Below are 89,582 nucleotides of genomic sequence, written 5' to 3'. Positions count from 1 at the left end.
ATCTCGGTGCGCACCGCATCCGCCACCGCCTGCAGCGCGCTCTCCGGCAACAGACGCAGCGCCGAAGGCTCCGCCAGACCGTCCAGGATCGCCGTCGCCTCCGAGAAGGTCTCCGATGCCGCTTGCGCGCGCTCGTCGTGCGAGGTCTTGCCTTGCGAGGTTTCTTGCCGTGACACTGAATTCACACCCGTTCGTTTGCTGGCACCCGCTCGATCCGGCCCGCTGACAGCGCTCTGCGCGGGCCGCCCCTCGAACGAGGCATGCCCCAAGACGAAACCGGGGCCCTTCGATCGCACTTATAACGTCATTACGCAGCTTTGCCACGCCAGGGGGCGACCGCACTGTCCCGCAGACCGCGCCCGGTCTGCAATACCGTTCCAAAATCCGGAGCGGGGGAGACAGGGCGTCGCCGAGCCGTGACTGTGGAGATGCTGGCGCCGGTGCCTGAACTCCGGCAGTTAATCCCACCGCGCGTGCCGATCAACGGTGCGGCCGTGTTTTCCCGTCCGCCGATCCCGCATCGAGGCAGGCCATGTCGCTCATCCGCTCCCCCGCCGGCCTTGCGCTGATCGGCATCCTGTCGAGCGGGTCCGCCTGGGCGACGGGTCGCGCAGCCGACCCGTCGCTCGTCCGCCGCCATGCGCCCGTCGAGCCCTTCACGTTCCCGTGCGAGACACCCGGCGGCTGCGGCGTCCAGGCGGGTCCCGGTCCGGCCGACCGCGACGTGCGTCCCTTCGAGGGGACCCTCGGCCGGCCCTGCGACTATCGCACGCGGGCGACCCCGCAGGGGACGCGCAAGGTCCGCGTCTGCTTCTGAGCGCGCCCGATCCATGGCCGACCCGTTGCGACTGTTGCTGTTCGCCTGGCTCTGCGTCGCGCCGGCCGCTGCCCTGGCCGAAGGCTTAACCGAGGGCTTGGCCAAGGAATTGGCCGACGGCTTGGCCAAGACCTGCACCGACGCGTTTGCGGACGGGCAGCGGCCGGAGATCACGAACCCGAAGCTCGCGGCGCGCACCGTGCCGCTGTGCTTCGATGCCTTCGCGGTGCTCCATTCCGGTGTCTCGCGGACGCCGCTCTACGCGGCCGAGCGCCTGACGCGGGACAGCGTCTCGGCGGCGCGCCGGGTCGACCGCATCGATGCCTTCCACGATGAGGATGCGCTGCCGGCCGCCGACCGGGCGCGTATCGAGGATTACGTCCGTAGCGGCTACGACCGCGGCCACATGGCCCCGGCCGGCGACATGCCGACCCATGCGGCCCAGGCGCAGTCCTTCAGCCTCGCAAACATCGTGCCGCAGGACCGCGCCCTCAATCGCGGGCTCTGGTCGGCGATCGAGGAGAGCGTCCGGCGTCTCGCCACACGCCGCGGCACGCTCTACGTGGTCACCGGGCCGATCTATTCCGGCGATGCCGTCCAGGCGATCAACGGACGGGTCCTGGTGCCGACGCAGCTCTTCAAGGCCCTCTACGACCCGGTGACGGGGGAGGCCGGCGCCTACCTGGTTCCGAATCAGGACAATCTCCCGTCGCAGACCGTTTCCCTGGACAGCCTGCGCACACTGTCCGGGCTGGACGTTTTTCCGATGCTCCCTTCGGCCGCCAAGGCGCGGGCGATGGATCTGCCGGAACCGCGGGCCTATTCCCGGGGGGAGTCCGAGGGTGGCGAGCGTCCGCGCCGCCGGGCGCCCGAGTCGGACTCGCTCGAATCCTGGGCGAGGGACCAAGTGCATCGCGCCTTGCGGCGTCTCTGGCGCGATCTGATGCGCGCCATCTTCTGAGGGGAGGGTCCGATGCCGAAGACGGAAGCGTGGTCGGAGAAGAACCCAGGTCGATTCACGCCGTTCGCGGACGACGCGGCAGTCCAGACGATCGGCGGTCTCTCGATCGAGAATGGCCGCGACCGGATCGCCATCCATGGCAGCCTCGACCTCGGGCGGGACGCGCCGGGGCTCGAGAGGGCCCGGGCAGCCGCGGCCGCTCTCGCCGCCATCGTAGCCGCCCTCGAGGCCGAGCCTCTGCCCGAACAGCTCGCGGACGTATCGCACCCGGCCGATACGGTGAAGAACCCCTTCGCCTGAGCCCGGGACCTCCCTTCGCGTTCCCGGCCCGCATTCTCGTTCTTGGCCCACGTTCTTGCCGGTCGGTCGCCGCCCTGATACTCCGGCGCAACACTCTCACGCGAAGCGGTTCGACGACGGCGAGCGCCCGAGGTCCGACCGCATCGGCGCTCTCCGCGCGGTCTGCCGGCCGGTTCGACCGGACGCAGCCGCGCAACACGCACACGCTGATTCCGACGGTCGGGGCGCAGGGCGCGCCGGACCGCCGACACGACAGGGATACCACCATGGCGCGCGAATTCATCTACCACATGAAGGGTCTGACCAAGACCTATTCGGGTGGCAAGAAAGTCCTCGATAATATCAACCTGTCCTTCTACCCGGACGCCAAGATCGGCGTGCTCGGCATCAACGGCTCGGGCAAGTCGACCCTGCTCAAGATCATGGCGGGCATCGACAAGGACTGGACCGGCGAAGGCTTCGTCGCCCAGGGCGCCCGGGTCGGCTACCTGCCGCAGGAGCCCCAGCTCGATCCGAACAAGTCCGTGCGCGAGAACGTCATGGAGGGTGTCGCCGAGAAGCAGGCGCTGCTCGACCGCTACAACGAACTCGCCATGAATTATTCCGAGGAGACGGCGGACGAGATGACCGCTCTCCAGGACAAGATCGAGGCGGCGAACCTGTGGGAGCTGGATTCCAAGGTCGACCAGGCCATGGAGGCGCTGGGCTGCCCGAGCGACGAGCAGCCGGTCGCGACGCTGTCGGGCGGCGAGCGCCGTCGCGTCGCCCTCTGCAAGCTGCTGCTCTGGGAGCCGGAACTCCTGCTCCTCGACGAGCCGACCAACCACCTCGACGCCGAGACGGTGAACTGGCTCGAAGGCCACCTGCGCCAGTACCCGGGCGCGATCCTGATCGTGACCCACGATCGCTACTTCCTGGACAACGTCACCGGCTGGATCCTCGAGCTCGACCGCACCCGCGGCTACCCCTACGAGGGCAACTACTCGGCCTGGCTGGTGCAGAAGCAGAAGCGCCTCCAGCAGGAGGGCCGCGAGGACATGGCCCGCCAGCGCGCGATCAACCGCGAGCAGGAATGGATCGCAGCCTCGCCGAAGGCCCGTCAGTCGAAGTCCAAGGCCCGTATCACCCGCTACGAGGAGCTGGTGGCCAAGTCGCAGGACAAGATCGACGCCTCCGCGCAGATCGTCATCCCGATCGACGAGCGCCTCGGCAACAACGTCATCGAGTTCGAGCACCTCAACAAGGCGTTCGGTGACCGTCTCCTGATCGAGGACCTGTCGTTCAAGCTGCCGCCCGGCGGCATCGTCGGCGTGATCGGCCCGAACGGCGCCGGCAAGACGACCCTGTTCAAGATGATCACCGGGGCCGAGAAGCCGGACGGCGGCACCATCGCGGTCGGCGAGACCGTGCATCTCGGCTACGTCGACCAGTCGCGCGACGCCCTCGATCCGAACGCCACGGTCTGGCAGGAGGTCTCGGGCGGCAACGACATCATCTATTTCAACAAGCGCGAGATCAATTCTCGTGCCTACTGCGCCGCCTTCGCCTTCAAGGGCTCCGACCAGCAGAAGAAGGTCGGCACCCTCTCGGGCGGTGAGCGCAACCGCGTCCACCTGGCTCGGACCCTGAAGGGTGGCGCCAACGTGCTGCTCCTCGATGAGCCGACGAACGACCTCGACATGGAGACCCTGCGGGCTCTCGAAGAGGCGTTGGAGGATTACGCGGGCTGCGCCGTCATCATCAGCCACGATCGCTGGTTCCTGAACCGCATCGCCACGCACATCCTCGCCTTCGAGGGTGAGAGCCACGTGGAGTGGTTCGAGGGCAACTTCTCGGATTACGAGGAGGACAAGAAGCGTCGCCTCGGCGCCGACTCGCTGATGCCGAAGAAGATCAAGTACAAGAAGTTCTCCCGCTGAGACGACGGTCCGGCGCCCGCTTCGCAGGAGGCGGGCGCCGCTTCAGGCCCGGGCGCTCAGCGCCAGGGCGTCCCTGAGGTCCCGACCGTCCGTGAGCTTGCGCCCCTGGCGACGCAGGCTCTTGAGGAGATCGCGGTCCGGGAACGGGCAATAGGGCAGGACCGGCGCGACCGTCCCGGCGGGACGACGTCCGTCCGCAAGCTCCGCGAGCGCTCGGTCGAGCAGCACCCGTCCGTGCTCGTGCAGGATCACCGAGGCGCGGGTCGCCGTCGTATCCTGCGGCAGGCGGACCGCTTCCTGGGCGAGGATCGCGCCGGCATCGATCGTCACGGCGAGGCGATGGAGCGTCACCCCGAAGGCCGGCTCGGCCTCCGCCAGCGCGTGGATGGTGGGAACCGGCCCACGATGGCGCGGCAGCAGGCCGGGATGAACGTTCAGGCCCCCAAGCGGCGTCCGCTCCAGCGTCGGACCAGAGAGAATCTGGTCGAAATGGAAGGTGACGATGAGATCGGGAGCGTGCCGCTCGAAGGCTTGGGCGACCTCGGATCCGTTGACGTCGTCGACCTTCAGCGCTGGAATGCCGAGGTCGCGACAGAGCGCCTTCAGGGGCGTGGCACCAACCGCGGTACCGGCTCCGGTCAGGCGGCGTGCCAGCGGCGAGAGCGGCGCGAGGAGATCCGGCAGCCCGAAATTGACGCCGAGATAGGGCAGGATTGCCGGACCGGAGCGCGCCAGATGGCGCCGGACCTGGCCGACAAGGCCGCCGGAACTCGGCCGTTCGGCGTTCGACAGGCCGACGAACGCGAGATCCGCAGCATGGTCCCCGACGAAGCGTCTCACGGCACGGGCGTTCGGCAGGGCCTCCAGCACGAACAGGGCGATCCGGGGGCGGCTCACCGGCCGATCCGGATCTTGAACTTGAAGCCGCTCATGCCGAGGCGCCGCAGGAATTCCGGCAGCAGGGCTGCACCGCGAGCGCCGGCCGCGAGGATCCACGGAAAGGCGACGATGTCCCGATCCTTGGCCAAGCCGCGCGCGATCCGGCGCGCCGCATCCTCGGCACTGATCTCCAGGGGACGCCAGCCCTGGTACTCGCCGCCCATGGCGGTCTTCACGTAGCCGGGGGTGACGACGTTGATGCGTACGCCGTGAGGCTTCAGCTTCTCTCGGAGCGCCAAGCCATGCGCGAGCAGCGCCGCCTTGGTGCCGCTGTAGGAGGGCGCGTCGGGAAGCGGTGCGAAGGCCGCCAGGGACGAGATCAGCGCGATCTGCCCGTGGCCGCGGGCCCGCATCAGGGTCACGCAGGGGAGGGCGACGTTGAGGGCGCCGAGAAGGTTCACCTCCACGGTTTCGAACGCCATGGCCCCGGTCTCCACGTCCCCGCCGGGATCGCCGCCGTTGATCGCCGCATTGACGATCACGAGATCGAGGGGATGGGCATGATCGGCGCCCTGGAGCCAGTCTGCGACGGCCGCCCGCTCGCGGATGTCGAGGCGCTTCGTCTCGATCGCGGCACCCTTGGCGCGGCACGCGTCGGCGATCGCATCGAGGCGTGTCCGGTCCCGGCCTTGAAGGATGAGCGTCGTGCCGGGCTCGGCGTAGTGGCGGGCGAGGGCGGCGCCGATGCCGCTCGACGCACCGGTAATCAGGATGACAGGCATCGGGACTGCTAGCGCGGCCAGCCGGACCGGATCAATAGACCGCTGCGAGTTCCTGGGGCTCGCCGTCCTCCGCCCGGATCGCGCCGGCGGCGGCCAGGGCCGAGGCCGGCAGCGTCGCCTCGAGCCGCGGGATGGTCCCGGCGATCGCCCGCTCGATGGCCGGACGGGAAAAGAAACCGCCGTTGATCTGCGAGCGGTGCAGCACGACGCGGCGGAAATCCGCCATCAACGCGCCGTCGGGCGGCGTCGGAGCCGTCCAGAACGAGGCCAACCCGCCCTGGTGCGTGAGGCCGGGGAAGTTGTAGATCGCATTGCCGGCTGCGCAGGTCGGACGCCCGAGTTCGAGAGACAGCATTCCGACGGTGCTGTTGATCAGAACGACGCCGCGACTGCCGGCGATCAGGCTGGGCAGGTCGCCGCCGTCGATGATGTCCAGGCGGTCGTTAACCCCGTGCCGGCGCGCCGAGTGGCGAGCGTACTTGCGCCAGTTGATCAGGCCGCTGTCCAGGGGATGCAGTTTGATCAGCAGGCGGGTCGGCGCAGGCGCGTGGGCCGCGAACGACGCGATCGTCCGATCCATGAAGCCTTCGACCCCCAGGAAAGGGGAATGGACGCGGATCTGATAATCGCTGTCGAGCTGAAGCGGCAGCAGGAAGTAATCGACGCCGATCGCCGTGTAGGCCTCGTTCAGCCGCCCTGCCTCGCGCCGCGTATGGGCGCGGCGGGCGAACTTCTTGATCCAGCCGGCATATTCCACCGCGATGTGATGCGGCCGGTGGCTGCGGAAATGCGGGAAGAAGTACGGGAAGCCGAAATTCGCGATGTTGTAGGCCACATCCCAGAGGCTGCGCCGGGCCATGTCACCGCTCGACGGCATCGCGCGTCCGGGCTGCGGCAGGCGCCGGGCCACGGATCGGATCTCGTCCGCGGTCTTCGGCAGCGCCGAGTTGCCGTTCACGCCGCCAAGCTCGCAGGTGATCCAGTTCGGCCGGAGATAGCCCTCCTCGAAGACGTGAATTCGGACGCCGAAGGGCTGGGCGGCGGACGTGGCAGCGACATGGTAGGGGCGGCAATCGCCGAAGAGCACGATATCGGTCACGCCATGCGTGCGGACATAGTCCGCGACGTAGGCGCCCCACTTGTCGAAACGTCCCCGGTAATTGTCGGAGGGGAGGCGCCAGAACAGCCAGTCCCCGGACGAGAAATTGATGCGCCGCACCCGATGGCCGCGCGCCTCGAGGGCGCGCCCCAGGTCGGCGAAGAAGGGGGATGCGAGTCCCTGGAGGAAGAGGAACGTCGCCTGTCCGTCGCGATGCATGTCTGCGCGAGGCTGAAGCATTCTCTCCGACGCCTGCTCCTGCGCCCGTTCAATGGCGGGCCACCCTGGACGGTTCAGATCCGTCGCACGGGACTCCCATCCCAGCAATTGGGCGCTCGTAGGGCGGGAACGGAATTCCGGCCGCCTGTGACTTCGGGACAACGCCGCCCGCATCGGTTATTCCCGCTCAGGAAGGGCGATCTCCCCGAACCCATGCCCCTTGGGGGCCCGAAGGTGCTATGGCAGCGGCCGGTTACGCCGATCCGAAAGTGAGCATGCCCTCGACCCTGCCGTCATCGCTCTTATCCACAGGCGGACGCGTTCACGCGCTGCGATTTGAGATCTCGGCTGCCCTGGGCGTCCCCTTCGCCGGGCGCTGGCGTCCGGGGGCAGCACCCGTGGTATGGGAATCCGGCGCCGTCCGCAGGATCGTGCAGCGTCTCACAGCGCCCGTGATCGTGGGTCTCGGTCCCCTCCTGTCGCCCTACGATACGCCCGGCACCGGGATGTCTAGTCTGCGCGTCGATCACGCAGGCCGAGCAGCGGGCTTGGACAAAATCGATACCGAGGCGCTGCTGCGCGCCCGAACCTTCGGCCGGAATCGGTTCTCGCCGCGAAGCGGCGGGGCGATCACGGACGCCTTGTCCGGCCTCGCCGATCCGTCCCTCATCCTCGTCGAGGGCGCGGTGGCCGAGTCCGGCGCGCGCCTCCGGGCCTTCGTGATGCGCGTGCTCGCGGCGCGCCCGGACGGGACGTTCCTCGTCGCCGGCTCGGGCGGCTGCACGGGCCTGTCGCCGATCCTGTCTCCGCGCTTGCGGATCCTGTCGTCCCCGGTCGATCCCTGGGCGCTGTTCGAGCTGGTTCGCCGGGTCTTCGTCGACGACTGGGCGGCCGCTTGCGAGGCGCGCCTGGCCGGGTGCGAGGTCGCCCGCCCGGGTGACCCCTCCACCCCTCCGACGACGCACGATCTCGTGGCCCTCCGCTACGGGACGGGGATCCACTACTTCGATCCCTGGACCCGGGCCTCGATCGGATTCGAGGATTGCCTCGAGCGCGTCGCGTGGCTGCGCGACCGCTTCGCCGACAACGAGACACGAACGGTGCTGGTCGGCATCTCGGGCTGGAAGCGTCCCGTCCTCGACGCCTTCATGGTCGGTCCGCAGGGACCACCGATCCACGCGATGACGGCGGAGGATGCCGTAGCGGCCGCACGGGCTCATCAGGCCCAGGTTCGCGTCTGGGCCACCCGTATGCCGGAACGGCTGGGCCCGCTTTGCGCCGAAGCGGGCGTGCCCCTCGCGCGGATCGAGGACGGCTTCCTGCGTTCCGTGGGCCTCGGGGCCGGCCTCGCCCCCGGGGCGTCGATCGTCGTCGACGATCGCGGGATCTACTACGATCCGCGGACCGAGAGCCGGCTCGCATTTCTCCTGCGGACGTCGACTTTTCCGCCGGACCTGGTCGCGCGCGCGACGGCCCTACGCGAACTCGTGATCGCCCGCCGCCTGACCAAGTACAATGTCGGTCTCACCGACGAACCGGGCGATTGGCCCCGGGATCGCAGGATCGTCCTCGTCCCCGGCCAGGTCGAGGACGATGCCTCGGTGATGCACGGTTCGCCGGTGGTGCGTTCGAACCGTGATCTGCTGCGGGCGGCGCGAGCCAGGAATCCGGATGCGTTCCTGCTCTATAAGCCGCATCCCGACGTGGAGGCCGGGTTCCGGACCGGTGCAATTCCGGAGGCCGAGGCGCTCACGCTCGCCGACCGGATCGTCGGTGGGCTCTCCATCGTCGATCTGCTGGACCGGGCCGATCACGTGGAGACGATGACCTCCCTGGCCGGCTTCGAAGCCTTGATCCGCGGCCGCTCCGTCGCGGTCCACGGGCGTCCCTTCTATGCGGGGTGGGGGCTGACCGAGGATCTGGCCCCGGGCGCGGACCGGGGGCGCCGCCTCGCGCTCGACGAACTCGTGGCGGGCGCCCTCCTGCTCTACCCGCTCTACCTGGATCCGGTCACCCTCAAGCCGTGCTCGGCCGAGCAACTCCTCGATCGCCTCGCGGCGGCTCGCGATGCGGCCGGCCCGTCGCGTCTGGCCATGAGCCCGGCGGCGATCCTCACCATGCGGGCCCGCTACGCCTTGCTCAACCCTCTCATCCGACGGCTGCGCGCCAAGCGCGGCGTCGAGCGATTTCCGGACCGGAAGCCGTGACCGCCGCGATGACCTTGCTTCTGAGCCTGATTCTCGCCCTGTCGCTCGGTCTCGCCATCGAGGCCGGCGCCGGTGGGCAAGCGCGGCCCGTGAGCCTGCGCCCCCGCGACCTCGCGATCCGCTTCGCGGGCTACGGATGGGTCACGGCGTTCTGGTTTCAGTTCTCGTGGCGGCCCTGGCTCGCAGCCTTCTCCTGCGTCCTCACGATCCTGATCCTCAGCGTCATCAGCCGGCTCAAACGCAGCATCATCGGCGAACCCTTGGTGTTCAGCGACTTCGCCCTACTGCGGCAGGTGCCGCGCCACCCCGAACTCTACTACACCCGCCCGCTCAGCGACCCCCGCATGGCCGGGCCGATCCTGGTCGGCTTGGCGCTGGTCGCCGCCTGGTACGCGGTCGAGCCGACCCTCCTGCCTAGCGAGCCGAGTGTCGCGCTCCTGGCGATCCTGGCCCTTCCGCTGGTGCTGTTCAGCAGCGTGATCCTCTCGGGGGAGGGGAAGGCCGCCGCGACCCTCGCGCGGTTGTTTCCGGCGCCGGCACTGGATGCCGACATCGCTCGGTACGGGCTTCCGGCCACGCTTCTCGGCTATGCGCTGCGCTGGCGCGCGCATCGCAGGACCGAACGCGGAGCCGCCCTCCCGCCCCCGATCCGCCGAGGCGACGCACCCGTGATCGTGGTGGTGCAACTCGAATCCTTCCTCGATCCGGTGCGCCTCGGCGGACCGCCTCTGCCGCTGATGGAGATCATTCGCGCGCGGGCGACCCTCCATGGACGGCTGCGGGTGCCGGCCCACGGGGCGTACACGATGCGGACCGAGCACGCGGTCCTGACCGGCTCCGATTCCGAGGATCTCGGCTTCGGCGTGTACGATCCCTACCTCACCCATGGCGGCCACGAGCCGACGAGCCTGCCCCGGCGCGCCCGCGATGCGGGGTTCGAGACCGTCTTCGTGCATCCCTTCCACCGGGACTTCTTCAACCGCGCCGCCGTGGTGACGCGCCTCGGCTTCGATCGCCTGATCATGGAGGACGACTTCCCGGGGGCGTCCCGGGTCGGACCCTATATCGGCGATGCAGCGCTGGCCGACCGCGTGCTTTCGGAAATCCGGGCCCGCTCCGCGCCGCTGTTCCTGTACGGCATCACGATGGAGAACCACGGACCGTGGAAGCCGGGACGCCTGCCGGGGATCGACGACCCGCTGGCACAGTACCTGACGCATGTGCGCAATACCGGCCGGGCCGTCGAAGCTCTCATCGCGGGGTTGGAAGGCCTGGCGGCCACGCTCTGCGTCTTCGGCGATCATGCCCCGGCGCTTCCCAATTGCCGTCCCGGTTTCGGCGGCACCGCCACGGATTACGCCGTCTTCCAGTTCGGCCCGGATGCCCGCGAGGGCGGAGCCCGACGCGACCTCACCGCGGCGGAACTCGGGTGCTATCTTCGGCAGATCGTCGCGCTCCCCGGAGAGGCGGAGAGCTTGGCTTTGCCACCCTCGTGACGCATTGGTGATCGATAGGCGGCTGGACCCAGCGGAGGTCTGTCGGAGCCCCGGTCGGGTGCACGATCCGTTAATTCGATCGCAGCGTTTTGCCGCTATCGTCCGACGCGGCCACCGCTCGGAGGCTTGTACCGCGATCCGGGTCGCCGCGCGAGCGACCTCCCGTTCGCGGTTGATCGAACACGATGGCGTCGCCCGTGCGCCGTGATTGAGGCGGGCGTCGTCGCCGGATCGCACCTGTGCGCGGTCCGGTCAGGAGAGTAACAATGCTTCGTAAGGCGTCCTTGGCCGCCCTGACGGCCTGCCTCGTTTCGGGCTGTACCTCGCTCCTCCCTGCGGCCGGACCGACGACGGGTGCGGTGGTGGAGGGGGCCGACATCGCGACGAGCGAGGGGACGTTCGCCCGCTACGAGATCGTGGACCTGTCGGCGGCCACGATCGAGGCCCTGCGCGGGCGTGCGCTGGACAGCCTGCTGGCCTCGTTCGGGGACCGGCGCCCGTCCCTCGAGGCCGTGATCGGGGTCGGCGACTACGTGGCCGTCTCGGTCTGGGAGGCCGGCTCGGGCGGGCTGTTCTCCGGGCCCCTGGTGGCCGACCGCTTCTCCGCTGGCTCCAAGTCCGCCCTGATCCCCGAGCAGGTGGTGCCCCGCGACGGGGCGATCAGCGTGCCCTATGCCGGGCGCATCCAGGTGGCCGGACGCCGGCCCCAGGACGTGCAGGCCCTCATCGAGACCGAGCTCGCCGGCAAGGCGATCCAGCCCCAGGTGCTGGTCTCGGTCACCAAGGCCATTTCCCAGACCGTCACCGTCACCGGCGAGGTGGTGGCCGGGGCCCGGGTGCCGCTCTCGGGCAAGGGCGACCGCCTGCTCGACGTGGTCGCCACCGCCGGGGGCGTGCGCGCACCGGTCAACGAGACCTTCGTGCGGCTCTCGCGCGGCCCGCAGACCGCCACGGTGCCGCTGACCACGGTGGTGTCGAACCCGGCCGAGAACATCTTCCTGCGCCCGGGCGACACCCTGACCCTGGTGCGCGATCCCCAGACCTTCCTGGCGGTGGGCGCGCTGGGCAACTCCACCGAGATCCCGTTCCAGGCCGAGGGCATCACCCTGGCCCAGGCGCTGGCCAAGGCGCGTGGCCTGTCCGACTTCCAGGCCGACCCCTCCGGCACCTTCATCTTCCGCTTCGAGCCGGCCGCGGTGGTGCGGCGCCTGAAGCCGGGCAGCCCGCTGCTCGGCACGCCCCTGGTGCCGGTGGTCTACCGGATCAACATGCGCGACCCCAACAGCCTGTTCCTGACCCAGGCCTTCCGCATGCGCAACCGCGACCTCGTCTACGTCTCCAACGCCCCCTTCACCGAGGTCCAGAAGGTCCTCTCCGTCTTCTCGACCGTCACCGCGCCGGTCTCGGCGGCCGCGTCGGTCTACGGCGTCTCGCGCTGACACGAAAAAAAGGGGGCGCCCGCTGCGCCCCCCTGGTTCGCTCGCCGACCTGCTCGATCCTAGAAGTAGGACTTCAGGGTGCCCCGACGCCGGACGTCGAGCGTGGCGCAGTGGAACGAGCCGCCGAACGGGCCGTAGGACAGGAACGGCGCCGGGATCGGATCGAAGCCCCAGTCCTTGAGGGCCTTGATCAGGGTCGGCTGGCTCGCATCGACGACGATCTTCTTCTCGTCGAGCGCCAGCACGTTGATCGAGGTCCAGGGCGAACACATCGAGATCTTGCTCATGAAGCCCTCGACGGGGTCGGGGCGGGGCGCAATCAGCACGTCCCACTTCTTCAGGACGGCAGGCAGCTTCTCGACGTCGATGTAGTCCGGGTTCACCAGTACCTTCCCGGGCGCCAGCGGCATGAACGACGAGTCGATGTGCATCGGCTGTGGACAGCGGCTCTCGATCTCGTGGACCCGGAAGCCCGAGCCGAGATGGCGGCGCAGCCACTCGATGCCCATCAGGTTGGTGACGTTGGAGCGGGTCACGAAGATGTCGCGGCCACAGCGCACGAAATCGGCGGCGTCGAAGACCGGCTCGAACTCATTGACCGTGAACTGCATCGGCTCGCCGGCTTTCAGGTTCGGCACCCGGTAGTCGTAGTTGTAGAGTTCGTCCGTGAGCTGCGGCCGCGGTGCCGACGTCCAGCGCGCACCGTTGCGGAAGTATTCCTTGAACAGCGAGCGGTAGGCGTCGCCCTCGAAGTAGCGCGAGCGCCAGCACATCGGGCTCTCGATGATCTCGTCGCCGATCACCAGATACGGATCGCGCGGGCAGGCGACGCAGAAGCCGCGGGAGGACCAGCGCGGAGCCTTGTACTTCCGGGAGAAGTCGAGCGAGTCGGGACGGCGGATCTTCACACCCTCGCCGGCGAGGATCGAGATGAAGTTGTCGAGCTCCTTCTGGGCGAGCTTCTTCATGAACTTCGGGTACCGGAAGCCGGATGCGAAGCGGTAGAACGGCTGTGCGGCGCGCGGCAGGTTGAAGATGACCGTCAGGTGGTGTGTTGGAATGGTCGCACCATCGAGACTTCCGACGATGACCTCCTCCAGCGGGTCCCACTCGTTCCAGGCCATTACCGGGGAGCTCGGAGCGGGCTCGCGGGTCGCCCCGTAGGCGCTTCCGGCGTAACGCTCCACCTGCGCGTCGTCGTGCACGACCTCGCCGGCCGTGATGTGTGATTCGCGGTCCATCTAAATCCGTTCCCCTGTCCGCCCCGACGGCTGATTCTCGGGCCTTCCGCCCTGTGCCGCTTTGGTTCTGACTGTGTCTCCGGGGTGATAGACAACGGTTCCCAAAGCTGCAACTTCCGGAGACGTTCACTGTTTCCGACGGTTTTTTCCGGTCGGAAACACGGCGGATCTAAGCTGCGATTCGCTGTGCTGCTGGCCGAAAGGGGCCCATGAAACGTCTCACGACATTGGCCCTGATCGCCGGACTCTGCACGGTCGTCGGCCTGTTCCTGTCCTCGGGACTGGAAGACGTCGCGGCTGCTGTGGTCAGCGCCGGTTGGGGTGCCTTGGTCGTGGTCGTCGCGCGCGCTGTCGCGGTGGCCTGGGCCGGCCTCGGTTGGTTCGTCATCTTTCCGACCGCAGCGCGCCCGACCCTGTGGGACTGCATGACCCTGCGGTTCGTGCGCGAAGGCATCAACACGCTCCTCCCCGTAGCCCAGGTGGGCGGCGACTTCGTGGGGGCCCGGCTCCTGACGAAGCGCGGCGTATCCGGCGGCATCGCGGGCGCCAGCATGTTCGTCGACCTGATGACCCAGGCGGTCACGCAGTTTCTGTTCACCGTGGCGGGCGTCCTGCTCCTGGTTTGGGTCGCTGGCGATGGACCGATCGTCCGGACGGTGGCGGGCGGCCTCGCCCTCGCAGCGCCCGCCCTCGGTGCCTTCTACCTGATCCAGCGGCGGAGCGGCCACAAGGTCATCCAGGCCCTGGTCAGCCGCTTCGCCGGCGCGCGCGAGTGGCGTGCGCTCGGCGCCATCGACGTGCTCTATGACAGCCTGAAGCGTCTCTACGGCAATCGCGGCCGCGTCGCTGGGGGCCTCGGCATCCATCTGATCGGCTGGTTCATCGGCACGGTCGAGGTTTACGTCGCCCTGCATTTCATGGGCTATCCCATCAGCATCGTCGAGGCGGTGGTGATCGAGAGCCTCGCCCAGGCCGTTCGCGGTGCGGCCTTCGCGGTTCCCGGTGCCCTCGGTGCCCAGGAGGGCGGCCTCATCGCGCTCTGCGCCATCTTCGGCATCCCCGCCGAGGCGGCTCTGGCGCTCTCTCTGGTGAAGCGTCTCGCCGATCTCCTGGTGGGTGTTCCCGGCCTCTTCGCCTGGCATGCGCTGGAGGGAACCCAAGCCGTGGAGCCTGTGGCGACCGAGGTGCGGACTGAGCCGGCCCTCCGGCACGACCTCCTCGTCCCGGTGCTCGCCAACGACTTTGGAAACCGCGCCCGCGCCGAGGCCGATCTGGGAGATCTCAAGAAGTGCGCCTGAATCGCCTCGTTCTCGCGGGCCTCGTCTTCGGCCTCCTGCAGCTGAGCCCGAGCGCCTACGCGGCGGACGATGCCGCGGTGGAGTCGGTCAGCAAGGTCTACGCGACCTTCGAGGCGGCCCTGAAGGCTGCTCCGAAGGACGTCGGCGCCCGTGCGACCAGTATCGGTCCCACGCTCGGCGAGACCTTCGATTTTCCGGCCATGATCCGTCTGGCCGCAGGACCCAAGTGGAAATCCTTCGCGCCGGAGCAGCAGGACGCCCTCACCGAGGCCTTCGGCCGATACTTCACGGCAACCTACGCGACCCGGCTCGCGCAGGCGGTCGGCGGCAAGTTCACGGTCAAGCCGCAGAGTGAGGCGCGCGGCCCGAACCGCGTCGTTCAGACCGAGGTCGCCAACAAGGACGGCGACACCTCCCAGGTCGACTTCCTGGTCGGCCCGGGTAACCGGGTGCAGGACGTCTATCTCAACGGCAACGTCAGCGAAGTGGCGAGCCTGCGCGGCAGCTTTGCCGAGCCGCTGAAGACCGGCGGTGCGGATGGCCTCCTCACATTCATGCGCGAACGCACCACGGGGATGCTCGCCGTCAAACCAGCGCCTTAGAGTCGGGCGAAACACCCCGGACTTTGTTCCTCTCCCCGCCTTCGACGATTCGCGCCGCTCGCTACCGCGGCACTCTCACGAGACCCGTGACCGAGCGATGCCCCTCATGGACCTGACCTGGCTCTCGCACTTTCTGCCGCTGATCGCCCTGGTCGGCTGCTTCTACGGCCTGACGGCGGCTGCCTTGGCCAGCCGGTTCGCGCGGAAGCCGGAGCCGCAGCTCGGGACCGGAGTCCCGACGGTCACCATCCTCAAGCCTCTCTGTGGGATCGAGCCCAACCTCTACGAGAATCTCGAGACGTTCTGCCAACAAGCTTATCCAGCACCGGTCCAGATCGTCTTCGGCGTCCAGAATGCGACGGATCCTGCCATCGCGGTTGTCCGCCGTCTCCAGGCAGCCTATCCGGCCGCGCGCCTCGACCTCGTGATCGACGCACGCCAGCATGGTTCGAACCGCAAGGTCTCGAACCTCATCAACATGTCGGCCCGCATCGCCCATGACGTCGTCGTCCTGGCTGACAGCGACATGGTGGTGAAGCCGGATTACCTCGCTCGCATCGTCGCTGCGCTGAGCCAGCCGGGCGTCAACGGCGTGACCTGCCTCTATCACGGTGTGCCGGCCCATCGGGGCATCTGGGCCCACCTCTCCGCCCTCGCGATCGACGTCCAGTTCCTTCCTAACGTGGTCATGGGGACGTCCCTCGGCCTCGCCAATCCGTGCTTTGGCTCGACCATCGCCTTCAGCGCGAAGGCACTGGCCGAGATCGGCGGTTTCGAGGCGTTCCGGGACGATCTCGCCGACGACTATGCCATCGGCGAGGCCCTGCGCGCGCAGGGCGGCCTCGTGGCGATCCCAAGCTTCACCATCGGCCACACCTGCGTCGACACCGACCTGGCGAGTCTGTGGAGCCACGAGCTGCGCTGGAACCGGACCATCCGGAACGTCGACCCCGCCGGTTACGCTGGCTCGTTCGTCACGCACGCCTTCCCGCTGGCCCTGATCGGCGCGTTGATTCCGGGGGCGGGCACCACCGCGCTCGCGGTCGCAGCCTTCGCGCTCGCCTGTCGCATCGTCCTCTGCATCCGGCTGGAACGCGCCTTCGGTCTCGCCCCGCACCCTTACTGGCTGTTGCCGATACGTGACATCCTCTCCTTCATGAACTTCACCTGGAGCTTCGTCTCAGGTGCGGTGACATGGAAGGGCCATGATTATCGCGTGGTTGCAGACGGTACCTTGATCCCCGAGACGACGCTCGGCCGCGATGCTGGTGCATCGTCGCTCTGACCTTCGTCTCGACCCTCGTCTCATCTTTCCCTTGATCTCGCTGAGGCCTTGAACCCCATGCGCACCCTCTTCCTGCAGGCCCCCACTTTCGACGGCTTCGACGGCGGCGCCGGCTCCCGCTACCAGGCCAAGCGCGAGATCAAGTCGTTCTGGTATCCGACCTGGCTCGCACAACCGGCCGCCCTGGTGCCGAACTCGAAGCTGATCGATGCTCCCCCGCACAACATCAAGCTCGACGAGATCGTCGCCCAGGCACACGACTTCGACCTCGTGGTGCTTCACACTTCGGTTCCATCGTTCAAGTCGGATGTGAAGACCGTCGAGGCGCTGAAGGCTGCGAATCCGAAGCTCATCGCCGGCCTGATCGGCGCGAAGGTGGCGGTGGATGCCGCCGGCTCCATGGCGCAGGCCCCGTGCATCGATTTCTGCGCCCGCAACGAGTTCGACTTCACCGTCAAGGAAGTCGCCGACGGCACTCCGATGTCCGAGATCAAGGGCTTGTCCTATCGTGATGCCAACGGCGTCGTGGTCCACAACGAGGACCGCGAGATCATGACGGACATGGACCAGCTCCCGTTCGTGACGTCGGTCTACAAGCGCGATCTCGAGATGGAGAAGTACTTCATCGGCTACCTGAAGCACCCCTACATCTCGTTCTACTCGGGCCGGGGCTGCAAATCGCGCTGCACCTTCTGCCTCTGGCCGCAGACGGTCGGCGGTCACACTTACCGCACGCGCTCGGTCGCGCACGTGATCGAGGAGATCAAGTACTGCCTGAAGGAGTTCCCGCAGACGAAGGAGTTCTTCTTCGACGACGACACCTTCACCGACAACTTGCCTCGCGCCGAGGAGATCGCCCGCGAGCTCGGTAAGCTCGGCGTGACTTGGTCGTGCAACGCCAAGGCGAACGTGCCCCGCGAGACCCTGAAGGTCCTCAAGGATAACGGCCTGCGCCTGCTGCTGGTCGGCTACGAGTCCGGCAACCAGAAGATCCTGAACAACATCAAGAAGGGGATGCGCGTCGAGGTCGCCGAGAAGTTCACGAAGGACTGCCACGAACTCGGTATCGCCATCCACGGCACCTTCATCGTCGGCCTCCCCGGCGAGACGAAGGAGACGATTCAGGAGACGATCGCCTTCGCCAAGCGCATCAACCCGCACACGATCCAGGTCTCGCTGGCTGCGCCCTATCCCGGCACATTCCTCTACAAGCAGGCCGTCGAGAACGGCTGGCTCGACGTCGAGAATGCCGAACTGGTGGATGAGAACGGGGTCCAGATCGCGCCGCTGCACTACCCGCACCTGTCGCACACCGAAATCTTCGCGGCCGTCGAGGAGTTCTACAAAAAGTTCTACTTCCGCGCACCGAAGATCGCTTCGATCGTCTCCGAGATGGTGCGGTCGCCCGACATGATGAAGCGCCGCCTGCGCGAGGGCGTGGAGTTCTACCGCTTCCTCAAGGAGCGTCAGACCAGCGCTGCCGCCTGAGCGCGACGCCGGTTCGATAGGAGACGGCCGGGCTGGAAAGCCCGGCCGTTTCGCGTTCCGGGGTCCAGATCCTCAACCGCGGACGGAGACACCGTCCGCAAACCGGAGCCGCTCTGTGAAGCGATTGGTTGTCACGGCTGATGATTTCGGCCTCAGCCTCGAGGTCAACGAGGCGGTGGAGCAGGCCCACCGTGACGGTATCCTGACGGCCGCGAGCCTGATGGTCTCGGCGCCGGCCGCTGCCGACGCGGTGGCACGGGCCAAGCGCCTGCCGTCCCTCAGGGTCGGTCTGCATCTCGTGATGGTGGAGGCATGGCCGACCTTGCCGCCGGCCGAACTGCCGGATCTTGTCGGACCGGACGGGCTCATCCGCAGCGACATGGGTCGGCTCGGCCTCGACCTCGCCTTGAAGGCATCCGCGCGGCGTCAGCTGGCCGCCGAGATCGAAGCCCAGTTTCAGGCTTACAAAGAAACGGGTCTGCCCCTCGATCACGTCAACGCCCACAAGCATTTCCACGTGCACCCGCTGATCGCGGGGCTCGTCCTCGCCGTCGGCGCCCGGCACGGCATGCGGGCGATCCGCGTGCCTCGTGAGACCCGCGCGGTGCTGCGGGCCGCGGAGCCGGGAACGGTCGCGAAGGCGGCCCTCGACACGGCGCCCTGGGCAGCGCTCCTCGCAGTCCGCGCACGTCAGGCCGGGCTCCTGATCCCTGATCGAACCCTGGGCCTTGCCTGGTCTGGCGCGATGACGCCGGCCCGCGTAGCGGGACTTCTTAGGCACCTGCCGGACGGTCTTACCGAACTCTATACGCATCCGGCCACCGGGGGCGGGTTCGCGGGTGAGGCTCCGGGTTATGCCTACGCGGCGGAACGCGATGCGCTTATCGCATCGGAGAGCGTGGCGGCCGTCGCCGGGATCCCGCGTGGCGGGTTCTCGGACTTTCTGGTCTGATCGATCGGACGACGCTGCACCGATCGGACCGCTGGATCGGAAAACGGACGCGGATTTGGTCCGCGCCCGTTTTTCGTCTTGCTCTGCAAACCGCGTCTTACTTCACGGGAACGGCTTCCGCGGCGTGAGCGCGGGCGGCCGGCGGCACGGCCGTGTCACCTTCAGGACGCTTCGGATCCGGGTGCTTGGGCGGCGGGCCGAGGAAGGCCGGAACCACGAAGAACGCGGCGACCAGGGTGAAGAACAGCGACAGGGCGAGGAGCTTGCCCATGCTGGCTGTACCCGGATGGCTGGAGAGCACCAGCGATCCGAAAGCGGTGCCGGTGGTCAGGGCCGAAAAGAAGATCGCCCGGGTCAGGCTGGAGGCCAGCATGTCGGTGACGCCCGCTCGCCAGGCGATGACGTAGTAGATGTGGAAGGCCACGCCGACAGCGAGCATCAGCGGCATCGCGATGATGTTGGCGAAGTTCAGCGGCATCCCGACGATGTGCAGCGCCATCAACGTCCACAGGGTCGCCAGCACCAGAGGGCCGAGCGTCATCGCGACGTCCCACGGCTTCCGCAGCGCCACGGACAGGATGATGAAGATCAGCACCAGGGCGGTGATCGCGGCCTGCAGGAACGCGCCGAGGATGGTGTAGCTCGAAGAGGTCGTGGCGACGGGCGCACCCGTCGCGTGCGGCGCAACGCTCTGAACCTCCTTGGCGAAGTTCCGGAGGACACGGTTGTCGTTGGCGTCACCGCTCGGATGAACCTCGATCCGAGAGCGTCCATCGGCAGCCACCCACTCGGCCTTCAGCTTCGGCGGCAGGTTGTCCAGGGTGACCTTTTCGGGGTTCAGAAGCCCGGACAGTCGGGTCAGCAGCGTCTTCAGGTCGGTGGTGAGTGCAACGCTGGCGGTTTCGCGGGGGCCGACCGGGGCGGCAGCGAGCTTGTCGAGGTCGGTTGCAAGATCGCCTGCCGCCTTCGCGCCGGGGGCATTGGAACTGGAGGCGATGCCGCGCAGCGCGGTGACGGCCTCCTTGATCGCCTTGACGTTGTCCGCGTCCGTGGGCGGCGGCGGCTTGCGGCCCGGGTTCAGCACCGGACCGAGGAGCTGTGCCGTCTCGGCAATGGTCGCGAGCTTCTGATCCTGATCCGGCGGCACGAAGGTGTTGATGTCGATCACCTTGGCCACCGACTTCAGCTTCAGGAGCTTATCGGCCAGGGACGGCACCGCATCCACGGAGGGCGCCATCACGTCGATGATGTTCGGGCTCGTCGCCGGATCCTTGATCAGATCGAGGTAGGTCGAGATCGACTCCACCTTCGGGCTGCGCAGGTGCATCGGGTTCGAGTCGAAGGGCAGCTTGAACAGGAGCGGGATGCCCGCCAGCGTAATCACACCGACGCCGATCAGGATCGGCTTGCGGTTACGGATGATCCAAGGATCGACCCCGGCAAGCCAGGTGGTCTCGACGGCCTCCCGCTCGCCTTTCGGCTTGAACACCGCGATGAGCGCGGGCAGCAACGTGAGGGAGAACAGGTAGGCCACGATCATGCCGACGCCGGCGATGAGGCCGAGTTCGGAGACGCCGCGGAACGCGGTGGGCAGGAACGCGAAGAAGCCTGCGATCAAGGAGATCGCCGCGAGGGTCAGGGACCAGCCGACCCCGTGGGCCGCGGCTCGCATCGCCGACAGCAGGTCGGGCTGCTCGAAGCGGTCGGCACGATAGCGCACCGCGAACTGGATACCGAAATCGATGCCAAGGCCGACGAAGAGTGCGGCGAACGCCACCGAGATCGGGTTGAGTTCGCCCACCATCAACAGGCCGAGGCCGGCGGTGACGATGAGCCCCGCAAAGGTCGTGATCAGCACGGCACCGATCAGGGGCGCGGAGCGGAGGGCGAGCCAGAGGAATAGGACGATCGCGCCGACCGTGACGCTGTAGTTGAGCAGCGCGTCCTCGGAAAGGGTCGCGAATTCGTCGTCCGCCACGGCGACGGGTCCGGTCAGCCGCATGCGCGGAGCGCCGGCGAATTCAGGTCCGCCGAGGGTGTTGATCTTGAGATCGGAGGCGACCTTGCGCACCACCTCGGTGGCGTTCGCGCCCGGCTGCAGGGCGTTGTAATCCAGTACGGGCTGGATCATCACGAACTTGCGCAGGTCTGTGCTCTGCGTCTGCCCGTTCGACAGGAGCATCTGCCAGGACATGCGTGCGGGCTCTCCGGCCAGCACCTTGCGCACGGTCGTGTCGATCTGCGCCATCGGCCGCTCGAGATCCTCGAGCTTGGCATCGCCGCTCTTGATGCCCCGTGCGCCGAGACCAAGGACCCGCATGATACCGCGCAGGGACGGATCGGCTGCCAGCGGACCGAGGAGGCCCTGCTGCTGCACCAGCTGCTCGGTGGTCTTCGTCAGCTCCTCCTGCGACATCAGCAGGAAGCCGTTCTTCTCGTAGAAGGCACCGCCGTCCGGACGGTACACCGACTCGATCATGTCCTTGTGGCTGACGAGGGCTGCCGAGAACTCGGCCGCCGCTTCCTCCGCTTCCTCGGGCGTCTTGCCGTCAATGACGGCGACGAGGGTGCCGGTGCGTTGCGGGAAAGCCTTCTCGTAGTTGATCTCGTCCTGACGCCAGGGCACATCCTTGTCGATCAACCGCTCGACGTCGGTGTTGATCTTGAAGAGGTGAGCCGCCACACCGGCACTGGCCACGGTGACGAGTGCGACGAGAGCTATGACCAACCAGCGACGCTGGACGGAAAACGCGACGAGCCGTTCGATCACGAGTATCCTACCTGCCTGAGCGATCCGATTGCCGCCCGGCCGCGCCAAACTTCGGCGCCGAGGCCAGTGGAGCCACGGGACGGGAATCGATCTGTCTTGTGACGCCGGTTATCACCTGTTGGTGCAAAATTCGAATCCGGTCCACGAACGGTGTCTCGCGCGGCCGGAGAGCGACGGTAGTGCGGTTCATCAAACGAATCGCATTGCTCACACGAATTTGCTTCACTCAGGCGCTCACGTAGCGACCAAATGTCTGTAATGCAACGCAAACGGATTGATCGATCATCGGTTCAAGCCAGGGTGTGATTTCGCACTGCACATCTCCGCGACCCAAGCTTTGGTGAACGCAAGTAAGGACCGCCAACTGCTAAGCTGCGGCTCTGGCATGCAGTCAACGACTAGGAATAAGCGCATCCGACGGGGTTATATGCCGCCGGCGCGCTCCGGCTGACCGAAGAGTCCAGGCCACCCTCTGTGGCCGGATTGTTTCAGCGCCGCGAGAATTTGCACGAACGGCATCCATTCGGGGCCTTTCGGATTCGTTCCAGTCTACCTCGCTGGAATTTGGCCTTTTTTCACGCTAAGCAGCCCGATACATCGGGGCCAACAACAAGGAGCCGCGTCTTGGGCATCCCTATCCGGTACGTCGCGAAGATTGGCGGCTACATCCTGAAGCAGCACCTCACCGGTCGCAAGCGCTACCCGCTCGTGATGATGATGGAGCCGCTGTTCCGCTGCAATCTTGCCTGCGCCGGTTGCGGGAAGATCGATTACCCGGACGAGATCCTGAACAAGCGACTGCCCGTCGCCGATGCGCTGGAATCCGTGCGCGAGTGCGGTGCACCCGTGGTGGTGATCGCCGGCGGCGAGCCGCTCCTGCACAAGGATCTGCCCCAGATCGTCGAGGGCATCATCGCGCAGAAGAAGTTCGCGATCGTCTGCACGAACGCGCTCCTGCTCGAGAAGAAGATCAAGGAGTACAAGCCGAGCCCGTACTTCACCTGGTCGATCCATCTCGATGGCGACAAGGAGATGCACGACCAGTCTGTGTGTCAGCGCGGCGTCTACGACAAGGCGGTGGCGGCGATCGCGAAGGCCAAGGAGATGGGCTTCCGCGTCACCATCAACTGCACCTTCTTCAATAACTCGTCCGCCGACAAGATCGCCGACTTCTTCGACAGCGTGACGAAGATGGGTATCGACGGCATCACCGTGTCGCCCGGCTATGCCTACGAGCGGGCGCCGGATCAGAAGCACTTCCTGAACCGGAAGGCGACGAAGGAGCTCTTCCGCGGCGTGTTCCGGCACGGAAAGGAGAAGGGCCGCGAGAAGTGGACCTTCCAGCAGTCGGGCCTGTTCCTCGACTTCCTGGCGGGCAACCAGACCTACCATTGCACCCCCTGGGGCAACCCGACCCGCACCGTGTTCGGCTGGCAGAAGCCCTGCTACCTCCTGGGTGAGGGCTACGCGGCGACCTTCAAGGAGCTGATGGAGGAGACCGATTGGGACTCCTACGGCACCGGCAACTACGAGAAGTGCGCCGACTGCATGGTCCACTCGGGCTATGAGGCCTCTTCGGTCGTCGACTCCGTGAAGAAGCCCTGGAAGCCCCTGGTTCACGCGTTCCGCGGCATCAAGACCGAGGGTGAGATGGCTCCCGAGGTCAGCTTGGAGAACCAGCGTCCGGCCGAGTTCGTGTTCTCGCGCAACGTCGCGCAGAAGCTGTCGGAGATCAAAGCTTCGGGCGTCGACACCAAGCGCGAAGCCCGCAACCGCAGCGCCGCCTGATTTCAGGCCGGCGCGGCTACCCACGAACAGCGAAAACCCCGCTCTGCTCCGGCAGGGCGGGGTTTTTCGTTGGCGCCTGCCTGCCGGCTGCTTGGAGAAATGCCGCGGCAGGTGTCTTAGAAGGCCGAGATGCCGCGCTTCCGCGAGGGGACACCAATCCCGCCGCCCGCGATGTCCTCCGGAGTCGAGACGTCCGCCGACGGCGCCGGCGCGGGAGCGCCCGCGGTCGTGACGGCAGCGGGCGTCGGCAGCTTGCCGACGCGCTCGATGCGCACACCGACATAGTCGCCGCGTCGCCAGGCGATCCGGACGAGGCAGAGGAAATCGCGTCCGATGATTCGGAGCATGAAGACGGGTGGGAGCGCTTGGTTCGCGCCGACACAGATGCGCGCGCCGGATTTCGAGACATCCTTCACGCTGCAGGGGATTTCGGTACCGTCCCGGAAACGGATGGTCGCGATCCAATTGGTCGGACTGCGCTCCTCACGACGCTGGATCGGCGCCGGTGTTTCGGGTTGCTCCATGCCGGTCGCCACGGGTTCTATCTCCGCGCCCCACGCGCGTACTCGACGACATAGCGATGCAAATCTTTACAGACGGATATCGGTCTCCGTCCAATCGGCGCTCGGCCGGCCGCAGATGCACCAAAATCGCTCACGGCTGGCCACGGCGGCGCCCGGACGCTTACCCGACGTTCGATGCCGGTTCGGCCCCTCCGTGATGCGAAGGACCATTCCGGCAAAGCTTCGCTTCGGAATGGGGCGTGACGCCTTGCCTTGCCGGCGCGAATCCTGATAAGGCAACCGCCTTTCCGCGATGCATCGACACATCGCCGAGGTCGCCGTCAGGTGCCTCGTTCCCGAGACCCTATGGACAGGCGGCGGGCTCGTTCCCGACCGACGTGAGACCGATGAAGATTCGCAACTCCCTCAAGTCCCTGCGTGGCCGTCACCGCGACAACCAGATCGTGCGTCGTAAGGGCCGCGTCTACATCATCAACAAGACCCAGAAGCGCTTCAAGGCCCGCCAGGGCTAAGGCCGACGGGGTGCTCTGCCGCGAGACGCGGCAAGCGCGCACGTTGACGTCGCGATCCGGGGCGAGGAAGCTCCCGGCATGTCGCGACCCGCACACCATCGATCCTGCCTGCATCGATCCTGCCTGCATCGATCCTGCCTGAAAGCCGCGCTCGCCGCGGCTTTCTGCGTTTTCCTCGCACCCCCTGTCGGTGCTCGGCCGGCGCCGGAAGCGCAGCCGCCGAAGAAGACGCAGCCGCTGACGCTCGACGACCTCTACGCGCGCCTGAAGGCGGCGGGCGACGATGCCGAGGCGAAGGGCGTCTCGCGGCTGATCGAGCAGCGTCTCGGCCGTTCCGGCAGCGCCACGGCCGACCTGCTCACCGAGCGGGCCCGGCAGGCGATGTCCGGGCAGGATCTCCCCCTGGCGATCGAGCTGATGGACCGGGCCACCACCCTGGAGCCCGGCTGGTCGGAGGGCTGGAACCGGCGCGCGACGGTGTTCTGGATGCTGTCGGACCCCTCCGCGGCCATCGCCGACCTGCAGCGCACCCTCGTGCTCGAGCCGCGCCACTACGAGGCCTGGGCGGCCCTGGGACGGATCTACCAGACCCTCGACGACAAGCGTCGCGCCCTGGAGGCGTTCCGCCGGGCGGCGGCGCTGTATCCCCGGATGGATCGGCTGCAACAGGCCATCGACCGGCTGGCGCCGGACGTCGACGGCCGCGACCTGTAGCCGATCATGCTCCTGCTCAAGCTGATCGCCGGCCTCCTGGCCGGCGGGGTCGTCCTCGGGCTCGTCGCCGCTGGCGTCACCCTGCTGATCTCGGCGCGGATCGAGGCACGCTATCCGCCGGCCGGGCCGTTCGCGTCGGTGACCGGCGGGCGCATCGCCACGGTCCAGGCCGGTCCGAATCCCTCACCGCGCGGCACCGTCGTGCTGCTGCACGGCGCTTCGGCCAATGCCGCCGACCCGATGACGGATCTCGGGCGCCGGCTCGCCGGCGAGGGGTTCCGCGTCGTGGCCCTCGACCGCCCGGGCTTTGGCTGGAGCGACCGCCTGACCGGCGCCGCCATGGCGACGCCGAAGGCCCAGGCCGGGGCGGTGGCCGAGGCCCTGAAGGATCTCGGGCTCGGGCCCGCCCTGATCGTCGGTCATTCCTGGGCCGGGGCGCTGGCGACCGCGCTCGCCCTCAATCATCCCGACCGGGTCGCGGGCCTCGTCCTGCTGGCGCCGGCGGTGATGCCGCTACCGGATCTCGGACCGATCCCCTGGTACTACCGGGTGGCCCTGATGCCGCCGGTGACCTGGCTCCTCAGCCGGACGGTGGCGACGCCGGTGGGACTCTACTACCTGAAGCCGGCGGGCCAGTCGGTGTTCCGGCCCCAGGAGGCCCCGGCCGGCTACCTGGAGGCGAGCCGGGCCGCCCTGGTCCTGCGTCCGGCGACGATGCTCGCCAATGTCCAGGACCTGATGGCGCTGCCGGACGCCCTGAAGCGCCAGAGCGCCGCCTACGACCGCATTACCGCGCCCACGGTCATCATCACCGGGGACAGCGACGGGATCGTCCCGGCGGAGCGCCACGCCAGGCCCCTGGCACGCCTGATCCCGGGGGCCCGGCTCGTGGTCCTGCCCGGGATCGGCCACATGGTCCACACCGTCGCCACCCAGGCCGTGGTCGATGAGGTCGTGCGTCTCGCCGATTCGCTGCCCGTGCGCTGAGGCGCGTCGGGCCCGCAGCCCGGACGCGCCCCGGCCGGTTCAGGCCTTCGCCGCGTGCTCGCGGGTGACGAAGGCGATGCGCACGAGGTTGGTCGCGCCGGGCGTCCCGAACGGTACGCCGGCCACCACGATGATGCGGCCGCCGATCTCGGCGAAGTTTTCGCGCACGGCGAACTTCGCGGCCCGGAACGCCATGTCGTCCACGTCGCTGGCGTCCTTGGTGACGATCGGGTGCGTGCCCCAGCACATGGCGAGCCGCCGGGCCGTTTCCCGCTTCGGTGTCAGCGCGATGATCGTCGCGTTGGGCCGCGAGCGGGCGAGGCGCAGGGCGGTGGAACCGGAATGCGTCCAGGCCATGATGGCCGTGAGGTTCAGGGCGTCGACCATCTGGTGCGCCGCCGCCGCGATGGCGTCGGAGGCGGTGGCGTCGGGCTCGGAGCGCTGGGCCGTCAGGATGGTCCAGTAGAGGGCGTCGCGCTCCACCTGCTCGGCGATCCGGCTCATCATCGAGATGGCCTCGATCGGGAAGGTGCCGGAGGCGCTCTCGGCCGAGAGCATCACCGCATCCGCGCCCTCGTAGACGGCGGTGGCGACGTCGGAGACCTCGGCGCGGGTCGGCACCGGGGCGGTGATCATCGATTCGAGCATCTGGGTCGCGACGACCACCGGCTTGCCCATGCGGCGGGAGGCGCGGGTGATGCGCTTCTGCACGCCGGGCACCTGCTCCAGGGGCATCTCGACGCCGAGATCGCCGCGGGCCACCATCAGGCCGTCGGAGATCTCGATGATCTCCTCCAGGCGGGTCAGGGCCTGCGGCTTCTCGATCTTGGCCATCACCAGGGCGCGGCCCGCCGCGACCTTCTTCACCTCGGCCACGTCCTCGGGACGCTGCACGAAGGAGACGGCGATCCAGTCGGCGCCGGCCGCCAGGCCGGCCTCGAGGTCGCCCCGGTCCTTCTCGGTCATGGCGGCGACCGGGATCACCGTGTCGGGCAGGGAGACGCCCTTGCGATTCGAGATGCGCCCGCCGATCTCGACCCGGGTCACGGCGCGGCCCTCGGACACCTCGGTCACGGTCAGCCGCAGCTTGCCGTCGTCGATGATGACGACGTGGCCGGGCTCCAGGGCCGAGAGGATCTCCGGATGGGGCAGGTAGACCCGCGAGACGTCGCCGGGGGTCGGGTCGCTGTCGAGCACGAAGGTGGCGCCGTTCTGCAGGATCGCGGCGCCCTCGGCGAAGGCGGCCACGCGCAGCTTCGGGCCCTGGAGGTCGACGAGGATCGCGATCGGGTGCTTCAGCTCGCGCTCGATCGTGCGGATGACCTCGATCTTCTCCGGCAGCTTCTCGCGCGGCAGGTGGCTCATGTTGAGACGGAAGACGTCCGCGCCGGCGCGAAACAGCTTCTCGATCATCTCCGGCGTGTCTGAGGCCGGGCCCAGGGTCGCGATGATCTTCGTACGGCGTGAACGTTTCAAGGCAGTCTCCATCCCCAGAGTGGGCTCCGCCGGCTTCGAAACGACCGGATCTTGAGCGAAGGGCCACAAGCACCGAAGCGGCCGGGAGGTCAAGAACGCCGCGCCGGCCAGGGCCGGCGGGGATCGCCGCGATGCAGCCGACACATGGGCCGGCAAAGTCATACCCCGCGGACATGCGGACGCGGCCCGCCGCCGTTTCCGGCGCGGGGGATCGATGGCGGGAGACGCGGGACGCCGCGAAACCACGTGGGGAGAATGAAAGCCGGTTCCCCGGCGTCCCTGGGTCCGGCCCCGGAGGCCCGAACCCCTCACGTCACGGCGTCTGTCTACGGCGCCGGCGACTCGGCTTGTGGCAGCCCCCCTACGGTGCCCCGATCCCTCGCGGGATCGGCGGCCCCGGCGGCCGGCTTATCATGGCCCACGGCCCCGGACCCGCCTCGTAGTGGGCGGGCCGTCCGTTGTCTGGTGGTGCCCCAGATGCCGGGCCGACGGATCGGCCCGCTCCGGAACACCTTGCGTCGCGCAGTGCCGCCCGGGGCGATGGCGAAACCGGGCCATCGACGCGGGCGCCGTCTCCTCCTCCCAAACCCGCCAACCCGGTCCGCCGGCGGGCCTCCCATCGGGGGAGGCGAGTGACGGGACAAGAGCACATGATAGGAATATTGTCAAGATTTTTCGGGCCTCGCTGCGGGCTGGGCAGCGGGTCGGGACGGTGTGGGCCCCGGCGCTCGACGGGGCCCTGGCGCAGCGACGCGCCGTCGCCGCACTGACGCGTGGATTGGCCCGGGCCCTGCTCCCGCGTCGCGCCGCGGACGTCCCGGAGCGCCTTGTCAGGCGTCGCGTCGCTCGCGGTCCCGCCAGCGAAGCGCGTCGGTGAGAGCGCGCAGGGCAGGGGGAACCTGCCGGCTCGGATAGTACAGGTGGCAGCCCGGGAAGGGCGGGCACCACGCGTCCAGCACCTGGACCAATCGTCCGCTCGCGAGATCGGCCGCAACGTCCGATTCCAGCATGTAGCCGAGGCCCGCGCCGGCGCGGATCGCGGCCGCCGCGAGCGCGCCATCGTTGACCACGAACTGTCCGCCCGTCCGCACGCGGATTTCACGGTCGGCCTGCGTGAACTCCCACGGCAGGAGACCGCCCCCGCTGAGCCGGTACGAGACGCAGTTATGGGCCTCCAGCTCACCCGGGGTGGTGGGGATGGGATGGCGGGCGAAATACGCCGGCGTGCCGACCACCACCGTGCGCAGGTCGGGACCGACCCGCACCGCCACCATGTCCCCCTCGATCGTTTCGCCGAAGCGGATGCCCGCATCGAAGCCGGCCGCGACCAGATCGGTCAGGCGGTCGTCGATCACAACTTCGACCGAGACGGCGGGATGATCGAGCAGGAAGCGCGGCAGCGACGGCTCGAGGATCGTGCGCGCGGCGTAGGCGAAGGTGGTCAGCCGGATGGTCCCGGACGGCTCGCTCCGCCAGTCGGCCAAAGCCGCCAGCCCGCGGTTCACCTCGTCCAGGGCCGGATTCAGCGACCGGAGCAGGCGTTCACCGGCCGGGGTCGGGGCGACGCTCCGGGTCGTGCGAGCGAGGAGGCGCACGCCGAGACGGGTCTCCAGTCCGCGCATCGCGTGGCTCAGGGCCGAGGGCGACAGGCCGAGTTCCGCCGCCGCGCGGGTGAAGCTCAGGCTCCGCGCCACGGCCGCGAACGCCGCGAGATCATCGAGGTCTCCGCGCCTCATTGCTGTGCCTCGCTCACAAACCCATCCCGCGCCGGGACGCTAATGCACCCTTGGCATCCGCGCTACGCTGCGATCAGTGATTAGCGAGGCACAGCAATGGATCTGACGCAGTATCGGACCCTCGGCCGTTCGGGTCTGGCGGTGAGCCCGCTCGCCCTGGGTACCATGACCTTCGGAACCGCGCGCTGGGGGCTCGACGCGGCGGGCAGCCGCGCGGTGTTCGACGCCTATGTCGAGCGCGGCGGCAACTTCATCGACACGGCGGACGTGTATGCGGGGGGCGCCAGCGAGGCCATGGTCGGCCGCTTCGTGACCGAGCGTGGCCTGCGCGACCGCCTCGTCCTGGCCACCAAGGCGGGTTTTGCCGCCGGAGCCGGGCCGCATGCGGGCGGATGCGGGGCCAAGCACATCCACGCGGCGATCGAGGGTTCGCTGCGCCGCCTCGGGACGGACTACGTCGACCTGTACTGGCTGCACGTCTGGGACGGCGTCACGCCGGCGGAGGAGTTGCTCGACACCATGGCGGGTCTCGTCCGGGCGGGAAAGGCCCGCTATTGGGGCCTGTCGAACGTGCCCGCCTGGTACGCGGCCAAGCTCGCGACGCTGGCCTCCGTGCGCGGGCTGCCGGGTCCGATCGGGCTGCAATACTTCTACTCCCTCGTGAGCCGGGAGGTGGAGGACGAGCACGTCCCGCTGGCGGCGGAGTTCGGCCTCGGCCTGGTGCCCTGGTCGCCGCTCGCCTACGGCCTGCTCACGGGCAAGTACGACCGCGCCACCGTCGAGGCGGCCCCGGCCCGCGGGTCCGGCCTGCCGAGCGAGGCGCGGAACGAGGAGGCCGAGCCCGCCGCAGCGGATCGGCGCCTCGACGGGGCGAACCCGTTCGGCGACAGCCTGTTCACACCGCGCAACTGGGGGATCGTCGAGGCGGTACGACGGGTGGCGGACGCGATCGGGCAACCGGCGGCGCGCGTCGCCCTGGCGTGGGTGATCGGCCGGCCGGGCGTCGCCGCCACCCTGATGGGCGTCAGCCGGGCGGGGCAGGTCGGCGACAACGTGGCCGCCCTCGACCTCGCCCTCGCGCCGGAGCACCGCGCCGCCCTCGACGCGGCGAGCGCGCCCGACACGCCGCGCCTCCTCTACGACCTCGCCCGGCCGCCCCTGCGCACGCAGGTGATCTTCGGCGGGAGCCAGGTCCGGGCCGCGGCCGAGTCGGGGCCGCCGGCCTGACGGACCCGAGGCGACGGCGGCGTTGCCCGGGGCGTGCGTGGACTGTGGACGATCCGGCGGCGTCGCTCGACCGGGACGCGGTCTCGGAGGCGCGCCGGCTCAGGGCGTCGGCGCCACCGGCTGGTTCGGGTCGTTGAGCTGGATCGTCCAGCTCTTCTGCTCGCCGGTATCGACCTCGTAGAAGCCGTTGCGGTCGAGCCCGCGGGCGAGGCAATCCTCGACGCCGCGGATCGTGAATTCGCGGTCCTTGGTGCACATCAACGAGCGGCCGCTCCACTCGCCGCCGCGCGTGTAGTCCACCGCATAGACGTAGTAGAATCGCGCCGCGAGGGAGCCCTTCAGGAGCGTCTCGCAGACCTTCGGGGCCACGTCCCACCAGCCCTCCGTGACCCAGCCCTGCGGGTCGCGGTAGCCCAGGGCGATGCCGACCTTGCTGGCGGTCTGGTTGCACATGCGCAGGTCGGCGCGGGCGGGTGCCGGGAGGAGCATGACGGCCAGGAGGGCCGCGCCCGCGAGGACCAGGGACCTGCCACGACCGACCCGCGCCATCGTTCCCCAGGGCGCCACCCCGTCGTTCCGGGGCGCCGCAGGCGCGCCCGGACCCGAAGGGGCGCGCCGGAGGCGTGCACGCCAGAGCCGCCGAGACATCGACCTCGAAGGCCACCGGCCTATCCGCATTCCGGGCTCCGCTGCACGGCCCTGGGACGACGGCGGGGCAAGGGGGCCGCGCGAGGCTGACGGTTCCGCGGTCCCGTTCTCACGGCCGAGCGGCGCTCTCCGGAGCGCGGTCAGGGCCGCGTCCGGGGAATCCGGACATGCGCCTCCGTCTCTCTCCTCCCGGGAGGAGAGATCCGCGGCGACCGTGGAACCCCCGAAGACCTGGACCCGCCCGGCGGCGTCCCTAGCCGACGAGGATGATGCGGCAATCGTTGACATTGGTGCGTGTCGGGCCCGGCTGAACGAGATCGCCGATGGTGGCGAAGAACTTCGTCGAATCGTTGTCGGCCAGCATCGCGGCGGGATCGAGCCCGGCTTCGCGGGCGCGGGCCAGCGTCGTCGGGTCGACGAGGCCGCCGGCCGGGTCGGTGGCCTCGCCCCGGCCGCCATCGGTGCCGTCGGTGTCGGCCGCGATGCCGAGGATGTCGTCGGCGCCGTCGAGCGCGATGGCGAGCGCCAGGGCGTATTCCTGATTCGGACCGCCATGGCCCTCGCCGCGGATCGTCACGGTCAGCTCGCCGCCCGAGATGATCGCGACCTTGCGGCCGGCCGCGGCCATCTCGCGAGCCATGCGGGCATGCTCGGCGGCGACCTCGCGGGCTTCGCCCTCGACGTCGGGGCCGAGCATCACCGGCTCGTAGCCGGCCGCGGACGCGGCGGCGGCCGCCGCTTCCAGGGCGTCGATGGGCCGGGCGATGATGCGGTACTCGGCCCGGGCGAAGGCGGGGTCGCCGGCCTTGGGGGTCTCGTTGGCGGGATCGTTGAGGAGGGCCTTGGCGGTCTCGGGCAGGGGGATGCCGCGGCGCTCGCAGATCTCGCGGGCGTCGGCCAGGGTCGTCGGATCCGGCACGGTGGGTCCGGAGGCGATCACGGCCGGGTCGTCGTGGGGCACATCGGAGACGGCCAGCGTCAGGATCGAGCGGGCGTTGCGCGCCATCATGGCGAGGCGGCCGCCCTTGATCCGCGACAGGTGCTTGCGCACGGCGTTGATCTCGTTGATCGGCGCGCCGGAGCGCAGCAGGGCCTTGGTGATGGCCTGCTTCTCCGTGAGGGTGAGCTCCCCGGCCGGGGCGATCCAGTTGGCCGAGCCGCCGCCGGAGAGCAGCACCAGCACGTCGTCCTCCGGCCCGGCATCGGCGGCGATCTTCAGGGCGTCGATGGTGGCGTCGATGCCGGCCTGGTCCGGCACCGGATGCCCGGCCTCGACCATGCGGATCATCGGCGCTTCCTCGCCGTAGCCGTGACGGGCGACCGCCAAGCCGACGATGCGGCTCGGATCGACGCCATGCTCCTCCCGGTAGAACCAGCTGGCCACCGCCGCCATGCTGCCGCCGGCCTTGCCGGCCCCCAGGATGATGAGGCGGCCCTGGCCCGGGGCGGGCAGGTGCGGCACGAGGCAGCGCGCCGGGTGGGCGGCGGCGATCGCCTCGTCGAGGCAGTGGAGCAGGAGGGCGCGGCGGTTATCGGTCGAGGCGGGTGCGGTCATGGCGGGTGCGGTCATGGCGTTTCCGTATTCCGGTGGTCGATCGCAAAGGCGGCCCGGCGGTTCTCCTCCGGATTGTTGTGCCCCCGGCATGGTGCCGGATTGTTGCCGTCGCGGCGCGATCCGCGATACGTGCTGTGCCCGACGCTCGCCGCCTCGGCAAGCCGCGCGTTCGCGGGATCAGCGCCCGCGCCAAACCGGACCGTGTCTCCCCATGCAGCCACCGCATCCCGTCGAGACCATCCCGGGCGATCCCGCCGGGGGCCTGCTCCTGATCTGCGACCACGCCTCGAACCATGTACCGGAGGACCTCGCCCAGCTCGGGGTGCCGGAGCATGAATTCGCCCGCCACATCGCCTACGACATCGGCGCCGCCGCGGTGACGCGCCGGCTCGCCGAGGCCCTGAACGCCCCCGCGATCCTGACCCGGTTCTCGCGCCTGATCATCGACCCGAACCGGGGCCGCGCCGACCCGACCCTGGTGATGCGCCTCTCCGACGGGGCGGTGGTCCCGGGCAATGCCCGCATCGACGCGGCGGGCAAGGCCGAGCGCATCCGGCGCTTCTACGAACCCTTCGACGAAGCGATCGAGGCCGGAATCGCGCGGGCCGAGGCCAGCGGCACCCGCCCGGCCATCGTCACCATCCACAGCTTCACGCCGTATTGGCGCGGCGTGCCGCGTCCCTGGGAGGTCGGCATCCTCTGGGACCGGGACGACCGGATGAGCGCGCCGCTGATCGCGGGGCTGCGGGCCGACCCGGCCGGGCTGACGGTCGGCGACAACGAGCCCTATGGCGGCGGGCTGCCCGGCGACACGATCGACCGCCACGCCATGGCGCGGGGCCTGCCGAACGCGCTGGTGGAGATCCGCCAGGACCTGATCGCCGCGGAGGCGGGACAGCTCGCCTGGGCGGAGCGATTCGCGCGCCTCCTGCGGCCGATGCTGCCGATCCGCGCTTGACGGGACGCCCCGGCGCGCCGACCTCAGGCGGAGATTGGGAGAGACGCATCATGACCGAGATCGACGACGCCACCCGCACCGAGCTCGAGGCCGCCGTGTTCCGGCGCCTCGTCGCTCACCTGCAGACCCGCACGGACGTGCAGAACATCGACCTGATGAACATGGCCGGCTTCTGCCGCAACTGCCTGTCGAACTGGCTCAAGGACGCCGCCGATGAGCGCGGCCTGCCCATGGACAAGGACGAGAGCCGCGAGCGCATCTACGGCATGCCCTTCGCCGAGTGGAAGCGCCTGCACCAATCCGAGGCGACCCCCGAGCAGCAGGCGGCGTTCGCCAAGGCGGCCGCGGAGCCACACTGAGGCCGGGGCCGGGGGAATGGCCGGGCCGTACTAAGGTCCCGGTAAGCTTGACGGCTTAGTGAGGCGGTTCCGGCGCAGCCTCCCGCGCCTCGCAGATCAGGGACTTGAGACGACCATGGCCGCATCCGCCGCACCCGCCGTCGACGCTTCCTCCGTCGCCGCCGACCAGCTGAAGAGCTTCATCGAGCGCATCGAGCGCCTCGAGGAGGAGAAGGCCGGCCTCGCCTCCGACATCAAGGATGTCTACGCCGAGGCCAAGGGCACCGGCTTCGACACCAAGGCCCTGCGTAGGATCATCTCCCTGCGCAAGAAGGACCATGCCGAGCGCCAGGAGGAGGAAGCCATCCTCGAGCTCTACATGCAGGCCCTCGGGATGGTCTGACCGCCCGTCTTCGTCCCCGGGGCCGCCCGCAGGTCGGACGCCCCGGGGCGCGGTTTCGCCGCTGGGACCGGGCGCCATCGGCGTCAGCCCGCCTCACCGACTTCGAAACTCAGCGCCGACCTCGCCCTCGCGGAGATCGGCGGCGGCACCGATGCGGGTTACGCCTTCCAGTCCGACAGCCCCGCCGAGCCCGCTCGTCTCGAGTCCCTGGGCATCGTCGGCGGCCATGATCACAGCGCCGACGAATTCGCGGGGCTCGCCAGCATCACGCCGCGGCTCGACCTCGCGACCCGCCTGGTGATGGAGGTGTCGCGGGCACGGGCCCGCTGAGCGGGCCCGTGCCCGGATTCCCAAGTCGGCGTTGACGGCTCTTCCGGGCCGTACGGGACGGCAGGACGCGCCCCGTCCGCCTCAGCGCAGCACCCGGGGCGGCGCTCCGCCCGATGCGTCGGGTCCGTCCGCATCGCACAGGCCGGCCCAGAGCTTCCACTCGGTCCAGGCCTGCTCCAGGGCCGCCACGGCCTCGTCCCGGGTCGATACGGTCGCTCCCCGCCGGAACGGGGCCGCCCCGATGTCGAGGTGCAAGCCCCAGGTCCATTGCGCGTCGGGCGCGGGATCGTCGCGGATGCAATCCACCCGCCCGACGATCAGCGCGCCGCTCGTGATGACGTAGGTCTCGCGCGGGTGGTCCTCGAGGCGGGTGTAGATCAGCTTCGCCACGATGCCCTGAGCCCCTATCCCTCTGAGCCGTCGCCCCGCGTCCGGCCCGGCCCCGGCATCCTACCTCAGGGATCGCGCGCGCGAAGCCGGCGATCCTGCGTCCCAATGGGTGATGCGGGGACGTCGCGGCCGGGCCGCAACGAAAAAGCCCCGGCGGCACGGGGCCGTCCGGGGCTCGATCATCGCGCCGTGAGCGTGGCCTTCAGAGGCGGGCGGTCTCGCGGCGGTTGAAGGCGAGGGCGCAGAGCGTCGCGACCGCGCCGGAGAGGAGGTAGACGCCGACCCAGGAGAGGCCGAAGCGGCTGGAAACGCTGAGCGCCACCAGGGGCGCGAAACCCGCGCCGATCAACCAGGCGAGATCGGAGGTGAGGGCGGCACCGGTATAGCGGAAGCGCGTGCCCAGATTGGCGGTCACCGAGCCCGAGGTCTGGCCGTAGGAGAGCCCGAGCAGGCCGAACCCGATCAGGACGTAGATGGTCTGGCCGAGCTCGCTGTCGCCGAAGACGATCGGTGCGGCGATGCTGGCCAGGGCGAACAGACCGATCAGGCCGGCCGCCACGCCCACCAGGGTGCGCCGGCCGATGCGGTCGGCGAGTACGCCGGAGAGCACGATGGTGCCGGCGGCCAGGAAGGCGCCCGAGCACTGCACCAGCAGGAACTCGCCCGCCGAGCGCCCGGTGAACAGGTGGATCCAGCTGATCGGGAAGACGGTCACGAGGTGGAACAGGGCGAAGCTCGCCAGCGGCACCACGGCGCCGATGAGCACGAAGCGGCCATGCGTGCGCAGGAGCTCCAGCACCGGGGTCGGCTCCAGCTCCTGCATCTGCAGCATCCGCGAGAATTCCTCGGTGGCCACCAACCGCAGGCGGGCGAACAGCGCCACGACGTTGATCGCGAAGGCCACGAAGAACGGGTAGCGCCAGCCCCAATCGAGGAAGTCGGCGTTGGAGACGTTGCCCAGGAAGAACGCGAACAGGGCGCTCGCCAGCATGAAGCCCACCGGGGCGCCGAGCTGCGGGATCATCGCGTACCAGCCGCGCTGCTTCTCGGGGGCATTGAGCGCCAGCAGCGAGGCGAGGCCGTCCCAGGCGCCCCCCAGGGCCAGACCCTGGCCGAAGCGCAGGGCCGCCAGGATCCAGATCGAGAGCGCGCCGATCTGGTGATAGTTCGGCAGGAATCCGATCGCCATGGTCGAGCCGCCGAGCAGGAACAGCGCGATGGTCAGCTTCGCGGCCCGGCCGTGCCGGCGATCGATCTCCATGAAGATCACCGAGCCGATCGGGCGGGCGATGAACGCCAGGGCGAACAGCGCGAAGGCGTAGAGCGTGCCGGTCAGCGGGTCGGCGAAGGGGAAGAACACGCCGGGAAAGATCAGCACCGAGGCGATGCCGTAGACGAAGAAGTCGAAATACTCCGCGGCGCGCCCGATCACCACGCCGATGGCGATTTCGCCCGGCGCGACCGTGTGATCGCTCGACGCCTCGTGCGCGTCGCGCTCCAGCGACGTGGTGGAGGGCACTGCATAGTCTGCGCTCATCGAGGAAACCGTGCTCGCTTCATGCGTTCGTGGCCGAATCGGGTGCAGCGCGGTGCGCGACGCCCGGAGGATGGGACACCTGTACGCCTCGCCCTTTGTCTGCGTCAAAGCGCAGCGTGACGCGGCCTCCGGCAAACAGCGCGGTATCTTGGCGCAATGCATCTCGGTGTGGAGAAGGTCCATAGCGCGGTTTGTCTGAAGAGCGCTATGAGCCTAGCGCTGATCAGACGCGCTGGCTGCGACTTGCTAGATTGATGCAATGCAGCGAAGTGACGTCCGACGATTCCTCCGTGGGCCAATCGCGGCCGACGGACGTCGCTCTTCCGAGATGGTGCCAAACGAGTCCATGCCGGTCAAAACGCTTCGTACGCTCGCGCTCCTCCCGCTGTTCGGCCTGCTCTCGGGCTGCAACATGGTCCTGATGCAGCCCTCCGGCGACATCGCGGCCCGCCAGCGCGACCTGATCCTGGCCTCCACCGGCCTGATGCTCCTCATCATCATCCCGGTGATCGCCTTCACCCTCCTGTTCGCGTGGCGCTACCGGGTCTCGAACACCAAGGCCGAGTACGATCCCGACTGGCACCACTCGACGCAGCTCGAGGTGCTGATCTGGTCGGCGCCGCTGGTCATCGTGATCGCCCTCGGGGCGCTGACCTGGATCAGCACCCACACCCTCGATCCCTACCGGCCCCTGAGCCGTCTCGACGCGGACCGGCCGCTGCCGGCGGGGGTGAAGCCGCTGTCGGTCGAGGTCGTCGCACTCGATTGGAAATGGCTGTTCTTCTACCCAGATCAGGGCATCGCCACCGTCAACGAACTGGTGGCGCCGGTCGATGTGCCGATCTCCTTCAAGATCACCTCCGCCACCGTCATGAACTCATTCTTCATCCCCGCGCTCGCCGGGCAGATCTACGCCATGGCCGGCATGGAGACGAAGCTCCACGCGGTGATCAACAAGGCCGGCACCTATGAGGGCCTCTCGGCCAATTACAGCGGCTCCGGCTTCTCGCGGATGAACTTCAAGTTCCACGGGCTCGACCAGGCCGGGTTCGACCAGTGGGTCGCCAAGGTGAAGGCCGAGGGCAAGCCCCTCGACCGCCAGAGCTACCTCGCCCTGGAGAAGCCGAGCGAGCGCGAGCCGGTGCGCTACTTCTCCACCGTGGAGAACGGCCTCTACAGCGCAGTGCTCAACATGTGCGCCGTGCCCGGCAAGATGTGCATGAACGAGATGATGCACATCGACGCCATGGGCGGGGCGGGCAAGGAGAGCCACGGCAACCGCGAGCGGCTGGAATACGACAACCGCTACGCCGAGCAGGGCGTCGAGGCCCCGGCCGCCACGGTCGGGGGTTCGGGCCGCGAATCCCACAGCCGCGAGCAGCCCGAGGGCATGAAGCCGAAGTCGATCGCCCCCGACGTCAAGCCCGACTCGGCGCCCGAACATTCCGGCCACGACCATTCGGGACACGACCATGCGGGCCATGGCGGCCCGGCCGGCGACGGCAAGGACTCGAAGGGGTCCGACCCGATTGCACCCGGCCAACTCAATCGATAGCGCGGACGCCTCGGACGCCCGCGACCCCCATTCGGCACGCTTCTCTCACGAGCAGGTTCCATGTTCTCCAATCCGGATCTCCAGAAGCTCCTGTTCGGGCGCCTGACGCTCGATGCCGTGCCGCTTCATGAGCCGATCCTCCTCATCACCTTCGCGATGGTCGGCCTCGGCGGTGTCGCGGTCCTCGGCGCACTCACCTATTTCCGCCTCTGGGGTCCCCTCTGGCGCGACTGGTTCACCTCCGTCGATCACAAGAAGATCGGCATCATGTACATCGTGCTCGCGCTGGTCATGCTGCTGCGCGGCTTCGCCGATGCGCTGATGATGCGCGCCCAGCAGGCGATGGCCTTCGGGCCGAACGAGGGCTACTTGCCGCCGCACCACTACGACCAGATCTTCACCGCCCACGGCGTGATCATGATCTTCTTCGTGGCGATGCCGCTGGTCACGGGCCTGATGAACTTCGTCGTGCCGCTGCAGATCGGCGCCCGCGACGTGGCCTTTCCGTTCCTCAATAACTTCAGCTTCTGGATGACGGTGAGCGGCGCCGTGACCGTGATGGCCTCGCTGTTCGTCGGCGAGTTCGCCCGCACCGGCTGGCTCGCCTATCCGCCGCTCTCGGGGCCCGCCATGAGCCCGGGGGTCGGCGTCGACTACTACATCTGGGCGCTGCAGATCGCCGGCATCGGGACCCTGCTCTCGGGCATCAACCTGATCGCCACCATCGTGAAGATGCGCGCCCCCGGCATGACCATGATGAAGATGCCGGTCTTCACCTGGACCGCGCTCTGCACCAACATCCTCATCGTCGCCGCCTTCCCCATCCTCACGGCCGTTCTCGCGCTGCTGTCGCTCGACCGCTACGTCGGCACGCACTTCTTCTCGAACGACCTCGGCGGCAACCCGATGATGTACGTGAACCTGGTTTGGATCTGGGGTCACCCGGAGGTGTACATCCTCATCCTGCCGGCCTTCGGCGTGTTCTCGGAGATCGTCTCGACCTTCTCGAGCAAGCGCCTCTTCGGCTACGCCTCGATGGTCTACGCCACCGTCGTGATCACGATCCTGTCCTACCTGGTGTGGCTGCACCACTTCTTCACGATGGGCTCCGGCGCCAGCGTGAACTCGTTCTTCGGCATCACGACGATGATCATCTCGATCCCGACGGGTGCGAAGATCTTCAACTGGCTGTTCACCATGTACAAGGGCCGCATCCGGTTCGAGGTGCCGATGCTCTGGACGGTCGGCTTCATGGTGACCTTCGTCATCGGCGGCATGACCGGCGTGCTGCTCGCCGTGCCCCCGGCCGACTTCGTGCTGCACAACTCGCTGTTCCTGATCGCCCACTTCCACAACGTCATCATCGGCGGCGTGCTGTTCGGCATGCTGGCCGGCATCACCTACTGGTTCCCGAAGGCCTTCGGCTTCAAGCTCGACGACTTCTGGGGCAAGGTGTCGTTCTGGTTCTGGCTGACCGGGTTCTGGGTCGCCTTCATGCCGCTCTACGTCCTCGGCCTGATGGGCGTCACCCGCCGCGTGCAGCACTTCGACGATCCGTCCCTGCAGATCTGGTTCATCATCGCCGCCTTCGGCGCCGTGCTGATCCTCTGCGGCATCGCCTCCTTCGCGATCACCCTGGTCGTCAGCGTCCTGCGCCGCGAGCAGCTGCGCGACACGACCGGCGACCCGTGGGGCGGCCGGACCCTGGAATGGGCGACCTCGTCGCCGCCGCCGGACTACAACTTCGCCTTCACGCCCGTGATCCACGATCACGACGCGTGGTGGGACATGAAGAAGCGCGGCTATGCCCGCCCGATGCAGGGGTTCCAGGCGATCCACATGCCGAAGAGCACCGCGGCCGGCATCATCCTCGGCGTCCTCAGCATCGTCTTCGCCTTCGCGATGATCTGGTACATCTGGTGGCTCGCGGCCTTCAGCTTCGCCGCGATCGCAGTCGTCGCGATCGGCCATACCTTCAACTACAACCGCGACTTCTACATCCCGGCCGACGAGGTCGTCCGGACGGAAGGCCAGCGGACGGCCCTTCTGGCGGAGCGCGTCTGAGATCATGGCAACCCACGCGACCCCGGCCATGAACTTCGAACCCGGGCGGAACCCCGGGGTCACCATTCCCCAGGTCGACCCGACGACCTTCTACGACGCCAAGGGCGAGCATCACCCGGAAGGGAGCACGATGCTCGGCTTCTGGCTCTACCTGATGAGCGACTGCCTCATCTTCGCGGCGCTGTTCGCGACCTACGCGGTGGTGGGCCGGAACTACGCCGCGGGCCCGTCGCCGAAGGATCTGTTCGACCTGCCGCTGGTGGCGTTGAACACCTCGATGTTGCTGTTCTCCTCCATCACCTACGGCTTCGCCATGCTGGAGATGGAGAAGGGCGACCTCAGCCGGGTGCAGATCTGGCTGGCGGTGACCGGCCTGTTCGGTCTCGCCTTCGTGGGCCTCGAACTCTACGAGTTCCACCACCTGATCCACGAGGGCGCGACGCCCCAGCGCAGCGCCTTCCTGTCGGCCTTCTTCACCCTGGTCGGCACCCACGGCCTGCACGTCAGCCTCGGCATCGTCTGGCTGGTGACCCTGATGGCGCAGGTGCACAAGCGCGGGCTGGTGCCCGAGAACAAGCGCCGGCTGCTCTGCCTCAGCATGTTCTGGCACTTCCTTGACGTGATCTGGATCGGCGTCTTCACCTTCGTGTACCTGATGGGAGTCCTGCAATGAGCGCCGCGTCGAAGGCAGGACACGTCGATCACGGACACGGTCACGGGCACGGGCATGCCGACGCCGGCAGCCACGGGAGCTTCCGGGACTACATGACCGGCTTCGTGCTGTCGGTCATCCTGACGGCGATTCCGTTCATCCTGGTGATGGGCAACATCCTCGGCAACGACCGCATCACCGGCATCGTCATCATGGGCTTCGCGGTGGCGCAGATCGTGGTGCACATGATCTACTTCCTCCACATGAACACGAAGTCCGAGGGCGGTTGGACCATCCTGGCGCTGATCTTCACCCTGACGCTGGTGATCATCACGCTCGCGGGCTCCCTCTGGGTGATGTACCACCTCAACACCAACATGATGCCGCAGCACATGCATATGGGCTGATGGCCAGCCCACGGCCGGCGGCGCGGCGCTCCCGATTCGCCCTCGCTGCCATCACCGTCACGGGGCTGATCCTCGTGGCGGTCCTCGCGGCCCTGGGGACCTGGCAAGTCCATCGCCGGACCTGGAAGCACGCGCTGATCGCCAGGGTCGAGGCCCGTGTCCATGCCGCGCCGGTCGAGCCGCCCGGCCCCGGCGCCTGGGATGGCCTCACCGCGGATGCAGATGCCTATCGCCGGGTGCGGACGCGCGGGCATTTCCGCAACGATCGCGAGACCCTCGTCCAGGCCGTCACCGACCTCGGCGCCGGGTTCTGGGTGCTGACGCCCCTGGAGCGCGCCGACGGCACCACGATCCTGGTCAATCGCGGCTTCGTCCCCGGGGACCGGCGCGACCCGACCGCGCGGGCGGACGGGCAGGTCGATGGGGAAGCCGGCGTCACCGGTCTCCTGCGCCTGACCGAACCGGGCGGCGCCTTCCTGCGCAGCAACGCGCCCGAGGCCGGGCGCTGGTACTCGCGCGACGTCGCCGGAATCGCGGCGGCGCGGGGGCTCGGCCCCGTCGCCCCGTACTTCATCGACGCCGATGCCACACCGAACCCCGGCGGCTGGCCGGTGGGCGGGCTGACCATCGTGCATTTCCCGGACAACCACCTCGTCTACGCCATCACCTGGTACGTCCTCGCCCTGATGGTCCTGGGGGCGGTCGGCTACACCCTGGTCGATGCCCGCCGCGGCCCGCGGCGCACATCGGCCTGAGGTCAGGCCGCGGCGAGACGCGTGAGCCAGGCGCCGGCCTGCGCGACGTCGGCCTGCGAGAGCCCGTGCCCCACCGGCAGGGTCTCGTGGCTGACGGTGGCGCCGGCAGCCCGCAGGCGCTCGGCGAGCGACCCCACATTGGCCGCAGGCACGATCGGGTCGGCCGCGCCCGAGAGCATCAGCACCGGTCGGCCGGCGAGATCCACTGGCGGCGTCTCGCGCAGCGGCACCATCGGGCGCAGAAGGACCGCGCCGGCCAGGACCCCGGGGTGCAGCAGGAGCAGCGCCGCCGCGATGTTGGCCCCGTTCGAGAACCCGACCGCCACCGGTGCGGCGAGCCCGTAGGCCGTCCGCGCCGCGGCGATGAAGCCGGCGAGGTCCGCGGCGCGGCGGCGGAGATCGGCCTCGTCGAACACGCCCTCCGCGAGACGGCGGAAGAAGCGGGGCATGCCGTTCTCCAGCACTGCGCCGCGGGGGGAGAGCAGCGCGGCGCCGGGCAGCAGGGTCCGGCCGAGCGGCAGGAGGTCGGTCTCGTCGCCGCCGGTGCCGTGCAGGAGGAGGAGCGGCGTCAGCCCCGGCGCGGTGGCGGGCACGAAGCGATGGGTGAGCCCCAGAGAGAGTTCGGTCATGGCAACCTCGTGGCGGTGAGGGTGAGGGCGCCCGCTCCGTCCGGAGCGGGCTTTCGTCTTCGGGCGACTCGCGTTCAGGCGATGGCGGGCAGGTGCCCCTCGATCTGGGCCCGGTGGGGCTCGAGGAAGGCCGGCAGCTTGAGGTCGCGGCCCAGGGTCTCGACCGGCTCGTCGACGGCGAAGCCCGGGACGTCGGTGGCGATCTCGAACAGCACTCCGCCCGGCTCGCGGAAGTAGACGGACCGGAAGTACTGCCGGTCCCGCTGCTCGGTGACGCCGAGCCCGTAGGTGCGGGTCAGCGTCTCCACCATCCGCGCCTGTTCCCCGTCATCCGCTGCCCGGAAGGCGATGTGGTGGACCGAGCCAGCGCCCTGGCGGCCGCGGAGGAACTCGCCCACCGCCCGCAGGGTGACGAAGCCCCCCTCCGGCGCGCCGCTGGCGTAGCGGATCGCTGCGCCCTCGCGTCCAGCCTCCTGGAAGCCGAACACCTCGGTCAGGATCGCCGCGGTGCCCTCCGCCTCCTTGAGCAGCAGGGTGACGCCGTGGAACCCGCGGATCGCGTGCTCCGCCGGGATCTCGGCGCCGGTCCAGGGTACATCCGTTTCCGCCGTGTCGGTGCCGACCAGGGCCAGCATCAGGCCATCGGGGTCGCGGAAGCGCAGGGTCGGTTCGCCCAGGACCTGCACCAAGGCCTCGTGCGTGACGCCCTTCTCGATGAAGCGATGGCTCCACCAGCCGATCGCGGCGCGCGGGACCCGGAACGCGGTCTCCTGGGTCTCGCCGATCCCGACCCGGCCGGGGGCCGCGTGCGCGATCGGGAAGAAGGTCAGGATCGTGCCGGGGCGGCCCGTCTCGTCACCGTAATACAGGTGGTAGGTGCCCGGATCGTCGAAGTTGACGGTCTTCTTCACCAGCCGAAGGCCGAGGACCCGGGTGTAGAACTCGACGTTGCGCTCGGCGGCGCCGGAAAACGCGGTGACGTGGTGAATGCCGTTCTGGGCCATGGGACGAACTCCTCGGGGGCCGCACCGCGCCGGGGACCGGCCGTGCTGCGATGACCGGAAGATGCGCCTTGCCTCCGCGTTCGAAAATGGAAACGATGGAAACGCATCGTTTCTCAAAGGTCACCGATGAAGCTCCCCGACTTCGAAGCCTGGGCCATCTTCGCCAAGGTGGTCGAGACCGGATCCTTCGGCCGCACGGCGACGGAGCTGGGCATCACCAAGGGCACGGTCTCCAAGGCCGTGACCCGCCTCGAAGCCCGCATCGGCGCCCGCCTGTTCCACCGCACCTCACGCAAGCTCGCCCTGACGGAGGCCGGCGCCTCGGCCCGGGAAGCCGCCGCGCGCATCCTGGCCGAGGGCGAAGCGGCCGAGGCCCTGGCACGGGACGCGGCGGCGCAGCCGCGCGGCAAGGTCCGGCTCGCCGCGCCCATGTCGTTCGGGGTGCTGCACGTGGCGCCCCTCCTGCCGGATTTCCTCGCGGCCCATCCGGGCCTGAGCATCGACCTGCATCTCAGCGACGACCTGATCGACCTCGTGGGCGGGGGCTTCGACCTCGGCCTGCGCATCGCCGCGCTGACGGATTCCTCGCTCCGGGCCCGGCGCCTCTGCGCGGTTCACCGCTCGCTCGTCGCCACGCCCGATTATCTCGCCCGGCACGGCTGGCCGGACCATCCGCACGACCTCGCGGGCCATGCCTGCCTCGGCTACGCCTACCTGCCGAGCCCGGATCGCTGGCGGTTCCTCGGCGCCGACGGCGAGGAGGCCACGGTGGTGCCGGATGGCCCCCTGAGGGCGAACAACGCCGATGCCCTGGCGCCGGCCCTGCGTGCCGGCCTCGGCCTCGCGGTTCAGCCGGACTTCATGGTGTGGGAGGACCTGCGCGACGGGCGCCTGGTCCGGGCCCTGCCGGGCTGGACGCCGCCGCGGATCGATCTCCACCTCGTCACCCCGCCGGGCGATCCGCGCCCCGCCCGGGTGAGCGCCCTGATCGCCTACCTGGCCCGCACCCTCTCGGCCGCGCCCTGGGCCGAGGGGCATGGCGCAGGGGGGCAAGGCGCAGGGGGGCACGACACAGTGGGACACGCCGCAGTCCCGGTGTGAGCCGGCGACTCAGGCCTCGGCGATCTCCAGGGTGAGGCCGCGTCCGCGCAGCACCTTGTCGAGGCGCTGATGCATTTCCGGGCAGAGGTGGTTCACGCGCAGGTGCAGGGTATCGCCCTGCGGCGTGCCGGTGACCCACAGGCGGTAGCGCAGGCCCTCGTCCCGGAGCTGCTCCAGCAGGCGCTCGGAGGCAATCCGGTTGGCCTCGTTGTTCATCGCGATGAGGCGTGCATCCATCATGGTCTCTCCTGCTTCCAGAGGTGCAACGCGCAGCGCAGCCCTTTTCGTCCCTGCAATCGGGATTCGTGGTGAAGCGCCCTGTGCCGGCTCACCGGAGGGGAGGGCGGTCCGCGCCGCCGCGCATCCGGAACACGGGGGCGACGCCGAGGTTCACGCGAATGCAATCGCCTGAGGAGGGTTCGATGACACGTAGGGCCATGATCGCCGTCGCGGTGCTGCTCGCGGGACCGGCCGCCGCGCAATCGGTGGGCGAGAAGACGGGGGTGAACGCGCTGATCGGCGTGAGCCCCTCCACCGCCGACTTCGTCACCCAGGCCGGCATCAGCGACCTCTTCGAGATCCAGACCAGCCGGCTCGCGGCCGAGCGCAGCGACGCTCCGACCAAGACCTACGCCCAGCAGATGATCGCCGATCACGAGAAGACCACCGGCGAGATGAAGTCGATGGTCCAGGGTGGAAAGCTGCAGGCCACCCTGCCGACCGCCCTCGACAGCACGCATCAGGGCAAGCTCGACACCCTGAAGGGCCTGCAGGGCGACGCCTTCACGAAACAGTACCACAGCGATCAGGTGAAGGCGCACAAGGACGCCGTCGACCTGTTCCAGCGCTACGCCAAGGGCGGCGACAACCCGGAGCTGAAGGCCTGGGCCGCCAAGACCCAGCCGGCCCTCGAGCACCACCTCAAGATGGCGCAGGATCTCGACAAGTAGGTCCGGCGCGCCGGCGGGCCGGAGGGGCGGCGTCGTTGAGACCCGCCCCGGCCCGCCGCGGGCTCAGAAGACCTCGTCCGTGTGGACGTCGAAGCGGGCGAGGTGCGCGTAGCCGAAGTTCGTGGTGATCGCCACGTCGGTGGCGTCGCGCCCGCGGGCCATGACGATCCGGCCGATGCGCGGCGTGTTGTGGCGCGCATCGAAGGTGTACCAGGTCCCGTCGAGATAGGCCTCGAACCAGGCCGAGAAATCCATCGGGTCGGGCACCGGCGGAATGCCGATATCGCCCAGGTAGCCGGTGCAGTAGCGCGCCGGGATATTCATGCAGCGGCAGAACGCGACGGCGAGATGCGCGAAATCGCGGCAGACGCCCTGGCGCTGCATGAAGCCGTCCCAGGCCGTCCGGGTGGCATCGGCGCACATGTAGTCGAAGCGGATGCGGTCGTGGACGTAATCGCAGATCGCCTGCACGCGGCCCCAGCCCGTGGGCGTGCCGCCGAACAGGGACCAGGCCGTCTCGGACAGCTTGTCGGTGTCGCAGTAGCGGCTGCCCAGGAGATAGACCAGCACGTCGTTGGGCAGGTTCTGGACCTCGATCTGCTGGGCGTTGGGCGCGTAGACGTCGGGAAAACCGGAATCCTGGACCACGAAATCGGCCGAGATCGTCAGGCGGCCGGGGGGCGTGACGATGCGTGTGCAGATGTTGTCGAACACGTCGCGATAGTCCTGCGACGGGATCGGCGGATCGAAACTGATGACGTGGGGGGTCAGAACGTCCGGCATGCGCGAGGGATGAACGCTCAACGCGAGGATCATCGGCGTTGGCTGAACCGATTCGAAGGCGATGTCGAACCCAGTCCTGATCTTCATGTCCACCACCTGATCCTGTCGAGAAACACACGCTCGTTGCTTGCGGCCGGGCAGCGGACGCCGCACCGGTGCGTCAACGCGCCAGATCCGGATCGGTCACCCGAGGCCCCCCGGCCCCCGGCTCGACTTCCTCGACATCGACGCTCACCGTCATGCCCAGATCGTCCGCCGGAAATCCGAAGAACGAGCCGTGCAGCGGGACTGCCTGGCGCGGGTCTCGCGCCACCGCGACCCGGATGAGGTCCCGATTGCCGACGATGCCGTTCGTCGGATCGAACTCGATCCAGCCCGCGCCGGGCAGGTAGACCTGCACCCAAGCATGAGTCGAGCCACCGCCCACGTGCCGGTCGCGATCCCCGCGTGGGTTGTAGAGGTAGCCCGAGACGAAGCGGGCCGCCATGCCGAGGGCACGGACGGCCTCGATCATCAACACCGCGAAATCGCGGCAGCTTCCGCGCTTGAGGCGCAGCGTCGTCACCGGATCCTGCACGCCCTTCTCCGAGCGGGCGAGGTAGGCGAAGTTGCGCCGGACGCTGCGGGTCATCTCGGCCAGGAGATCCTGGGTCCCGATCCGTCCGGCGGGCGGCACGAAGCTGCGGGCCCAGGCATCGACCTCGTTGCGCGGATCGGCGTATTGCCGCTCCATCGAGCGGCTGAGATCCGGGATGTCGTCGGCCCCGTAGCCGAACGGGTAGAACGCCGCGTGGGCGGCGATCGGGAAGACCGGGGCCGATTCCGGCGTGTGGTCGAGGGTGATCGCGCATTCGAAGGTGAGCTGCGCGGCCCGTCCCGTGAAGGTCGCCACGGCCACGCAGTTGCCGAAGACGTCGTGGAGCCAGCGCAGGCCGCTCGGCTCGGGCGTGATCTTGAGGGTCGCCGAAATCAGGCGCTGGTCGTAGCTGTCGCGCGGCCGGAACAGGATGCGGTGCTCACCGAAGCCCACCGGCTGCCGGTAACGGTAGGTGGTGAGGTGGCGGACGGACAGGATCGGCACGGCGGGGGGCTCCACCACGCCGGATCGGCGCGGTCTGGTCGGCGCGAACGCGATGTTTGGGAATGCAAGTCGCGCGCCGGGGGTAACCCCTCACGGGATCGGCGGGAAAGCGCCCGATGGGGCGATCCGGCCGCGTCAGGGCACGATCGGCTGGGGCGCGGTGGTGGCGATCTCGGCCTCGCTCAGGAGATCGAACGGGCGCCACGGCTTCGGGATGAAGACCGCCTGCTCCGGAAGGGTCCCGGGTCGCTCGGCCCGCCTGCCCGAGGTGACCACCATGCGGGCCGCCGGCCAGAGCAGGGCGATCGCCGAGGCGAGCTGGACCCCGTCCATCGCGCCGGCCAAGCTGACATCGGCGAAGACCAGGGCGACGTCGCCGCCGCGCTCGCGCATGATGTTGAGGGCGGCTTCCGCGCTGTCGCAGCCGATGGCCGTGAGTTCCGTGTCGCTGAGCAGGGCCTCGGCCAGGGCACGGGTGGCGGCGTCGTCCTCGACCACGAGGGCGAGCTTGCCCGGGCGGGGCTTGGGCACCGGTTCGGACTCGACCTTGCGGACCAGGATCGCGAGGTGTTCCGGCACGCCCTCGGCGATCAGATCGTCGTAGAAGGCGGCGAGGGCCTGGCCGATCCGGTCCAGAGACATGCCCGGACTCAGCGTGTCCGCGAGCAAGGGCCGGCTGACGGCGGTCGGCAGATCCGCGTTCGTGCCTTTCGGGTCCGGCAAGCAGGGCCTCCGCGGTGTGTGTCTCGGGGCGAACCGGGAAAGAGGCTCGCGGACATTAAAGCCGGGAGGTCACGGTCAGTTGCGGGAAATCATCCCTCGGGCTGTCCGAGCTGTGCGTTTCGTCAGTCGACCGTCGCGTCGGCATAGGCGAGGATGCCGGCCATGGAACGCACGTCGCGGTAGCGTTCGCCGCGGGTGCTCATCATCGCCTCGAACTTCTCGTGGACCTGCGCCACCGACAGGCTGACCGCCTTCCGGCGCCCGCGCTGAGCGGCGAAGAAGATCGTCTTGTTGGCGCGGGCCGGGCCGGGCAGCATCTGGGCCGCGGCGGCCTTCGGCTTGTCGACCACGCTGGCGAGGAAGTCCTCGGCGTCGTCCGGGCCGAGGAAGTGCGCGAGGTAGACCTCGCCGAGGGTGAGTTCGCGGCCGATGCGGAGGGCGATGCGGGCGGCGTCGCGCTTCAGCATCTCGCCGGCCAGGAGCGCGGAGAGGTAGGGGTCGCGGCGCATTTCGAGAATGCGGGTCCGCTCGGCGGGATCGAGGACGGTGGGACGACCGTTGTCGCCCGCCACCACGAGGGCGGCGTCCGCCGCGAGGCCGTATTTCGGCCCGAAGTCGCGCACCACGCCGAACCAGGTCCGCTCGATGAACTGGAACAGGCCGGTCGCGGAGGACGTCTGGGCCTGGACCTCGGTCTTGAAGCTCGACTCCTTGTCGGCCACCGCCATCAGCAGGACCGGGTCGGTTTGCACCGCCTGGGCCGCGCGCACGATCTTCTGCACGAGGTGGCGCCGGATCTTCATCGGCCCGAACTCGATGACCTCGTTCGGGTCGCCGACCGAGCTCTCCGTCAGGAGGTAGTCGTAGGAGACCCGGTCCACCGCGTTGGACCCGAGCTCGGTGTCGAGGTCGTGGACCGGAGCGAAGGCGGAAGCGGCGGTGATCACCGCGCGGGGCGCGGACGCGGTCGCCTGGGCGGAGGTCTGAAGGATGACCGGGGCCGGCTGGATGCGCGGCCGCGGCATGGTGATCTCGGTCATCGCCTGGGCCGACTGCACCACGCCGGCGTCCGGACCGACGCCGTAGACCAGGGCTCCGCCCAGTCCGCCCGCCAGGAGCAGCATGGAGAGCACGGACCGGGTGAGGGCGGGGCGGCTGCCGTGATCGCGGCCGACGCGGCCTCCGAGGGTCAGGGCATCCGAGGAGGACGGAGCGGCGCCGAGGCCGGAGCGCGCTGCGAGCGCGCCTTTCGCAAGCGAGCCCTTAGCGATGGGGCCCTTGGCGAAGACGGTCCGTGACGATCCGACGTTTCGACCCTGCATCTGCGCGACCCAACCCCGTTCCCTGGCGACGGATTGAGATTAGCTTGACAGATGTGGCGACAACACGGCCCGGTTTGGGGCAATCCCGTGGCAAGTTTGGCACGGTGTCCAGAGCGTTTTCGCACATCGCCGGCCAAGCGCGCGGCCTGCGAAACGCCGAACGCGGCCATGCCAGAGCACGACCGCCAAAGATCGATTATCGAGAAGGAATGGTACCACTGCCCCGGCTCGAACGGGGGACCTCTTGATCCACAATCAAGCGCTCTAACCAACTGAGCTACAGCGGCACTGCGGGCGATCTATCCCGAGCCGCGCCGCATTTCAAGCCGCCTTCGGCTGATCGCCGGCAAAAGTGTGGACCATTCTCCGGGCGATCCCTCGGCGCCACGCGCGCGCAAGCTGTGCGGTCGACGCCGGGGCCACCGACAGGCTAAGCAGGACGCGGGTCCGTCTCCCTGCGCGCGTTCTCCCCTGCGCACGCTCGCGTCCATCGGTCGATGCCACCGCCATCCAGTCCCTCCCGTCCGCCGCGCGCCCGGCAGGTGCTCGTGCAAGCCCCCGGGCAACTGCGCGCCCTCGTGCGCGGCAGCGAGATCGGCCTGATCGTGCTGGCCGCGCTGATCGGGTGCTGCGGCGGCGTCGCGGTGGCCGGGATGAACCGCGCGACGCAGGCCATGCGGGAACTGCTCTACGGTCTCCCGCCGGGCCTGCGCCTCAGCGCGGCCACCGATCTCCCACCCCTCGTGGTTCTCCTGGCACCGGCCTTCGGCGGCGTTCTCCTGGCGCTCTTCACCCTGGCCCTGCGCTGGCAACGGCGGCCACGGCGCCCGGTGATCGATCCGATCGAGGCGAACGCGCTGCATGGCGGCCGGATGTCGGTCCGCGATTCCACCATCGTGGTGATCCAGAACACGATCTCCAACGGCAGCGGCATCTCCGTGGGGATGGAGGCGGCCTACACGCAGTTCTGCGCCGGACTGGCCTCGCGCCTCGGGCTGTCCTTCGAGCTGCGCCGGGCCGATCAGCGGACCCTCGTCGGCTGCGGCGCCGCGGCGGCCATCGCGGCGGCCTTCGGCGCGCCGCTGACGGGGGCGTTCTACGCCTTCGAACTCATCATCGGCACCTATTCCATCGCCACGCTGACCCCGGTCGTGGTCGCTGCCCTCTGCGGCAGCGTCGTCGCCCGTGCCCTGGTGGCGCAGACCTCCCTCGTCACGGTCGAGCGGGCGGATGCCGTCACCACGACGGTGCTGACCACCCTCGACACGGTGCCGAGCCTCGCCCTCGGCCTGATCTGCGCCGGACTCGGCATCCTGATCATGCGCGGCGTCACCCTGGTGGAGGCCGGCTTTCGCGCCACCCGGCTTCCGACCCTCTGCGTACCGATCCTCGGCGGCCTGTGCGTCGGAGGGCTGGCGCTCCTCGCCTCAACCCAGGTCCTGTCCGGCGGGCACGGGGCGCTGCACCTGCACCTCGACGCCCACGGGACGACCCTCGGCCTCTCGGCCCTGGTCATCCTCTTCGTCGCCAAGGCCACGGCCTCGGCGATCTCCATCGGCTCGGGGTTCCGCGGCGGCCTGTTCTTCGCCTCGCTCTTCCTCGGTGCGATCGCGGGCGAGATCTTCGCCGCCGGCATGCCGATGATCCTGCCCGGCCTCGCCGCCTTCGGGTTGACCCCGCTCGCCTACGCGGTGATCGGCATGAGCGCGCTCGCGGTGGCGGTGATCGGCGGACCGTTGACCATGACGTTCCTCGCCCTCGAGCTCACCGGCAGCTTCCCGATCACCGGCCTGGTGCTGGTGGCGGTGATCGCCTCGTCGCTGACCGTGCGGAAAACCTTCGGGTACTCGTTCGCGACCTGGCGCTTCCACCTGCGCGGCGAGAGCATCCGCAGCGCGCACGATGTCGGTTGGATTCGCACCCTCACGGTCGGCAAGCTGATGCGCCGCGAGGTGCCGACGGCCGCCCTCGACCAGAGCCTCGCCAACTTCCTGCGCAAGCACCCGCTGGGCTCGCCCTCCCGCGTGGTGGTGGTGGACGGGCAGGGACGCTACGCCGGCATCGTCCTGGTGCCGGAGGCCCACGCGGCCCTGCAGGAAGCGGAGGTCGAGGCGCCCGGTCTCAGCGGACTCTTGCGCCACACCGACGACGTTCTCACCGCCGACATGAACGCCAAGATCGCCACGGCGATCTTCGACCGCACGGAGAGCGAGGCCCTGGCGGTGGTGGAGGATCTGAAGAGCCGCAAGGTGATCGGCCTCCTCACCGAGAGCCACACGCTCAAGCGCTACAGCGAGGAACTGGACCGGCAGCGCCGGGCGGTGCTGGGGGAGACGAGTTGAGGGCCGGGTCGGGTCGCTCCGTTCGATCACGGACGACCGGTGGCGCGGCGCCAGCCGACATAGCCGAAGGCGAAGAGGCTCGCCCCGCCCATCATGAGGAGACTCCAGCCCCAGTCGCTCGGAAGCTGCCCATCGACCGGATGACCGGCGAGGCCCGCGGCCAGCACGATGCCGAAACCGAAGACGATGGCGGAGAGCAGTAGCCCGAGGTTGATCCCGATACTCATGGATGAACCCCTTTCCCGAATGACGTCCGGGCGCCGCGGAGCGGGCGCGCAAGGGCCGACGCCGGGTCCCCGAAGGAACGCGGCGCCGGCAGGGTCGGCTCAGAGGATCACCTCGTCTCAGAGGATCACCTCGGCTGAGCGGATCACTTGGGCGCGGCGGTCGAACCGGTCGTCGCTGCGGGTGCCGCGGCCTTCTGCGGTGTTCCAAGCACGTTCACCATGTCGAAGCGCACCCCGTCCTCCACCTTCTTGAGGAGGGCGTTGCCCTCGTAGTACTTGCCCTGTCCGATGAGGCTCGCCGCCTGATCGACATCGGTGGTCGTCTGGTTCAGCGGGACGACGGCCAGGACGAAGTTCATGTCCACCCCGGCGAGCTTGAGCTGGTCGATGGCCGACTTGCGGTCACCCTTCTCCAGGCTCTTGTTCGCGGTCGCCACGGCAGCCGCCTTGGTGGGCGTCGCGACGAAGTCTTCGCCGAGCGTCAGCTGGCCGTCGACGGGCAGCCAGGCCGTGGGCTGCGTGGATGCCTTCGCATCCGCAGTCTTCGCGTCGGCCGTCTTCGCATCCGCGGTTTTTGCATCGGCCGCCTTCGCCATCGCGGCGTGCTTGTCGGGGCTCCGAAGGTCCGCTTCCGCCTTGGTGTAGACAGCCTCGTCCGTCTTGGCCTTGGCGAGGGCCGCCTGCGCCTTGCCGATCAGGGATTTGGCGAGGGTGGGATCGGCGTCGAAGATGGCGATGCGGGCCAGGTGCAGATCGCGGAACGCCTGGGCGCCGTCCTTCGACAGCTTGCCCACATCCTTGTCCGCCGCCTGTTGCGCGGCCGTCACCGGCGGAGCCGTCGCGGGCTTCACTGCATCGTTGGCCAATGCCACACCGCTGAGGAGCGAGGTTGCGGCAAGGAAAGCGGCAACTGTTCTTGTTTTCTTCATCACACTACCTCCGAAGAAGAGCCGCGCCCGGATCACTGATCTTGTTGATCTACCTGCGCTGGCGATCTCTTCTGAAGAGAATGTGGTCCCGAGCGATCGCGATGTCATCTTAAAGATTGGTATGGTTCGGTTCATCAAATATTCGTTGACATAGGTCCCGTCGAAGGGGCGGAACAAGTCCTTACCGAGTCGGACGGTGGCGGCACAAAAAAGCACGCGGTGATCGCTCACCGCGTGCCGGTCATGCCTCCGAGGGTCGAGCGGCTCAGGCGGCCGAGAGGCGTGTCTTGCGGGTCAAGGCTTCCTCGACGGTGCCGTCGCCGTCGAGGTAGCCGTGACGCTTCGGGTTCGGCATGATCAGCGAGCCGATGAAGGCGATGCCGAGCATGATCGTCACGTACCAGAAGAACGTGCTCTCGGAGCCGACCTGCTTCAGGTACAGCGCCACCGCCTCGGCGGTGCCGCCGAACAGCGAGTTGGCGATCGCGTAGGACAGGCCGACGCCGAGGGCGCGCACCTGGGTCGGGAACAGCTCGGCTTTCACGATGCCGCTGATGCCGGTGTAGAAGCTGATCACGATCAGGCCGACCATGATCAGCGCGAAGGACAGGATCGGGTTCTGCGTGGATCCGATGGCGGTCATCAGCGGCACCACCATCAGGGTGCCGAGGCCGCTATAGAGCAGCATGTTGGCCTTGCGCCCGATCCGGTCCGACAGCCAGCCGAAGAAGGGCTGGATGATCATGTAGACGAACAGGGCCGCGGTGGAGATCTGCGAGGCCGTGACCTTGTCGATATGCGCCGTGTTGAAGAGGTATTTCGGCATGTAGGTGGTGAAGGTGTAGAAGCTCAGCGAGCCGCCGGCGGTGTAGGCCAGCACCACGCAGAAGGCGCGCCAGTGCTTGAACAGGGCCGCGAAGGTGCCGGAATCCTTCTTGGCCATGTCTTCCTTGGTCGCCGTCTCGTCGAGGGACGAGCGCAGGTAGAGCGCCACCACCGCTGCGACCGCGCCGATCACGAACGGGATGCGCCAGCCCCAGGCGGTCAGTTCCTGGGCGGTGAGGAAGCTCTGCAGGATGATGAGCACCAGCGAGGCGAGGAGCTGGCCGCCGATCAGGGTGACGTACTGGAACGAGGCGAAGAAGCCGCGACGGCCCTTCACGGCGATCTCGCTCATGTAGGTGGCGCTGGTGCCGTACTCGCCGCCCACCGACAGGCCCTGGATCATCCGGGCCAGCAGCAGCAGGGCCGGCGCGAGCTGCCCGACCGTGGCGTAGGTCGGCAGCACCGCGATCATCAGCGACCCGGCGCACATCATCAGCACCGAGATCAGCATCGAGGTCTTGCGGCCCAGGCGGTCGGCGATGCGGCCGAACAGCCAGCCGCCGATCGGGCGCATGAAGAAGCCCACCGCGAACACCGCGGCCGATTGCAGGAGCTGACTCGTGCTGTCGCCGGCGGGAAAGAAGACCGGCGCGAAGTAGAGCGCGAAGAACGCGTAGCAGTAGAAATCGAACCATTCGACGAGATTGCCCGACGAGGAGGCGACGATCGCCTTGATCCGGCGTCGGCTGTCGGCGGCGTCTTCCGCCTTGGTTGGGATGGCCCCGGCCCCACCTGTCATACGTCTCGTCCCTGTGCTCTGGGCAATGCCGTTCCGCGGCTTGCTTTGCGGCGACGTTACCGCCTCGAACGAGATTTCCAAAGGGCGATCAGCGGGTTGTCCGAAACAGCCAAGATGTTTCTGAAACCACGCTGTGGAAGACGCGAGTCTGAGCTTAGCTGCAACGTTACAATACGATTGGCGCAACCAGCGGGAAGATCAGCGCAAGAAAAACGGGAACGGTTTCTCGAAGATCCTCGTTGCGGACGACATCGACGTCCTGTGGCGTCAGGCAGCAATGAAAGTGGAATCGAACCCATGAACAAGCTCTTTCGGAGCACGGTGACGGCGGCGGCCCTGGTGATCGGCGCAACGAGCGCGTTCGCGCAGGGCGGGCCGGGTGGCGGTGCTGGCGGCGCCGGGGCTGGCGGCGGTGGTGGCGCCGGCGGGGCCGGAATGCGCGGTGGCGGCGCTGGTGGCGGTGCGGGTGGTGGCGCCGGCATGCGTGGTGGTGAAGCGGGCGGCGCCGGCGGTGCAGGAATGCGCGGCGGTGCCGGGGGCGCGGAGACCGGGGCCGGTCCGGCCGGGGGTGCCCAGCGCGGCGAGGCCGGCGGTCGTGGGGCCGAGGGTGGTGCGGCGCGCCAGGACGGGCGTGCGGGTCAGGCCGCCGGGGAGCGCGGTGGTCGCGAGGACGGCGGAGCCGCGGCCCGCGACGGCCGAGACGGCAAGGCCGACCGGGACGGCAAGGGCGATCGGGACGGCAAGGCCGATCGCGGCGGTAAGGCCGATCGCGACGAGCGCGGCGGTAAGGCCGATCGCGACGAGCGCGGCGGACGGGCCGAGCGCGATGGGCGTGGGGGTCGCGACGGCGGCGTCGAGCGCGAGGGCCGGGGTGGCCGCGGCGATCGTGGCGCCGTCCGGGGTGCCTATGGCCGCCTCGGCGCGCCGCAGCGCACCGAGTTCCGCCAGAGCGTCTTCCGCCGCGGCATCCCGCGCCTGGCCGCCGGCGCCTTCGCGCTCACCGTCGGCACGGCGATCGCCCGCAGCTACACCCTCTACGACCTGCCGCCGGACGTCGTCCGGATCGCGCCGGAATACGAGGATTACCGCTACGTGCTGGTGGACGACGACATCGTCATCGTCGATCCCGACACCTACGAGATCGTCGACGTGATCCGCGGCTGATCCAAGCGGTCGGAATCACGGTGGGGGCGGGGCTTCAGGCTCCGCCCCTTCGCGTTTACGCTCAGCGCTTGCGGTCGAGGAGGCCGGAGACCACCCGTGCGGTGTAGTCGACCATCGGCACGATGCGGGCATAGTTCAGGCGCGTCGGGCCGATGACGCCGACCACGCCGACGATCTTCTGGGAGCCGTCGCGGAACGGGGCCGCGATCATTGAGGAGCCCGAGAGCGAGAAGAGCTTGTTCTCGGAGCCGATGAAGATCCTCACGCCCTCGCCGCCCTCGGCCCGGGACAGGAGCTCGATCACGTCCTTCTGGGTCTCGAGATCGTTGAACAGCAGGCGGATGCGGTCGAGATCCTCGGCCGCCCGCAGGTCGTCGAGCAGATTGGCCTGACCGCGCACGATGAGCTGTCGGGCATCGGAGGGGCCGACGCTGACGGCGAGGCCGGCATCCACGAGGCGCTCGGTGATGGCGTCGAGTTCGCGCTTCATCGCCTGCCGGCCCGACTCGATCTCGGCGCGGAGCGTCCCGAGGGTCCGGCCCTGGAGCCGGGCATTAAGGTAGTTCGAGGCCTCCTGCAGGGCGCTCGCCGGCAGGCCCGGCGGCAGGTCGAGGAGGCGATTCTCGACGGAGCCGTCGTCGGAGACGAGCACGACCAGCGCCCGGGTCGGGTCGAGGCGGACGAATTCGATGTGCTTCAGGTGGACGTTGGTCTTGGTGGTCAGGACCACGCCGGCGCCGCGGGAGATTCCCGAGAGCAGCATCGAGGCCTCGGCCAGGGCGGAATCGAAGGTGTGGCCCGAGGCGGCCGCGCGCATCTGCGCCTCGATCCGCTCCTGTTCCTCGCGCCCGACATCGCCGAGCTCCAGCATCGCATCGACGAAGAAGCGCAGGCCCTGCTCCGTGGGCAGACGACCGGCCGAGGCGTGGGGCGCGAAGATCAGCCCGGAATGTTCGAGATCCGCCATGACGTTCCGGATCGAGGCCGGCGACAGGGCCATGGGCAGGATGCGCGCGAGGTTGCGCGAGCCGACCGGCTCGCCGGTCGTGAGATAGCTCTCGACGATCTGCCGAAAGATCTCACGCGAGCGTTCGTTCAACGCGCTGAGCACCTGCATCTGCTGCAATGTCGAAAAGGGGCGGGCGGGCTCTGTCACGGTCCATTCCTGAGGCGGAGAGTGTGACGGTCTCCCGAGTTTTACACAATGCTCCCCACCGTCGCTCCCGGCGGGCAACGCAAGGGAATACGAGAAACAGCTTGGCCGCGGAAGGCGTTCCGCTCGCGCGGCCCGCGGCGGATTCCACCCGCTCCGGGGCACCGGCGAGGCCCACAATCCGCCCGGCCTCGCTTGCCGGGCGAGGGCCGGAACCGTAAAGCCGCACTCCCATTACCACCGAAAGGAGAGCGGCATGCGGCCCTCGAAGCGCGCGAACGACGAACTGCGCATGGTCACCCTGGAGCGCGCCGTCTCCCGCCATGCCGAGGGCTCCTGCCTCGTCAGCTTCGGCGACACCAAGGTGCTGTGCACGGCCACCCTGGAAGAGCGCGGTCCGGGCTGGCTGCGCGGCTCCGGCAAGGGCTGGGTCACCGCGGAATACGCCATGCTGCCGCGCGCCACCCACGAGCGCACCCGCCGCGAGGTGAATTCCGGCAAGCCGTCGGGCCGGACCCAGGAGATCCAGCGCCTGATCGGACGCTCCCTGCGCGCCGTGACCAACCTGCCGGCCATGGGCGAGCGCCAGATCACCGTCGATTGCGACGTGATCCAGGCCGATGGCGGCACCCGCACCGCGGCGATCACCGGAGCCTGGGTCGCGCTGCACGACTGCTTCACCTGGATGCGCGGCCGCTCGATCATCTCGGTCGACCCCTTGCGCGAGCACGTGGCGGCGGTCTCCTGCGGCATCTACAAGGGCAAGCCCGTCCTCGACCTCGACTATGCCGAGGATTCCGGGGCCGAGACCGACGCCAACTTCGTCATCACGGGCACCGGGGGGCTCGTCGAGGTCCAGGGGACCGCGGAGGGCAAGCCGTTCTCGGAGGAGGAGCTGTTCGCGCTGATGCGCCTCGCCAAGGGCGGCATCCAATCCCTCGTCGCCCTCCAGAAGCAGGCCGTGGCACAGGGCGCCTCCGCATGAGCGCGCACCGCATCCTCACCGGTCGCGTCGTCATCGCGACCCACAATGCGGGCAAGCTCGTGGAGATGCGCGAGCTCCTGGCGCCCTTCGGCGTCGATGCCGTCTCGGCCGGGGAACTCGGCCTGCCCGAGCCCGACGAGACGGGGACGATGTTTGCCGAGAACGCGGCGATCAAGGCGCTGGCCGCCGCAACCGCCTCCGGCCTGCCCGCCTTCGCCGACGATTCCGGGCTCTGCGTCAATGCGCTGGACGGGGCGCCGGGGCTGTTCTCGGCCCGCTGGGCCGGGCCGTCCAAGGATTTCACCGGCGCCATGGCGCGCATCGCCGCCGAACTCGACAAGCGCGGGGCGACCACAAGGCGGGCGCATTTCGTCTCCGCCCTGGTGATCGCCTGGCCGGACGGCCACACCGAAACCTTCGAGGGCCGGGTCTTCGGCGAACTCGTCCCGCCGCGGGGCGCGAGCGGGTTCGGCTACGATCCGATGTTCCAGCCCGACGGCTACGACCGCACCTTCGGCGAGATCTCATCGGAGGAGAAGCACGGGGTCGACTGGCAGACGGGCAACGCCCTGTCGCATCGCGCGCGCGCCTTCGTGCTCCTGGCCCAGACCTGCCTGCGGCGACCCTGAGACCGGCCGCGGGATTGCCAAATGGCGGTCCCGCGCGCACATCCGCGTTATGACCGAACCGACAGGCCCGGACCACCCGACCCGCGACGCGGGGTTCGGGGTCTACGTGCACTGGCCCTTCTGTGCCTCGAAGTGCCCCTATTGCGACTTCAACAGCCACGTGCGCCACGCGCCCGTGGACGAGGGCCGCTTCCTGCAGGCCTTCCGCACCGAGATCGCCCACGTGGCCGCGCGTACGCCCGGCCGCATCGTGTCGAGCGTCTTCCTCGGCGGCGGCACGCCCTCCCTGATGCAGCCCGCCACCGTGGCGGGCCTGCTGGACGCGATCGGGCAGGCCTGGAGCGTGGCGCCCGGCGTCGAGATCACCCTGGAGGCCAACCCGACGAGCGTGGAGGCCGAGCGCTTCCGCGGCTACCGGGCTGCGGGCGTCAACCGCGTCTCCCTCGGTGTCCAGGCCATGGACGACGCCGCCCTGAAGCAGCTCGGGCGCCTGCACAGCGCGGCCGAGGCCATGGCGGCCGTGCGGGTCGCGGCAGCGCATTTCGAGCGCTACTCCTTCGACCTCATCTACGCGCGCCCGGACCAGAGCCCCGCCGCCTGGCGGGCCGAGCTGGAGGGGGCAATCGCCCGCGCGGCCGAGCACCTGTCGCTCTATCAGCTCACCATCGAGCCGGGCACGCCGTTCTACGGCCTGGCCGCCGCCGGCAAGCTGGTCCCCCCCGACGACGATTCCGCGCGTGCCCTCTACGACGTGACCCAGGAGGTCTGCGACCGGGCCGGCCTCCCGGCCTACGAGATCTCCAACCACGCCCGCCCGGGCGCGGAATCCCGGCATAACCTGCTCTACTGGCGCTACGGCGAATATGCCGGCATCGGCCCGGGCGCCCACGGTCGCCTCGTCGGCGAATCCGGTCGGATCGGCACCGTCACCGAGCGAACGCCCGAATCCTGGCTCGCCCGCGTCGAGGCACAGGGCCACGGCATCGTCGAGACCGAGGCGCTGGCCGCCGCCGACCAGGGCGACGAGTTCCTGATGATGGGCCTGCGCCTGCGCGAGGGCATCGACCCCCGGCGCTACGCCGCCCTGAAGGGCCGCAGCCTCGAGGCGGTCCGGATCGACGACCTCGTCGCCGCGGGGCTGATCGCCCGCCGTTCGGACGGCCGCATCGCCGCGACGCCCGCCGGCGCGCCGGTGCTTAACGCGGTGGTGGCCGCGCTCGCCGCCTGATCGGGTTTCGGACGATCAGGTCCCGGAGGGACCGAGGGTCCGCGGCGCGGGGCTGACGATGGTGGGCGCGCCCGAGCGGATCTCGTGGACCGCCAGGGCCCGGTCGCTCGGCCCGTCCGGCCGGAACCGGAAGGTCCCGTCGACGCCGGAGAAGCCGGACGGGTTGGTGAGCGTCGTGTCGGCGAAGCGCTGCGAGCCAAACTGGCGCGACAGGGCCGCCATCAGCGAGACCGCGTCGTAGGCGAGGGTCGCGACCCGCGGCGGCACCGCGCCGAAGCGCGCCTGGTAGCGCTGCGAGAAGCCGTTGAAGCCGGCGGCGTCCGGCGCCGCGAACCAGCCGCCCTGGAGGGCGGGCAGGGCGAAGACGCGGGGATCGTTCCAGACGGCGGTGCCGATCGGCCGGACCCGGCCGGGGGCGAACCCCGCCTTGGTCAGGGCCGGCGCGACGGTGGCGAGGCCATCCGGCGTGTCCGGCAGGAACAGCGCGTCGGCCTGGGCGGCCGGACCGGTGATCAGGCCGCCGAGGCGCCCGATGGCGGGGGCCGGATTGCCGACGGGATAGCGCTCGATCGCCACGAGGCGCGCGCCCTTGCGGGCCACCGCCTCGCGGAACTGGGCCTCGACGGCATTGCCGTAGCTCGAATCCGGAATCATCGCCGCGAAGGACTTGCGGCCGGACGCGACGGATTCGTCGACGACCCGATCGACCTCGGCCTGGGGCAGGAAGCTCAGGAGGTAGGTGCCGCGGGCCGCGACGCCGGCATCGGTCGAGAACGCGATGAGGGGCTTGCCCGCCGCGCGCACCACCCCGGCCGCGGCCTGGACGTTGGCGGCGAAGAGCGGGCCGAGGACGAGCTCGGCCCCGTCCGCCACGGCGGCCTGGGCCGCCTCGCGCGCGCCCTCCGGCGCGCCGCGGTCGTCCTTGACCAGGATCTGCAGGTCGGGCTTCTGAAAGTCCTCGATGGCGAGTTCGGCCGCGTTGCGCATCGCCGTGCCCACCGCCGACCCGGGTCCGGAGAGCGGCACCACCAGGGCGACCTTCACCGACCCGGTGCCGATCCGACCCCCCGCCGCGGGAACCGGCACGTCGGTTGCCGGCCCTTCGGCCTGGGGCGCGGGGGCCCGGTTCGAGACGCGTCCGCCGCCATCGGGTCCCCCGACGCAGGCTGCGAGCAGGAGCAGGGTCGCCATTCCGACCAGCCCGGATTTCAGCCCGTTCGCGCGCGTCATCGGTGGCCCCCCTGTCGCCGGCTGACGACCCACGCTTGCAGTCTAAGGGCGAAAAGTAAATGTGAGCCGACGTCCCCCACGCATTCCGCCCGAGGCCCCGATCGTGGCAAGGTCCCGGCCATGACCCAGAAGATCGACACGCGGACCCGTCGGCGGCGCGACCCGGCCTCGACGGGGCCCGGCGCCCGCCCGCCCGCCACCTTCACGGCCTTCGGGCTCGCCGCCGAAGCCGAGGCGATCGACCCCGGCCTCCACGTGGTGGCGACTCCGATCGGAAACCTCAAGGACGTCTCGTTCCGCGCCCTGGCGACGCTCGCCGCCGCCGATGCGGTGCTGGCCGAGGACACCCGCGTCACCCGCACGCTGCTGATGCATTACGGGATCACCACGCCCTTGGTGGCCTATCACGAGCACTCCAACGCGGCGGTGCGCGAGCGGATGATCGCCCGGATGCAGGCCGGCGAGGCCCTGGCCCTGGTCTCGGACGCGGGCACGCCCCTCGTCTCGGATCCGGGCTTCAAGCTGGTGCAGGCCGCGATCGAGGCCGGCCTCAGCGTCACGCCCATTCCGGGGCCGTCGGCGGTGATGACCGCCATCGTGGCCGCGGGCCTGCCCACCGACCGGTTCTTCTTCGAGGGCTTCCTGCCGGCCAAGTCCGGCGCTCGGCGCAACCGCCTGGAGGCGCTCGAGCGGATCCCCGGTACCGTGGTACTGTTCGAGTCCCCCCATCGTCTGCCCGAGATGCTGGTCGACGCCGTGGAGGTTCTCGGGCCGACGCGCCCGGCCGCCGTCGCCCGCGAGCTGACCAAGCTCTACGAGACCATCCGGCGCGGCAGCCTCGGGGATCTCGCCGCGCTCTACGCGGAGGAGGGCGCGCCCAAGGGCGAGGTGGTGGTGATCATCGGCACGCAGGAGGAGGCCCCCGATGCGGCCGAGACCGATGCGGGTCTCGACGCGGCCCTGACGGCGGCGCTCGCCCGGCACTCGATCAAGGACGCCGCGACCCTGGTGGCGGAGGAGACCGGCCAGCCCCGGCGGGTCGTCTATGCCCGCGCGTTGGCCCTGGCGCGGCGCGACGATGAGGCCTGAGGTCCGCGCGGTCGCGCGCCGGCGCGCCACCGAGCTCCGGGGCCGCAGCGCCGAGAGCCTCGCGCTCCTCGCCTTGCTGCTCAAGGGCTACCGTCCCCTCGGCGCGCGCTTCCGCGCGGCGGGGGGCGAGATCGACCTGATCGTCCGGCGCGGGGCGACGATCGCGTTCGTGGAGGTGAAGGCGCGGAGCACGCTGGCGGCCGCTCAGGGCGCCATCGACGGGCACAAGGTCGCGCGCTTCTCGCGGGCGGCCCGGGCCTGGATCAGCCGGCATCCGAACACGGACGCGGCGACCTTCCGGGCGGACGCGGTGTTCGTCGCACCCTGGACCTGGCCCCGGCACGTGGCCGACGCCTTTCCGATCCGGTGAGATCAGGCGCGGGCGGCGGCCAACGCGGCGATCAGCGTCCGCTTGAGATCGGCCTGGCTGAACGGCTTCTGCACGACCGGACGCTCGCGGAAGGGCTCGCGAATCCCGGCCCCGCCATAGCCCGTCGAGAACACGATGGGCAGGTTGCGCTTCACGATGGCCTCGGCCACCGGATAGATCGGTTCGCCCGCGACGTTGACGTCGAGGATGGCGACCTCGAAACTCTCGTTCTGCGCCATCTCGAGGGCGGTCGACAGACGCGCGGCGGGTCCGACGACGGTGCAACCGAAATCGAGTAGCATGTCTTCGAGCAGCATAGAGATCGCAGCCTCGTCCTCGACGACAAGCACGCGAGCCCCGTTGAGAAGGTCTTCGTCCACTTGAGCACTCACGCCGGGGCTTCTTCCCTTCGATCGACTTGGAATTCCAAAACGCCTTCCGCGGAAGGTGTTGAGGGGTTCGCTCCCACCGTGTGCAACCGGCCTCGCGTGATGCGAATGATGCAGGGCCTGAGCGAGACCGCAAGGCCCGCTGAACGGCCCGGCATAGAGCGAGCCGTCGCCCGTTCCGCGGGGCGTGTCAAGCACCTGGCCGTCGTCAAAGGCCGTCGGCAGGCCAGCAATGTTACGGTCTGAAACATTTCTGTGCCACCGAGCTCCACCGGTAGGCAGACGCCCCTGGAACGCCAACAACCTATGTTAACGAAACCGGACGGGCCGCGAGACTGGACACGACGCTCGGCCATTACGGGGCTCGCGCTCCTCAGCGCGCGAGGGGGCGGCGCGGCCGGAGCCGCGACCCCGCTCGTGGTGGCCTCCAAGAGCGACACCGAGGGCGCCCTGACGGGCGCCATGATCGCCCTGGTCCTGGAAAGGCTGAACCTCCCCGTCCTGCGCAGGCTCGGGCTCGGGCCGACCCTGATCGTTCGCAACAGCCTCCTCTCCGGCGAGATCTCGATCTATCCCGAATACACCGGCAACGGCGCCTTCTTCTCCGGCACGGAGAACGATCCGATCTGGAAGTCGCCGCAGGGCGCCTACGACACCATTCGGCGGCTCGACGCCGCCCGCGGCCTGACCTGGCTGACGCGGGCGCCGGCCAACAACACGTGGCTGATCGCCGTCAACGGGGCGCTCGCCCGACGCGAGCACCTGACCACGATGACCGACTTCGCCGGAGCCGTGCGCCGCGGCCTCATCCGGCTCGCCGCCTCCACCGAGTTCGTGGAGAGTGCCGCGGCTCTGCCGGCCTTCGAGGCGGCCTACGGCTTCTCCCTGCCCCTCGATCGCATCATCAGCCTGCCCGGCGGCGACACCTCCGTCACGGCGCGGGCGGCCGCGCAGGGGATCAGCGGCGTGAATGCCGGCATGGTCTACGGCACCGACGGCGCGCTCTCGGCCCTCGACCTCACCGTAATGAGCGATCCCCTGGCTGCGCAGATCGTCTACGAGGTCGCCCCCGTGATCCGCGAGGCCGATCTCGCCCGCCACCCCGAGATCGCCCCCGCCCAGGCGCGGGTGTTCACCCACCTCGACGCCGAGACCCTGAGGCGGCTGAACGCGCGCATCACCGTGGACGGCGCGGTCGCCGAAGCCGTGGCGGCCCGATACCTGTCCGAGAACGGGCTGCTGCCATGATTGTGGGGACGACGGACATCACGCCGCAAGGGCTCTCGATCGGGCGTCTCCTGCCGGCACTCGTGGCCACCGCATGGCTCGGTGCGCTGGCCCTCGCGCTGACCCGGCTGCCGGTGCTCACCATCGCGCGCAACCGGCTGGCGCTCGGGGATCCCTTGACCGGCTTGACGGCACTCGGCGGAACCGCCGTCCTCGTGCTCGGGATGAGCGCTCTCGCGATCGGCCTCCTGGTCTCGCGCAGGCGCACGGCTTCGGTGATCGCCCTATTCCTGCTGCTCCCGGCGATCCTGGCCTTCCTCCACGGCCTCGGTACGGGCGCCGCCCGGTCGCTCGCCGAACTCTCGCCGGCCGCGCGGGCCGGTCTCGGTTCGGGATCCTGGCTCGGCCTGACCCTCCTCGCCGGCGCCCTGGGCCTTGCCGTTCGGCGCTCTCGGCAACCGGGGCTCGGCCTCGCCATCGGGCTCAGCCTGACCCTCGCGCTCGTCGGCCTCGGATGGTCCGGCGCCCTCGATGCCCTGTCCCTCGCGGTCGAGTATGCGGCGCGGCGCGCGACGGTGAACGCAGCGATCGGAGAGCACATCGCCCTCGCGGGTGCGGCCCTGGTCGTCGCGGGGCTCCTCGCGGTCGGGCTCGCGCTGTTCCGGCGGGAGCAGGGACTGGTGGCCCTGATCCTCGGCGGGCTCCAGGTCGTGCCCGCGGTCGCGCTGCTCGGTGGGATGGTCGCCGTGATGTCGGGCCTCCTCCGCGCCGTCCCGGCCCTGCGGGAACTCGGTCTCTCGGCGCTCGGCCCCGTACCGGCCATCGTCGCCATCGCCGCCTACCTGGCCCTGCCGCTCTGGCGCGGGCTGAGCCTGGCCCTGCGGGCGCCCGACGACGACACCCTCCAGGCCGCCGAGGCCCTTGGCCTCTCGCCCGGACAGGTCCTGGTGCGGGTCCGCCTGCCGATCGGAGCGCCGATCCTCGTCGGGGCCGTGCGGGTCGCGGCCGTCCAGGGCCTCGGCCTCGCCACCCTCGGCGCGTTGGTGGGGGCCGGCGGCCTCGGCCGCATCGTCTTCGACGGGATGGCTCAGTTCGCGCCCGACCTGATCCTCCTCGGGGCGATTCCCGTCGTGGTACTCTCGCTGCTGACCGAGCGCGGACTGAGCCGGTTGGAGGCTGCCGCGCGACGGCGGTGGCACGCATGAGACGATCTCGGATGTCCGCGCCCCTCGGCTTCGCGCTGACCGGCCTCGCCCTCGCCGGAGCGAGCCATCCCACGGTCGCCCGCTGGATCACCGAGGCCCTGGGAGAGCCCGCACGGCGTCCCCTGTCGGTGGAGCGTCTCCTCGACCTGACGCGGGCCCACCTCGCCCTGGCCGGGATCGGACTCGCCCTCGTGGCCGTCCTCGGAATCGGCCTCGGCATCCTGGTCACGCGCCGCTTCGCCGAACCCTGGCGGCCGGCGATCGACGGACTTGCGGCCGCCGCCCAGGCGGTACCGCCCGTGGTCGTGGTCGCGCTCGCCCTGCCGGTCCTCGGTTTCGGCGGTCCCCCGACGCTGCTCGCCCTCGTCGCCTACGGGATCATGCCGGTCCTGCGGGGGACGGCGGGCGCCATCACGGGGGTGCCGCCGGAGGTCCGCGAGGCCGGACGGGCGATCGGCCTGACCAGGCTTCAGATCCTGGCCCGGATCGAACTGCCCCTGGCCGCCCCCGATATCGTCGAGACCCTGCGCACCGCCCTGGTGCTCGCCATCGCCACCGCCGCGGTCGGCGCCCTGGCGGGCGCCTCGACCCTCGGCACGCCCATCGTGGCCGGCCTGCAGAACCAGAACACCGTGGCGATGCTCCAGGGCACCGCCGCCACCGCCGCCCTGGCCTTCCTGGCCGACGCCGCGCTGCTGGCGGGCGTCGCCGGGTGGCGCGCTATTCGTCCTTGAAAACCACCTGAGCGCCGCGGCTGACACGATTGGCGAGATCGCGCGCATCCCAGTTCGTCAGGCGGATGCAGCCGTGGGATTCGGTCTTGCCGACCTTCTCCGGCTCCGGCGTCCCATGGATGCCGTAGGAGGGGATCGAGAGATCGATCCAGACCACGCCGACCGGGTTGTTGGGGCCGGGCGGAATGGTGAACTTGGTCTTCGCCTTCACGCCGGCGAATTGATACTTCGGATTGTAGGTGTAGGTCGGCGCGTAGGCGACGCCCTCGACCTTCGCCTCGCCGGACGGCGCCGGCTTCTCCTCGCTGCCGATCGAGGCGGGATAGAACGCGACGAGCTTGCCGTCCGTGTCGAAGGCCCGCACGTTGCGGCTCTCCTTGTCGACCTCGATGCGGGTCACGGTCTTCGTGTCGCGCTCCATCGGATCGCTGGCCTCGCCGCCTGACTCCTTCGCCTCCGTGGGCTTGCCCTCGTCGCGCCGGGCCTCCTTTCCGGCCGCTTTGGTGCCCGCGTCCTTGCCGGTTTCCGGCTTGTCCGCTTCCCGCTTGGTGGATTCCTGCTTGGTGGCGTTCTGGGCCTGCTTCTTCGCGGCCTTCTCCTCCGCCGTCGGCTTGCCGGTCTCCAGCGGCTTCACCGCCGCGACCAGGATCGTCGTACCGGCCTTGCCGAAATCCGCATCGGGATTTAGCGCGCTCAGGAGATCCGGGGCCATGTGGAAGCGCTCGGCCAGCATCTCGCGCGGGCTGGTATAGCCGAGGGCGTCGAGGTCGGCTTGGTCCTCCATCTTCGCCGGCATCTTCTCCACGAAGGGGCCGGCCGCATCGGCCTCCGTCACGGTGTACTCGGTCAGCACCGGATCGTGGCTCGTCGCCTGGAGCTTGTCGGCGAGGTCCGGCTCGATTTCCGTCTCGGCCTTCAGGCCGTTGGCGGTGGCGAAGGCCGCCAGGGCGCCGCGCAGGTTGTCGCCGTCCCGACCGTCGATGGCGCCGGGCGAGAAATGAGCCCGGTCCAGGAGGACCTGCGCCTTCACGAGCGCCGCCTCCGGCCGCTTGGTGCCGCTGCGCTTGGCGGCGTCGCCCTTCGACTCGGCCTCGTCCGACATCTTCGCGGCCCCCTTCTTCGCGGCTCTGCCCTGGGCGTCGGTCTTCTCACCACCCTTGGCGTCCGTCTTGGCGGCATCCCCCGTGGGCGCCAAGGCTGCGGATTCGACGGCCTCGCGCGTCAGGGCGGGGGATTCCGCCTTGTCCTTCGTCTCGGCCTGGGCGCCGCCCGACAGGGCGACCAGGGCGAGGGCGGCCAGACCGCCGCCAATCCGTGTCGAAGGATACCTGATCACTGAAGATCTCCCGGGCTATCTGCCTGATGTCGCACAAGTAAGCGCGCTGGACCTGATGGCGTTCCGCCCCTCACTGACACAGGCGGTGCCCGGCATTCCGCTGCCGCTCGTCGAGGTGAAGGTGGTTGGCGTGAGCCGCATCCGAGCCCGGGCCGAGGACCGTCCGGAAGAAGGCACAGGCCCGGCCACGCACCGCGGTGAGGAAGGTCGCCTCCGGCGTTCCCTCCGGCGCGGCTAGCACCGAAACCGCCGGGCGGTTGGCGAAGGTGAAGCCCATCACGTCGACGCCGTTGGCGAAACTGTGCTCGCTGAGCTTGGCATCGGGATCGTGGTTCTGGCCCCGGCATTCGTAGGAGGTCCCGATCGTCAGCCCCTTCAGCGGCTGGCCGAGGTCGCGCTCGGCGGCCACCTGCGCCTCCGTCGCCCAGCGGGCGAGGGATTCGGCGGCCTCGCAGACGAGGGTCACCGGCGGCACCAGGGCGAGGTCGTCGGCCAGCGCCGTGACCTTGAGGGGCTTGGCCGCCCCGCATTGGCCGTTCGCCAGGGCCGGCAGCGGCTCGAAGCGGGCGCCGAGGCGCTCCAGGCGGCGCCGGCAGGCGCTGTCGTCCACGGGTGCCACGGTGATGGCCAGGGCAGGGGTCGAGAGTTCGGCGGGCCGTGGGGGCGGCGCCGGGATCTCCGCGCCGTCCGCCGGCTTCACCGGCTCGGCTTCGCGCGTCCTGGCCGTCTCGGTGGAGGGGGACAGCTCGGCCGGTCGTTCGGGCGGGCGCGGCGCTTCGGCCTGGACCGGCGTCGCGAGTTCCGCCGGGCGGGGCGGGGGCGCCGGTGGCGGCATCGGGATCGCCGTCGCATCCGAAGGCACGCCCTTCTCCTGCGCCCAGCAGACACCCGTCGGGCCAAGCGCGCCGGCGAGCACCAGGGTCGCGGCTCCGACGAGACGAGAGGTGGGGCGGTGGCGCATCGCGTTTTCCATCTGGTCCGAATCCCATCTGATCCGAGCGTTCGGACGGCCTGTAACGGTCGGGAGGCTCTGCGGGTTCGCGAGGAGCAACCGCCGGGTCACCCGGAGACGAAACCGGCACCGTGTCGCCTGCCAGCGCAGGCGCGCCTTTGCGCTTCGCGCCAGCGTGCTTACGTTGCGGCGCGACGCGCGATGAACCGCACGAAGGAACCCGAATGACCACTGGCACGCCCGACGCTTCCCCGGCGATGGCTCCCGAGACCGCTGCCGCTCCCGTGGAGATCGGCCCCTTCGCCGACCCGGCCTGGTCGACGCCCCACGGCCTGCCGCCGTTCGAGCAGATCGCGCCCGCCCATTACCTCCCGGCCTTCGAAGCGGCGCTGACGCATCACCGTGCCGAGATCGACGCGATCGCGGCGGACACTGCGCCGCCGACCTTCGCCAACACGGTCGGCGCCCTCGAGCGGGCCGGACACGATCTCGACCGCGTCGCCTCGGTGTTCTTCAACCTGAGCGGAAGCCACACCAATCCCGAGCTTCAGGCCGTCGAGCGGGCCATCACCCCCCGCCTCGCCCGCCACGGCAGCGCGATCTACCTCAATGCCGCCCTCTGGGCCCGCATCTCCGCGGTGGATCCCGAGGCTGAGCAGCTTGGGCCGGAGGAACGCCGCGTCCTCGACCGCTACCGGACCCGCTTCCGCCGCTCGGGCGCCGACCTTGCACCCGAGGCCAAGGATCGGATGGCGGAGATCGCGGCCCGGATGGCCGAGCTCGGCACCACGTTCAGCCAGAACCTGCTCGCCGACGAGAGCAGTTTCGCCCTGCCCCTGGAGCCCGAGGATGACCTTGCCGGGCTGCCGCCCTTCCTCCGCGCAGCCGCGGCCGCGGCGGCCCGGGAGCGGGGCAGCGCATACGGCCACGTCATCACCCTGTCCCGCTCGCTGATCGAGCCGTTCCTCGTCTTCTCCACCCGCCGGGACCTGCGTGAGAAGGCCTACGAGGCCTGGACCCGTCGCGGCGAGAGCGGCGGCGCCACCGACAATCGCGGCATCATCGCGGAGATCGTCGCGCTGCGGGCGGAGCGAGCCCGCCTGCTGGGCTACGACAGCTTCGCCCATTTCAAGCTCTCGGACACGATGGCGGGCTCGCCCGACCGGGCGATGGACCTCCTGCGCAACGTCTGGACCCCGGCGCACCACCAGGCCGCCACCGAGCGGGACCGGCTGCAGGCGCTGGTCCAGGCAGAGGGCCACAACTTCGATCTCGCCAATCACGACTGGCGCCACTACGCCGAGAAGCTGCGCCGGGCCGAGCACGACCTCGACGAGAGCGAGATCAAGCCGTACCTGCCCCTCGACGGCGTCATCGCGGCGGCCTTCGATACGGCGGAGCGGCTCTTCGGCCTGCGCTTCGAGGAACTGGCCGACGTGCCGCGCTACCATCCGGACGTGCGCGCCTGGGCCGTGCGCAACGCGGATGGGTCCGAGGTTGGACTATTCCTCGGCGATTACTTCGCCCGGGCCTCGAAGCGCAGCGGCGCCTGGATGAGTGCCTTCCGCACGCAGGAGCGGCTCAACGGCGACATCAAGCCGATCATCGTCAACGTGATGAATTTCGCCAAGGCACCGGCGGGCGAGGCGACCCTGCTCTCCTTCGACGATGCCCGTACGCTGTTCCACGAGTTCGGCCATGCCCTGCACGGCCTCCTCTCCGACGTCACCTATCCGCTGCTGGCCGGCACCGCGGTCCCGGGCGACTTCGTCGAGTTGCCGTCTCAGCTCTACGAGCACTGGCTCGAACAGCCGGAAGTGCTGCGCAAGCATGCGCGGCATTACCGCACCGGCGAGCCGATGCCCGAGGACCTGCTGAAGCGCCTGCTGGCCGCCCGGACCTTCAACCAGGGCTTCGCCACCATCGAGTACACCGCGTCGGCCATCGTCGACATGACGCTGCACCTGTCGAGCGGCGGTGAGGAGGGCCTCGACGTCGCGGCCTTCGAGGCGGACGCCCTCAAGCGCATCGCCATGCCGGCCGAGATCGCGATGCGGCACCGGACGCCCCATTTCGCGCATATCTTCTCGGGCGACGGCTATGCGGCCGGCTACTACAGCTATCTCTGGTCGGAAGTGCTCGATGCGGACGCGTTCGACGCCTTCCGCGAGGCCGGAGACATCTTCCACCCCGAGACGGCGGCCCGCCTGCGCCAGTTCGTCTACGGCGCCGGCAACCTGCGCGACCCGAGCGAGGCCTACACCGCCTTCCGCGGACGGCTGCCCAGCATCGATCCGCTCCTGCGCCAGCGGGGGCTGGCGGCCTGAGGACGGGACTGACCGAAGACAGGGTAACGGTTTCGTAAAGAAACAGCCTTAACCAATGCTTCCTGCCCCATCAGGAAGCATTGGTCATGACGGATAAGGTCCTCGCGGCGTCGGCGGATGCCTCGCCCGAAACCCTGCTCAAGCAGGCGATTCTCGGGGCCCGCGCCTCGGCCGGGAAGGCCGCCGCGCCGTCGGTCGCCGAAAGCGCGTCCTGGACCGCGAGGCTCCGTGCCGAGCCACGCATCCTGGCGATTGCCGCTGCAAGTTTGGGCCTCGGTGCACTCGTGGGCGCCGGCGCGATGAGCCTGGCGGCCCCGCGCGCGACGGACGGTCACGAGACCCTGGCGCAGATCCGTCATCAGATCGAAATCGGCCGCACCGAATCCGACCGTCAGGTCGAGCGCTTGGCCAAGGGGCTCGCGCAACTCCAGGACACCGCCGAGGCCGCCCGCACGGAGGCCAAGACGCGTCACACGACTCTCGCGGAGCGTATCGGACGCACCGAGCAGACCCTGGCCACGAAGCTCGCTGCCACCGGCGACCGTCTCGAGCAGGCTGAGAAGGACCAGAGCGCCCGCCTCGCGGCACTGACCGTGCAGATCGAGAAGCGCGCCGCGGCCCCGGCACCGGTGCCCGTCGTCGCGCCGCAGGCCGCCAAGCCTGCCGCCCCCGAGCCCACCGAGACGGGCGCGATTCCGGACAAACCGAAGCCGTCACCGGCCGAAGGCTGGGCCGTGCGCGAGGTCTATGATGGCGTGGCGGTCCTGGAGGATCGCAAGAGGCGGCTCGTCGAGGTCGGTCCCGGCGACACCGTTCCGGGTGTCGGACGCATCGAGAGTATCGAGCGGCGCGGCAAGACCTGGGTCGTCGTCACCAAGCAGGGAACCATCACGCCGCAGACGTGGTGATGCCCGAACGACTGCGATGCCTCTGGCGCGTCCCGTTCAGGACGCCTGGGCTTCGATCTCGGTCTCGGGATGCCGAACCGGGAAGCGCGGCTCGACCGTCAGCGGGTCCGCCATCATCGAACCGCGTGCGGCGCGATTGCGACCGTGCGTCAGGGCGCGCGTCTGCGCCTCCGCCGACGGGTGCAGGATCGACGTCAGGAAGGCGAAGCCTTCGAAGTCGGAATCTAGGTTCTTGGCTTCGAACACTGGCATGGCGGTCACCGGACCCGAGGTCCTGAATGGCCCCCGGAGGGGGCCGCAGGACCCGTCATTGGCAGATAATGTGGACAACGGCAATAAGTTCCAAAAGGGCGCGATTATTTACCGTTAATTCACCTCTGCCCCCCGTCGAAGGTTAACTCGGTGCGGAAGCGCACCTGATTACAGTGTTCGCGCATCCCGATAGATCGCCGCCGGCAGGCCCGCGATGTCGGTCTCGACGGCCAGAAGATGCCCGGCCATCGGGTCCGCGGCGGGGTCACGCCCGCGCAGGGCGGTCGTCACGTACAGGGTGGTCAGGTCCGGTCCGCCGAAGGCGCACTTGGTCACGAGTTCGGTGGGCACCGGCACGACGCGCTCGATCGCCCCCGCCGGGTCGAAGCGGGTGATGCGCGAACCGCCGTAGTGGCAGACCCAGAGGTACCCCGCGGCATCCACCGTCAGACCGTCCGGCTTGCCCCAATCGGCTTCGAAGACCGCGAAGGGCCGTGCCGGTCCGATGCGGTCTTCCGCGATGGAATGGACCCGGATGACCCCCTCGGCGGTGTCCGCGGTGTAGATCCGGCTGCCGTCGGCCGTGACCACCGGACCATTCGAGACCGCGACGCGACCGCCGAAGGCATCGAGGCGCCCGCCGTGCCAGCGGTGGAAGGTCCCGGTGGGCTCCGCCTCCGCATCGTCCATGGTGCTGAAGTAGAGGGCGCCGTCCGGCCCGACATGGCCGCTGTTGAGCCGGTTGCCCGCGTGATGATCGTCGGGCGTCACCAGCGGTGTCCGCCGGCCGCTCTCCAGATGGAGCAGCACGACCCCGGATTCGAAACCGGCGAGCACGGTGTCGGGATCTTCGGTGAGGAGAGCGAAGCCCAGCTTCTCGTCCTGCGGATAATGCCGGGTCGTCCCGCTCGCGGGATGGTGGCGCCAGATCGTCGGGGTCTCGACATCCACCCAGGTGAGCGTGTCCGAGCGCGCATCCCAGGTCGCCTCCTCGCCGAGTTCGCAGCGGCAGGCAACGGCGACGCGGGGCGTATGCGGGTGGACGCGCAGGGTCATCGTGTCGGGCTCCGGGCTCGGCAGGGGGGCTTGTAGAGGTCGGGGGCGGTACGTCACTCCGGCGCCGTCGGTCAGGCGACGTCCTCGCGCAGGAGTTCGGTGTTCACTGCGAAGGCCGCCATGGCGCCCTCGGCGGCGGCCACGACGGCGAATTGCACCCGGCGGGAGGCGTCCCCGGCGACGAACAGGCCGGGCACGTTGGTGGTCTCGTACTCGCCGGTCGGCACCACGCCCTTTCGGGTGAGGTCGCAGCCGAGCTGCGTGATGAGCGCGGACGGCTCGCACGGCATCGGCATCAGGAACACGGCGTGGCAGGGCAAGCTCGTCCCGTCCGCGAAGGTGAGGCGCTGCGGCTGGCGCCCATCCCCCTCCAGGCGCCGGATCGGTGTCTCGACGATGCGGACACCGTGGCGGGCCAGGCGCGCGCGATCGCGGTCGGAGAGCGTGGTCGGCTGAGCATCGGTACAGAGGGTGACGTCGTCGCTCCAGACGGTCACCTCGAGGGCCATGCCCTTGGCCGCGTCGCCGTGAGCGTAGACGACGAGGGGCCGGTCCCGATTCTCGTAGCCGTCGCAATAGGGGCAGGAATGGACGCCGTGGCCCCAGTAGTGGTCGAAGCCCTCCACCGAGGGCAGGGCCTGGTGCAGGCCCGTCGCCAGGACCAGCTTGCGCGTCGTCTCGTGGGTGCCGTCGGCGAGGATGACCGAGAAGCCGTCGTCTTGGCCCCGGGCCTCGGTGACCTTGATTGTCCGGCGCTCCACCGTCGGGTAGCGCGCCAGATCGGCCTCGGCCTGCGCGCGCAGTTCCAGGGGCGGCGTGCCGTCCCGGGTGAAGACGCCCCAGCTCCGCGGCGTGACCGCGTTGCGCGGGTGGCCGGCATCGCAGAGGAGAACGTCGCGGCGGCAGCGGCCGAGGATGAGTGCCGCGTTGAGGCCTGCCGGGCCGCCACCGACGATGATGACGTCGCGCATGTCGTGCCGCTCCCCGGTCTGACCTGTCCGAAACTCAACGGCCGGACCCGGGGGGATGTTCGGTTCTTCGCCTCTTCGGACAGGAAAAAGGGCGCTCGCGCGCCCTGATTCCGTCCCGCAGGCGTGACGCGCCTCAGGCGGCGGTCGGCGCCTTCACGGGAATGCCCTTCTCGGACAGGAACTGGTGCAGCTCGCCCGACTGGAACATCTCGCGGGTGATGTCGCAGCCGCCAACGAACTCGCCCTTCACGTAGATCTGCGGAATCGTCGGCCAGTTGGAGAAGGCCTTGATGCCGTCGCGGATCGCCATGTCGTCGAGGACGTTCACGCCCTTGAACGGCACTTCCAGGTAGTTGAGGATCTGCACGACCTGGCCCGAGAAGCCGCACATCGGGAATTGCGGCGTGCCCTTCATGAAGACGACCACGTCCTGGGACTTGATCTCGTTCTCGATCGCGGTGTTGACGTCGCTCATGGTGTCGGTCCTCTGAGATGTGATGCTGATCTAATGATGGTCGGTCGGCCTGTTCAAGGTCGCGGCCAAGCGTTCGAGCGCCCAATCCATCGTGAAGCTCTCGGCGACGAGTTCGTCCGGGGTGAACGGCATCCTGTCGGGCAAGCCCGCGACGAGATGATCGTCGTACATCTGGAGCGACGCTTCCGCCTGGAGGCGGGCGGTCTTCCAGATCCAATCCCAATCGATCCGTCGTCGCATGCCCGGCGCGTAGGCCCGGCGTGCGGCGGCATGGAATGCGATCACCTCGACCCGCCACGATCGGGTCGACTGCGCACGCGGCGCGGACATGTATTTCAGGACATGGATGAGGGTTTGAAGGAGTTGCTGCTCCACGGCGCTGATCTGGGACCGGCCCACGCTCTCGATCTCCTCGGCCACGTTCTCCCAATCGAGGATGTTCGAGAGGTCCGGCCGGCAAGCGAGGGCGCGCAGGGTCGAGGCCTGCTGCTCGGCCCAGGTCACGATGTCGTCGTCGTAGAGGCTCGGCTGGTCCATGCGATCCGCCTCCGCGGAGGCCTCAATCCTGCGGGACGCCGGTGGTGAGCGCAAGCGCGTGCAGCACGCCCCCCATCCGACCCTGGAGCGCGCCGTAGACCATCTGGTGCTGGGCGACCCGGGTCTTTCCCTTGAACGCCGCGGACAGCACCGTGGCGGCATAATGATCGCCGTCCCCGGCCAGATCCTTGATCTCGATCCGGGCGTCGGGCAGCGCCTCTCGGATCATCGCCTCGATCTCGCGCGCATCCATCGGCATCGGGTTGGCTCCTGACGATCGGGAAGGGGGGCTTCAGGCCGGGACGCCGGCCGGCTGGCTCGCCATGTAGGCCGGCAGCCAGCCCTCATGGGTCTCGCGCAATTCGGCCACCGATATGGTCTCGCCCTGCGGCAGGGTCAAATGGTCGTTGCCCGTCACGCCGATCACCGCTGCCGGGATGCCCTGGGCGGAGGCGCTGTAGAGCAGGTCCGGCGCGGTCTCGGGGTCGACCGCCAGCAGGTAGCGGGCCTGATCCTCGCCGAAGAGGTAGGCGTGGGTCGGCACCCCCTGGGGCACCTCGGGAAGGGCCGCGCCGATCCCACCCGCCATCGCCATCTCGGCCAGCGCCACGGCGAGGCCGCCGTCCGACAGGTCGTGGACGGTGTCGACGAGGCCGGACGTGATGAGCCCGCGGACGAAGTCGCCGTTGCGGCGCTCGACCGCCAGATCCACCGGGGGCGGAGCCCCGTCCTCGCGCCCGGCGATCACCGACAGGTAGACCGACTGCCCGAGCCAGCCGGCGGTCTCGCCGATCAGGACGAGGACGTCGCCGGCGCGCTTGAAGTTCAGCGTGGCGTGGCGCGTCACGTCGTCGAGCACGCCGACGCCGCCGATGGTGGGGGTGGGCAGGATGCCGACGCCGTTGGTCTCGTTGTAGAGCGAGACGTTCCCCGAGACGACGGGAAAGTCGAGGGCCTTGCAGGCCTCGCCGATGCCCTTGAGGCAGCCAACGAGCTGGCCCATCACCTCGGGCTTCTCCGGGTTGCCGAAGTTGAGGTTGTCTGTGATGGCGAGGGGCCGTCCACCGACCGCGGTGATGTTGCGCCAGGCCTCGGCCACGGCCTGCTTGCCGCCCTCCACCGGATCGGCCTCGCAGTAGCGCGGGGTGACGTCGGCCGTCATGGCGAGCCCGCGCGGGCCGTCCTCGACCCGCACGATGGCGGCGTCGCCGCCCGGCTTCTGCACGGTGTTGCCGCCGATGAAGTGGTCGTACTGCTCGTAGACCCAGCGCTTCGACGAGAGGTCGGGCGAGCCCACGAGGCGCTTCAGCGCCTCGGCGCTACCCACGGTCTCGGGCACGTCGGCGGCGGCGAGCACCGGCTGGTGCGTGTTGGCGATGTGAGGCCGGTCGTAGAGGGGCGCCTCGTCGCCGAGCTCCTTGATCGGCAGATCGGCCATGACGACGCCGTCATGCTTCACGACGAAGCGGAGCGTGTCGGTGGTGTGCCCGATGATCGCGAAGTCGAGGCCCCACTTCACGAAGATCGCCTCGGCCTCGGCCTCCATGCCGGGCTTGAGCACCATGAGCATGCGCTCTTGGCTCTCGGAGAGCATCATCTCGTAGGCGGTCATGCCGGCTTCGCGGGCGGGCACCTTCTCGATGTGGAGCTCGACGCCGAGGTCGCCCTTGGCGCCCATCTCGACGGCCGAGCAGGTGAGGCCGGCGGCGCCCATGTCCTGGATCGCGATCACGGCACCCGAGGCCATCAGCTCGAGGCAGGCCTCCAGCAGCAGCTTCTCGGCGAAGGGGTCGCCGACCTGCACGGTGGGGCGCTTCGACTCGGAGGCGTCGTCGAACTCGGCCGACGCCATGGTGGCACCGTGGATGCCGTCGCGGCCGGTCTTGGAGCCGAGATAGACGATCGGATTGCCCACGCCCGTGGCGGCCGCGTAGAAGATCCCGTCGGTGCGGGCGAGGCCCACCGCCATGGCGTTGACGAGGATGTTGCCGTCGTAGCGCGGGTGGAAGCCCATGGCGCCGCCCACCGTCGGCACGCCGAAGGAATTGCCGTAACCGCCGATGCCCGCGACCACCCCGGAGACGAGGTGGCGGGTGCGCGGATGGTCCGGTGAGCCGAAGCGAAGCGCGTTCAGGGCCGCGATCGGGCGCGCGCCCATCGTGAAGACGTCGCGCAGGATGCCGCCGACGCCGGTCGTCGCGCCCTGGTAGGGCTCGATGAAGCTCGGGTGGTTGTGGCTTTCCATCTTGAAGACGCAGGCGAGCCCGTCACCGATATCGATGACGCCGGCATTCTCGCCGGGTCCCTGGATCACCCAGGGTGCCGAGGTCGGCAGGCCGCGCAGGTGCTTGCGGGAGGACTTGTAGGAGCAGTGCTCGTTCCACATCGCCGAGACGATGCCGAGCTCGGTCAGGGTCGGGTCGCGCCCGATCAAGCCACGGAAGCGCTCGAACTCGTCCGGCGTCAGGCCGTGCTGGCGGACCAGTTCGGGGGTGATCGGAACATCGTTGCGGAACATGCGACCCTCTCGGCACGGCCCCCGTCCGGGTCCGGCCGTGCGTGACGGCTCTAAAGCGGAACGCCGCGCCCTGGCAACACGCGATCGTGGATCGAGCCCGATCCGGGGCCCTAATCCTCCGGGCTTTCGGCGATGAAACGCCCTTTGGGCTGCTCCGTCACGTCCCGCCAGCGCCGGATCAGGGCGTGGACGGGTTCGGCACCGGCCACGAAGGCGACGTAGTCGAAGGCCTCCGGGTCGCGGCTCGACATCAGAAGCTGGAAGTGCATCCGGAACAGGTTCCATTTGCGCCGGGCGATGATGCGCTTCTCGATCAGGTCCTCGATCCGGACGTGAATCGCGACCGGGCGATGGACGAGGGGCGCCGGCAGCTTCGAGGCGCTGAGCGGATTGCGCTGGTGCACCGAGAGCCAGTCCCACTTGGCCCGGACGTCGAGCCAGCGGATCGCGTCGCTCGCCGCCACGCGGGCCAGGGCGCCGCGGGTCTCCGTGGCGCGGGGATCGAGGGTGATCCACGGGATGACGCTGCCGATGCTCACGAAGGAGACCGGCGTGCCGCGCCGGCCGAATTCGGGATCGGCCACGAGTACCCGGTCGAGGGCCTCGAGCCCGAGGAAGCTCGACGAGGAATGGCCGATCACCACGATCTCGGACACCTGGCCCTCGGCGCCCCGGATGATCGACGCGAAGGCGTCGAGTCGGGCGCGCATCCGGGTGTCGGCGCCGCTGGCGTGATCGTGGGTGAAGGCGGTGTCGTCGACGAGGTGGGCCACGTAGAACGGCTTGCCGCGGGTCGCCCGCATGAGCAGCGCCAGGATTCCGTAGGCCAGCACGGGCACCGCCAGGATCTTCCAGAACCCGGACAGGCCGGGCACCAAGTCGACGGCCGCCGCCGCGACGCCGAGGCTCAGCACGACCAGGAACAGGTAGATCAGGTGGACCCCGAGGATGACCCGGGCGAAGCGCCGGGCCTCACGCCGGAAGGGACGGAGGTAGCCGGAGCGGATCAGGCGCCACCACAGGGCCGGCACCTCGAACAGGCGGCGGCCGTTGGCGCGGGGGAACCGGGCCGCGACGATGTCGTCCCAGCGCAGCAGCGTGTAGTGCGTCGTGTGTCCGTCGAGGTCGACGCGCCAGTCGACGGCGAGCCCGTCCGCGCTCCGCTTCGGATCGCCGACCGTGATCGCCATTCCGCGCCGGACGGCCGTCAGCCGGGCTTCCCGCCGGAACAGACCCCAATAGGTCTCGGGTTCGCGGGGATCGAAGCCCGGCATGTAGAAGACCTGACGGGCGGCCGGAGCGGGCGGATCTGAGGGCGTGATGATGGGGACCCGTCCAATTCGAAGCTGGCGGCCGCTGGCCGCGCCCGTCCCTACACGATGGCGATCCGGATAGACGAGTGCGAAAGCGCATCAGGGCGGCGACGGCGCGGCCGTCACGGTACGCCCTACCGGACGGCCGGCGCGTGGGACAGGAAATCGGCCACCGCCGCGACGAAGCGTTCGCCGTAGGCCTCGCGCTTGCGCTCGCCGACGCCGTGGACGGTGCGCAGGGCGTAGAGGTCGACGGGCTTGGTGCGGGCCATCTCGATCAGGGTCCGGTCGGGGAACACCATGAAGGCGGCAATGCCCTCGGCCCGGGCGATGGTGGCCCGCAGGCCGCGCAGGTGCTGGAACAGGGCCTCGGTGGCGGGATCGAGGTCGAGGCTCGCGTCCTCGCGGGCGGCTCCGCGCTTCCGATCGCGCGACTCGGCCACCTTCGGCTCGGGGTCGGGGCGCATCTGGATGGCCTCGCGGCCGAACAGGATCGCCTCACCCTTGTCCGTGAGCGAGAGCCCCCCGAACCCGTCGCCATTCTCGGTCACGGCCCCGGCGGCGAAGAGCTGGCGCAGCATCGCGCGCCAGGCGGCGATGGGCTTGTCGGCGCCGACTCCGAAGGTCTTCAGCGCCGTGTGTCCGTTGCGTCGAATCGGGTCGGATTCCTTCCCGTGCACCACGTCGCAGACATAGGCCGCGCCGAAGCGCTGGCCGGTGCGCACGATGGCCGAGAGCAGCTTTTGGGCCGGCACCGTCGCGTCGATGAGCGAGACGCCGCTGCGGCAGAGATCGCAGCGGCCGCAGGGCTCGCTCGCCTCGCCGAAATACCCGAGCAGGGACTGGCGCCGGCAGGTCGCGCCCTCGCAGAGGGCGATCATCGCTTCCAGCTTGCGCCGTTCCACGCGCCGGCGCTCGTCCGGCACCTCCTTCTCGTCGATCTGGCGACGGCGCAGGGCCATGTCGTCGAGACCGTAGATGGTCAGGGTGTCGGCGGGCAGGCCGTCGCGGCCGGCGCGGCCGATCTCCTGGTAGTAGCCTTCGACGTTGGAGGGCATGTCGGCGTGGCAGACGAAGCGCACGTCGGGCTTGTTGATGCCCATGCCGAAGGCGACGGTGGCGGTCATCACGACACCGTCCTCCTGCAGGAAGGTGTCCTGGTTCCGCATCCGCGTGCCCTGGTCGAGACCGGCATGGTAGGGCAGGGCGTTGAAGCCGTCCTTGGCCAGCGTCTCGGCCAGTTGCTCGGTGCGCTTGCGCGACGAGCAGTAGATGATCCCGCTCTCGGCGCGGCGGTGGCGCAGGAACCGCTCGATCTGGCGGGTCGGGTTGTCCTTCGGCGTGAAGGTCAGGCGGATGTTCGGCCTGTCGAAGGAATGGACGAAGGCCTTGAGCTCGCGGCCCGCCGGGAACAGCCGCTCGGTGATGTCGGCCCGGGTCGCCTTGTCGGCGGTGGCGGTGAGCGCCACGGTCTGGACGTTGCCGAGGGCTTCGCGGGCCCGGGCGAGATCCCGGTATTCCGGCCGGAAGTCGTGACCCCACTGCGAGACGCAGTGGGCCTCGTCCACGGCAAGCCGCCGCACGCCGGCGCCCCGCAGGGCATCCATTAGGCCCTCCATCATCAGGCGCTCGGGCGAGACGAAGAGCAGGCGCAGGTCGCCGGACCGGATCTGCCGCCAGGTCTCGCGGGCGGTCGCCTCCGCCACCGAGGAGTTCAGGGTCGCGGCGGCGACGCCGAAGCCGAGCATCTGCTGCACCTGATCGTGCATCAGCGCGATGAGGGGCGAGACCACCACCGTCAGCGAGGATTCCACCAGGGCCGGCAGCTGGTAGGTCATCGACTTGCCGGAGCCGGTGGGCATCACGGCGAAGACGTCGGTCCCGTCGAGGACGGCGCCGATCACCTCATCCTGGCCGGGCCGGAAATCGTCATAGCCGAAGGTGGTCTTCAACGCGGCGCGAGCCTCGTCGAGGCGGCTTGTCATGGGCATCCTGGCCTGGCGGTGAACGGACGGGCGGGCGGCTTAGGGCCCCGGTGTGTCGGCAATACGCTCGCCGCGCCGAACCGGGCGGCGGGCCTTTCCGGGGATCGGCTTAACGCCTCTGGCCATCCGAAGCGAGGAGGTCAATCACCTTGCGATCAAGCTGGCGGCGCGGGCCAAGGTCGGCACGTCCGAGACGGTGCGGCGGGCGCTGGTGCACGGGATCGCGCGGGCGCCGGCCGTCGCTGAGATTCGCCTAATCCGAGCAGGTCCAATCCAAGCCGTACGCGGCCCGGCACCAAGCATCGCTCCGGGTGATGGCGGATTCATGAAGGGGACATCGGCCGATATCTCGTCGGCGCTGGCTCGATCCTTATCGAAGGGCGATCGCGACCGCGGCACCCGCCATGACGGTCGCGGAGCCGCGGTTCATCCGACGGCGGGCTTGGCACGAAGTGAAGGTCCGGCGGGCGCGGTCGGCCGCGAGAACGTAGAGGGTCAGTACCGTCGCGAGCACCGAGATCAGGATGACCGCCATCGTCGCAAGGCCGAGCACCGAGAGATGCGGCAGATCGACGACGCTCGGGAGAAGCGCGAGGAAAAACAAGATCACCTTCGGATTTCCCAGGGTCATCGCCAGCCCGCCGAGGAACGTGCGCAGGGCATCCTGGCACGGGGAGGCGACCGGCAGGGCCGCGTCCACAGGGGCGTTCCAGGTCCTCCAGGCCAGGAAGACGAGGTAGAGGACGCCGCCGACCTTCAGGGCCACGAAGACGGGTGCGAAAGTTTGGGCCAGGAGCGCGAAGCCGCCGCCCGCGATGGTGAACCAAGTCAGGTCGCCGACGACCATCCCGAGGACGAAGCCGAGGATGCCGCGGGTGCCCGAGGTCATCACCCGGGCTACGAGGGCAGCGATTCCTGGCCCGGGCGAGGCCACAGCGCCAGCATAGATCAGCGCGAAGAGGAGGAGGCTCGAAAGAGGCATCGCAGCGCCGCGAATCAATCCCGGGCGATCCGCCCGTCCGCGACCTTGACCATATCCGCCCGCCCGTCCAGCTCGCCGAACAGGGCCGGGTCGGCCCCCGTCATCCAGACCTGTCCCTGAAGGGCTTCGAGGGCATCGAAGAGGCCGGCGCGCCGGCGCGGATCGAGATGGGCCGCGACCTCGTCGAGCAGGATCACCGGAGCCAGACCGCTCATGGCTTGAACCAGGCGGGCATGGGCGAGCACGAGGCCGATGAGAAGCGCCTTCTGCTCGCCGGTGGAGGCGGTGGCGGCGGGAACGTCCTTCGGCCCGTGGCGGACCACGAGGTCGCTGGTCTGCGGCCCGCTGAGGGTGCGCCCGGCGGCGCGGTCGCGGCTGCGGCCCTGACGCAGGGCCATGCGGAAGCGGTCCTCGGCCTCGATCGCGGGCCAGACCGCCACGAGGTCGTCGAGGTCGCCCTCCAGGCGCAGTCCGGCCCAGGGAAAGGGCTGGGTATCGTCGCGGGTCTCGGCGATCAGCCGATCCAGGCGCTCCGCGGTCTCGCGCCGGGCCAGCGCGACGGCGACGCCGAGTTCGGCCACCTCGCGCTCGATCGCGTCGAGCCACTGGCCATCGTTGGGCCGCTCGTCGAGCAGCCGGTTGCGCGAGCGCAGGGCGCGCTCCATCGCGTTGACGCGGGCGCCGTGGCTCGCATCCACCGCGAGAACGAGGCGGTCGAGGAAGCGGCGTCGCTCGCCGGCGGGACCGCGGAACAGGCCGTCCAGGTCCGGGGTCAGCCAGACCACCCGCAGGAATTCCGAGAAGGCCACGGGGGAGGGCGCGGGGGCGCCGTCGATCCGGCAGAGGCGGGCGGCGCGTCCGTCGAAGCCGGGCGGCTCGTAGCCGGTGCCGATCCGGTGCTCGGTCTCCTCCCCCGCCAGGGTCATCGAGACGGCGAAGCCGCCGGGGCCGCCGCTGCGCGGCATCGCGGCGAGGTCGGCCCGACGCAGGCCGCGGCCCGGCGAGAACAGCGAGATCGCTTCGAGGAGGTTGGTCTTGCCGGCCCCGTTCTCGCCGACCAGGGCGACGAAGCGGCGGTCGACCGCGAGGTCGAGGTCGGCGTGGTTGCGGAAGTCGCGACAGATCAGACGGGTGAGGCGCACCCGTCAGGCCTTAGCCGATCGGCCCGGGCCTGTCTCGCGCCGCGAGGGCGCGATGCACCGATCAGACCCGCATCGGCATCAGGACGTAGAGGGCGGCCGCGCCCTCGCGATCCTGGATCAGGGTCGGCGAACCCGGATCGGCGAGCTTGAACAGGGCGGTGTCGCCCTCGAGCTGGCTCGTGATGTCGAGGAGGTAGCGGGCGTTGAAGCCAATATCGAGGGCCGGCGCGTCGTAACCGACGTCGAGCTCCTCGGTCGCGCTGCCGGAATCCGGGTTGTTGACCGAGAGGGCGAGGCGGCCTTCCTGGACGGCCAGCTTCACGGCCCGTCCGCGCTCCGAGGAGATCGTCGAGACGCGGTCGACGGCCTTGGCGAAGACGTCGCGCTCGACCGTGAGGAACTTGTCGTTCCCGGAGGGGATGACGCGCTGGTAATCCGGGAAGGTGCCGTCGATCAGCTTCGAGATCAGCACCACGCCGCTGGCGAACTTGAAGCGGATCTTGGCCGGCGACAGGTCGATCTCGACGCTCTCGCCGCCATCCTCCACCAGCTTGATGATCTCGGAGACCGCCTTGCGGGGCACAATGATGCCCGGCATGTCGCGGCTGCCCTCGGGCGCCTCGATCTCCACCCGCGCCAGGCGGTGGCCATCGGTGGCGACGCCGCGCATGCGCAGCGCGCCCTCCACCTCGATGGTGTGGAGGTAGATGCCGTTGAGGTAGTAGCGCGTCTCTTCGGTCGAGATCGCGAACTGCGTCTTCTCGATCAGGCGCTTGAGGTCGGAGGCCGCGATCACGAAGTGGGTCGGCAACTCGCCGGCCGCGAGGTCGGGGAAATCGCCCTCGGGCAAGGCACCGAGGGAGAAGCGCGAGCGGCCGGAGCGGATCGTCATCTGCCCGGTCTCGCCGCTGGTCTCCAGGGAGACCTGGGCGCCGTCGGGCAGCTTGCGGACGATGTCGTAGATGACGTGCGCGGGCACCGTGGTGGCGCCGGCATCGACCACCTCGGCCGGGATCGTCTCCGTCACCTCGATGTCGAGGTCAGTCGCCTTCAGCTCAAGGCCGTCGGCATGGCAGCGCAGGAGCACGTTGGAGAGGATCGGGATCGTATTCCGCCGCTCCACCACGCGGTGCACGTGGCCGAGCGACCGAAGAAGGGCCGCACGCTCGACAGTGACTCTCATGGTCTGAACTCGTGGTCTCTCATCGGGCGCCGCCGGGAGGTGCGCGTTCGACGCGCTCCGGCCCTGCGGGCACCCTGGCACCGTGGCCGCTGAACTTGGCGAAGCCTCCCGGGGAACGCAAGTGCGAGAGGCCGGCTATCCCGTAGAGGATTCGGGGCGTCGCGGCACATCGCGACGCCCCGGGGACCATCAATCCTGGAGCATGCGCTTCAGGAGCTCGACCTCGTCGTTCAGCACGTTGTCCTCGCCGATCAGCTTGTCGATCTTACGCACGGCGTGCAGCACCGTGGTGTGATCGCGCCCGCCGAAGCGGCGGCCGATCTCGGGCAAGGAGCGCAGGGTGAGCACCTTCGAGAGGTACATCGCGATCTGGCGCGGCTTGACCACCGCGGCGGTGCGCCGCTCGGACAGGATGTCGGAGCGCGAGACGTTGTAGCGCGAGGCCACCAGCTTCTGGATGTCCTCGATCTTGATGCGCTTGGGCTCGCGGTTCTTGACGAGATCGCGGATCGCGGTCTCGGCGGTCTCCATGGTCACCGCCGTGCCGGTGAGGGTGGCGTGGGCCAGGAGCCGGTTCACGGCGCCCTCGAGGTCGCGGCCATTGGCCGTGATCGCCCGGGCGACGTAGGTGGCCACCGTGGGCGAGACCTCGAAGTTCGGATGCGAGACCTGGACGGCCGCCAGGCGCGCCGACAGGATCGAGGCGCGCAGCTGTTCGTCGAGGCTGCCGATCTCCACCACGAGGCCGCCGGCCAGGCGCGAGCGCACGCGCTCCTCCAGGGCTTCGAGCTCGGTGGGCGGACGGTCCGAGGCGACCACCACCTGGCGGCCGGCATCGATCAGCGCGTTGATGGTGTGGCCGAATTCCGCCTGGATCGACTTGCCCTGGATGAACTGGACGTCGTCGAGGATGAGGAGGTCGATCGCGCGCAGACGTTCCTTGAAGGCGAGCGCGTTCTGGGTCTTCAGGGCGTTGACGAAGCCGTACATGAAGCGGTCGGCGGTGAGATAGATCACCCGGCGGCCGGATTCCCGGGCGGCGTGGCCGATGCCGTGGAGGAGGTGGGTCTTCCCCAGGCCGACGCCGGCATGGAAGTAGAGCGGGTTGTAGAGAGCACCCTGGCCGTCGTGGCGGGCGACGCGCTCGGCCGCGGCATGGGCGAGGGCGTTGGAGCGACCGACGACGAAGCTCGCGAAGGTCAGGCGGTTGTCGAGGGGGGCGCCGTTCAGGTCACCGCCGGCCTCGCCGCGCGGCGCCTGAGCCGACTCGCCCTCGGTGAGGCTCATGGCGTCCCCGTGGGACGGCATTGCCGAGCCGGCGGCCTGGAGGCGGGCGAGGGGGCTCGCGGCGCTGCTCGCCGTCTTCGGAGCGCTGGGGACGGGGCGGGCCGCGGCGGAGGGACCGCGCACCGAGACGTCGAGGCGCGACACCGTCTCGACCTCGCTGCGGAACGTGGTCAGCACCCGGTCGAGGTAGTGGGACTCGATCCAGCTCTTCAGGAATCGGGTGGGCACCGTGAGGCGGGCGGTTCCGTCCAGGACCTCCACCAGTTCGAGGCGGGCGAACCAGCTCGCGAACACGTCCTCGCCCAGTTCCGCCCGCAGGCGGCGCTTCACCCGGGCCCAGGCGGCCACCGTATCGGGACCGCTCACGCCGCTCATGCCCATCTCGGCATTGCCGGACACGCTTCCGTCGACATGCATCATCGCTCTCCTCGTGCCGAGAGCGGAGGGCCGCCACCGGTACGTACGCACACTTGACTGACGTTGCGCCCCGCGAGGCATTCGCGGGACCCATAATACCGGACCAGAGTCAACTGCCTCTGGGGTGGCTTTTGTCGATGAAGCAAGCCTATCAACAATAAGCTACGGTTCTCCTAACAACGGGACTTATGGGGATAGCAAAAATTGCAGCAATTCCGACGCGGGCTTCCGGTCCCGAGTCCAGGCGACGCTCCCACCTTGTGGATGATTCGCCCTGGACTCGGCAGTCTGGGGTATTTGTTGGTTCATCGTGACACATCGTTAAGCTACACTCGCCCTCGACGGGTCGCAACCAAACAGATTTCGATTAGCGTTAACGCCTCGTCACCAGAACTGTCCTGATTCGGGAGTTCAACGCGCGCCATTGGCGAAGTCTCTGTCGCATTCATCTCAACATCCGCGCATCGGCTGCAGAAGACCGTGGTCGAGCACGTCCTGGCTTCGCGGATCGACGGGCCGAAACGAAAAAAGCCCGGCATCGCTGCCGGGCTTTTTCGCGTCTCTTCGGGAAGAGGGATTTAGGCGGCGAGCGCCTTCACCCGCGCGGCGAGGCGCGAGACCTTCCGGGAGGCGTTGTTCTTGTGCACGATGCCGTGCTGAGCGGCCCGCATGATCTCGGGCTCGGCGGCGCGGAGGGCGGTCAGTGCGTTGGACTGATCACCGGCGGCGATGGCCTCCTCGACCTTGCGGACGAAGGTGCGCATACGGCTGCGACGCGAGCGGTTGACCGCGGTGCGCTTCGCAATCTTGCGGGTCATTTTCTTGGCCGACACGGTGTTGGCCATGGGGCATCCTCGTCACGTTTGAGGCGATCGCGACGAGCCCGCGGGCTTGAGTGTCGGTGGATCGCGTGCAGGTTGTTCGGGCAATGGCGAAGCCGACGATCGCGGGGTGCGCGTCCGTCGGCGATGGGGGCTCTATAGCCACGCGTTGCCGATCCGTCAACGGAACGTCATCGTGCCGTCGTCGGTTCGCCGCCGTGGACCCGACAGACGATGGGCCACGCGCGAGCGGAAGAGGAGCGCGGATGCTGAGCGAGGCGGAACGGGCGCGGATCGCGCGGCATCGACCGGCGTCGGGCATGGCGACACCACGATTCTCCGGGGTCGCCAGCTTCATGCGCCTGCCCGTGATCGACCCGTCCGAAGCGCCTGGGCGAATCGATCTCGGCCTCGTCGGCATTCCGTTCGATGGCGCGACCACCAACCGGCCCGGCGCACGGCTCGGTCCGCGCGGGGTGCGCGAGGCCTCCACGGGCACCCGGGCCCGAAACGCCGCCACCGGCGTCGCGCCCTACGACCTCGCGGCCTGCGCCGATCTCGGCGACGTCCCCGTCAATCCCGTCGACGTGGCCGCCACGGCCCGGGCCATCGAGGCCTTTTATCGGCCCCTGGCGGACGCCGGGATCGTGCCGCTCTCGGTCGGAGGCGACCACTTCGTCACCTACCCGGTGCTGCGGGCCCTCGGCGCGGCGCGCCCCGTCGGCCTGATCCACATCGACGCCCATAGCGACACCGATGACGGGCAGTACGACGGTACGCGCCTCACCCACGGCACCCCGTTCCGCCGCGCCATCGAGGACGGCGTCCTCGATCCCCGCCGCATGGTGCAGATCGGCTTGCGCGGCAGCGTCGATTCGGCGGACGAGCTCGATTGGGCCCTGGCCCAGGGCGTCCACATCGTGCCGATGGAGGCGGTGATCGAGCGCGGCCTGCCGGCGGTGCTGGCCGAGGCCCGCGCCGTGGTCGGCACCGCGCCGACCTACCTGAGCTTCGACATCGACGCCCTCGACCCCGCCTACGCTCCCGGCACCGGCACGCCCGAGATGGGCGGCTTCACCGCCCGCGAGGCGCTGCAGATCGTCCGCGGGCTCCGCGGCCTCGACCTGATCGGCGCCGACGTGGTCGAGGTCGCGCCGCCCCTCGATCCCTCCGGGGTGACGGCCCTCGCGGGCGCCACGCTCGCCTTCGAGCTTCTCTGCCTCCCGGCCGAGGCGTTCGTCGCACGCAGAGCGTGTATCGAGCGCAGCTGACACACGCGCGTCATGCAGACAGGCCAAGAGCCCACGGAAGCTTAACCGTGGGGAACGGCCGTGTTGCACCATCGAAGCCGGGCGGCAGGCGCCGCCGGATCCGTGATCGCCGCGTTCGCGGTGGTCGGCGCCGCTTCGGCGCAGGAGATCCGAACCCCGAACATCAGCCGGGTGGCCGGGGCCGTGTCGGTCCCCTTCAATGGGAGCACCACTGTCAACCAGGGGCTGCAGGGGGTGGGCCGCCTCTCGGCCGACACCCGCGACTTCCTGGGTGATTCGCTGGGTTCGTTCTCGTCCCTGGCGATGGACCTGAGCACCTGGCGCCTTACGGGCGGCAGCTATCAGGGTACGCTCTACACGCTGCCGGATCGCGGCTACAACAATCCGGACGGCGGACTGTTCTCCGACTACGCCGGGCGCCTCAACCGCTTCACCCTGTCCTTCACGCCGGACCCGGGTGCGAACCTGCCCCAATCCACGGCCTCGCAGCGTCAGATCACCCTGACCCAAACCGGCGGGATCGTCCTGACCGACGCGCGGGGCCAGCGCTTCAGCGGCCTCGACCCGGGCGCCGGCTCCACGACGCAGCTGGGCGCCGTGCTGCCGTCGGCCACCACGGGGCCGAGCGCCGGCCGCATCAGCCTCGATGCCGAGGGTCTCGTCCGCAAGCTCGACGGATCCTTCTACGTCAGCGACGAGTACGGCCCCAACGTCTATTACTTCTCCGCGGCGGGGCAATTGCAGGGGGTCATCGGCATCCCGGCCGCCCTCCAACCCCGCACCGACGGACGCCTGAACTTCAACTCGACCACGCCGCCCACCGAGTCCGGTCGCCGCAACAATCAGGGGCTCGAGGGGATCGCACTGACGCCGGATGGGCGCGGCCTCGTCACCATCCTGCAGAGTGCGACGGTACAGGATTCGGGCGCCGGCCAGGAGCAGCGCGCCAATACGCGCATCCTCTACTACGACGTCTCGCGCACGCCGACGCCCGGTGCACCGACGCGCGAGTACGTGCTGCAACTGCCCACCTACAAGCAGAACGGCAACGGGGGCGCCCCCAACCGCACGGCGGCCCAAAGCGAGATGCTGGCCCTGAACGACACCCAGTTCCTCGTCCTGGCGCGGGATTCCAACGGCCTCGGGACCGGCTCGACGACCCCGATCGTCTACAAGAGCGTGCTGCTCGTCGACACGGCCGGGGCCACCAACATCGCCGGTACGGCCTATGACGGGGTCACGCCGATCGCGCCGGGCGGCGTCCTGCGCGCGGGCATCACGCCGGTCCAGACCACGGAGGCCGTCAACCTGCTCAATCCGGTGCAGCTCGGCCGATTCGGGATGAACCTGAACACCGATCCGGCCACGCAGACGACGATGCCGGAGAAGCTGGAGGCGATGGGCCTCGTCCCGGCGCTCAG

The 89,582-nt window shown here is 69.4% G+C and carries 83 protein-coding genes and 1 tRNA gene (1 of these 84 only partly in view); 41 read left to right on the top strand and 43 right to left on the bottom strand.

Annotation, left to right across the window (positions count from 1 at the left end; translation table 11 throughout):
* Positions 1-532: 532 nt before the first annotated feature.
* From AC0IY1_RS14790 to ettA, 4 genes are all read left to right on the top strand, one after another.
* On the top strand, positions 533-817 hold the full coding sequence (locus AC0IY1_RS14790) for a hypothetical protein (protein WP_103712500.1): 285 nt from the start codon (positions 533-535) through the stop codon (positions 815-817).
* 13 nt (positions 818-830) lie between these two features.
* Positions 831-1,778: a DNA/RNA non-specific endonuclease gene (locus tag AC0IY1_RS14785; RefSeq protein ID WP_471770432.1), complete on the top strand. Its 948-nt coding sequence runs from the start codon at positions 831-833 to the stop codon at positions 1,776-1,778.
* Between the two features lie 12 nt (positions 1,779-1,790).
* On the top strand, positions 1,791-2,078 hold the full coding sequence (locus AC0IY1_RS14780; RefSeq protein ID WP_055956627.1) for a hypothetical protein: 288 nt from the start codon (positions 1,791-1,793) through the stop codon (positions 2,076-2,078).
* A gap of 266 nt (positions 2,079-2,344) precedes the next feature.
* Entirely contained in the window at positions 2,345-3,997 is a 1,653-nt protein-coding gene (gene ettA, locus AC0IY1_RS14775) for an energy-dependent translational throttle protein EttA (protein ID WP_055956630.1), read from the top strand.
* A gap of 42 nt (positions 3,998-4,039) precedes the next feature.
* Here the strand turns inward: ettA and AC0IY1_RS14770 are convergent, their stop codons facing one another.
* From AC0IY1_RS14770 to AC0IY1_RS14760, 3 genes are read right to left on the bottom strand one after another with little or no spacing between them, the layout of a single operon-like run.
* The gene (locus tag AC0IY1_RS14770) at positions 4,040-4,894 is read right to left on the bottom strand and encodes a formyltransferase family protein (RefSeq protein WP_471770429.1); all 855 of its coding nucleotides are present in this window, start codon (positions 4,892-4,894) and stop codon (positions 4,040-4,042) included.
* Positions 4,891-5,658, bottom strand: a complete 768-nt coding sequence (locus AC0IY1_RS14765) for an SDR family NAD(P)-dependent oxidoreductase (protein ID WP_471770427.1) — start codon at positions 5,656-5,658, stop codon at positions 4,891-4,893. The genes AC0IY1_RS14770 and AC0IY1_RS14765 overlap by 4 nt, the downstream gene beginning before the upstream one ends.
* Before the next feature lie 31 nt (positions 5,659-5,689).
* Positions 5,690-6,997, bottom strand: a complete 1,308-nt coding sequence (locus AC0IY1_RS14760) for a capsule biosynthesis protein (RefSeq protein ID WP_471770426.1) — start codon at positions 6,995-6,997, stop codon at positions 5,690-5,692.
* 527 nt (positions 6,998-7,524) lie between these two features.
* Between AC0IY1_RS14760 and AC0IY1_RS14755 the strand changes: the two genes are divergently transcribed.
* The 3 genes from AC0IY1_RS14755 to AC0IY1_RS14745 all read left to right on the top strand — a co-directional run bounded on the left by AC0IY1_RS14755 (position 7,525) and on the right by AC0IY1_RS14745 (position 12,118).
* Positions 7,525-9,183 (top strand): capsular polysaccharide export protein, LipB/KpsS family, encoded by a 1,659-nt coding sequence (locus AC0IY1_RS14755; RefSeq protein ID WP_471770424.1) that lies wholly within the window; start codon positions 7,525-7,527, stop codon positions 9,181-9,183.
* Positions 9,184-9,191: 8 nt separating this feature from the next.
* Positions 9,192-10,679 (top strand): LTA synthase family protein, encoded by a 1,488-nt coding sequence (locus tag AC0IY1_RS14750; RefSeq protein WP_471770422.1) that lies wholly within the window; start codon positions 9,192-9,194, stop codon positions 10,677-10,679.
* 266 nt (positions 10,680-10,945) lie between these two features.
* The gene (locus AC0IY1_RS14745; RefSeq protein ID WP_471770419.1) at positions 10,946-12,118 is read left to right on the top strand and encodes a polysaccharide biosynthesis/export family protein; all 1,173 of its coding nucleotides are present in this window, start codon (positions 10,946-10,948) and stop codon (positions 12,116-12,118) included.
* Between the two features lie 59 nt (positions 12,119-12,177).
* Here AC0IY1_RS14745 and AC0IY1_RS14740 read toward each other — a convergent pair whose 3' ends face one another.
* Positions 12,178-13,359, bottom strand: coding sequence for an amidinotransferase (locus tag AC0IY1_RS14740; RefSeq protein ID WP_471770417.1), 1,182 nt, complete (start codon positions 13,357-13,359; stop codon positions 12,178-12,180).
* A gap of 209 nt (positions 13,360-13,568) precedes the next feature.
* Between AC0IY1_RS14740 and AC0IY1_RS14735 the strand changes: the two genes are divergently transcribed.
* The 5 genes from AC0IY1_RS14735 (at position 13,569) to hpnK (ending at position 18,984) form a co-directional block, all read left to right on the top strand.
* The gene (locus AC0IY1_RS14735; RefSeq protein ID WP_103708916.1) at positions 13,569-14,657 is read left to right on the top strand and encodes a flippase-like domain-containing protein; all 1,089 of its coding nucleotides are present in this window, start codon (positions 13,569-13,571) and stop codon (positions 14,655-14,657) included.
* On the top strand, positions 14,648-15,259 hold the full coding sequence (locus AC0IY1_RS14730; RefSeq protein ID WP_471770415.1) for an MlaC/ttg2D family ABC transporter substrate-binding protein: 612 nt from the start codon (positions 14,648-14,650) through the stop codon (positions 15,257-15,259). The genes AC0IY1_RS14735 and AC0IY1_RS14730 overlap by 10 nt, the downstream gene beginning before the upstream one ends.
* Before the next feature lie 106 nt (positions 15,260-15,365).
* The gene (hpnI, locus tag AC0IY1_RS14725; protein WP_471770446.1) at positions 15,366-16,544 is read left to right on the top strand and encodes a bacteriohopanetetrol glucosamine biosynthesis glycosyltransferase HpnI; all 1,179 of its coding nucleotides are present in this window, start codon (positions 15,366-15,368) and stop codon (positions 16,542-16,544) included.
* 57 nt (positions 16,545-16,601) lie between these two features.
* Positions 16,602-18,032 carry a hopanoid biosynthesis associated radical SAM protein HpnJ gene (hpnJ, locus tag AC0IY1_RS14720; RefSeq protein ID WP_055951775.1) on the top strand — a complete coding sequence of 477 codons (1,431 nt, stop codon included), beginning with the start codon at positions 16,602-16,604 and terminating at the stop codon, positions 18,030-18,032.
* 115 nt (positions 18,033-18,147) lie between these two features.
* The gene (hpnK, locus tag AC0IY1_RS14715; RefSeq protein ID WP_471770413.1) at positions 18,148-18,984 is read left to right on the top strand and encodes a hopanoid biosynthesis-associated protein HpnK; all 837 of its coding nucleotides are present in this window, start codon (positions 18,148-18,150) and stop codon (positions 18,982-18,984) included.
* A gap of 97 nt (positions 18,985-19,081) precedes the next feature.
* Here hpnK and AC0IY1_RS14710 read toward each other — a convergent pair whose 3' ends face one another.
* The gene (locus AC0IY1_RS14710; protein WP_471770411.1) at positions 19,082-21,754 is read right to left on the bottom strand and encodes an MMPL family transporter; all 2,673 of its coding nucleotides are present in this window, start codon (positions 21,752-21,754) and stop codon (positions 19,082-19,084) included.
* 624 nt (positions 21,755-22,378) lie between these two features.
* Between AC0IY1_RS14710 and hpnH the strand changes: the two genes are divergently transcribed.
* Positions 22,379-23,542, top strand: a complete 1,164-nt coding sequence (hpnH, locus tag AC0IY1_RS14705) for an adenosyl-hopene transferase HpnH (RefSeq protein WP_103708912.1) — start codon at positions 22,379-22,381, stop codon at positions 23,540-23,542.
* A gap of 116 nt (positions 23,543-23,658) precedes the next feature.
* Here the strand turns inward: hpnH and AC0IY1_RS14700 are convergent, their stop codons facing one another.
* A complete protein-coding gene (locus tag AC0IY1_RS14700; protein ID WP_245435980.1) occupies positions 23,659-24,078 on the bottom strand; it encodes a PilZ domain-containing protein in 420 nt (139 codons plus the stop codon).
* Between the two features lie 374 nt (positions 24,079-24,452).
* On the opposite strand from AC0IY1_RS14700, the gene ykgO reads away from it, so the two are divergent.
* From ykgO to AC0IY1_RS14685, 3 genes are all read left to right on the top strand, one after another.
* Positions 24,453-24,578 (top strand): type B 50S ribosomal protein L36, encoded by a 126-nt coding sequence (ykgO, locus tag AC0IY1_RS14695; RefSeq protein WP_055886195.1) that lies wholly within the window; start codon positions 24,453-24,455, stop codon positions 24,576-24,578.
* Between the two features lie 78 nt (positions 24,579-24,656).
* Positions 24,657-25,292, top strand: a complete 636-nt coding sequence (locus AC0IY1_RS14690; protein WP_471770409.1) for a tetratricopeptide repeat protein — start codon at positions 24,657-24,659, stop codon at positions 25,290-25,292.
* A gap of 6 nt (positions 25,293-25,298) precedes the next feature.
* Positions 25,299-26,279 (top strand): alpha/beta fold hydrolase, encoded by a 981-nt coding sequence (locus AC0IY1_RS14685; protein WP_471770407.1) that lies wholly within the window; start codon positions 25,299-25,301, stop codon positions 26,277-26,279.
* A 39-nt stretch (positions 26,280-26,318) separates the two neighbouring features.
* Here AC0IY1_RS14685 and pyk read toward each other — a convergent pair whose 3' ends face one another.
* Together pyk and AC0IY1_RS14675 are read right to left on the bottom strand one after the other, a co-directional pair.
* Complete coding sequence (gene pyk / locus AC0IY1_RS14680; protein WP_055953604.1) at positions 26,319-27,755, bottom strand: pyruvate kinase; 1,437 nt, start codon at positions 27,753-27,755, stop codon at positions 26,319-26,321.
* 830 nt (positions 27,756-28,585) lie between these two features.
* Complete coding sequence (locus AC0IY1_RS14675) at positions 28,586-29,491, bottom strand: LysR family transcriptional regulator (RefSeq protein WP_471770404.1); 906 nt, start codon at positions 29,489-29,491, stop codon at positions 28,586-28,588.
* Between the two features lie 96 nt (positions 29,492-29,587).
* Here AC0IY1_RS14675 and AC0IY1_RS14670 point away from each other — a divergent pair, with 96 nt between their 5' ends.
* Positions 29,588-30,718 (top strand): aldo/keto reductase, encoded by a 1,131-nt coding sequence (locus tag AC0IY1_RS14670; RefSeq protein WP_471770401.1) that lies wholly within the window; start codon positions 29,588-29,590, stop codon positions 30,716-30,718.
* A gap of 99 nt (positions 30,719-30,817) precedes the next feature.
* On the opposite strand, the gene AC0IY1_RS14665 is transcribed toward AC0IY1_RS14670, so the two are convergent.
* Both AC0IY1_RS14665 and AC0IY1_RS14660 read right to left on the bottom strand, forming a co-directional pair.
* Positions 30,818-31,207: a DUF1036 domain-containing protein gene (locus AC0IY1_RS14665; protein ID WP_103708938.1), complete on the bottom strand. Its 390-nt coding sequence runs from the start codon at positions 31,205-31,207 to the stop codon at positions 30,818-30,820.
* A 412-nt stretch (positions 31,208-31,619) separates the two neighbouring features.
* Positions 31,620-32,936: a glycerate kinase type-2 family protein gene (locus AC0IY1_RS14660; protein WP_471770399.1), complete on the bottom strand. Its 1,317-nt coding sequence runs from the start codon at positions 32,934-32,936 to the stop codon at positions 31,620-31,622.
* Between the two features lie 196 nt (positions 32,937-33,132).
* Between AC0IY1_RS14660 and AC0IY1_RS14655 the strand changes: the two genes are divergently transcribed.
* From AC0IY1_RS14655 to AC0IY1_RS14645, 3 genes are all read left to right on the top strand, one after another.
* On the top strand, positions 33,133-33,879 hold the full coding sequence (locus tag AC0IY1_RS14655) for an N-formylglutamate amidohydrolase (RefSeq protein WP_055951807.1): 747 nt from the start codon (positions 33,133-33,135) through the stop codon (positions 33,877-33,879).
* Positions 33,880-33,929: 50 nt separating this feature from the next.
* The gene (locus tag AC0IY1_RS14650) at positions 33,930-34,238 is read left to right on the top strand and encodes a DUF1244 domain-containing protein (protein WP_471770398.1); all 309 of its coding nucleotides are present in this window, start codon (positions 33,930-33,932) and stop codon (positions 34,236-34,238) included.
* A 115-nt stretch (positions 34,239-34,353) separates the two neighbouring features.
* Complete coding sequence (locus tag AC0IY1_RS14645; protein ID WP_055951813.1) at positions 34,354-34,620, top strand: DUF2312 domain-containing protein; 267 nt, start codon at positions 34,354-34,356, stop codon at positions 34,618-34,620.
* A gap of 93 nt (positions 34,621-34,713) precedes the next feature.
* Here AC0IY1_RS14645 and AC0IY1_RS14640 read toward each other — a convergent pair whose 3' ends face one another.
* From AC0IY1_RS14640 to AC0IY1_RS14630, 3 genes are all read right to left on the bottom strand, one after another.
* On the bottom strand, positions 34,714-34,848 hold the full coding sequence (locus AC0IY1_RS14640; protein ID WP_471770397.1) for a hypothetical protein: 135 nt from the start codon (positions 34,846-34,848) through the stop codon (positions 34,714-34,716).
* A gap of 183 nt (positions 34,849-35,031) precedes the next feature.
* Positions 35,032-35,340: a hypothetical protein gene (locus tag AC0IY1_RS14635; RefSeq protein ID WP_055951817.1), complete on the bottom strand. Its 309-nt coding sequence runs from the start codon at positions 35,338-35,340 to the stop codon at positions 35,032-35,034.
* 202 nt (positions 35,341-35,542) lie between these two features.
* Positions 35,543-36,877, bottom strand: a complete 1,335-nt coding sequence (locus AC0IY1_RS14630) for an MFS transporter (protein WP_055951820.1) — start codon at positions 36,875-36,877, stop codon at positions 35,543-35,545.
* Between the two features lie 346 nt (positions 36,878-37,223).
* Between AC0IY1_RS14630 and cyoA the strand changes: the two genes are divergently transcribed.
* The 5 genes from cyoA to AC0IY1_RS14605 are packed head-to-tail and all read left to right on the top strand — an operon-like array spanning position 37,224 to position 42,310.
* The gene (cyoA, locus tag AC0IY1_RS14625) at positions 37,224-38,432 is read left to right on the top strand and encodes a ubiquinol oxidase subunit II (protein ID WP_471770396.1); all 1,209 of its coding nucleotides are present in this window, start codon (positions 37,224-37,226) and stop codon (positions 38,430-38,432) included.
* Positions 38,433-38,492: 60 nt separating this feature from the next.
* Entirely contained in the window at positions 38,493-40,496 is a 2,004-nt protein-coding gene (gene cyoB, locus AC0IY1_RS14620; RefSeq protein WP_103708905.1) for a cytochrome o ubiquinol oxidase subunit I, read from the top strand.
* 4 nt (positions 40,497-40,500) lie between these two features.
* Complete coding sequence (gene cyoC, locus AC0IY1_RS14615) at positions 40,501-41,169, top strand: cytochrome o ubiquinol oxidase subunit III (protein WP_055951829.1); 669 nt, start codon at positions 40,501-40,503, stop codon at positions 41,167-41,169.
* Positions 41,166-41,555, top strand: coding sequence for a cytochrome o ubiquinol oxidase subunit IV (gene cyoD / locus AC0IY1_RS14610; RefSeq protein WP_471770395.1), 390 nt, complete (start codon positions 41,166-41,168; stop codon positions 41,553-41,555). Before cyoC ends, cyoD begins: the two co-directional genes overlap by 4 nt.
* Positions 41,555-42,310 carry an SURF1 family protein gene (locus AC0IY1_RS14605; RefSeq protein ID WP_471770393.1) on the top strand — a complete coding sequence of 252 codons (756 nt, stop codon included), beginning with the start codon at positions 41,555-41,557 and terminating at the stop codon, positions 42,308-42,310. Before cyoD ends, AC0IY1_RS14605 begins: the two co-directional genes overlap by 1 nt.
* A gap of 2 nt (positions 42,311-42,312) precedes the next feature.
* Here AC0IY1_RS14605 and AC0IY1_RS14600 read toward each other — a convergent pair whose 3' ends face one another.
* Positions 42,313-42,939 (bottom strand): alpha/beta hydrolase, encoded by a 627-nt coding sequence (locus AC0IY1_RS14600; RefSeq protein WP_471770391.1) that lies wholly within the window; start codon positions 42,937-42,939, stop codon positions 42,313-42,315.
* Between the two features lie 74 nt (positions 42,940-43,013).
* Positions 43,014-43,943: a ring-cleaving dioxygenase gene (locus tag AC0IY1_RS14595; RefSeq protein ID WP_471770388.1), complete on the bottom strand. Its 930-nt coding sequence runs from the start codon at positions 43,941-43,943 to the stop codon at positions 43,014-43,016.
* A gap of 126 nt (positions 43,944-44,069) precedes the next feature.
* Here AC0IY1_RS14595 and AC0IY1_RS14590 point away from each other — a divergent pair, with 126 nt between their 5' ends.
* Positions 44,070-45,044 carry a LysR family transcriptional regulator gene (locus AC0IY1_RS14590; RefSeq protein ID WP_471770386.1) on the top strand — a complete coding sequence of 325 codons (975 nt, stop codon included), beginning with the start codon at positions 44,070-44,072 and terminating at the stop codon, positions 45,042-45,044.
* A gap of 9 nt (positions 45,045-45,053) precedes the next feature.
* On the opposite strand, the gene AC0IY1_RS14585 is transcribed toward AC0IY1_RS14590, so the two are convergent.
* Entirely contained in the window at positions 45,054-45,284 is a 231-nt protein-coding gene (locus tag AC0IY1_RS14585; RefSeq protein ID WP_244477285.1) for a hypothetical protein, read from the bottom strand.
* 182 nt (positions 45,285-45,466) lie between these two features.
* Here AC0IY1_RS14585 and AC0IY1_RS14580 point away from each other — a divergent pair, with 182 nt between their 5' ends.
* Positions 45,467-45,994, top strand: coding sequence for a DUF4142 domain-containing protein (locus AC0IY1_RS14580; RefSeq protein ID WP_055951847.1), 528 nt, complete (start codon positions 45,467-45,469; stop codon positions 45,992-45,994).
* Positions 45,995-46,057: 63 nt separating this feature from the next.
* Here AC0IY1_RS14580 and AC0IY1_RS14575 read toward each other — a convergent pair whose 3' ends face one another.
* The 5 genes from AC0IY1_RS14575 to AC0IY1_RS14555 all read right to left on the bottom strand — a co-directional run bounded on the left by AC0IY1_RS14575 (position 46,058) and on the right by AC0IY1_RS14555 (position 50,190).
* Entirely contained in the window at positions 46,058-46,864 is an 807-nt protein-coding gene (locus tag AC0IY1_RS14575) for a transglutaminase-like domain-containing protein (RefSeq protein WP_055951850.1), read from the bottom strand.
* 73 nt (positions 46,865-46,937) lie between these two features.
* Entirely contained in the window at positions 46,938-47,858 is a 921-nt protein-coding gene (locus AC0IY1_RS14570; RefSeq protein WP_055953613.1) for a transglutaminase family protein, read from the bottom strand.
* Between the two features lie 135 nt (positions 47,859-47,993).
* Positions 47,994-48,500, bottom strand: a complete 507-nt coding sequence (locus AC0IY1_RS14565) for a response regulator (protein WP_055953617.1) — start codon at positions 48,498-48,500, stop codon at positions 47,994-47,996.
* 203 nt (positions 48,501-48,703) lie between these two features.
* Positions 48,704-49,903 (bottom strand): transglycosylase SLT domain-containing protein, encoded by a 1,200-nt coding sequence (locus tag AC0IY1_RS14560; RefSeq protein WP_055951853.1) that lies wholly within the window; start codon positions 49,901-49,903, stop codon positions 48,704-48,706.
* A gap of 210 nt (positions 49,904-50,113) precedes the next feature.
* Positions 50,114-50,190: transfer RNA gene (locus tag AC0IY1_RS14555), tRNA-His, on the bottom strand.
* A gap of 210 nt (positions 50,191-50,400) precedes the next feature.
* Here AC0IY1_RS14555 and AC0IY1_RS14550 point away from each other — a divergent pair.
* On the top strand, positions 50,401-52,245 hold the full coding sequence (locus tag AC0IY1_RS14550) for a chloride channel protein (protein ID WP_471770385.1): 1,845 nt from the start codon (positions 50,401-50,403) through the stop codon (positions 52,243-52,245).
* 26 nt (positions 52,246-52,271) lie between these two features.
* On the opposite strand, the gene AC0IY1_RS14545 is transcribed toward AC0IY1_RS14550, so the two are convergent.
* The 3 genes from AC0IY1_RS14545 to AC0IY1_RS14535 form a co-directional block, all read right to left on the bottom strand.
* Positions 52,272-52,472 (bottom strand): hypothetical protein, encoded by a 201-nt coding sequence (locus tag AC0IY1_RS14545; RefSeq protein WP_055951859.1) that lies wholly within the window; start codon positions 52,470-52,472, stop codon positions 52,272-52,274.
* A 143-nt stretch (positions 52,473-52,615) separates the two neighbouring features.
* Positions 52,616-53,632, bottom strand: a complete 1,017-nt coding sequence (locus AC0IY1_RS14540; protein WP_471770383.1) for a YfdX family protein — start codon at positions 53,630-53,632, stop codon at positions 52,616-52,618.
* 34 nt (positions 53,633-53,666) lie between these two features.
* Complete coding sequence (locus tag AC0IY1_RS14535) at positions 53,667-55,025, bottom strand: MFS family transporter (RefSeq protein ID WP_055951865.1); 1,359 nt, start codon at positions 55,023-55,025, stop codon at positions 53,667-53,669.
* A 297-nt stretch (positions 55,026-55,322) separates the two neighbouring features.
* Here AC0IY1_RS14535 and AC0IY1_RS14530 point away from each other — a divergent pair, with 297 nt between their 5' ends.
* Complete coding sequence (locus AC0IY1_RS14530; protein ID WP_471770381.1) at positions 55,323-56,189, top strand: DUF1236 domain-containing protein; 867 nt, start codon at positions 55,323-55,325, stop codon at positions 56,187-56,189.
* 61 nt (positions 56,190-56,250) lie between these two features.
* Here the strand turns inward: AC0IY1_RS14530 and hrcA are convergent, their stop codons facing one another.
* On the bottom strand, positions 56,251-57,306 hold the full coding sequence (gene hrcA, locus AC0IY1_RS14525) for a heat-inducible transcriptional repressor HrcA (protein WP_181017260.1): 1,056 nt from the start codon (positions 57,304-57,306) through the stop codon (positions 56,251-56,253).
* A gap of 292 nt (positions 57,307-57,598) precedes the next feature.
* Between hrcA and rph the strand changes: the two genes are divergently transcribed.
* From rph to hemW, 3 genes are read left to right on the top strand one after another with little or no spacing between them, the layout of a single operon-like run.
* Positions 57,599-58,327 carry a ribonuclease PH gene (gene rph / locus AC0IY1_RS14520; RefSeq protein WP_055951874.1) on the top strand — a complete coding sequence of 243 codons (729 nt, stop codon included), beginning with the start codon at positions 57,599-57,601 and terminating at the stop codon, positions 58,325-58,327.
* On the top strand, positions 58,324-58,956 hold the full coding sequence (gene rdgB / locus AC0IY1_RS14515; protein ID WP_055951877.1) for an RdgB/HAM1 family non-canonical purine NTP pyrophosphatase: 633 nt from the start codon (positions 58,324-58,326) through the stop codon (positions 58,954-58,956). Before rph ends, rdgB begins: the two co-directional genes overlap by 4 nt.
* A gap of 49 nt (positions 58,957-59,005) precedes the next feature.
* Positions 59,006-60,184, top strand: coding sequence for a radical SAM family heme chaperone HemW (gene hemW, locus AC0IY1_RS14510; protein WP_471770379.1), 1,179 nt, complete (start codon positions 59,006-59,008; stop codon positions 60,182-60,184).
* A gap of 15 nt (positions 60,185-60,199) precedes the next feature.
* Here hemW and AC0IY1_RS14505 read toward each other — a convergent pair whose 3' ends face one another.
* Entirely contained in the window at positions 60,200-61,414 is a 1,215-nt protein-coding gene (locus AC0IY1_RS14505; RefSeq protein ID WP_471770377.1) for a penicillin-binding protein activator, read from the bottom strand.
* 120 nt (positions 61,415-61,534) lie between these two features.
* On the opposite strand from AC0IY1_RS14505, the gene rsmI reads away from it, so the two are divergent.
* A complete protein-coding gene (rsmI, locus tag AC0IY1_RS14500) occupies positions 61,535-62,503 on the top strand; it encodes a 16S rRNA (cytidine(1402)-2'-O)-methyltransferase (protein ID WP_471770376.1) in 969 nt (322 codons plus the stop codon).
* Positions 62,493-62,873 (top strand): YraN family protein, encoded by a 381-nt coding sequence (locus AC0IY1_RS14495; RefSeq protein ID WP_103708890.1) that lies wholly within the window; start codon positions 62,493-62,495, stop codon positions 62,871-62,873. Before rsmI ends, AC0IY1_RS14495 begins: the two co-directional genes overlap by 11 nt.
* A 2-nt stretch (positions 62,874-62,875) precedes the next feature.
* On the opposite strand, the gene AC0IY1_RS14490 is transcribed toward AC0IY1_RS14495, so the two are convergent.
* Entirely contained in the window at positions 62,876-63,265 is a 390-nt protein-coding gene (locus AC0IY1_RS14490) for a response regulator (RefSeq protein ID WP_471770374.1), read from the bottom strand.
* A gap of 303 nt (positions 63,266-63,568) precedes the next feature.
* Between AC0IY1_RS14490 and AC0IY1_RS14485 the strand changes: the two genes are divergently transcribed.
* The 3 genes from AC0IY1_RS14485 to AC0IY1_RS14475 are packed head-to-tail and all read left to right on the top strand — an operon-like array spanning position 63,569 to position 66,428.
* Positions 63,569-64,510, top strand: a complete 942-nt coding sequence (locus AC0IY1_RS14485; RefSeq protein WP_471770372.1) for a glycine betaine ABC transporter substrate-binding protein — start codon at positions 63,569-63,571, stop codon at positions 64,508-64,510.
* Positions 64,507-65,694 carry an ABC transporter permease subunit gene (locus AC0IY1_RS14480; RefSeq protein ID WP_471770370.1) on the top strand — a complete coding sequence of 396 codons (1,188 nt, stop codon included), beginning with the start codon at positions 64,507-64,509 and terminating at the stop codon, positions 65,692-65,694. The genes AC0IY1_RS14485 and AC0IY1_RS14480 overlap by 4 nt, the downstream gene beginning before the upstream one ends.
* An 11-nt stretch (positions 65,695-65,705) precedes the next feature.
* Positions 65,706-66,428, top strand: coding sequence for an ABC transporter permease (locus AC0IY1_RS14475; protein ID WP_471770368.1), 723 nt, complete (start codon positions 65,706-65,708; stop codon positions 66,426-66,428).
* On the opposite strand, the gene AC0IY1_RS14470 is transcribed toward AC0IY1_RS14475, so the two are convergent.
* Together AC0IY1_RS14470 and AC0IY1_RS14465 are read right to left on the bottom strand one after the other, a co-directional pair.
* Positions 66,415-67,764 (bottom strand): L,D-transpeptidase, encoded by a 1,350-nt coding sequence (locus AC0IY1_RS14470; protein WP_471770366.1) that lies wholly within the window; start codon positions 67,762-67,764, stop codon positions 66,415-66,417. The two genes, AC0IY1_RS14475 and AC0IY1_RS14470, sit on opposite strands and share 14 nt — an antisense overlap.
* Before the next feature lie 70 nt (positions 67,765-67,834).
* Positions 67,835-68,725, bottom strand: coding sequence for an extensin-like domain-containing protein (locus tag AC0IY1_RS14465; RefSeq protein ID WP_471770365.1), 891 nt, complete (start codon positions 68,723-68,725; stop codon positions 67,835-67,837).
* A 248-nt stretch (positions 68,726-68,973) separates the two neighbouring features.
* Here AC0IY1_RS14465 and AC0IY1_RS14460 point away from each other — a divergent pair, with 248 nt between their 5' ends.
* On the top strand, positions 68,974-71,043 hold the full coding sequence (locus tag AC0IY1_RS14460) for a M3 family metallopeptidase (RefSeq protein ID WP_471770444.1): 2,070 nt from the start codon (positions 68,974-68,976) through the stop codon (positions 71,041-71,043).
* Positions 71,044-71,129: 86 nt separating this feature from the next.
* Positions 71,130-71,951 (top strand): hypothetical protein, encoded by an 822-nt coding sequence (locus AC0IY1_RS14455; RefSeq protein ID WP_471770363.1) that lies wholly within the window; start codon positions 71,130-71,132, stop codon positions 71,949-71,951.
* A gap of 36 nt (positions 71,952-71,987) precedes the next feature.
* On the opposite strand, the gene AC0IY1_RS14450 is transcribed toward AC0IY1_RS14455, so the two are convergent.
* From AC0IY1_RS14450 to rpsT, 14 genes are all read right to left on the bottom strand, one after another.
* Positions 71,988-72,203, bottom strand: coding sequence for a hypothetical protein (locus AC0IY1_RS14450; RefSeq protein WP_055953631.1), 216 nt, complete (start codon positions 72,201-72,203; stop codon positions 71,988-71,990).
* Positions 72,204-72,371: 168 nt separating this feature from the next.
* Positions 72,372-73,259, bottom strand: coding sequence for an SMP-30/gluconolactonase/LRE family protein (locus AC0IY1_RS14445; protein ID WP_471770361.1), 888 nt, complete (start codon positions 73,257-73,259; stop codon positions 72,372-72,374).
* Positions 73,260-73,330: 71 nt separating this feature from the next.
* Positions 73,331-74,230 carry an NAD(P)/FAD-dependent oxidoreductase gene (locus tag AC0IY1_RS14440; RefSeq protein ID WP_471770359.1) on the bottom strand — a complete coding sequence of 300 codons (900 nt, stop codon included), beginning with the start codon at positions 74,228-74,230 and terminating at the stop codon, positions 73,331-73,333.
* Between the two features lie 133 nt (positions 74,231-74,363).
* The gene (grxD, locus tag AC0IY1_RS14435) at positions 74,364-74,705 is read right to left on the bottom strand and encodes a Grx4 family monothiol glutaredoxin (protein ID WP_055951908.1); all 342 of its coding nucleotides are present in this window, start codon (positions 74,703-74,705) and stop codon (positions 74,364-74,366) included.
* Positions 74,706-74,735: 30 nt separating this feature from the next.
* Positions 74,736-75,242: a DUF29 domain-containing protein gene (locus AC0IY1_RS14430; RefSeq protein WP_471770357.1), complete on the bottom strand. Its 507-nt coding sequence runs from the start codon at positions 75,240-75,242 to the stop codon at positions 74,736-74,738.
* 22 nt (positions 75,243-75,264) lie between these two features.
* Complete coding sequence (locus AC0IY1_RS14425) at positions 75,265-75,501, bottom strand: BolA family protein (protein ID WP_056095688.1); 237 nt, start codon at positions 75,499-75,501, stop codon at positions 75,265-75,267.
* Positions 75,502-75,534: 33 nt separating this feature from the next.
* Complete coding sequence (gene purL, locus AC0IY1_RS14420) at positions 75,535-77,760, bottom strand: phosphoribosylformylglycinamidine synthase subunit PurL (protein WP_055951918.1); 2,226 nt, start codon at positions 77,758-77,760, stop codon at positions 75,535-75,537.
* Between the two features lie 110 nt (positions 77,761-77,870).
* The gene (locus AC0IY1_RS14415; RefSeq protein ID WP_471770355.1) at positions 77,871-79,034 is read right to left on the bottom strand and encodes a hydrolase; all 1,164 of its coding nucleotides are present in this window, start codon (positions 79,032-79,034) and stop codon (positions 77,871-77,873) included.
* 173 nt (positions 79,035-79,207) lie between these two features.
* Entirely contained in the window at positions 79,208-81,058 is a 1,851-nt protein-coding gene (gene recQ, locus AC0IY1_RS14410) for a DNA helicase RecQ (RefSeq protein ID WP_471770354.1), read from the bottom strand.
* Positions 81,059-81,428: 370 nt separating this feature from the next.
* Complete coding sequence (locus AC0IY1_RS14405; RefSeq protein ID WP_471770352.1) at positions 81,429-82,040, bottom strand: LysE family translocator; 612 nt, start codon at positions 82,038-82,040, stop codon at positions 81,429-81,431.
* 14 nt (positions 82,041-82,054) lie between these two features.
* Complete coding sequence (gene recF, locus AC0IY1_RS14400; protein WP_055951931.1) at positions 82,055-83,182, bottom strand: DNA replication/repair protein RecF; 1,128 nt, start codon at positions 83,180-83,182, stop codon at positions 82,055-82,057.
* Positions 83,183-83,243: 61 nt separating this feature from the next.
* Positions 83,244-84,365 carry a DNA polymerase III subunit beta gene (dnaN, locus tag AC0IY1_RS14395; RefSeq protein ID WP_471770350.1) on the bottom strand — a complete coding sequence of 374 codons (1,122 nt, stop codon included), beginning with the start codon at positions 84,363-84,365 and terminating at the stop codon, positions 83,244-83,246.
* 189 nt (positions 84,366-84,554) lie between these two features.
* A complete protein-coding gene (dnaA, locus tag AC0IY1_RS14390; protein ID WP_471770442.1) occupies positions 84,555-86,069 on the bottom strand; it encodes a chromosomal replication initiator protein DnaA in 1,515 nt (504 codons plus the stop codon).
* Between the two features lie 578 nt (positions 86,070-86,647).
* Positions 86,648-86,914: a 30S ribosomal protein S20 gene (gene rpsT, locus AC0IY1_RS14385; RefSeq protein ID WP_055951936.1), complete on the bottom strand. Its 267-nt coding sequence runs from the start codon at positions 86,912-86,914 to the stop codon at positions 86,648-86,650.
* 242 nt (positions 86,915-87,156) lie between these two features.
* Between rpsT and speB the strand changes: the two genes are divergently transcribed.
* Both speB and AC0IY1_RS14375 read left to right on the top strand, forming a co-directional pair.
* Entirely contained in the window at positions 87,157-88,161 is a 1,005-nt protein-coding gene (speB, locus tag AC0IY1_RS14380; RefSeq protein ID WP_471770348.1) for an agmatinase, read from the top strand.
* Between the two features lie 102 nt (positions 88,162-88,263).
* On the top strand, positions 88,264-89,582 hold the 5' portion of the coding sequence (locus tag AC0IY1_RS14375) for an esterase-like activity of phytase family protein (RefSeq protein ID WP_471770346.1). Its footprint extends 1,132 nt past the window's final position; 1,319 of the gene's 2,451 nt are visible here — the first part of the coding sequence; its start codon is at positions 88,264-88,266; its stop codon lies off the right edge, out of view.

The sequence above is a fragment of the Methylobacterium sp. AC690 genome, assembly GCF_979256535.1.
The sequence above is the reverse complement of the archived record's forward strand: the minus strand, read 5'-3'. Positions and strand labels throughout refer to the sequence as shown.

Excerpts from the sequence above, each read along its gene's own strand:
- AC0IY1_RS14790 (WP_103712500.1), top strand. The coding sequence starts at position 533 with ATGTCGCTCATCCGCTCCCCCGCCGGCCTTGCGCTGATCGGCATCCTG.
- AC0IY1_RS14785 (WP_471770432.1), top strand. The coding sequence starts at position 831 with ATGGCCGACCCGTTGCGACTGTTGCTGTTCGCCTGGCTCTGCGTCGCG.
- AC0IY1_RS14780 (WP_055956627.1), top strand. The coding sequence starts at position 1,791 with ATGCCGAAGACGGAAGCGTGGTCGGAGAAGAACCCAGGTCGATTCACG.
- ettA (WP_055956630.1), top strand. The coding sequence starts at position 2,345 with ATGGCGCGCGAATTCATCTACCACATGAAGGGTCTGACCAAGACCTAT.
- AC0IY1_RS14765 (WP_471770427.1), bottom strand. The coding sequence starts at position 5,658 with ATGCCTGTCATCCTGATTACCGGTGCGTCGAGCGGCATCGGCGCCGCC.
- AC0IY1_RS14760 (WP_471770426.1), bottom strand. The coding sequence starts at position 6,997 with ATGCTTCAGCCTCGCGCAGACATGCATCGCGACGGACAGGCGACGTTC.
- AC0IY1_RS14750 (WP_471770422.1), top strand. The coding sequence starts at position 9,192 with ATGACCTTGCTTCTGAGCCTGATTCTCGCCCTGTCGCTCGGTCTCGCC.
- AC0IY1_RS14745 (WP_471770419.1), top strand. The coding sequence starts at position 10,946 with ATGCTTCGTAAGGCGTCCTTGGCCGCCCTGACGGCCTGCCTCGTTTCG.
- AC0IY1_RS14740 (WP_471770417.1), bottom strand. The coding sequence starts at position 13,359 with ATGGACCGCGAATCACACATCACGGCCGGCGAGGTCGTGCACGACGAC.
- AC0IY1_RS14735 (WP_103708916.1), top strand. The coding sequence starts at position 13,569 with ATGAAACGTCTCACGACATTGGCCCTGATCGCCGGACTCTGCACGGTC.
- hpnI (WP_471770446.1), top strand. The coding sequence starts at position 15,366 with ATGGACCTGACCTGGCTCTCGCACTTTCTGCCGCTGATCGCCCTGGTC.
- hpnJ (WP_055951775.1), top strand. The coding sequence starts at position 16,602 with ATGCGCACCCTCTTCCTGCAGGCCCCCACTTTCGACGGCTTCGACGGC.
- ykgO (WP_055886195.1), top strand. The coding sequence starts at position 24,453 with ATGAAGATTCGCAACTCCCTCAAGTCCCTGCGTGGCCGTCACCGCGAC.
- AC0IY1_RS14690 (WP_471770409.1), top strand. The coding sequence starts at position 24,657 with ATGTCGCGACCCGCACACCATCGATCCTGCCTGCATCGATCCTGCCTG.
- AC0IY1_RS14685 (WP_471770407.1), top strand. The coding sequence starts at position 25,299 with ATGCTCCTGCTCAAGCTGATCGCCGGCCTCCTGGCCGGCGGGGTCGTC.
- AC0IY1_RS14675 (WP_471770404.1), bottom strand. The coding sequence starts at position 29,491 with ATGAGGCGCGGAGACCTCGATGATCTCGCGGCGTTCGCGGCCGTGGCG.
- AC0IY1_RS14670 (WP_471770401.1), top strand. The coding sequence starts at position 29,588 with ATGGATCTGACGCAGTATCGGACCCTCGGCCGTTCGGGTCTGGCGGTG.
- AC0IY1_RS14665 (WP_103708938.1), bottom strand. The coding sequence starts at position 31,207 with ATGCTCCTCCCGGCACCCGCCCGCGCCGACCTGCGCATGTGCAACCAG.
- AC0IY1_RS14660 (WP_471770399.1), bottom strand. The coding sequence starts at position 32,936 with ATGACCGCACCCGCCATGACCGCACCCGCCTCGACCGATAACCGCCGC.
- AC0IY1_RS14655 (WP_055951807.1), top strand. The coding sequence starts at position 33,133 with ATGCAGCCACCGCATCCCGTCGAGACCATCCCGGGCGATCCCGCCGGG.
- AC0IY1_RS14650 (WP_471770398.1), top strand. The coding sequence starts at position 33,930 with ATGACCGAGATCGACGACGCCACCCGCACCGAGCTCGAGGCCGCCGTG.
- AC0IY1_RS14645 (WP_055951813.1), top strand. The coding sequence starts at position 34,354 with ATGGCCGCATCCGCCGCACCCGCCGTCGACGCTTCCTCCGTCGCCGCC.
- AC0IY1_RS14640 (WP_471770397.1), bottom strand. The coding sequence starts at position 34,848 with ATGGCCGCCGACGATGCCCAGGGACTCGAGACGAGCGGGCTCGGCGGG.
- AC0IY1_RS14630 (WP_055951820.1), bottom strand. The coding sequence starts at position 36,877 with ATGAGCGCAGACTATGCAGTGCCCTCCACCACGTCGCTGGAGCGCGAC.
- cyoA (WP_471770396.1), top strand. The coding sequence starts at position 37,224 with ATGCCGGTCAAAACGCTTCGTACGCTCGCGCTCCTCCCGCTGTTCGGC.
- cyoB (WP_103708905.1), top strand. The coding sequence starts at position 38,493 with ATGTTCTCCAATCCGGATCTCCAGAAGCTCCTGTTCGGGCGCCTGACG.
- cyoC (WP_055951829.1), top strand. The coding sequence starts at position 40,501 with ATGGCAACCCACGCGACCCCGGCCATGAACTTCGAACCCGGGCGGAAC.
- cyoD (WP_471770395.1), top strand. The coding sequence starts at position 41,166 with ATGAGCGCCGCGTCGAAGGCAGGACACGTCGATCACGGACACGGTCAC.
- AC0IY1_RS14605 (WP_471770393.1), top strand. The coding sequence starts at position 41,555 with ATGGCCAGCCCACGGCCGGCGGCGCGGCGCTCCCGATTCGCCCTCGCT.
- AC0IY1_RS14600 (WP_471770391.1), bottom strand. The coding sequence starts at position 42,939 with ATGACCGAACTCTCTCTGGGGCTCACCCATCGCTTCGTGCCCGCCACC.
- AC0IY1_RS14595 (WP_471770388.1), bottom strand. The coding sequence starts at position 43,943 with ATGGCCCAGAACGGCATTCACCACGTCACCGCGTTTTCCGGCGCCGCC.
- AC0IY1_RS14590 (WP_471770386.1), top strand. The coding sequence starts at position 44,070 with ATGAAGCTCCCCGACTTCGAAGCCTGGGCCATCTTCGCCAAGGTGGTC.
- AC0IY1_RS14585 (WP_244477285.1), bottom strand. The coding sequence starts at position 45,284 with ATGATGGATGCACGCCTCATCGCGATGAACAACGAGGCCAACCGGATT.
- AC0IY1_RS14580 (WP_055951847.1), top strand. The coding sequence starts at position 45,467 with ATGACACGTAGGGCCATGATCGCCGTCGCGGTGCTGCTCGCGGGACCG.
- AC0IY1_RS14575 (WP_055951850.1), bottom strand. The coding sequence starts at position 46,864 with ATGAAGATCAGGACTGGGTTCGACATCGCCTTCGAATCGGTTCAGCCA.
- AC0IY1_RS14565 (WP_055953617.1), bottom strand. The coding sequence starts at position 48,500 with ATGTCTCTGGACCGGATCGGCCAGGCCCTCGCCGCCTTCTACGACGAT.
- AC0IY1_RS14560 (WP_055951853.1), bottom strand. The coding sequence starts at position 49,903 with ATGCAGGGTCGAAACGTCGGATCGTCACGGACCGTCTTCGCCAAGGGC.
- AC0IY1_RS14550 (WP_471770385.1), top strand. The coding sequence starts at position 50,401 with ATGCCACCGCCATCCAGTCCCTCCCGTCCGCCGCGCGCCCGGCAGGTG.
- AC0IY1_RS14545 (WP_055951859.1), bottom strand. The coding sequence starts at position 52,472 with ATGAGTATCGGGATCAACCTCGGGCTACTGCTCTCCGCCATCGTCTTC.
- AC0IY1_RS14535 (WP_055951865.1), bottom strand. The coding sequence starts at position 55,025 with ATGACAGGTGGGGCCGGGGCCATCCCAACCAAGGCGGAAGACGCCGCC.
- AC0IY1_RS14530 (WP_471770381.1), top strand. The coding sequence starts at position 55,323 with ATGAACAAGCTCTTTCGGAGCACGGTGACGGCGGCGGCCCTGGTGATC.
- hrcA (WP_181017260.1), bottom strand. The coding sequence starts at position 57,306 with ATGCAGGTGCTCAGCGCGTTGAACGAACGCTCGCGTGAGATCTTTCGG.
- rph (WP_055951874.1), top strand. The coding sequence starts at position 57,599 with ATGCGGCCCTCGAAGCGCGCGAACGACGAACTGCGCATGGTCACCCTG.
- rdgB (WP_055951877.1), top strand. The coding sequence starts at position 58,324 with ATGAGCGCGCACCGCATCCTCACCGGTCGCGTCGTCATCGCGACCCAC.
- hemW (WP_471770379.1), top strand. The coding sequence starts at position 59,006 with ATGACCGAACCGACAGGCCCGGACCACCCGACCCGCGACGCGGGGTTC.
- AC0IY1_RS14505 (WP_471770377.1), bottom strand. The coding sequence starts at position 61,414 with ATGACGCGCGCGAACGGGCTGAAATCCGGGCTGGTCGGAATGGCGACC.
- rsmI (WP_471770376.1), top strand. The coding sequence starts at position 61,535 with ATGACCCAGAAGATCGACACGCGGACCCGTCGGCGGCGCGACCCGGCC.
- AC0IY1_RS14495 (WP_103708890.1), top strand. The coding sequence starts at position 62,493 with ATGAGGCCTGAGGTCCGCGCGGTCGCGCGCCGGCGCGCCACCGAGCTC.
- AC0IY1_RS14485 (WP_471770372.1), top strand. The coding sequence starts at position 63,569 with ATGTTAACGAAACCGGACGGGCCGCGAGACTGGACACGACGCTCGGCC.
- AC0IY1_RS14480 (WP_471770370.1), top strand. The coding sequence starts at position 64,507 with ATGATTGTGGGGACGACGGACATCACGCCGCAAGGGCTCTCGATCGGG.
- AC0IY1_RS14475 (WP_471770368.1), top strand. The coding sequence starts at position 65,706 with ATGTCCGCGCCCCTCGGCTTCGCGCTGACCGGCCTCGCCCTCGCCGGA.
- AC0IY1_RS14465 (WP_471770365.1), bottom strand. The coding sequence starts at position 68,725 with ATGCGCCACCGCCCCACCTCTCGTCTCGTCGGAGCCGCGACCCTGGTG.
- AC0IY1_RS14460 (WP_471770444.1), top strand. The coding sequence starts at position 68,974 with ATGGCTCCCGAGACCGCTGCCGCTCCCGTGGAGATCGGCCCCTTCGCC.
- AC0IY1_RS14455 (WP_471770363.1), top strand. The coding sequence starts at position 71,130 with ATGACGGATAAGGTCCTCGCGGCGTCGGCGGATGCCTCGCCCGAAACC.
- AC0IY1_RS14450 (WP_055953631.1), bottom strand. The coding sequence starts at position 72,203 with ATGCCAGTGTTCGAAGCCAAGAACCTAGATTCCGACTTCGAAGGCTTC.
- AC0IY1_RS14445 (WP_471770361.1), bottom strand. The coding sequence starts at position 73,259 with ATGACCCTGCGCGTCCACCCGCATACGCCCCGCGTCGCCGTTGCCTGC.
- AC0IY1_RS14440 (WP_471770359.1), bottom strand. The coding sequence starts at position 74,230 with ATGCGCGACGTCATCATCGTCGGTGGCGGCCCGGCAGGCCTCAACGCG.
- grxD (WP_055951908.1), bottom strand. The coding sequence starts at position 74,705 with ATGAGCGACGTCAACACCGCGATCGAGAACGAGATCAAGTCCCAGGAC.
- AC0IY1_RS14430 (WP_471770357.1), bottom strand. The coding sequence starts at position 75,242 with ATGGACCAGCCGAGCCTCTACGACGACGACATCGTGACCTGGGCCGAG.
- AC0IY1_RS14425 (WP_056095688.1), bottom strand. The coding sequence starts at position 75,501 with ATGCCGATGGATGCGCGCGAGATCGAGGCGATGATCCGAGAGGCGCTG.
- purL (WP_055951918.1), bottom strand. The coding sequence starts at position 77,760 with ATGTTCCGCAACGATGTTCCGATCACCCCCGAACTGGTCCGCCAGCAC.
- AC0IY1_RS14415 (WP_471770355.1), bottom strand. The coding sequence starts at position 79,034 with ATGCCGGGCTTCGATCCCCGCGAACCCGAGACCTATTGGGGTCTGTTC.
- recQ (WP_471770354.1), bottom strand. The coding sequence starts at position 81,058 with ATGACAAGCCGCCTCGACGAGGCTCGCGCCGCGTTGAAGACCACCTTC.
- AC0IY1_RS14405 (WP_471770352.1), bottom strand. The coding sequence starts at position 82,040 with ATGCCTCTTTCGAGCCTCCTCCTCTTCGCGCTGATCTATGCTGGCGCT.
- dnaN (WP_471770350.1), bottom strand. The coding sequence starts at position 84,365 with ATGAGAGTCACTGTCGAGCGTGCGGCCCTTCTTCGGTCGCTCGGCCAC.
- dnaA (WP_471770442.1), bottom strand. The coding sequence starts at position 86,069 with ATGCATGTCGACGGAAGCGTGTCCGGCAATGCCGAGATGGGCATGAGC.
- rpsT (WP_055951936.1), bottom strand. The coding sequence starts at position 86,914 with ATGGCCAACACCGTGTCGGCCAAGAAAATGACCCGCAAGATTGCGAAG.
- speB (WP_471770348.1), top strand. The coding sequence starts at position 87,157 with ATGCTGAGCGAGGCGGAACGGGCGCGGATCGCGCGGCATCGACCGGCG.